The following is a 115,343-nucleotide window of genomic DNA, read 5'->3' on the forward strand; positions in this document are numbered from 1 at the left end:
GTCCGTGAAATGGAAGCCATTGCAGAAGAACTTGGAAAATTACGCAATAAGTAATTCCTGAAATCCTCCCTACCATGTGAGGATTTTTTTGTTTTTTTGCTATACTGTAAAAAAAGAGTACATAGTCATCATTCAGATAGGAGTTGTAGGCATGGTAGAAAGAAGAACACCCATCAAGCTGGGTGAAGCCCTAGAAAAAATAATGAAGCATGCATTGAAGGGACAAATAGAAATGGTCCCTCTTGAGGACTGCCACTATCGCTTTTTAGCGAAAGATATCATCGCAACTAATGATGTTCCACACTTCAATCGCTCACCGTACGATGGTTTTGCGCTCAGAGCCGCGGATACAGCGGAAGGCTCCCTTGATAATCCGCTGGAATTCGAGGTCATTGAAGAACTGGCTGCCGGGATGGTCTCTACCCGTCCGGTAAAGAAAAACCAAGTGGCACGCATCATGACTGGCGCCCAGATGCCAGAAGAATGTGATGCCGTCATCATGCTTGAGCTAACGAAAGAATTCGAAAAGGATGGGAAGAAATATATCTCTTTCAAACGGTCCCTTAAGCAAGGAGAAAATGTATCCTTTAAAGGAGAAGACGCAAAAAAAGGCGACATCCTCGTCAAAAAAGGCACGATGATCAATCCTGGCATCATTGGTTTACTTGCTACATTCGGGTATGCCGAAGTGCCTGTCGCTAAAAAACCCGTCGTTGGTTTGTTTGCAACAGGATCTGAACTTCTTGATGTCAACGAGCCACTGCAACCGGGAAAAATCCGGAATAGCAACTCTCATGCCATCTCCGCTCAAATCCATAGAGCTGGTGGAGACGTTCGTTTTTATGGGAAGCTCATGGATGAGTTTGATGTCAGCTATAATGCCATATCTGCAGCCTTGGAAGAGGTCGATCTCTTAATTACAACGGGCGGTGTGTCTGTCGGTGACTTTGACCTTCTTCCTGACATCTACCAAAAACTCGGTGCTGACGTCCTATTCAATAAAGTGGCCATGCGCCCTGGAAGCGTGACGACAGTCGCCGTTTATCAGAACAAGTTCTTATTCGGCTTATCTGGTAATCCTTCCGCGAGCTATGTTGGTTTTGAATTGTTTGCCCGGCCTATCATCCGTACCATGCTGTTTTCAGAACAGCCTCATTTACGAAAAGAACAAGCGGTCCTTGCTGAAGATTTCTTAAAGCCGAACCCGTTCACCCGACTACTGCGCACACGGTTGTTTTATGAATCCGGACAGCTTCGCGTCGTTCCTAGCGGCGTCGACAAATCCAATATCACCACAAGCTTGGCAGGCGCGAATTCGCTTACAGTACTCCCTGGGGGAACACGTGGATTCAAAACCGGTGATAGCGTGGATGTGTTTCTTCTGGATGATCAAGAAGGATCAATTTGGCCTTGGTGACACCGTTCATATTTCAAATAGTCGGCTACCAAAATAGAGGGAAAACGACTTTCATCACGAAACTCATCCGGAATCTTAAGGAAGAAAAGCTGGAGACCGCCGTCCTGAAACATCATGGGCATGGCGGTAAACCGGACACCGACCTGAAGAAAGACTCTACGAAACATTTCCAAGCGGGAGCGGCTGCTTCACTCGTTGAAGGTGACGGCTCCATCGAATTGCTGGGGAATTTCAAATCCGGTGCCACTCTTCCTGATCTGCTTCGGTTATTGGGGATGTTCCACCCCGACGTAATTCTGATTGAAGGGTATAAACGGGAGAACTTTCCGAAGGTCATCCTCATTAAAGAGAATAGTGATTTTGAATTACTGAAACGGCTTAACAACATTCAAGCAGTGGTGGCGTGGCCCACCTGTCTTGAACAAGCGAGAGAGCACGCTGAAGTTCCCGTGTTCCCACTGGATTCCGATGATTTCATTGAGTGGTTTATCCATAAGTTCAATCAAGATCAACTTTAGAAATAAAAATAAAGAGGCATCCTATAAAATGAGGGATGCCTCTTTTCTTCGATGATTATTATTGTTCCGTCAAAATCAATGGACCATTTTTTGTGATGGCAATCGTATGCTCAAACTGTGCTGAGTATTTCCCATCAGCCGTCGAAGCCGTCCATCCATTAGGATCTCTGGTTGCTTTATATGTACCTACGTTTACCATCGGTTCAATCGTGAATACCATGCCTTCCTTTAGGCGTGGCCCTTTATGTGGCAAGCCATAATGAGGGACTTGAGGCTCTTCATGGATGACACTTCCGATTCCGTGGCCGATGAAATCACGAACCACCGAGAAACCTTCCGCCTCCACATAAGATTGGATGGTATGACCAATATCCCCAATACGATTGCCCACAACACACACTTCAATGGCTTTATATAGCGATTCCTTCGTTACATGAACTAAATGTTCCGTCTCCTTGGATACTTTGCCGACTTTGTACGTCCATGCTGAATCCGATAGGGCACCATTATAATTAACGACCATATCAATCGTGACGATATCACCATTTTTCAATGGCGTCTTACGAGGAAAGCCATGGCAGATTTCTTCGTTAATGCTTGCACATGTTACATATTCATATCCCTTGTAACCCTTTTGTTCGGGCTTAGCGCCATGTTTCTTTAAGAATTCGTCTACAAATTCTTCAATTTCCCATGTTGTCACACCAGGTGCGATCAGTTTGGCAATCTCCCTATGACAAGCGGCTAAAATCTTCCCTGATTCATGCATCGCTTGAATTTCACGTTCAGACTTTATGACTATCAATCGTTACACTTCCTTTTTTCTTTTCTTCTTATATATTACTGCAAAGATAGAAGTATATGAATCCAAAAACCTTATAAATAAAAAAATCCCGGCAGCCGCCGGGATTTTTTTATTATTTCAATAACTTGAGTGATTCTCGATTAAAGGCTGGAAGATCATCAGGAGTTCTGCTTGTCACAAGTTGATCGCCACAAACGACGACTTCTTCGTCCAAGTAAGTTGCCCCTGCATATTCCATATCGACCTTAATCGATGTATATCCTGTTGCATGGCGTCCTTCAAGGGCTTTGGCTGTAATTAACAGCTGTGGTCCATGACAGATGGCAAACACAGGTTTCTTGGCGTCCATGAATGCCTTCGTGAACGTTACGAAGCGTTCGTCCGCCCGTAAGATATCCGGAGAGAATCCACCCGGGATGAGCAAGGCATCGAAATCCTCCGCTTTCACAGAATCGATGCTTTCATCGATTGTAATTTCAACGTCGCCTTGTTTCCCATTGACCGTTTTTCCTTTTTCCATTTCAATCGTCGTAACCGTGTGACCCGCTTCCTTAAAGGCCTTCACCGGTTCACTGTATTCCGAATCTTCAACCATATCTGTTACTACACATGCGATTTTTTTACTCATAAAAATTCATCTCCTCAATTTTGATCGAATGAACTTACTGTACTTTATTTATATTCCCCGGGAGGACAAGCTTGAAACGTTCAATCCGATTCTCCATACATGATTCTTGAAACAGACTTTCTTTAAACGATGAACCTTCCGACTGTACCTGTCATTTTTTCAGATAAGGCACTTAAATGATGTGCCGATGCATTAATTTCTTCCATTGCTGCATTTTGCTCTTCCGCTGAAGCGGCGACGGATTGTGCAGCATCTGAAGTTTCATGGATCATGGATACCGTTGACTGAATTACTTCAGCCATCTCATTTGTTCCACCCTGGACATTTTTTAAGGATGCCGATATTTTTTCGATATCCACGGTAACTTCCTGTATGGACGAACGGATTACCCCAAAAGAATCACCAGCCTGTGAGGAATATTCAATTCCTTGTAGGATGGCTTCGCGACCATTCCCCATAGAGAGAATCGATTCTTCTATGCCCCTCTGAATATCTTCTACCAGTAACTTAATATCATTAGCCGACTTATTGGACTGCTCGGCCAACTTTTTCACCTCATCCGCTACGATTGCAAAACCTTTTCCATGTTCTCCTGCACGCGCGGCCTCTATTGCGGCATTTAACGCGAGGAGATTGGTTTGATCACTAATACCCGTAATGATATTTATGATGTCTCCGATTTTCTTCGATTTCGTTCCAAGGTGGTTAATTGTTTCGGAAGTGGATTGGTTCGTTTGATTGATGACGCCCACCTGCTTCACTGTTTTTTGAATGATTGCTTCTCCATTCAATGCTTCCTCCGCATGTTTTACAGAGGAATTCTTCACGGATTCCGTATAGTGAGTAATGGATGTCACATCCTTAAGGATTCTTTGAATATTCCGTTCCAATACCTGTGAAAAGTCCGACTGGGTATCCGTAGACGCAGCAACCTCCTGCACACAATAGGCAATGCTATCTGCCGCCTTGCCCGTTTCATCGGAACTTGCATGAAGCTGTTGTGACGCAGCCGCCACCTGATCGCTCATATCCCGCACCGAACCAATTAAAGTCGATAAGTTCCCACGCATATCTGCGTAGTTTTTTCCTAGAAAAGAGATTTCATCACCTTTCATGTCGTCAATTGCAAACGTGAAATCCCCCTTGCCAGCCCGATCCATCGCATTTCCCAAGTTTCCGAGCCGTTTTTTGAGCCCCTTTGTAAACACCCAAACTACTCCAATAGAAATCAAAAATATAACGACAAAGGCGATGGTTGAAGCTAACGTGATTTTCCCCAAAGCCGCATACACATTTTTCTGGGAATTCCCTATGTAAAATATACCTATACTCTCTCCTTCCGCATTCTTTATTGGTTCATACATCCCATAAAATTTTTCATTTCCTACTTGGGATTCCCCATGATAGTTTTCCCCTTGACCCAAGACCTTTTTCCTTACTTGCGCTTGGACCTTGGAGCCGACAGCCCGTTTTCCGTCATCATTTACTATCGTTGTCGCAACACGTGTATTTCCCCCAAAAATGGTGATGCTCCCATCTGACAACTCAGCAAGCGAATCCACTAACTCTTCATTGCCACTAATTTTGGCTTCGCCTTTATACAATTCACCATCGACCATCCCCCAGTCTCCTGGATATTTCATGTTCACATATGCATAACCTAGCTTCATATTCGAATCAGCGGCTTTGACTGCTGATGTTTTAAAAGCGCTGGAAACTTCAAACCGGATAATCCCTAAAAAGGCGATTCCCATTAACAATAACAAACCGACCACAAGCAAATTGACCTTTTGAGTAATCTTTAATCTTCCAAAAACCTTCATCCCTTTTCCCCCTTATCACCATTTCCTTTAAAAAAGGGATATCGACAATCCATTCCTCGATTGCTCCTTTTGAGGTATATCGGTAGAGTTTCCCTCCTACTGAAGGCAAAGAACCGGAATCAATCCCACATTCATAAAGTTGTTGATATTACAAGAATTCCCACGATAAAAGTCGGAAAATGTTCTTTTTTTAGACATTGAAATCCGCTTTCTTGACTACAACCGTGACATATATATGAATGACAACAACTTTAATCATGACTATATGCTAACATCTCGGTTTTTTTAAAAAAAATCCCTATATTAACGTTAACGAAAGACAAATAATGTATATTTTTCATATAGACTATTGAAAGGTGTTGAACTAATTTGAAAAAAATATTTTGCATATTATTCTTGATATCAGTATTTTTAATTGCTTGTTCAAAAGATGTAGACGAAAATGATAATTTTGACGAAAATGAAGTAAAGGATGAAGTATATTTAGTATTTGAAGGAGAAAATGAAAATTGGGAGGCAGAAATAACATTTGATCAATCAGTTGAAAATGTAGAAAGTGCATCTCATATTATTAGATATATTGGTAAAGATCCCGTTCCCAAAAAAGTTCATTATCAAATAGGTACCCTTGAAGCAAATGTAGAACTAATAGATGGGATATGGGAAGGTGGAGGCAAAGAATGCGAATGCCATACAAAACCCGATGAAGATATACTGTTTAATGTAGAATGGAATGGGAGGAAAGAAGAATTCAAATTAGAGCATAAACCGAATTAATATATATAAATTAAAATAGATGTCCCGTAGTAAATTGATAACAGTGCATCTATTTTATTATTTTTAAAAGTAAAGACTATGCTTAAAATAAAGTATTTGTAATTATAACCCAACTCGAAGGAACTGTTTCCGTAAACGACGCACCTACAGATTTAGTTCTATTTTGGCCTCTATATTCTCCAAGGGTACAGCCACTATATCTAGTCTCATCGTCCTGACCATAGGTAAGTTTAGTATTTTTAAAAGATAAGTAGGCATCTACACTTGTCCATCCACCTGTTATATTTTATTCAAATCGTAATGTTGTAGTAATGCCCCTAAGAGCATCGTCCTAAAGGTTACTTGGCGGGTCGAAGATGAATGTAATACAAACAGCAACTTGCTATGATAAAAGTTCATCGTGGTCTCAGAAGGCAAAAAAAAATAAGAGTCACTAAACTCTTATCACAGTTTGTCGACAAAAGAGCATCGCCCTTTTTTAAAAAATTCCCTTAGATTAATCATCCAACCTATACTCTTTTGCCCGCGAAACACTTCTAATATATAGATTTTACTTGATGATAATGCAAAGTTGATTGGAACGGAAGGTACGAGACTCCTGCGGGAAATGCGCGTCTAGGGGAGACACTGCAGGCGAAGCCGAGGAGGCTCCCCGACCGCCCGCGGAAAGCGAGTGCCTGAAGTGGAAATCAACGTTCACATTGACAAACACATTTTTCATCGAGTTTGTCTACAGTCTAAGATAAGAGTCACTAAACTCTTATCTTATTTATTGCTTATAGTTCATGCTTCGGGTATTTGCCTACCACATGAATCGCACTGATGATCCTCTTATTGATCCATTTTCTGTTTTCTTCCGTATTTAACTTTCCGAATACGATTTCCCTTCCTTCTTCCGTTGTTACGTAATAAGTAGGAAGGGTATTCAAGGAAAGCGTGATGATGTCATTCTTGCATTTATTACATGGACAAAACGTTTGATAATCCGTTCCGGACATTAAAATCTGCACCCATGTCACTACAATCTCTTCCATGACATTTGTATATTCTCTTTCCATATAAACTCCTTCGGTAACGAAAAACCTGTCCATTCCGACAGATTTTTCACTCATTTATCGGTGTCCGTGGAACGATCAATATTTCAACGCGCCGATTTTTAGCTCGACCTTCTGCTGTTTTATTAGACGCGAGAGGCTTGAATTCCCCAAAGCCTTTGGCGCTGAACATTTCAGGATCCAATTTCGTATTATCCAGAAGAAGCTTCATGAAATTCACTGCACGCATGACACTCAAATCCCAGTTGGAATCATATCGATATGTCTTGATGGGAACGTTGTCCGTGTGGCCGCTTATGACTATGCTACGAGGCAAGTCCATAACCAGAAGACTCGATATCTCCTTGGCTATCCTGCGATCTTCCGTTCTTACTTCCGAGACGCCCGATTCAAACAGGACATTGTCCCTGATGGATATCATTAACCCTTCATCGGTAAGGTTCGTATCCAGTTCGTTCACTAAATCATTTTTCTGGATATATTCATTTACTCGTTCCTGTACCTCTGATAGCTGTTGTTCCTCGCTTTTGCCCTGCCCCTTCGTCCCTTTGATGCCTGTCATCTGTTCTGGGGACGTAGGATTATCACTAGGCGAGTCACTCGGATACTCCATGAATCCCGTTCCGCTCGTAAACACTTGATTAAACACGTTGGACAATTGTTGGAATTTGACGGCATCCACCGAACTGGACGCAAACAGAACGATGAAAAGAGCAAGAAGCAGAGTCAGGATATCCGCATAGGGGACCAACCAAGATTCATCAATATGTTCATCATGCTTTTGTTTCTTTTTCCGCCTAGCCATCTTCTCTCACATCGCCTTCTAACCACTTTTTACGATCTTCAGCAGGCAAATAGGATGTTAATTTTTGTTCAATCGTTCGTGGTGCTTCCCCTTCAATGATCGATAGAATCCCTTCGATCATCATTTCTTTAATGCGGACCTCCTGTTGCGATTTCCGTTTCAGCTTATTCGCAAATGGATGCCATAATACATACCCTGTATAAATCCCCATAAGGGTCGCGACGAAGGCGGCAGATATGGCATGCCCCAACGCCTCGGTGTCAGCCATGTTCCCCAGTGCCGCAATCAGCCCGATAACCGCACCCAATACCCCAAGCGTAGGCGCATAGGTGCCGGCTTGGCTAAAAATGGCGGCTCCACTTTGATGACGTTCTTCCATCGCGTCTATTTCCTCAGCCAAGATATCGCGGATATAATCAGCACTTTGACCCTCCACTGCAAGGTTCAAACCATTTTTTAAGAAAGTGTTGTCCACCTGATCCGAAATGGTTTCCAAGGCCAATAATCCTTCTTTCCTCGCGATGACCGCCCATTCGGAAAATGTTTTAATCAATTCTTCAGGTTTCGCCAACTTTTGTTGAAGAAATAAAATCTTTAATATTTTTGGCAATCTTTTCAATTCAGATAAAGGAAAAGCCGTTACAACAGCAGCCACTGTTCCTACAATGATTATCAGGATGGCTGCCGGGTTGACCAACGCGCTTACACTGACACCTTTCATCACCATTCCCACTAAAATAGCGACAATACCTAAAACTATACCTACAACCGATGTTATATCCATCATACTCACCCATTCATATATAATCTTGTCTGCTCCTTATATCGGATAAATTTCGGAAAAAATGAGGATTATTTTACTATTCCAATAGATTGAATATAAAAAGTCTATCTTTTTTCACAAAGTCTTCCTTTTTTCATCCTTATACAGCAACCATTCTATCGTATATTTCGACAAGATAGGGGAAAATATCACAAAAAGGAAATATGAAACATCCAAGAGGATTTATAATTAGGCATTATTTCGCCAAAATATGTTAGTTCTATATGATTTCTCACACGAGAGACGGGTCCCTGGAAAATCCCAGGGGGGGGTTAACTATAGACTTACATGCAATTTAAGGGGTAAGATACACCATTAATTTCACTAGTTTTTCAAAAACAAAGGTCTTTAAACTTAGCTTATGCATTTTAATAAGTGTGGTCTTAATGTTAGTTAGTTTAATTATTAAGGGTAATTCCGATATTTACGTATCCAAATTCATCTTACAAAAATTCAAAATATGTATGTCAGATAAGGAGTCTTTTTACATATAGATGGACTTATATAGCCTATTTTCACTCTCCTAAGTTCAAAATTGATTGTTTTATCTATAAAGCAGAGTGGCAAAACTTGTCCTTCCTTAATAATATGATAGGGAACCGAAGATAGGAGGGATTGTAGTGGGTCAAAACAAAAAAAACAAAGAGAAAGAGATTATTGTTCTATGTGAAAAATGTTTCTTTAATACGCAGGATAAAGATAAGAAGGATAAGAAGAAGAACAAGAAGTAAAAATACGACAATTTTTTTGACAAGATAAGAGCTAAAAGAGTTTTTATCTTGTCAAATAATGTTTAAAACGCGACATGAAAGAGTCAATTCCCTTATTCTACTAACCTTGCCTTAGTTGAATAAGGGATACATATAAAAAAACAAGGAAATAAGAAGAATTTCTTACGAGGGTTGAATCGGACAAAACATGTAAGTTTTATATTTAACGTTGCTATTTAAGGGGGAAATCACTAGTTTCCAGAAATAAAGACCATTGAAAAAGCTACCAAATGGTAGCTTAATGGTTTTCTACGTTCATTTATTTTTAGCGAACTTAGGTATCCTTTTAATCCCCTCCGATCCAACATAACTCCCTATCATCCCCATTAACACGCTTGTAGAAATCATTTTGACCACATAATATATTCCTGTACCCATTATCATATCAATGATCAAGAAGTTCTTGATCGTTGATCCTTTAACCGTGTAAAACACAATTTGGTTTTTCCTCTTCACATGATCACATACCTTCATCTTTTGTCTAAAGGTATGATAAAAGTAGATTGTCATATTCGTAAGGCAAGTCATTTTTTCACTACAACATAAAAGGATCGCCAATCGGCGTCCTTCCAGTTTGTCGACAAAAGGGCATCGCATGTTTTAAAAGTCCCTTAAATTAATCCACCCCATACTCTTTTGACCGCGAAACATACTCAATCGTTTCTTTACGCTTCGAATATATAGATTTTACTTGATGATCATGCAAAGTGGATTGGAACCAAAAGTACGAGACTCCTGCGGGTAATGCGCGTCTAGGGGAGACACCGCAGGCGAAGCCAAGGAGGCTCCCCGACCGCCCGCGGAAAGCGAGTGCCTGAAGTGGAAATCAACGTTCTAATTGACAAACACATTTTTCATCGAGTTTGTCTACAGTCTAAAAGGACCGCCAATCGGCGTCTTTCTTCTCTATTTCTTCATCCTCTTCTCCCCATGTCCTTTCTGCTATCCAGCACTTTGATGAGGGGCGAGACTAAAAATAAGATGAATAAAATCCTGAATAAATGAAAGCTTGTGACCACGGAAACATCGACAGAAACCGACATGGCCGTGACCGCCATTTCCGCCACTCCGCCGGGTGCCATGCTTAAAAACAATTCGCTTTCCGGAAGGGAAAGGATGGGGGAAAAGTGGATCGCTAAATAATAACAAAAACCAATGAGCAAGACATTACTTACCAATACAACGGCGAACATCTTCCTGAAAAGCCTTGGGTTATCGACCTTTAGTGTGTAGCCTAGATGGGCACCAATCAAAAGCTGTGATAGGTTCAACCAGAAGCCTGGGATTTGTGGTGCCTCAGATCCTGTCAAATTGAACAGGGCCGCAGCGATGAGCGGGCCTAATAGAAAAGGAAGCGGAAAGTGAATCTTTCTGGCAATGAAGATGAATAAGAACAATGCTGCAATCAGAAGAATAGCCAAGGTCCATTCATAATCAAACAAAAAGAAAGTCCCTTTAGTCATGATGTCCGTTGCTTCAGAATCAACGGACATCACATGAGTGACGATCCAGGGAACCATCGATATGACGAGGATGACCCGAAGCGTCTGCATGAAACCCACAACCGTTTCATCACTATCTTTGATTTCCTCACTCAGGATCACCATCTGGGACAAGCCGCCCGGAAAACTACCAAGAAGCGAGGTGCTCATCGTTAGTTTCAATCGCTTACCAATGAACAAACCCGTTAGCACCGTGAACAAGATTAGGACCACCGTTGTAAACAGCATGACGGGTAAATACTCGGTCATCTCATGCAAGGATTGTTTCGTGAAGGAACTTCCAAGCTGCAAACCGAGGATGATCAGGCCGGTACTTCTAAGTGTTTTGGACCACAACATCGAAGGTCCCCATTTGATTTTAGCAATCATCACCACGAATAACGGTCCGAGCATCCATGGTAAATAGATGCCGAGTATCTCGAACAGGTATCCCCCTAGGAAAGCTAATAGGGCGGTAAAACCCATTCTTAAACTCTTATGATCCGATATGAATGTTTTCAAATTAATAACCTTCTTACCTTTAAAATTCCACTTATATCTTACCATAACTAATTCCTGCTAACTTATCCCCGCCTTGTCTTCCCTTCAATCTTTGATTATGATGAGGGAATAACTGAAAGTATGGGAATTTACTATGCGTTTACGAGATTGGGATACTAACTTAAAGATTCGGCTTGCCGGTGAATCTGTCGTCAATATATCATTTTGGATGTTTTTCCCATTCCTTGCGATTTATTTTACCGAATCGTTTGGGAAAACAACCGCTGGATTGCTACTCATTTTCTCGCAATTCTTTGCCGTTGTAGCCAATTTATTCGGGGGATATTGTGCCGATCGATTCGGAAGGAAACGGATGATGGTCCTTTCCACCTTTGGCCAAGGGTTTGCGTACATATTCTTTGCATGGGCCAGCTCTCCTTGGCTTGATTCGCCAATCATCGGATTTATCAGTTTCACTGCAGTGAGTATATTCAGTGCCTTTTATAATCCTGCCAGTCAGGCCATGGTCGCGGATGTGATTCCGGAAAAAGACCGCAGTGGCGTTTTCGCCGTTTTTTATACCTCCATCAACATCGCCGTGGTCATAGGCCCGATCCTTGGGGGGATTTTTTATGCAACCCACCGCTTCGAACTGTTGGCCCTTGCTGCCATCATTAATATCCTGCTAGGGGTCATCCTGCAAGCATGGGTCAGTGAAACCGCTCCTCTAGCTAAAAAGCTAAAGGCAAAAGGAAACAGGATAAGTGGATTCTCTGTTTTGCTGAATCAACTACGAGACTATCAAATCATTTTCCGAGATAAGGTCTTTCTTCTTTTCATCATCGCTGGGGTCCTGGTCTACCAAACGTTCATGCAGCTGGATTTATTGTTTCCCGTCTATATTAATGAGATGGTCGACCCACAGTCCATATTTTCGTTCACCTTACAGGAGGAACAAATTTTCGGATTTTTGCTTGCTGAAAATGGATTGTTCGTGGCCCTTTTAACCATCACCGTTACGAAATGGGCCGCCATGTACAAAGAGAGAAATGTATTCATCCTCTCTTCTCTGATTTACGGTTTTTCGATGATTCTATTTGGTGCGACCCAATGGGTCTGGGGATTATTCATCGCCATTGCCCTATTTTCCATCGCAGAGCTTTTAACGGCCGGCATTCAGCAAGGTTTTGTCTCAAAGCTGGCTCCAGCACATATGCGTGGCCAATATTTTGCGGCTTCAAGCTTGCGTTTCACCATTGGTAGAATGCTGGCGCCCCTCTCCATCCCCATGACCGGTTGGATTGGATATACGGGGACATTCGCGATGATTAGCCTTCTCGCCATCATGAGTGCCATTTTATATTTCGTCATGTTTTCCCTGTATGATAAGGCGAAAGTCGACATTCCATAATTTTACTCGATTTCCTACCCCCATAAACCTACCATAAGAGGTAGAATCATTATATAGGGGTCAAAACTCTTATGGAGGGGTGACTAGATGTTATCAAATACAGAAATAGGTATAGACTTAGGAACGGCAAATACACTAGTGTACAGTAAAAATAAAGGAATCATATTTAATGAGCCATCAGTCGTGGCCATTGATATAGTGACTCATAAAGTATTGGCAGTCGGTCTGGAAGCGAAGAATATGATTGGGAAAACTCCTGGTCATATTGTGGCCACCCGACCATTGAAGGACGGGGTTATTGCTGATTTTGACGTGACTGCACAAATGCTTAAGGAAATCATGAAAAAGGTAAGCAAAGAGATGGGCTTCACGATCCGTAAACCGAACGTGGTCGTATGTACACCATCCGGTTCTACATCCGTTGAAAGAAGGGCCATCCAGGATGCGGTTAGAAGTTGCGGGGCCAAACAAGTCCATCTTATCGAAGAACCTGTAGCCGCAGCCATAGGCGCTGGATTGCCTGTAGAAGAACCCACGGCGAATGTCATCGTGGACATTGGTGGTGGTACCACAGAAGTTGCCATCATATCGTATGGTGGAGTCGTTTCATGTAACTCCATCCGTATTGGCGGCGACCAATTGGATGAAGATATCTGTCAATATGTAAGAAAAAAACATAACGTTTTGATTGGGGAACGGACAGCCGAACTAATAAAAATGGAAATCGGCTACGCACTCATCGACCATTCTCCATTGACCATGGAAGTCAGGGGGCGCGACCTTGTCACCGGCCTTCCGAAGCCGATTACAATTTCATCCACGGATGTTCAAGAAGCCATTCAAGAATCATTGCTACATATTCTTGAAGCCATCCGTTCCACTTTGGAAGACTGCCCGCCTGAATTAAGTGGGGACATTGTCGACCAGGGCGTCGTCCTTTCCGGTGGCGGGGCGCTCCTTAACGGAGTCCAAGATTGGTTGATGAAAGAACTTATCGTACCTGTCGAACTTGCGGATAGCCCACTTGAGTCCGTTGCCATTGGTACAGGCCGTTCACTCGCAATCATAACCAAATTACAAAAAGCCGTTTATTGAAGGTTTGGAAAAAGGGAATCCTTATATGGGTTCCTTTTTTTCATGTCTGAAATGGAATTCAGATTTTCCTCAATCCTTTTTCCCTTGCAAGATATATTTCCATTCTTTTCAGTAAAGAATACATAAAAAGGAGGCTGCATGAATGGATACTTTTCTCTATTTCTTCTATTTAGCCGGGTACGTTGCCCTTTTCATATGGGCCGTTTCCCTCGCTAAAAAGTATGGATGTGTCTCTCCGTCGAACGTTCTCTTACTCGTGATTTTCGGGCTGGTGGTGGATAATGCCCTGCTCGCATTCGGACGGTATATCGGACCACGGCCCTTTCTAGAATCGTTCAGCTATGCTCGGTATTGGGGCCATGCCCTTTTCACACCCACATTGGTTCTCTTTGCTTGGGATTCCCTTAGAAAAGCGGACATAGGTTGGGCCAAGATCTCGCTTGTGAAGTATATGACCTACATCTTATTGATAGCGCTTATAGTCTATGAACTACTCACTGAAACGCTCGGCCTTAGGTTGCATGCAGAATGGAAGTACGGGGTTTTAAGTTATGCCAAAGCAGCAGCATCAAGTGGACCGCCGGTCATGGTGTTGATTGTATCCCTCGTTTTAATCGTTTCCGCGTTCGTAATTTGGCGAAAACAGAAATGGATCTGGTATTTGGTCGGCACCGTCATTATGACCATCGGTAGCGCTATTCCTCTCCCCATCAAAAGCGATGCATACATGAACGGATTCGAACTCATCCTTCTGTTCTCCCTGCTTGCCACGAAACAATTTCAAGACCAGAAAGCGAAACAGCAAGGGACAAGCTTTTAAATATATGCTTGCCTAAGATGGAGAACCTGACCTCTACGTGTGCAATGTAACATAAGTTATGTTATAATGTAATTAAGTTACATTAGCAAGAGGAGAAGAAGAATTATGGAATATGTAGAAGCCTTTAAGGATGTCAATGAAATCAGCAAGATCAAAAGTTACTTGCGATCTCACTCCAGCCGCGATTATTTGTTATTTGTTTTAGGGATCAATACGGGGATGAAAATCAATGAGATGTTGGAAGTGACCGTGGCAAGCGTTCTCGATGAAACGGGTAAAGTTAAAGAGTTTTATGAGCAACGCTTGGAAAATGACGAGGTCATCCAAATCTATTTGAATCAGAAAGTCCGCACAGCTTTACAAGAATACATCAAGGACTCGAAAGTGATGGAAGGCCAATTTTTGTTTTTATCACCTAAGACAAAAAAACCGATCACACGCCAACAGGCACACCGGATCATTCATGATGCCGTGGAAGGTGCCGGATTGATTGGTAAGTATGGGGCCAGCTCAATGCGTAAGACATTTGGATATCACGCCTATAAGCAAGGGGTTTCCCTCGCCTTGATCCAGAAGCATTATCATCATTCAAGTCCATCTGAGACACTGAAATACATTGGCATTTCCAAGGAGAATAAATTCAAGACGATCATCGACGTGAATTTATAGCATATTTCTATATTTTGTAATCTCAAACCACCATTTTAAGGAGGAATTCAAGTGAAAATTAGAGAAAGCGAACTTCCTGGTATAGGCCAGAAATTCGAGATTATCACGAGAAATGATGAAAAATTAGTGATTGTCATTCACGATGATGGCCGTAGGGAGTTATACCACTTCGATACCGATCATGAGGATGTTATTTCAAGCATCACACTCAATGATCAGGAAGCACGTCAAATGGCGTCCATCATAGGCGGTATGATTTATAAACCACAGGCCCTCGAAACAATCGAAATGTCATTAGGGGACTTGGTCATCGAATGGTTCAAAGTGGAACCAGGTTCCAAAGTCGTTAATCAAACAATCGGTGACATTGATATTCGTAACAATTACAATGTGACCGTTATTGCCCATTCTAAAAAAGGGAAAAAACAACTGAATAACCCCGGTCCGGATTCGATCATCGCTGCAGGCGATACGCTTGTCATTTCTGGTGAGAGAAAAGATATCAAAAATCTGATTAGAGAATTACTGACCGACGAAAGGAGTGACTAAGTACAAATGGATCACTTAGTCTTTGAGGTAGGAACCGCCCTGTTATTGGTTGCTGCCGCAGCTCTTATAGCAGGAAAATTTAAAATATCGAATGTACCCATCCTAATTATCGTCGGCATGCTGGTAGGACCTCATGCCCCGCATTTCGGGGTGATTGATCTACGTTTCATCGAAAGTGAAGAAATTATTGCTTTCCTCGGTAGAGTCGGCATCCTATTCCTTCTATTTTATTTAGGACTTGAATTCTCCGTTAAAAAACTAATGAAATCCGGAAAAAACATCGTGACAGGCGGTTCCATTTACATTGTCATCAATGTTGGTTTAGCCTTGGCCTATGGTTTCCTCATGGGACTCCCACTTAAAGAAGTCCTGATTTTGACGGGAATCATCAGTTTCTCCTCAAGTGCCATTGTTGCCAAAGTGCTTGTTGACCTTAGAAGGACAGGTAACAACGAAACAGAGCTTATCCTTGGTATCATCATGTTCGAAGATATTTTCCTGGCAGTATATTTATCAGTCGTATCCGGTTTGGTATTAAGCTCCTCTGGTTCAGTTTGGGGAACACTTCTATCTACGTTTATTGCAATCGGATATATGCTGTTATTTTTCGTTATCGCCCGTAAAGCATCCGGTTTCCTCAATAAATTATTCAATATCACCTCCGATGAGATTTTTATCATCGTTGTGTTCGCCTTACTTTTCTTTATCGCTGGTTTCTCAGAAACGATTCACGTTGCAGAAGCTATCGGTGCATTACTGCTCGGTCTTGTCTTTTCTGAAACGGAACATAGCGACCGTATTGAAAAGCTCGTCATTCCCTTCAGAGACTTCTTTGGAGCCATATTCTTCTTCAGCTTTGGATTAAGTATCGATCCTACAACGCTTGGTGGAGCTGTATGGATGGTTCTTGGAGCAGTCATCATTACAATCATCGGAAACTTCATTGCTGGTATGATTGCAGGACGTAAATCCGGTTTATCCCATAAAGCCTCGGCCAACATCGGCTTAACCATCGTATCACGCGGTGAATTCTCCATCATTCTTGCAAACCTAGGTATTGCCGGAGGTTTAATGCCTATACTCACCCCGTTTGCGGCATTGTACGTGTTGACATTAGCGATTCTTGGTCCAATTCTTACGAAAGAATCCAAACATATCTATACGATCCTCAATAAAATCTTCAAATGGACGCCGCCAAAAGTCCAAAAAGAACACCAAAAAGAAAGTTAAACGAGAAAGGTCCAGACAGCAAGTCTGGACCTTAGTTTGTCGACAAAAGGGCATCGACCTTTTAAAAAAAGTCCCCTTAGATTAATCATCCAACCCATACTCTTTTGCCCGCGAAACATTTCGAATAAATATATTTTACTTGATGATAACGCAAAGTGGATTGGAACGGAAGGTACGAGACTCCTGCGGGAAATGCGTGTCTAGGGAGACAACGCAGGCGAAGCCGAGGAGGCTCACCGACCGCCCGCGGAAAGCGAGTGCCTGAAGTGGAAATCAACATTCACATTGATCAAACACATTTTTCACCCGAGTTTGCTTACTAGTTGATGAAGCGTCACAAAAAATTTCCCACTAGTTATCCTCCTTCAAGGCATATCGGAGGCACCCATTGAATATTCAATTAGAACTGGCAACTTTTCACTATTTCCAGTTATGAGGGTTAAAACATCCAAACTGAGGGAAAAGAAGCAGATAAACTAAGAAACCTTTCAGGAGTGATGCCCGAATGAATAAGTCGATTGATTTTAGTAAGAAACTCATCAAGGAAGTCAAAGAGGATCGTGTCACGGGACTGGCGGCTGAGCAGGCCTACTATTACCTACTCGCACTATTCCCTTTGCTTATTTTATTGCTATCGATCCTGCCTTATATGAACATCGATACGCAAACAGCTATAGATACTCTAAAGACATTCATGCCATCCGAAACGATGGGAGTCATTGAAGAGAATATCATCAAGATTTTGAATGAACGGAATGGCGGCCTACTGACTTTCGGTTTCCTTGGTACCATCTGGTCTGCCTCTAATGGAATGAACGCATTCATTCATTCCATGAACATCGCTTATGATGTAGAAGAAACACGTAATTTCATCAAGGCGCGCCTCATTTCCATCCTGTTAACATTAGGATTGGTCCTCGCTTTTGGCGTGATGCTGGTTCTTCCTATTTTCGGTAAAGTGCTCATTAATTTAATGGAAGAAGTCGTTTCTCTTCCGAAAGAAACACAAACCTTATTCAGCATACTGCGATGGGTTATCGCCATTGCGGTTATCTCTTGCGTGCTTGCCTTTTTATACCGGTTTGCACCGAATAAGACCTTTCCATTCAAACACGTCATTCCGGGCGCAGTGACAGCGACCATCCTATGGTTCGTCATCTCCATCGGGTTTTCATTCTACGTCAGTAATTTCGCTAATTATTCGTCTACTTACGGTAGTTTAGGAGGCGTCATCATCCTTATGTTATGGCTGTACCTGAGCGGACTGAGCTTAGTGATTGGCGGAGAAATCAACGCGATTCTCCACCGTCAAAAATCCATGCCACAAAAAAATTCCCGTACGATCGTCCATCCAGTGCCATTAAAAAGATAGAAAAAAACAGGCTCCGATATCGGAGACCTGTTTTTTTCTAGTGTATGGTCCGAAACATGCTTAAGCAGTTTTTCTTAATAAATATAAGAAGTAAGGTGCCCCGATAATAGCCACGATAATGCCAGCAGGAATCGTTTGTTCACTATAAATGATACGCCCCAAAGTATCAGCGAAAACTAAGATGACCGCACCAATGATTGGCGATAAAAACAAGAAGTTTTGGTGCTTTGAACCAACCAGTTGTTTGGCGATATGAGGGGCAATCAATCCGATGAAACTAATGCTTCCGACAACTGAAACTGCGGACGCAGCTAAGGCTACTGCAATGATGAGCAATAGACCCCGGTCTCGATTAAGGGAAACTCCAAGCCCTTTCGCTATGGTTTCATTAAGTGCCAGTAAATTCATCGCTTTTTGTTTCCATAGCAAGATGGGTATCGCTACTAAAAGCCATGGAAGAAGGGCAAAAATAAAGGGCCAATCCGCTCCCCAAATATTTCCAGCAAGCCATTTGGAAATGAATTGGACATCCTCTTGTTTGGCACTGGAAACCAAGATGATCATCAACCCTGATAAAGCGGAAGCAAATCCAACCCCCATCAACACTAGCTTTATCGGTTGGATGCCGTGTTTCCTATCCAATGTGAACAGAACGATGAGACCTGCTGTAAGCAGTCCTCCCAAGAATCCTACTGCCGGTAGCTGATAGGTAAAGGCTTCCAAGTTGGCGTCGACTAACAAATAAAATAAGGTAATGGAAACGCCAGCCCCAGCATTTATACCGATAATACCTGGGTCAGCTAAATCATTTTTTGTCAAAGTCTGTAAAATAGCACCAGATAAAGCCAGCGACATCCCAGCCAAGGTAAGAACCAGGACACGGGGAAGTCGAATCGAAAACAGAATGAATTCCTCTTTAAAAGTTCCCTCCCCTACTATAGTCGGAATGATTTGAGAGATTCCCACTGAAGAAGGTCCTAAGCTGATTCCTCCTACAATACTTAAAATCAGCAAGAGGATCGTCAGGCTATATATCAAACGTATTTTATTATTTTTACGCAAAGAAAGTACGACCTCCTTTCTTCACTAAAACCAAGAAGAATAGAAAACCAATGACGGAAACCAATGCAACGATCGGTAATTCTAAAGGAGCAATGATGATTCTACTAATGAAGTCTGTGAACACCATAAAGGCCCCCCCGATGATGATGGACATCGGGATAATCGAGCGATAATCGGCACCGACGATCTTCCGGACGATGTGTGGGATAAATAAACCTACAAAGGATAAGTTCCCTATCAGGGCCACTGCCGTCCCTGCTAAAACAATGACCACGAACATGAGAATGACTTTGATTTTCTTCGTTTTTTGACCGAGTCCCTTCGCTACTTCTTCGTTTAAACTCAGGACCGTCAATGGTTTGCTATAGACAATCGCTAACACCAATCCAAAGATGATGAAGGGGACGATGATCAAAGCATCCCATGTCGTGCTGATCAATCCACCAGCCGTCCACGTGCTAACATTTTTCGATACATTAAAAAGAATCGCTACACCACTTGAAATGGCTTGTAAAAACAGAGAAACGGCCGCCCCTGCTAATACAAGCTTCAAGGGAGAAAAACCGTTTCTCGACGTTACACCTATTCCAAATACAAGTAGCATGCCAATCATTGCCCCTATAAAAGAACTGAACATGAGCATTAAGAAGGTGATGCCAGGAATGAAGGCCAAAACAAGTGAAAGAGCCAAATTGGCACCTGAAGTTAAACCTAGTAAACCCGGATCGGCAAGAGGGTTTCTTGTCATCCCTTGCATGATCGCACCGGCAACCGCTAAAGCGGCACCTACAAAGAAGGCTGCGATGACACGTGGGAGGCGTATTTCCCTTAGAACATCATAATAAGGTCCCCCACTTTGTCCGATGACAGCTTCATATAATTCTCGGAAACTCGTATTCGCTGCACCATATCCTAAAGACATGATCATGATCACCAACAATACAATGAACGATATAACCATCTTACTTATAATAGAATAGGAGATCTTCATTAAAATCTCCCCTTATTTACCCAAGAAAGATTTTTCGAAGAAGTCTAGTTGTTTATCGAAAGAATGGGCATCTGCAAAATAGAACGCAGAACCTTCCGCATAAAACACCTTTTTATTTTTAACCGCTGGTATATTGTTGTACCAAGTTGAGTCCATGAATGAAGTATCTTGTCCTTCTTTCACTAGATTAAGGACCAAGTAATCCCCAACATAATCACCTAATACCTCTTCGGAAATCCCAAAGTAACCAGGCTCTAGTGCCACATCTTTAACAGCCTTTGGCATGTTCAATCCCATTTCTTGATATAGGATTTCCGTTCCGCGGCCCCAGTTATCCCCGAATAAATAGATTTGTTTATCAGAGTTACCAGCAACCGTAATCGTAGCATCTTCCCCGATTTCAGCTTTGATCTTGTCTCCCACAACTTTTGAACGTGCTTGGAAATCTTTTACCCACGCATTCATTTCCTTTTCTTTATTGATCACTTTACCGACTTCGATACGTTGATCGATATAATCTAAAGCACCGTATGTGAAGATAACCGTTGGCGCAATTTCTTTTAATTTCTTAACGTCTTCCACATCATTCGATCCGATGATCAAATCTGGATCAAGTTCAATGATTTTCTCATAATCCGTACTTGCGACAACTTCAGCATCTGGATATTTTTTTGCGAAATCCGGATTGTCTTTTGACCAAGAATCCATCCCCACTACATTAACATCCATTTCCATTAAATCGCCCACAAACAATGATAAAACGACAACACGCTTTGGATCAGCAGGAACTTTAACTGTACCATTTTCTGATTTATAACTAATCGTACCCGATTTTTTTGTATCATCCTTACCATCAGATGTTTCTTTAGTCTTTGAATCATCATTTCCACAAGCCGATAAAATAACCATTAAAGCAGCAACTATAAATAAAAGCCATTTTTTCATGTTCATTCTCCTTTTATTAAATCATATGTAATGCATACTGGTTTATTGGTGCGAGGATCCTTACTGATCTCTGCGTCAATCTTGAACACTTTCTTCAAAACCTCTGGTATCATCACTTCTTCTGGTGTGCCGGCCTTTATTAAAGTCCCGCTCTCAAGCGCAATCATAAAATGGGAAAATCTCGCTGCATGGTTTAAATCATGTAAAACCATCACGATGGTTCGATTCTCTTTTTCATTTAAATGTTGCAAAAGTTCTAACACTTCGAGCTGATGTGCCATGTCCAAATAGGTTGTAGGCTCATCCAAGAAAATGATGTCTGTATTTTGTGCAAGCGCCAGAGCAATCCAAACCCGTTGTTTTTGGCCTCCGGAAAGTTCATCTACGGAGTTGTGCCTGAACTCATAGGTATTGGTAGACCTCATGGCCCAGTCGATGATTTCTTTATCTTCTTTCTTTAAGCTTCCAAAGCCTGTTTGGTATGGAAATCGTCCATAAGAAACCAGTTCCTCCACCAACAGCCCAACAGCACTATCCTGCGTTTGAGGTAATATGGCAAGTTCCCTTGCCAACTCTTTTGTATTTTTCTTTTGTATTTCGGCTCCATCAAGAAAAATTTGGCCTTTTTGATAAGGGATAATTCTTGTTAAGGCCTTCAATAATGTGGACTTTCCACATCCATTCGATCCTATAATGGTAGTGATTTGACCATCGGGAATGTCAATTGTCAGGCCGTTTACGATCACTTTTTTATCGTAACCAACTTCAACGTTACTAACGTTCATCCGCATGTATTCGTCATCGCCCCTTTCACGTTGAAATTGATAATCGTTATCATTCACTTAACAATAAGATTATTCTGCATTTAGAAACTTTTGTCAAGTATTTTTAGGTAAAAAGGCCTCTATAAATTAAGTATGAAAAAAGCCGTCCAGCATTTGGACAGCTTCATTTCATTACCCTCTATTAACAAACTCTTCGTACCTTTCATCATTGGCAAGCCATGCTGCGTATTTACGCTTCATGTATTTTTCAGCTTCCTCGAAGGTATCGAACGATTTCTTCACTTCTTTACCGTTCACTTCAATGTTCCACTCTTCTTCTTCATCATTCTCATAAATGAAGATATCCTGCTTATCTCTGGTCGAATACAAGCAACCATCTGGTGAATTCTTAACATTCAACTGGTTTTTATGAGCATCGCGTTTAATTGGTTCAGAGAAGAAGGTCTTTTCGACGAATTGGCTGTATGCTTTTTCGGACATCGTGCAGCCAGCCGCTTTTTGATGGCCTCCCCCGTCATATTTCCCTGCAACTTCCGCAACATCGATATCATCATGGATCGTCCGGAAACTGATTCTTTTACTTCCGACCATAAGGATCGCAATATAATCCAGGTGAGAAAATTCTTTCGATAATTCATTTCCCAATTCCGAATGATAAGACTCGGCATGGACCACCCCAAGCGTATGGGGACCGACCGTAGTCTGATACACTTCTCTTTTTTTTCTATTTATGTACCGATCCACACGACTTTCTTCCACACCCAAAAGAGTCTGTTCGACTTCATCAAACGTGAAGGTGTCAGCAGATGAGAGCTTATGTGCGATTTTCGTTTCAAATTCTTCAATCGGGATCATGAAGAACAGGTCATTTAACCGTTTTGCCGTTAGATTATTATTTGCCTGCCACTCCCAGGTATCATATTGACGGACCAATTCCACGAATTCAGCGAAGATTTGTGATGGTTCCAACCATTTTTGATCCACCGCATATTGATAGAATAAAGACGTCGCTGCCGTTTGTTTCCCATCTTCCTGTTCCACCGTAACCGATGCCCAGTCATGTTCATTCAAATGCAATGCCGATTTATGATGGTCGATTAAAAGCGCATGACCTCCATCTTCAACGAATTGTGTTATCAATTTTTCATTATCTTCATTTACCGAAAGATCGGTAACGATCAATGTATCTTCGATTTTTGCCTGTTCAAGATATGCTTCTACATTCTGATTAAGGCGGCCGATGGAATTGTAACTGACAACCACGTCTTCCCCGAATGCAAGCTTCGCTACGATTCCGCAGCCGACACCGTCTAAATCATTATGTGTAAAAAGATAGTACACATAAACCCCTCCTAAAAACTGATATATTTACTTTTCCCTAAGAAATGATTTTCAATTGCAATCTTTACAATTGTAGCATAATCACATCCGACTATTTTAACATGGTTCCACCCAAAACCGCTGTGAACGCAAAAAAAATCCGCACTTCCTCATTTTTTTCCTTTATTTCTTAATATTTACATCGTAATATAGTTAAGTTACTAAATAGAAATCGAGGTATGACAATGTATCAATTCAGATCAGAAAGTGCATCAAGAAAAATTATTAATAACTCAAGACACTCAGCCATCCTTGTCTTCACATACTTCATGATTGCTGTAGGTCTCATATTTTCATTCACCGTCGGAATTCCACCGCTAAACATCGGAATCCTTGCCCTTATCAGTATTATCCCTACCATTGTGGCAGCCATTTTGATTAAGCAGGATAAATGGACACTCGTGGTTCCCTATATTTTTGGCATTATGATCAGTCTTTTATTTGCGGCGATCGTCATTCAATCAAACAGCCTTTTTTCCCTGAGCCTGTTATTCATAGGACTTCTGTTTACATCCATTTACTATGATTATTATCATGTCATTTTGTACGTGGTCCTGTATTCTTTGTTCCTGACTTATCTGTTATTATGGTCGGAACCCTTTTCCGATAATATATCTGATCAAGGTGGTTCGATACTTGGAATCATACTTTTATTTATTTTAACGGCCGTTCTATCCATCATTTTTAGTTTAATCGGAAGTGTATCCATTAATGCAGCCTTGGCAGCGTTGGCAAAGAGCAGACAGACAGAAGCCGAGACACAAGACATGCTTGATGAAATCACCAAATCGGTACGTGGATTGACTGACTTTTACAATGAGCTTCAAGCAAATGTCCGAGTCACCGGCAATATTTCTAAGGAAATTACGAATGCCTTCATGGAAGTCTCCAAGAATATTGAGTCCCAGGCATTAAGTGTCAACGAGGTGAAAGATTCCATCGATTCATTCGATGGCGAAATCCAGAAAGCCACCCATGCCTCCGATCAAATGAAAAGCCATACGATGGAAAATGAAACAAGTACCAAGGACGGCCGCCAGGCAATGGTTGCCCTTGCCCAAGATATATTATCGGTTGGGGAAAAGGCTAAACAATCAGCCTTCCTCATGGAAGAATTGAATCAGCAAAACAAACAGATTCAAACGATTTTGGCAACAATTGAAGATATTTCCGAACAAACGAATTTAATTTCCCTAAATGCATCCATTGAAGCCGCGAGAGCTGGAGAACATGGAAAGAGCTTCGCCGTGGTTGCAGATGAAATCAGGAAGCTTGCTGTGAACAGCCGACAAGCGACCAATCAAATACAACAAATCTTAAACAATATCTCTATTAAATCGAATGAAGTCACAGACGGAGTCAATCAAAGCTTGGACGTTGCAGGCATGATAAAGAAAAAATCGGTCGATGTCGAACATGTTTTCAAAGAGATGGAAGGAAACACGCTCCAAGTCATGGAACAATCGATCAACCTTCAAACCATGCTTCAGGCTTTGACCCAAAATTCAAGTGCGGCTACAAGTGAAGTCACCACTGTCGCCAGTATCGTAGAAGAAAATGCCGCTTCCCTTGAAGAAGTCGCGGCGAGTGTGGTGGATCAAAATACACTCATTAACCAAATGGAAAACAACTTCACCAGTTTTGAAGAACTATTGAAGAACCTGAAAAAGCTAATAGTCACCGAAAAATAAAAAAAGCCGCAGATAGGATTCCCCTATCCGCGGCTTTTTGGTCTTTTACTGTTCAATCAGTTTTCCTAAGTTGGCCATTTCTATGGCACTAACGGCAGCTTCGTACCCTTTGTTGCCTGATTTAGTACCAGCGCGTTCAATGGCCTGTTCGATGTTTTCGGTCGTCAATAATCCGAAAATGACCGGAACACCTGTATCCAAGGCAACGGAAGCCATGCCTTTCGCCGCTTCATTGCAGACATAATCATAATGCGTAGTGGAACCTCTTATGACCGTCCCTAGCCCGATCACTGCATCGTATTTGCCTGTGTTCACCAGCTTTTTGGCAATGAGCGGCAATTCGAATGCTCCTGGCACCCAAGCGATGTCGATGTCATCTTCGTCCACACCATGACGTTTAAGACCATCCATTGCCCCACCTAATAACTTGCTTGTAATGAACTCATTGAATCTTCCGACCACGATTCCCACTTTCAGTCCTGATCCGATTAATTGTGCTTCGATAATTTTCCCCATGTCTAATTCCTCCTCAGTTTATAAACGGACGTTACGCGTTTTGAATGTATATGTGTTCTTGCAATGATTCCTTTTGTTTACGGTACTTTACCAAGTCCGCGATCGTAATGAATGTAAGGCCAAATTTTTCAGCGATTATTTCCAGGTCGGATACGCGTGCCATACTTCCATCTTCATTCATGATTTCACAAATGACACCTGCAGGAGCAGCCCCACATAATTTGGCCAAGTCCACTGATGCTTCCGTATGTCCGGTCCGGCTCAGCACACCCCCGGCTTTCGCTATTAGCGGGAACGTATGGCCAGGGCGTTGAAAGTCCTCGGCCACCGAATCTTCCTTCAAAAGCTCCAGGATGGTCAACGAACGTTCGAACGCACTGATTCCTGTAGACGTACTTTTGTGATCCACACTGACGGTGAATGCCGTCCCATGATGGTCGGTGTTATCACTGACCATGGGGTGCAAATCCAATTTTTCCGCCAATTGTTCGGTAATGGTCGTACAAATCAGACCACGGCCATGTGTTGCCATAAAATTGATTGCTTCTGGTGTCGCTTTTTCTGCCAGCACCACGAAATCACCTTCATTTTCGCGGTCTTCATCATCGGAAATAATGACTACTTTTCCAGCCTTCAAATCTTCAATCGCTTCTTCAATTGTATGGAACATCCTTTACACCGCCTTTTATTAAAATCCATGTTCAGATAAAAATGCTAAGTCCAGACCTGGTTTTGATTCGCTTTTTTTCATTTGATGTATAATATATTTTCCTAACATGTCGTTTTCAATGTTCACGATATCGCCTGACGCCTTTCTGCCCAATATGGTGTCCTGATGGGTCAAGGGTATGAGTGATACAGTCAATAGATTTCCCTCAATGCCGAATATCGTCAAGCTTGTCCCGTCAATGGCGACAGATCCCTTTGGAATGCAGTATGTACTGAGACCTTCTTCCAATTGAATCACGTAATACACCGCATTTTCTTTTCGTTCCTTTTTCAGAATCGTGCCCGTTCCATCGATATGACCTGAAACGAAATGGCCCCCGAAACGTCCCTGAGCACTCATCGCCCGTTCAAGATTCACCTCTGAACCAGGCTTTACTGTCCGAATCGATGACGCTTTTACCGTTTCCGGCATCACATCGACCGTAAACAAACTTTTCGTGAAAGAAGTCACCGTCAAACAAACTCCATTAACGGATATGCTGTCTCCAATGTGGACATCTTCAAGGACTTTCTCAGATTGAACGGACAATTGCATACTGCTTATTCCTTTTTTTATGGAATGAACAGTACCGATTTCCTCGATGATTCCAGTAAACATAGTTTTCCCCCTTTTATAAACATATAAAAAACCCCTTAGGATGACCTAAGGAGTTAGCAGGAGAAATGAGTGAAAAAATTGTATAGCTAATAAACCCATCATTTCAACATTTGAAAAAATAGGCATACGTATAGCATACACTTGGGTTTCACACGTCCTTCTCCCATCCAGACTGTACTGTCGGCTTTGGAATCTCACCAAATCCTGCCTTTATCAGGCTCGCGGGCTTAGAATTGCTTCATCACCGCCGGTTGGGATTTTCACCCGACCCCGAAGGACTAACTAATATTATGAATCTTCATTTAGTTTAACATCCTAAAGCAACGATGTAAAACTTCCATCCTAAAATGAACCTATAGTTGCAAGCACATAGTACAGGAAAGAGGTTGATCACTATACAAAATTACTATTACCTTTTTTGTTAGGGAAATCCTACTTCAAAAATCGTCAAGGGTTATTGAAATCTGTACAAATTAGTTCTTTTGTCTTTCCTTCCCTACATCAAAAGCAATGGGGTCCTAGGCAAAGATGTTTTATGTTATAGTAATTGGAAAATTTAGAATAAAAGAGGGGTTTTCATGGCAAACACAAACCTTTTAATGGTTCAGCACAGTCATATGGAAAGTGAACGCATCATATTACGTCCTGTTTCGCTAGATGACGCAGAAGATATGTATGAATATACATCTGATGAAGAGACGACACGTTTCCTTTATGACCAACATAAAGATTTGAACCAAACCAGGAACTTCATAGCAAATTATTTCTTGGAAGAGCCTATCGGCAAATACGCAATCGTGTTAAAAGAAAACAACAAAATGATTGGGGCTATCGAATTCAGAGTGCATGAATCGAGCAAATGTGGAGAACTGGGTTATACTTTAAACCGAAATTTCTGGGGAAAAGGTTATATGACTGAAGCGGGAAAATCAATAATGGAATTAGCCTTCCATGTACTGGATTTGGAGCGAGTATTTGCTGAATGTGATGTGATAAATGGTGCCTCCGGGAAAGTATTGGATCGCTTAGGCATGAAGTGTGAAGGGATTCACCGTAAAAGCCACATGACGAAGGGTACATTACTAGACAGCGCCTATTATTCCATATTAAAAGAAGAATATGGAACCCCCGAAAAAAAGGATGAAGCGGTTGTTAACGCTAAATCCTAATTCCACTAATTAATTTAATACCTTTAAAGGACATTGCTGCAATAAAAGTAGCAGGGTCCTTATTTTTTAGACGTGTGTACCTTTATCCCTTTACAGATCCTGTACCATCTTTTCTCCACTAATAAGATTCCTTCCTTCCGATGTGCTAAAAAAGGTTATCTCTGCAATTTATGAGGAATAAGATAATATGTCCCAATTACTATCAAAGGAGGAAGACAGATGCTTATTGTACTTATCAATCTTGTTGCCTATCTGTTCGTCATCACGATGAATTTCCTGGCTAATTACCTTCCCTTCAACGGCCAAACCTCAGGGGAAGTTTCTGGGAAACTGGACGTTCTTTTTACCCCAGCCGGCTATGTATTTTCGATATGGGGATTGATTTATTTTCTTCTTGCCATCTGGGTAGCCAGACAGTTTATGGGCAAACACAAAAAAAGTCCCGCATATATGGTCTCTTTCCCTTGGTTCGCCTTAAGCTGTGTATTAAATGGAGCCTGGCTTTTGGCTTGGCATTACGAATACTTCCTGTTATCCGTTATCATCATCATTACACTTTTACTGACCTTGATTGTCATTTACACAAACATTATAAAAGTGAGGCATGCCTTTCTCGACTTGATGCCCTTTTCCTTCTATCTAGGATGGGTAAGCGTTGCAACCATCGCGAACATCTCCTACTACCTGACCTATATTGGCTGGGATGGATTCGGGATTTCCGACGTGACATGGACGATTATTCTGTTACTGGTAGCCACAGCCCTGGCATTTCTTTTTGCAGTCAAAAATAAGGACTGGTGCTACCCGCTTGTCTTCGTCTGGGCCATCATCGGAATCGGCGTAAGGAACAGCACGCCCCATCCGACAATCACCACCACATCCTATATCCTGGCAGGCATCATCCTGATCCTATCCGTGACTGTCCTCATCAGGAACCGCGGGAAATAATCCCGGAAATAAAAGGGGTCAGACCCCTAAAATGCCTGTTCAAGGTCAGACCAGATGTCATGCCAGGATTCTAGGCCGACGGAGAGTCTTATGAGCTGGTCGTTGATGCCCATTTGCTCTCTGGATTCTTTTGGGATGGCCGAGTGTGTCATCGTGGCGGGATGCTGGATCAAGGTTTCGGCATCTCCTAGGCTGACGGCGATCTTGATCAGTTTCAAGTTATTCAGGAATTTTTGGGCATCCTGTTTTGTCCCATCCATTTCAAAGGAAATCATGCCCCCACCGGATTTCATCTGTTTTTCCGTAATCCGATAATCTTGTGATTCTATGTCACCTGGGTAATAGACGGCTTTAACCTTCGGGTGTTCTTTCAGCTTGCGAAAGATTTCCGTTGCATTGGCTGTGTGGCGATCCATCCTGACTGGCAATGTTTTTAAGCCGCGCAGCAACAGCCATGCATCAAATGGCGAAATAACCCCTCCGATATCCTTCTGCGTCGTCATAGCTACTTGATTAATAAATTCCCTTTTCCCGACAATAAGGCCCGCCACGACATCGCCATGCCCACAGAGGTACTTCGTCGCGCTATGAAGGACGATATCACAGCCAAATTCCAGCGGTCGCTGTAAGTATGGAGTGGAGAACGTATTATCGACCACGACAGGCACACCATTCTCCTTCGCAACTTTCATGACCATTGCCAAATCTATCATCTTCATCGTGGGATTTATCGGCGTCTCCACGTAAATGCAAGTCGTATTCGGACGAATCATGCTCCTTACCTGTTCCTCTGTCTCCATCTCACAAAAATCATGGGTGATCCGGTATTTTTCTTCCATCAGCTGAAGGAGGCCGAAGGTGCAACCATATAACCCTTTCGAACACAAAATATGGTCATCCGCTTTGGTCAAAGCAAAAAGAACCGCCGAAACGGCAGCCATCCCTGAACTAAAGGCAAGACCCGCTTCCCCGCCTTCCAAGGCCGCAATCTTCTCTTCAAGTACCCGGACCGTAGGATTTCCAAGCCGCGAGTAAATATATCCATCTTCTAACCCAGCAAACCTATTTTCCCCTTGTTCGGCCGTATCGAAGGTAAACGTTGAAGTTTGAAACAAAGGTGTGGTCAAGCTTCCCAAATGCTCTTTTGAATCATATCCTTCATGAATCACTGCGGTTTCAATATGCTTATATTTCTCTCCCATACTAACTCCCCCTATCTCCTGACTATATCTATCATATGTTAAAAAAACTAATTTTGGAAGCGTTTTCAATATAAGCGACAATCCATCTGAAATACTAGTTTATTAGTTCACTAATTCTAATTCAAACGATTAAATCTTAAAAAAAAGAGACAGCCTTTATGGCCATCTCTATTCTTCCTGCCTATTCTTCTACTACGATGTTTCCACCATAGAAATCGACCTTCGTTAAGGGGATTTCAAGTTCGCGAGCCATTTTTTTCAACTCCCGCTCTTCCCGTTCCGTCACGATCGAGATGACCGTACCATCCGCACCCGCACGTCCCGTTCTGCCAGACCGATGAACATATTGATCAATACTTTCCGCCATATCAATATGAACGACAGCCGTTAGTCCCTTGATATCGAGTCCGCGTGCCGCCACATCCGTTGCGATCAACATCGGTGATTTTCCCGAACGAAGCTTACGCAACGCTTTTTCACGATCGACTTTATTCGATTCACCGTGAAGGACTCCCATTTCAATGCCTTTATAACTTAGCTTTTCATGTAACACGCTAAGCTCGGCAATATCGTTTAGAAAGGCCAAAGCCTTCACATCTTTCAGTCTTGTGATTTTCTCCAGGATCTTGGACTTTTCACGTCTTTCGACTACAAAATAAAGATGATCGACTTTTGACTCCATTTTCTCACTTTTGTCGACCTTGATCAATTCAGGTTCATTCATGAAACCTCGGGCCACTTTTTCCGTTTCTTCAGGAAGAGTTGCCGAGAATACCATGATTTGGCGATCCTTAAGCGTTGTTTTGATAATATTGTTAATCGTTTGCATATGCTCGGGAATGATCAATTGATCGCCTTCGTCGAGTACGATCGTTTTCACTTCATGCATCTTCAATTTCTTTTGGGCAATCAGTTCATAGACACGGCCCGGTGTTCCCGCAATGACCTGTGGATGCTTCTTCAGTTTATCCAACTGACGTTTCACATTGGCACCACCGATGAATGCTGCTCCAGAAATACCGCTTCCTTCTGACCAAATCCGGACTTCTTCATTGATTTGCATCACCAATTCACGTGATGACGCCAAGATCAAGGCTTGGGGGGATTTTTTGTCAGGATCTATTTTTTCAAGCAATGGCAGTAAATACGCAAGTGTCTTTCCCGTCCCCGTTGGAGATTCGGCCATGATGTCTTTTCCCTGTGCAATGACAGGAATCGTTTTCGCTTGAACTGGGGTAAGTTGTGCAAAGCCTGACTTTTTCCAGACCTCCTGGATAAATGGCTTTCTATCGTTCACTAATACTGGTAATTCGCTCATATCGTTCTCCTTTAATAAAAAAACTTTTCCTATTCTTTATAGTACCATTTGTTATAGGGTAGTAGCCAATGGAATCCTAATTGTCACGGTCGTCCCTTTATGTTTTTCACTTTCAAACCGCATCTCACCTTTTAGCCGGTGAATGATCTTCTGACAGATGGTAAGCCCGATTCCCGTTCCCTTTTCTTTTAACGAATAAAAAGGTTCACCGATATGCTCCAAGCGCTCTGGCTCCATCCCGATTCCATTATCTCTCACAATGACCAAAGCATGCTCATCCATGATTTGCAGGGATATATCAATTTTACCATTCTCACTAACAGCCTCAATGCTATTCTTGATAATATTGATGAATAGCTGTTTCAGCTCCATCGAATCGGCCATGACTGATACCGGGCAGGTCTCTTTCACTTCTATATTCATTTCAATACTGTTGAAATTCGTTTCAGCTTTCATGAACGTATATACTTCCATCAGACATTCCTCAAGATCAAGCAGATGGAAGATGACATCCTGTTTCTTCCCTAGGACAAGCAACTCGCTCGAAATAATATGGATTCGGTCAATTTCCTTCAACATGATATCAGTGTGCAATGGATTCACTTCTTTAGTCATGTCCATTAATTGCACAAACCCTTTTAAGGATGTTAGTGGATTTCTTATTTCATGGGCAACGGCTGCCGAGAGATGCCCAATGACGGACAACTTTTCAGACATGAGCATCAATTCCTCCTCACGTCGTAAATCGGTGATGTCCCGAAAGATGGCATAAATTCCAAGCAGCTCTTTATGTACAATGATCGGTAAAAAGGTCACACGCATGATTCTTTCTTCTTCCATCACATTCTGAAGGTTCATCTCAAACTTGACCGCTTCCCCTTCAAGTGACCTTGCGAAATATCTTCTTTCACTTTCACTCACATGTATGAGATGCTCCACATGCTTTCCTTTTAGTGTCTCACTTTGAGCACCTAGTAATGTTTCAGCTTTCGGATTAATCGACACGATTCGTCCTTCCAGATCCAATTCGAGAACACTATCAGGGTTATGCTTGAACAAGGATTGATATTGCTCATCCTTCAAATTGAATTCCCTTTGTGAGTCCAGCATTTTCCCTGTCCAATACCGGGTGATGAGATATAGAATAACCCCGGTTATCAAGATGTACACCCACCCTTTTGAATGCTGGAACATCGCATATGTCTGAACATTCTCTTTCGCTTGGCTCATTGATATATAATCCGTAACAAAAATCCATATTGCCCCTGTAATCATATAAATAATAGCTATCTTACCTGCAACTTTATGTGAATGGTTCATTGTTTATCCTTTGTAGTAGATTTTTGAGTTAGTATTACCAACTTACTCAAAAAAAGTCCTTATGTTCTACACATAAGGACTTTACAGCTAGTATAGCATGTTTCTCTTATTGCCTAAAACGCCATTCAGCCATCTCTTTCAACAGGGGAACGTTTATGATAGGTTTTTTACAGCCTGATTGAAATCTTCCTCTATTTCTTTAGAAGGCTTCGTCGATAACAAACTGAAAATCACGACGGCAAGCGTACCTGCGATAAAGCCAGGAATAATTTCGTAGACTTCCGCTAACTTGTCGATGGATTCCCATACGATTACCGTTACCGTACCGACGATCATGCCTGCCAGCGCTCCCCACTTTGTCATTCTTCTCCAGAATAAGCTTAGTAAAATGACAGGTCCGAATGCCGAGCCGAAACCTGCCCAGGCATACCCAACCAGCTTTAGAATAGTACCGCTCGGATTGAACGCCAAAGCAAGGGCTATCACAGATATCAATAATACTCCCAACCGACCGACCAAGACTAGTTCCTTATCGGATGCATTCGGACGAATAAACTGTTTATAGAAATCATCCGTCAACGCACTCGCCGAAACCAACAGTTGAGAAGCGATCGTGCTCATAACTGCGGACAGAATCGCTGCCAGTAAGAACCCCGTAATTAAAGACGGGAAAAGCTCTTTCGAAAGGATGATGAACACAGACTCTGCATTCGCTTCTCCTAAAGGCGCATTTGTTTTGTTGAAATAGGAAATGCCAACCAATCCCGTGAACATGGCACCTACAATGGCAAAAACCATCCAACCCATGCCAATTCGGCGGGCACTCTTCAATTCTTTCACGGATGAAATCGCCATGAAGCGAACGATGATATGCGGCTGACCAAAATAACCTAGCCCCCAAGCCAGTAAAGAAATGATTCCAATTGTCGACATTCCTTCAAACGCATGCAAAAGGGTCGGGTCAATCGACTTTATTTCAGTAAAGGTAGGCGTCCATCCACCTATATTTACAATTGTGACGACAGGAACTAAAATTAAGGCAATGAACATGATTGTTCCTTGAACAAAATCCGTCCAACTTACTGCAAGGAAACCACCGAATAACGTATAAAGAATGACGACACTCGCCGTCAGCCAAATCCCATATCGGTAATCCAGGTTAAACGCCGTCCGGAAAAGCTCCCCGCCAGCTACCATACCGGAAGATGTGTAAAAGGTAAAAAAGATTAAAATGACTAAAGCTGAAACCACTTTTAAAATTCGGGAATGATCTTTAAAACGATTCCCCAAATAATCTGGTATAGTTATAGAATTATTTGCTATTTCCGTATATGTACGAAGTCTTGGAGCAACAAATAACCAGTTTAGATATGCGCCGACTGACAATCCGATGACAATCCACCCTGCACTTAAGCCATTCAAGTACATGGCACCAGGAAGGCCCATCAGTAACCAGCCACTCATGTCGGAAGCACCAGCGCTTAAGGCGGTCACAGCGGGACCCAAGTTTCTTCCTCCAAGCATGTAATCCGTTAAGTTAGCGGTCCTGCGGTATGCCAGATAACCGATTAACAGCATGCCTGCCATATAAATGACAATTGATACTATTGCTCCATATTCCAAAGATTCATCCCCCATTACTTAAGGCTCTTCCTTAAAGAAGGCCCATTTTATTAAAGTAAGCTTATCAGAAAAAAAAACATAAGTGTAGTTCTTTCTAATTGCCAAAACTATTAAAATCTTGAATTAATAGACTATTGAGATAAAAATATAATTTCAGATTAAAAGGAGACGATATCATGCAACCTTATACCAAACAACTGGACGGGATCTTCCCATCCGTTTGCTCCCTTGATTGCCCCGACCAATGCGGCTTACTCCTTCACAAAAAAGACGGAAAAATCATAAAAGTCCAGGGTGACCCCAATCATCCGGCAACTAAAGGTAACATTTGCAATAAGGTCCGGAACATGACAGCCCGCCTATATGACCCGAAACGACTTCAGCAGCCATTAAAGCGAATCGGCCCTAAAGGGAGTGGCCAGTTCGCCCCAATCAGCTGGGATGAAGCGATTGATATGATCACTTCAAAGTGGAAGAACTTGATTGATCAGCATGGCCCCGAATGCATCCTTCCCTACAGTTTTTATGGAAACATGGGGAACCTAAGTGCAGAAGGCATGGATCGACGTTTCTTCCATAGACTAGGCGCAAGCAGGCTGGAGCGTTCCATTTGTAACGCAGCCGGCTCTGTCGGCTACCAATATACGATGGGCGGTTCGTTCGGAATCGATCCGGAAGAAACAATTGATACAAAACTTTTCATCATGTGGGGCATTAACGCCGTGAGCACAAATATGCACCAGGTGACAATTGCCCAGCAGGCCCGGAAAAACGGCGCCAAGGTGGTGGTCATCGATGTCCATAAAAACCAGACCGGAAAGTGGGCTGACTGGTTCATCCCCATCCTGCCCGGTACAGATGGTGCACTGGCCCTTGGCATCATGCATATCTTATATGCCGAAAATCTGGTCGACCAGCTCTTCCTGGACACCTATACCGTGGGCTCTGACGAATTACGTGAGCATGTCCGCCAATATGACCCGGCAACCGTATCAACGATCACCGGCATTCCCCTTGAAGACCTTTATACATTAGCCCGGATGTATGGCCAGACGAAACCATCGTTCGTTCGAATCGGCAACGGCCTGCAACATCACGATAACGGCGGCATGGCTGTTAGGACCATCGCCTGCCTTCCCGCTCTTACCGGTCAATGGACTATTAAAGGTGGTGGTGCCATGAAAGGAAACTCTGGTTATTTGGCCTTTAACACCCATGCCCTGCAGCGTCCGGATCTTTTGCGAAACAAAGCCACTCGCACCATTAACATGAATCAAATCGGTCAAGTCCTTTTAGCAAAGGAAAATCCTGTTCGCTCCTTATTTGTATACAGCTCCAATCCGGCCCTTGTCGCTCCCAATGCCAACAAGGTTAAAGAGGGCCTGATGCAAGAAGACCTATTCACGGTCGTGCATGATTTATTCTTAACAGAAACGGCACAGTTTGCCGATTTGGTCCTCCCTGCCACTTCCTCCTATGAAACGGAGGACTTTTATACTTCCTACTGGCATAATTACGTACAAATTCAAAAGCCAGTCATCGAGAAGTATGGGGAATCGAAGTCTAATGTCGAATTATTCAAACTGTTAGCCACCAAAATGGGCTTCGAGGAACAAGCTTTTCAAGATTCAGAGGAAGACATGATTCGACAAGCACTTGATTTTCCCGAGAATCCGTATTTAAAAACCATCACCTACGAAACTCTATCCGAACATCAATTTGTGAAAGCCGATATGCGACCGATCTTCCCAGGAAAGTTGCCGACACCGAGCGGCAAAATCGAACTCTATTCCGAACGGATGATCCAGCATGGATATGAACCGTTGCCAACCTATAAGCCCATCACGAAAGACAGCGACCTTCCATTCTTATTCATACCGGCACCGAACCATAATTTCCTGAACTCTACTTTTTCGAATAACGAGAAACATATTTCGATGGAGAAAGAACCGAAACTGCATATGAATACGGAAGATTCGTTAAAATTAGGCATAACAGACGGTGATATGGTCCGTATATGGAACGAACGCGGTGAATGTGTATTAAAAGCCGTGCCTGGTGATAATGTCCTCGAAGGCGTCCTGGTTAGCCAAGGGCTTTGGCAGAGCACCCCTGGGAAAAAGCAGCACATCAATTCCCTCACGCCAGACCGGCTCTCCGATATGGGCAATGGCGCCGTCTTCTTTTCCGGCCGTGTCGATGTAGAAAAAGTACGGTAAATGACGATTGTTGTTCTCCTTAAATTTTTAATTTTCACGTTTCCCGGGAAATATGCTCGATATTTGTTATATTCACTCGACCTTTACACAGAAAAACAGAGTACCCCATAACGGTACTCTATTTTTCTTATTTTAGTAGATAACATAGATAACAGCAAAAGCCTATTCGAATTCATTCAAGACATAGGCCAAGTTTTCACTCACATCACTTGCAAGCAGACTAGCTTTCGCTCTTGTTTCGTTCCAGTGCTCCGCGCTCATCCCGTGACAGTATACAGCATTGGCCACTGCCGCTTTCTTATCTTCATAATACGAGGTGAACGCCAGGAGCATCCCTGTTAATGTATCACCTGTCCCGCCTTTGGCAAGGCCATCATTGCCAGTCACATTCACCAATACATCCCCATCTGGAAATGCAATCACCGTATTTCTTCCTTTTAGTACAACAGTGACGTTATTGGAGGTGGCGTATTCTACAGCGAGGCGCAGGCGGTCTTTCTGTATATCCTTCGTCGGAATCCCCGTCATTCTACTGAACTCACCAGGATGTGGTGTCAAAATTGTCATCGCTTTCCGATTAGGATAACTGCGTTTTTTAAGAGCCCCTGCGTCGATGATGATCGGCAGGTCACTTTTCAATAATTCGTTTAACGCCCGGTCAATCATTCCCTCATCATCCAATCCCGGTCCGATTGACACGCTCTTCATCCCTTTAGGCATTTCTCCATCTGCTATTTTTTCCAGTCCACCATGTAAAAAAGTACATTCCGGCACCCGTCCCGCTATGATTCCTGAAGCGAATCTTGTCGTCGCCACCGTCAGTTTTCCTATTCCGCTACGCATAGCTGCCAGGCTAGCAAGCATGGCACTTCCCGGCATTTCGTCCGTTCCCGCTATCAACAGTCCCGTCCCGAAGGTGCCCTTATGTGAGGCGGCGTTCCGTTTCGGGAAACTTTCAGCCACATCCTCCTTGGACCACACCCGCCAATTGGAGGTCTGCGGTAAACCGATATCAAGCACTTCCGTCTGACCATAATATTCAGCACTTCCATCCAAAAATGACGATGGTTTATACCCATGAAGGATATATGTTTGGTCAGCTCTTATTGCCTTTTCCACCTCACCAACATCCGCCAAAATGCCTGTCGGGATATCGACGGCAATCCGGAAAGCCGGCTGTTCATTCATCCAGTCAATCAAACGTACGATACTGTCCCGCATTGGCAATCTCGCTCCGGCGCCAAGCAATGCATCTATCAACACATCATATGTCCCACCTATTTCCGCTACCTCGAATCCGCACTCGAGGTAATAGTGATAATGCCGCTCTGCCGTCTCGGAAGCAGGTTTCCCTAATGGGATGGCAAGTTCACACGTGTATCCATGTTGCTTTAAATAGCGGGCGAGAACCACTCCGTCCCCGCCATTGTTGCCTTTCCCCGCCAAGATCAGAACCCGTTGCTTTTTGCTGACTTTTTTCACGACGCTCCCGAATAAAGCCCGTCCCGCATTTTCCATCAACGTAAACGTATCAAGACCCTTTTCCGCTGCCATTCGGTCGGTTGTTTTTATTTCCTCTCCTCGGTAGATAAACAAAACATACACCAGCTTTCTATAAAGTGAACCCTACTAATTCTAGTATCTCCCCCATTTATCCAGAAAAATCAAATCATCCATCGAACGGCGCTTTTCCCAATTGGCCGTTTCAAGAATCGGTTTATCGGGATATTGATCAGTGTAGCCGATCGACATCAGCGCAACAGGCTCGACGTGTGGCGGAATTTCCAAGATATCGCGGATGTCATTTTTCTTATAAAAGCTGACCCACCCCATCGCCAACCCTTCCGCACAGGCGGCTAACCACATATTCTGAATGGCACAGGCTGTTGATAGAATATCCGTTTCAGGGATGGAGTTTCGCCCCAACACATGTGACCCTCCCCGCGTCGGATCACATGTCACACAGATCGTATAAGGTGCTTCCTTCAACCCTTCTACTTTCAAACTAAGAAACTTGTTTTCTTTTTCGCCCTCATAATGAACGGCAAGCGCTCTTCTCTCTTTATCTGCGGCCCAGGCCAAACGCTCTTTAATTTCTGGATTCGAAACGACGATGAAACTCCAAGGCTGCATGAACCCAACTGACGGGGCATGATGTCCCGCTTCCAAAATCTTATGCAAGGTTTCCTTTGATATCGGGTCGGGTAAAAAACTCCTGATATCCCTCCGGTTGAAAATCGCTTTATATACACCAGCTTGTTCTTCGTTAGTAAACATATGTCTCCTCCAATATCTCTGTCTCTTAGAGAAATCCTTCTAAATATCCAATATGAATTTTACAGGTAAACCCTTATAATGAAAAGCAACCTCATCCTCATATTCTATGACCAAAGACCAGAATCGATGATGGATAGCAAGGGGAAATGGACGTGGGGTACAAGACCATCATCCGCGAGAAATGAAAAGAATGAGACCCTATTCATCTCGTTCCGTCCACAACAAGATTCACCCTATCGCGTGGACCATGTGCATCAACATAGAGATCTTCATAGACCATCCAGTTATCTTCCCACATTGGACGCATCTCTTCTCCATCCCTCTCAATCCCCCGGGCTAATCGCTTATCTCGGGGGCACTCCACCCAAATGGTAAAATCATAGAATGGAGCTAATTCAAGACGAGTGGAGTAGGTACCTTCAATAATGACGGTTCCACCCGATGGGACGGAATGCCATTCAGCCAGTTCATCAGTTTCCCAATCGTAACGTTGGTACACCGCTTCCACTCCAGAAGTAAGCGGTTGCAAAACCTGGCCACAAACGCGAGGCCAATCGTAATCCGCACCAATTAAATTCTTGTCTGGAGGAATTTGGGTTCTTCTTGTAGAAGGTAAATAGAAATCATCCATATGAACAATCGTGACATCTTGAGATTGGGCTTGAATATAGGCAGCAAGTGTACTTTTTCCAGAACCACCCCGACCATCTATGGCAATTAAATAGGGCGTTTGTTCAGTAGGCAATTTCTTTATATCAGCAATAAGCTTGGAAATCGTGTGCTGTCCACGAATTGTTGGGAAATTCATCGAACCCCTCCTTCTACTATGTATTTCTATATCCCCTCCCTTGGAATCCTCCTTCGGGAGCAAAAAAATAAAGAGGTGCAAATCATGACTACTATTCCGTTTGCCGTCATCTTTGATATGGACGGCACCCTGTTTCAAACAAACAAGATTTTAGGTTCTTCACTTGAAAGAACGTTCGAAGTCCTACGTTCAGAGGGACATTGGCAAGGAGAAGCCCCTCTTGCTATCTACCAAAAAATCATGGGCGTTCCATTAAAGGTCGTATGGGAAACTCTATTGCCAAATCACGCCGAATCGATCAGGAATCAAGCAGACAAACTTTTTCTTGAGTGTTTGAATCAAGAGATCAAAGAAGGAAAAGGTCAGCTCTTTCCAAACGTCATCGAGACCTTTTCACTCTTCAAACAACAAGGCATTCCTATATTCGTAGCCAGTAACGGACTTGAAAAGTATTTGGAGGAAATCTGTGCATATTTTCACCTTCATGAATATTTTGCGGACATTTATAGTGTCGAGAGGTCTCTGATAGGCTCGAAAACGGATTTAGTCCACATGTTGTTGAAAGACCATAACATTGAAGAAGCCGTCCTGGTTGGCGACCGGAAATCCGATATCGAAGCGGCAAAGGAAAATGGATTAGTCACTGTCGGTTGTCAATTTGGTTTTGCCGCTGCGAATGAATTGGCTGACGCCGATTTTCTCATCACCGACTTTTTGGAATTACAGGCGTTTGTCTCTAAAAGACGATCAACGCTCACTTTCTAACAGATTTTCCTGTTCCGCTAGCCACACGGCTATCTTATCTTGGATGTCCCTGATTCCCTTATCCTCCACAAAATTGTTCAAGAGGATTGAAAAGATGATGCCTTCCCCGCTTTTGGTTGTCACATATCCGGACAACGTGCTTGTAGCGGAAATCGTCCCTGTTTTTGCGCGGACATTTCCCGCTGCCGCCGTCTGTTCCATCCGGTTTCCCAATGTACCACCAATCATCTTTTCTTTAACACCAGCAACCGGTAATGCATTTACATAGGAAGGCAACCATGTTTTATCCTGAGCTATATAGAGCAAGTGTGTCAGTTCGTTTGCTGATATCAGATTAACTTGGGAAATGCCCGAACCATCCCGCATCATGACTGACTCCATATCCATCCCCATCAGTTCGAGCTTACTTTCGGCTATTTCCAATCCATCCTCCCAACTGCCCTTCCCGTTCGCAACCTTGCCCATTTCTTTCACCAGAACTTCGGCATGGCTATTATTGCTCAACTTCATGAAGGGGACGAGCAGTTGTGGAAGTGTCATCGATTCATGGGTGGCAATCCTTTTCGCCTGTTCCGACGTTTTCCCCTGTTTTCGTTCACCTGATACCTTGATGCCCTGTTTCTTCATGGACTGTTCAAATAATCTTAAAGCATAACCGGTGGGATCAACCACCGCCATATATTCCTTCACCGCCACACTATGTTCAGGGATTGTCCCCGTGATTGTCATCACATTCTGGTCATGATCGCGCTCAACCTTGATTTTCTTTTTTCCTTCCACTGGTACGGTTATAGTTCTATTTATGACCTTGACATAATCCGTCTGTGGTTGCATCGTCACGATTGCCTTTTTTCCCGTCCTTTTCCCTGGTGATATTTCTAAAAGAACCGTTCCGGTATCGTACTCTTCATCAGGGGCAGCGTTTAAGGCTGAAACGGCAGCACCGTAGTACTCTTGCTCATCACTACGAACGATATCAGGAGAGTAACGCTCATCATCATACCAAGCATCATCCCCGATAAGGTCTCCATGGACATAGGAGATATGATGTCGCTTCAACGCCTTCGCCAACGCATCAAAGTCCTTTTCCAGCAACGTCGGATCTCCCTTTCCCTTCAAATACACATCACCCTGAAGAACATTTGCGACCTGTACTCCTTTTATGTATAGTTCCGTTTGAAAAACATGATCCTCCCCTAACACTTCGAGTGCCGCTGCCGCCGTCAGTAGCTTCATGTTCGAAGCGGGTCTCATCCTGATCTCCGCATCATGCTCATACACCAATTCCCCTGTACGTGCTGATCGAATCGAAATTCCGGCCAAGGCACCGGTTAAAGCAGGCGACCCATCTACGATACGCTGCATTTCCCTTGCCATCGATTGCTCTTCATAAGCCGCCTGCATCGTTTCCCCGTTAAAAAAGCACATCAAAAATAGAAAGAAAATAACAGATAATTTTCTTTTGAAAGACAAATTCAATTCACCTACTTTCTTTTTCCACACGAGACATACTTCTTATGCATTCACAAAATACCGTTTCAATATTCAAGAATAGTGTACATTTATAGAAAATCACCCAAAGTTTTATTACTAAATCACTAATAACCGGAGCCATATAAGTAATTTGCTGGATTTACTTATATTACATATGAAGATATATTTTTACGGTTAGTAATAGGGGGATATTCTTGATAAAAAATTCATTTTTAAAAAAAGTTTCCATTCTAACTGTTTTAACATTATTATGTAGTTCTTTTGGTTCTTTAAGTAGTTTTGCAAGTGAAAGTGAAATTCCAGGTCAACACTTGAAGATGTGTTAGCTTCTGAAACAGTAGAAGGTATTTCAACTGAAGTTGAATTGGATGCAAAGGTTCTATCTGAAGACTTTGATCTTGATGAAGAAGTGAAAACATGCCATCAGTAGATGAAATGAATAAAGAAGAGAAAGAATTATTCAATTCAATAGTACAAGAACAAGTTGCTATAGCTGGATTGGAAAGTGAAGAAGAAAAAATGTTTTTCACTAAAGCTATGGTTGATTTTTTTGATGAACGTTCAGAGACCTATAATGATTTAAATTTGGCGCAAACTGAGTTGGAAGAACAAGTTAAGAATAGTAACACTTCAACTGACAATAGTGATGATGTCGTACAAGTTTCTATAGACCTTTTAAACAAAACATTTGGAGTTGAAACTGCACATGCTGTTCAGGTAAAAGTCGGTGTGAAGTTTGCTGGAGCTGTATTTAATGGAGCTATTGGTTTTGCCGTAGGCGGTGGAGTTGGTGCTATTCAATCATTCATTCTAAAAAAAGGGAAAAAACAGGCAGAAAAATTATTCACAAAAACTGTTGTTAGTCGTTTGAAGGCATGGGGAGCACCAAAATTAGCTTTAGCAGTAGGCGCTTGCGTCACTGTTGCTTTGAATTATTTAGATGTTGGAACTCAAATTGCTAAACAACTTGATAAAAGAGATAAGAGATCTAATAACGGTTGGATAGATCTTTATTAAATTAAAAGGGTGATAGATTAATAATGAAAAAATTAAATAAATATGTTGTCCTATTTCTTTGGGTTGTAATATTTTTATATTTTTATGATATGTTCATGCCCAAAGGTATTCTTTATTTTATTATAGGGATACCAGGTGTTTTCTTTAGTGGGCTCTTTATTTTAAAAATTTTTAGTAACTCAAAAGATGCAAAAAATTAACGCTATAAACATCTATGCCGATGATTTTTACATATGGTATACCCACCGAATAACCAATCGAAAAAAAGAGTTGACTGCATCCGGTCAACTCCTTTTTTGTAAGTCCAGTTGATTAACAATGGAAGTCACTACTGTTTTAATGGATTCATAATTTCAATAGATGTCTGATACTTAAATTCCTTAGCCCTTTTTAACTTTAAATAATGACTTCTTCCACCTGGATCCTAGTTTTCTCCAACCCCTTTCACGAATTAATTTCGTGAATTATCTAACAAAATACTTAATAATCATGAATTTATGCCGAAATATCTATAGAACTCAAATGAAGTAGATAAAAAGGAGCATAACCATGAAAAGTCTAAAAGATTGGTATTTCAATTCCCTCAAAAAACAAATACTGATTCCCTTTTTAACTTTAATTATGATTAGTGGAATGACCATATCTTACTTTGCCTATAATCAAACCATCAAACTAACGACAAATGAACTGAAAAATACGACGGAAGGGCAAGTAAAGTCCATTAATGATTCATTCGAGAGTTTTTTTCAAAATACAGAAGACCATCTTAATAGAATGAGTAAGTATGGGACCATGGCCGCCCCTAATAAAGATATCAATACAATCATGACTGAGTTTGCCAATACCCAATCAACCAATGAGGAAATCAATGGTTTGTACATGGGAACCGAAAAGGATGGTAACACCATCATTTTCCCCAAAGCAAGTTTACCTGCTGACTTTGATCCAAGGGAACGGGATTGGTACCAGGCTGCCTTGAAGGAAGAAAATGAAATCGTGTGGACGGATCCTTATACGGATACTGCGACCAATACCCTTGTCATCACCGCAGCCAAGACGATTTTTAATGGGGATAAATTGGTCGGTGTTCTGGGCATCGACATATCAATCGATACGTTAATCGCGAAAATCAATCAAATGAAATTCGGAAAAGACGGGTATGCTGTTTTACTCGATGAGAAAGGGTCTTTCATTACCCACCCTGACAAATCGAAAATCATGCAGGATATTTCCAAAGAACCATTTTTCCAACGAATGAAGGATGAATCCGGATCCATGATGGAGGAGTATGAGGATAAAAGCCAAATCATCGGGTACTCATCCAATCCTACTACAGGCTGGAAAATAGCCGGTATCGTGGATAAAGATGAAGTTTTGGACCGGGCAAGCTCCATGGTCAATCGTAATCTCATGGCCATACTCATTACCTTTGCTCTGGCTACCCTTTTTGCCATTTTCGTCACTCGTTCTTTAACGAGACCCATTAAACGCCTTCAAGATTCCATCCGGAAAATGGCTGGCGGTGATTTCGCTACTACGATTTCCATTACGAGAAATGATGAACTTGGCAAGCTATCTGAAGACACCAACACATTGTCACAAAATATGAGTGCTATGTTAAAAAACGTTGATACCCTTTCGAGTAAAGTTTCCGATTCCTCCATGCTGCTCGTTGCCAGTGCAGAAGAAAACTCAGCTGCCGCAAATGAGGTGGCCATGACGATGGAACAAATCGCTTCAGGTGCCATAGACCAAATCGAAGTCGGTCAAAATAACGAAACAGCTGTAAATCTCATGGCTGATAAAATTAACACTCTGAAAAACCAGACGGAATTAATGGCCGAGGCATCCGATAGCATGTTCAATGCTTCGGAAAATGGGATGGTTACCGTCCAGGACCTAAAACAGCAATTCAATGAAACAGCCCTGATCTCCCATAAGATGAGCACAGCCGTGAAGTCACTCGACGTACGCTCCCATACTGTAAATGATATCGTGAAAACGATAACGGGAATTGCCAGACAAACCAATTTACTCGCCTTGAATGCAGCCATCGAAGCCGCCAGAGCAGGCGAGCATGGAAAAGGGTTTGCCGTCGTTGCCGATGAAGTGAAAAAGTTGGCCGAGCAAACGGAACACTCATTAAAGGAAATATCGGAAATCATCTATGCCATGCAAAGTGATACGACGAATACGGTTAACCTGATTGAACAAGTCAACCAAAAAATTGATCATCAGAGTACATCCGTCACCGACACCGAAGTCGCCTTTGGTGACATTGCATCGATTATTTCGACCACATTCAGTAACTTTGATGAAATGAAAAGTATGATGCTAGAAATGGTTTCCCAAGTACACGTAATGTCAGGCAATGCCGGACACTTAAATTCCGTGAGTCAGGAAGCTGCAGCCGGAACAGAAGAGGTATCTGCTTCCATTGAAGAAACCAATGCCTCGATGGAACAATTAAATGTCCTTGCTGGCGAATTAGACGCCCTCTCGCAGGAAATGCATAAGGAAATCCAGAAATTCACCTTTTAGTCAAAAAAACTGCACCTCCAATTGTTAGATGTTGTCTAACAATTGGGGTGCAGTTCAGATTAAACACTCTTTTTCAAGTGTCCGATCTTTAGGTACCAGTTTAAAAGGCTCCACTCTTTTTTTCTAAATTAAAGGGGTCTTCTTGGATTAGTTAGCGTTTCATCCGTTTCCGTAATGCCTGTGTAAGAGGAATTGCCTCTTTTCGCATCCGCATCCACTAATACAAGTAACTTACCGTTCTTAACATCCGTTTCATATCGAGTCGCTTCTTTTTCAGGTATACCAAGGCCGATCAATGTTCCAGCCAAACCTCCTGTACCTGCTCCTACCGCTGCACCAGCTAAGGTAGCAGCGATTGGTCCAGCTGCAAGCACTGGTCCGATACCAGGAATGGCCAATGCACCAATTCCTGCTAAGAATCCTGCTGTTCCGCCTAGTACTCCACCGGTTGCAGCACCGGTAGCAAGCCCTTCCTCGACTTTCGTACCTGTTTCTTTATTTACCGTTCTTAATTCTTCTTTATCTTTAGCGACCACAGAAATATCATCTTGAGTATATCCTTCAGCTTGTAATGCCTCAACTGCCTTAATGGCCTCTGCTCCAGTATCATATACACCAATTATACGTTTATCCATTTCTATCATCCTCCTTAAAGAATGTGTTTCTCGCTCCCTCTTTACTTACCCCCGGTATTCAACTTGCTAAACACATTTCCACTGAAAGAGATTAATGGTTCAAGCCCATTTTAACGGGTATATAAGAAAGTAGTTTGCATATTTATAGGAGGTTTTTTTTTCATGCTTATCGATTTACTTAAAGATTTAGTTTCCATTGAAAGTTCCTCTAAGGAAGGGGCCAACAAAGCAGTTGATTTTTGCGCCGATTGGCTTACCCAACAGGGATTGGGCGTGGATGTAATAGAAAATAACGGATACAAAATGCTCGTTAGCGAGATTGGTGGCGGAGATAAAACGGTGATTTGGAATGGCCATGTCGATGTGGTCAGCGGAACGCCTGATCAATTCTTCCCTGAGATACATGAAGGAAAATTATATGGTCGCGGGACAGCGGACATGAAGGCTGGGGTTGCAGCCATGATGTGTGCTTTCTCCGAATTAAAAGATAAAGACTTAGGGTTGAAAATACAGCTACAAATCGTTTCTGATGAAGAAATCGGAGGCCTGAACTGCTCTGGATATTTGGCGAAGCACGGATATCGGGGCGATTTCGTCATCTGTGCCGAACCAACACAGTTAGGCATCGGCCTTCAGGCAAAGGGCGCCCTTCGTCTGGATATCGAAGTTTCCGGTAAATCCGCACATGGAAGCCGTCCATGGGAGGGCGTCAATGCCATTGAAAAGGCCTATGATATCTACAAAAAGATTCAGGAACTTCCTTTCACCCAGGATCATACCCCCCTTTACGCTTCCCCTTCACTCAATCTGGCAAAAATAAAGGGTGGAGATGTATACAATAAAGTACCCGATGCTTGTTTACTCAGCCTCGATATCCGTTATCTACCTACCCAAACAATGGAGGAAATCGTTGAGCAGATTGAAAGTGTGGCAGGCAAGAATGTGCATGTGAACATGTATAGCAAGCCTGTTAATACCGAGGAAAAAGATCCTTTCATTACCTTGCTCCGACCAATCATCGAAAAGAATACCAAACAGGAAGCAGTCATTTTCGGTCAACACGGTTCCGCTGACACCATCTTCTTTGCCGCTTATGGCATCCCAGCCATCGAATTCGGTCCAAAAGGAGAGAATTGGCATGGCGACCGGGAATACGTCAATCTCGAATCAGTCGAAGTCTATCAAAAAATGCTCGTTGATTTCGCATCTGAATTCGCACTACAAAAATAAGAAATGTCTCGAAGCCGATAGTTCGAAGCTATCGGCTTCTTTTATATGGATGAATAGAAAATCATTCGACTATCATTAGAACGCTAAATTCTCCTCCTCTTCATATAATAGACAACCCCCTCAATGAAAAGTAATCATCGAGATACTCTTAGCCTATCAAACAAAAAGGATAGGTATTTCGCCTCACACATCACTACCCTTTTTATACAAAATATAGTATTTTATTGAAATTTCAAGCAAAAAAACTGAATATATTGTCAAATACGTTCTATAAAACCAAGAAAATTTTACTTCTTTTGACCTAGTTTATTTTCATTTGAAATGTTTTTGTAACACAATTACTATATCACCGAAACATCCTTGTCATATAGACCTGTTATTCTAAGTCTACGCTTTAAAACAAAGGAGAATATATATTTTGAAAAAAATACTACTTCCAATTATCACTGCTTTCTTCCTGGTATTTAGTTTTTCCGGAGTTTCATCAGCTGCTACTACTACATATAAAGTTAAAAGTGGTGACACACTATGGGGCATCGCGAGTAAACATAACATAACGGTCAAACAACTAAAGAGTTGGAATAACCTTAAAAACGATCACATCAAAGTAAAACAAACATTAAAACTTAAGAAGTCCACAACTAAAGCAACGCCTAAAGCAAAAAAAGCTTCTAAAAAATATAAAACGTTAACGGTAAACGCTTCGGCCTACACAGCAAACTGCAAAGGATGCAGTGGGATTACAGCAATAGGTCTTAATTTAAAGAAAAACCCGAAGGTTAAAGCCATCTCCGTCGATCCTAAAGTCATTCCACTAGGAACAAAAGTTCATGTAGAAGGATACGGCGAAGCAATCGCAGCCGATACAGGTGGTGCGATTAAAGGGAAAAAAATTGACGTCTTCTATTCTTCCAAAACGAAAGCTCTTAATTGGGGCAGAAAAACAGTAAAAGTTAAAGTCTATCAATAACGTTGTAAACAGCTTGTAACATTGTGGCTGTTTTTTTTTGCCTTTTTTTCCTTCTCTAGTTCATACCTCACAATCCATATTTACCGAAAATTCCGTTAATGGTATGATTGGTTCATCTAATCAGAAGTGAGGTGCGCAAATTGAATATAGTCATTATCGGGGCCGGTGCACTAGGCTCCTATTATGGAGGTAGATTGCAGCAAGCCGGACAGCCTGTTAAATTCCTTGTTCGTAAAAACCGGGCCCAACAAATGAGGGATCAAGGGTTGCGCATAACAAGTCCACATGGAAACTATGATTTTAACGATCTTCATTTCACGGAGGACGTAAATGACATACAACAGGTCGACCTAGTCCTTCTGACAGTAAAAGGCTTCCACCTTCAAGGGACGATACCAGATTTGAAGAATCTAGTCGATAAAGGAGCCAAAGTCCTTCCACTTTTGAATGGTTTAGAGCATATCTCCATTCTTCAAAAGGAACTGGGAGAAGAGAACGTCATCGGGGGAAGTGCCTTCATTATCGCTACATTAGACAAAAAGGGTCATGTCATCCATTCCAATCGGAACCATGACTTGGTGTATGGCCCGCTTCATCCCTCTCAACAAGAAATCTGTGATGAATTTGAACAGGCAGTCAGTTCAGCCATCATGGGAGCAAGCAGAACGGAACATATATTAATTCGGCTATGGATTAAATATATGTTCATTACGGCTTTCTCCGGTGTAACAACAGCATCCGACCTTCCGATAGGGACCATCCGAAAATATCCAGAAACCCATGGGTTACTGGAAAAGGCACTCGTTGAAATGCAGATGCTCGCTAACGCTAACGGCATTGGATTGACAGAAAAGAACATCGCCAAATCATTGGAAGACATAGCGGCTTTACCTGATGAAGCTACCTCCTCCATGCATCAAGACCGCCGTAAAAACCATTCGCTCGAAGTGGAGCATTTACAGGGGGGCGCCCTAAGGCTCGCCAAAAAAGCCAATATCCAACTTCCTGTCATTGAAACCCTATACGGCCTTATCAAGCCTTTTGAACATTGAATTCCTAAAGCACCGGTTTCGACTGGTGCTTTTTTTTGTCGTTCTGCGAGCTACTCTTCGTCATCCTCCCTCTCACTCGACCAAGACCAAAAAGACCAAAAAGAACAATATCACCAAAAGAATTTTCTGACTCTTCCATCTGTTACACTATAGTTAATTAAAGAAAGCGCTATCATATAACAAAGGAGAATATAGCATGAAACTATTAAAGAATTTAACTGTCCAAGTCATCATAGGTATCATCCTAGGTATCACAGTCGGTTTCTTATTCCCTGCTTTCGGTGAACAGCTGAAGATCTTAGCTGATTTATTCATTAAAATGATAAAAATGGTCATCGCTCCGATCATATTCTTAACGGTCGTTATCGGAATCGGTGGTATGGGTGACATGAAAAAGGTTGGCCGGATCGGTGGAAAGGCCCTTCTTTACTTCGAAATCGTTTCCACCGTGGCCCTCGCAATCGGTCTTATCGTGGTCAACCTGTTAGGGCCCGGAAAAGGCTTTAACATTGAATCGGTTGAAGGCGGAGATGTATCGCAATATACAACCGCTGCCGAGGAAACAGAACACGGCGCTATTGCCTTTATCTCCAACATCATTCCGGACAATGCCGTTGCTGCAATGGCTGGCGGAGAGTTGCTTCCTATCCTGTTCTTTGCCGTTTTATTCGGTATATCAATGGCCATGATTGGACCAAAAGTCCAACCTGTCGTCTCCTTCCTCCAACATATTGCTGATATTTTCTTCGGCATCGTTGGTATCATCATGAAATTTTCACCACTTGCCGCGTTTGGGGCAATGGCCTATACCATCGGGAAGTTCGGTCTGGGTTCTCTAAGTTCTTTAGGGCAATTAATGGCTAGCGTATATATCACTATGGCGCTATTCATCATCATCGTCCTTGGCGGCATAGCAAAATTCTACGGCTTCAACATTTTCAAATTCATTGCGTATTTGAAAGAAGAACTTCTATTAGTATTAGGTACATCTTCTTCCGAATCCGCTTTGCCAAGTGTGATGAAGAAACTTGAGAATTACGGATGTTCAAAGCCCGTCGTCGGATTGGTTGTCCCAACCGGTTATTCCTTTAACCTGGATGGCACATCGATTTACCTGTCGATGGCTGCCATTTTCATCGCCCAAGCCTATGGCGTGGACTTAAGCATCTGGCAGGAAATAACCCTTCTAGGGATCTTGATGTTAACATCTAAAGGGGCTGCGGGCGTAACAGGATCCGGTTTCATCACCCTTGCCGCAACTTTAGCTGCTTTCCCGATGATTCCCGTTGAAGGTATGGCGCTTCTATTAGGGGTTGACCGATTCATGTCGGAAGCTCGTGCCATCACGAACCTTATCGGAAACAGTGTTGCTACTGTTGTCATTTCTAAAACGGAAGGTGAATTTGATCCAAATCACCAAAATTACAACAATGTGGGTGAAGTAGCCGCCTCCAGAGATCAATAAAACTAAACATTCCAAAGAGGATAGAGGCAAGCAGAGAACTCTGCACACTCTATCCTCTTTTTATATGGATTCCCCCTCCACTCTTACACATGGACCCACCTTTCCATTAACCTATTAAAAATTCCCTCAACATGTTTTGTTTCCCTTTTTAACGGGACTTATGAGCGCTTTTTAAAAACTGACCAATCAAATTCATTTAAGATTCCCCGAAAAGTGTTTATACTTTTATATAGCAGATGATATTAGCTTATAGACATTCACTCTAAATAAAGAACAAGTTTTTACAAAACGGGAGGTTTTATCATGAAAGAGTACGGATTATACATTAACGGGGAATGGTCCGATCACGGACTTGAAAAGATCGAAGTGAGAAACCCGGCAACGGATGAAATTGTAGCCACTGTTCCAAAAGGAGGAGCCACGGAAGCAGCCAAAGCTGCTGATGCTGCTTATGCGGCCTTTACAGGTTGGTCTGCCCTCTCTGTTTACGAACGTGCGGATTTGATCTGGAAATGGCATAAATTGATCGACGACAATAAAGAAGAACTAGCTAAAATCATGACACAGGAACAAGGGAAACCCTTGAAAGAAGCCCTTGGGGAAATGAACTATGCGAATGGATTTTTATCCTGGTTTGCCGAAGAAGGAAAACGGGTGTATGGGGAAACGATTCCTGCCTCCACTACGAATAAGCGACTTTTTGTAACCAAACAACCAGTCGGTGTCGTAGCCGTCATTACCCCATGGAATTTCCCGGCAGCGATGATTACGCGAAAAGTGGCACCCGCACTTGCCGTCGGTTGCACCGTTGTCATTAAACCGGCGAACCTGACGCCGATTACAGCTTTGAAAATGGCCGAATTGGCTGAACAAGCAGGCATTCCAAAAGGTGTCATTAATGTCGTGACAGGTAAATCATCGGAAATCGGCGAAACTTGGCTTCAAGATACCCGGATTCGCAAATTGACCTTCACCGGTTCAACGGAAGTCGGTAAAACCTTAATGAAGGGATCGGCCGATACCGTGAAGAAGGTATCGCTTGAACTTGGCGGACACGCACCAGCCATCGTTCTAGAGGATGCCAACCTCGATAAAGCCGTTGAAGGCATCATCAGTTCCAAGTTCCGGAATGCCGGACAAACATGCGTGTGTTCGAACCGCATTTATGTTCATGAATCCATCCAAGACGCCTTCATCGAAAAGCTTGTTGCCAAGGTGAAAGAACTGAAAGTAGGCAACGGCCTAGAAGAAGGCGTTGATATCGGACCGCTTATTGACCAGAATGCAGTCGAGAAAGTGCAAAAACAAATTGACGAAGCTATCAGCAGCGGAGCCAAACTAGAAACTGGCGGAAAATCAATCGGTGGGCTGTTCCTTGAACCGACCATCCTTTCCAACATTGACGATAGCATGCTTTGTATGAATGAAGAAACATTCGGGCCATTAGCTCCCATCGCCTCGTTCAAGACAGATGAAGAAGCGGTTCAACGGGCGAACGACTCCATTTTCGGTCTGGCAGCATATGTCTTCACCGAGAACATCTCAAGGGGCATCAAAGTTACCGAAGCCTTGGAATTCGGCATCGTCGGACTGAATGACGGCCTTCCTTCCGTTCCACAAGCACCGTTTGGCGGCTTCAAGCAAAGCGGGCTTGGCCGCGAAGGTGGACATCATGGTATCGAAGAATTCTTAGAGGTTAAATATATTTCATTAGGTTTATAATCCCTTTGAACGAAAAATGGGACCGACTCTTTGAGAGTGGGTCCCATTTTTTCATTCGATTAAATCTTCTTCCAACTTTTCCTCTTTCCTGATCCTGATGAACTTCACGATATTCAAGACTATCGTTTTAATGACCGAATAAGTCGGCACAGCAAGGATCATCCCAATGATTCCCGCAATATTTCCCGCGACCAGCAAAAGGATGATGATCGTTAGCGGATGGGTATTCAACTTCTTCCCTATGACCAAAGGCGAAATGACATTCCCATCCAGCTGCTGAACGATCGTGATGACCAGAATGACCAAGAGCGCCTGTGTCGGCGAATGGACCAAGGCCACAATCACCGCAGGGGCGGCCCCGATAAAGGGCCCTACATATGGAATGATATTGGTGACTGCACCAATTAATGCAAATAGGAAGGCATAAGGCAAATCAATGATTAAATACCCAATGAAGGTTCCAATTCCAACAAACAAGCAGACAAGCATTTGCCCCTGGATGTATGTAGTAAGGGTCTCTCCTGTTTCTTGAAGAACCGATAATGCCGGTCTGTGGTAACGAGCCGGTACAAATTTCATGATGGCGCTTGGTAGCTTGTCACCATCCTTCAACATGTAAAACAGGATGAATGGGACCGTCACGACGACCAAGGTGATATTCGTGACGACACTGAATACGGAAGACAGACTTTTGGTAATATTGCCTGGTAGGTCCGTCAAATATCTTTGAAGGGAATCTCCCACTTTATTCAGGGACACATAATCCTGTTCCATTGTCCACATGAACCATCTTGATTTCGATAAATCTTCAATGAAAACTCTTGATTGATTAAAATAATCCGGTAGATTACTGATTAAATCCGTAACCTGTCGAGAAAGGGATGGACCGACAAGGCCGACCAATAAACTTACTAAACCAAGGAATACCACGTAAATCAGTAAAATCGCCAATCCTCTTGGAACTCTTCTTTTAACGAGCAAATCGACAGTCGGATTGAACAAGAAATAAAGAAAACCAGAAATAAGTATGGGGAAGAACAACGTTGAAGTAAAAATCACGATGGGTTCAAAAAGAAACGAAATCTTCGTACCCACATAAAATAATACGGACAATAGCAATAGCTCTAATGTCCAAAAATGCAGTTTAGCCTTGAACAAGGTATCTCCTCCTATATTTTCTAAAGAAAAAAATGATCAATAATGTATGTAAATTTTTATAATGCAACTCATCATTGTAAGAAGTTTATCATACTTCTTTAACCCGAACGTAGCATTCTATACAATTTTATTGGAATTTCACAACAATGATTTTTAAAAAAGTTCAACATGTATATGAATCCTGCATTGTAATAAACCAAACCTATTTTCCAGTCAGATGTTACATCCACTTTATCGGTCCGTTTCACCTGTATATCGGTCAGTATGAGCCTTTTATCGGTCCAATCAGGCAGGATATCGGTCAATCCGGATCCTTTATCGGTCAAGCCCCAATAAGCAGGCACACTAAAAAACCCCGCTGCGATAGCGGGGGTCATAATCTTATTTTTGATCTTGAAGTGTAGCGTCAAGCATTGTACCGTTCTTGGCAAGGTTTGTATACCAAGAGAATGCTTTTTCAAGAATATGTGGTGTTTGATGTCCACCCGTTTGCGCAACCGCTTCATTGAAGTAATCACGAAGTTGTTGACGGTAATCCGGATGTGCACAGTTCTCAATGATTGCATGTACACGTTCTTTCGGTGCCAGACCACGTAAATCAGCATAACCTTGCTCTGTAACGATGACATCCACATCATGCTCCGTGTGATCCACGTGAGAAACGAAAGGAACGATACTAGAGATTTTGCCGCCTTTTGCATAGGATTTCGTTACGAAAATGCCTAAGCGTGCGTTACGAGCATAGTCTCCAGAACCACCGATACCATTCATCATTCTAGTACCTGAAACATGTGTAGAATTTACGTTACCGTAAATGTCACATTCTAACGCAGTATTGATTGAAATCAGGCCAAGACGGCGGATGATTTCCGGATGGTTAGAAATCTCTTGTGGACGAAGAACAAGTTTATCACGGTATTTATCAAGCTCACCGTAAACTTGCTTGCCTTTTTCTTCAGCTAAAGTAATCGAACAACCTGAAGCAAATTTAACTTTTCCAGCATCGATAAGATCGAACACGGCATCTTGTAACACTTCAGAGTATACTTCTAAATCCTTGAATTCAGAATCCACGAAGCCATTCAACACGGCGTTTGCAACCGAACCTACACCTGATTGAAGTGGAGCAAGCGATTCAGTTAAACGACCCGCTTTGATTTCTTCACGAAGGAAGTTAGTAAGGTGAGTGGCCATGATGGCAGTCTCTTCATCAGGAGGCACGATTGTTGAAGGGGCATCCGTTTCCGTTGCCACAACAATCCCCATAACTTTATCAAGGTCCACAGGAATACCGATTGATCCGATACGATCACTCGCACTCGTCAATGGGATCGGTTGGCGCTCACCTTGTTGAGCTGGTAAATAAATATCATGCATGCCTTCTAATCCTTCTGGATGAGACACATTCAATTCAATGATGACATTTTTTGCTTCCTGTACGAAGATGGCTGAGTTACCCACAGAAGTAGTCGGGATGATCATTCCGTCTTCTGTAATGGCCACTGCTTCGATGATAGCAAAATCGATTGGTCCGACAATCCCTTGACGAACTAATTCCGCTGTATGAGATAAATGCTGATCAACATACGTGATTTCATCAGCATTGATTTTATTACGAATCCCTTTATCCGCTTGGAATGGTAAACGTTTATTTATGATTCCGGCTTCCGCCATATGTTGATCGACTTCAGGTCCTAATGAAGCACCTGTATATACGTCAACTTTGAATTTTTCAGTTTTCGCTCTTTCAACTAGAGCCATTGGAATAACTTTCGCATCACCAGCACGAGTAAATCCACTCATGCCTAGTTTCATACCATCCTTAATCCATGAAGCCGCTTCTTCCGCAGTGACAACTTTCCCCTTAAGTTGTTCATTGCGAATTTTTTTGAAAACGCTTTCGTTCATACAAAAGACCCCCATTTTCGCTTTTCTTACACCTAATTTTAACAAGTACGTGTAATTGTAACATTCTTTTATGAATGAAAAGCCTTAAATGGAGCGTGAAACAGAATTTATATTACACGAAGCAGAAAGGCTAGAAACCTAAGGCTCTTCTGAACTGACTCGCATACGTTTGACTGACTTGTATTTTTGACTGATCCTTCATGACAAGTAAGAATGTAGAGTGAAAATCAGGCAAGATTTCCTCAATGAAATGGATATTGACGATATAGGAACGGTGCACCCGAATGAACGTGTCACTTGGCAAGACAAATTCCAATTCGCTTAAGTTTAATTTATGGAACCCGCTCACCCGTTGGGACTGGATCTTCGTCTTCCTATTTTGCGCCTCCAAAAACATGATTTCCTCATAAGGCAGAGGAATCCATCGGTCATCCGTCTTGACGGTTAAAAATGAAGTCGGCAATACGAAAGGCTTAGAAGGAAGGATAGCTGTTACGGCCCCTAATGGGTTCCCGCCTTCCAAGATTGGCACGCTCAAACCATAATACGGGACGCCAAATACGTCACTATCCACTTGAACACCAATTTTCTTCCGACTCTGTAACGCCTTGAATGCGGCCGTACCTTCACTGATCAAATCCCCAGGTTTTATCCCTACATCAATTTGTTTGCTTGGTTGATAATAAATGAACTGCTCCGAATCTGCCACCGCTATTGAAGCGTTTTGTGGAACGAATTCACTAATAATATTTAAAACGGATTTAACCGTAAATTTATCCATTTCCCTTCACCCCATAAAGAACATATTGATTATTTTTTCATGTAAAGAAAGGGACTTTCCATCGTATTTTTCCTAAAAAAAGAAAAAACTGAATTAACTAAGCGAAAATCGTCGAAAAACCCAGAAAACTGGATCTAAACTTTGTCCCCTTTTCATTATAGTAGGTCCACTCACCGATTTCTATGGCGAAACCAAGAAAAAGTCATTCCTATATTATAAAATTCACTTCCTGGTTATAAACTATTCAAATACGCTACCGAAAAGGTTTTTCAATCCCCTGTAGAAGCATAAGAAAAACCGTTCTCCTTTATATAGAAGAAACGGTTTTCAAATTTATAAATCCGCTTTCTGAGATGGGGATGTTCGAAGTAGCAGAATTGATTCTAAATTCTTTAGCGGCAATTCCAACAAATAGGACCTGTCAGTGGCTTGATAAATGTTCTTGGATATAAGTTCAGCCACTATCTTTTGCTTTTTCCTGGCAACAATCTGAATCAGCTTGCCCATCTTCCTCCTCCTTTTTCTAATCTGCAGAATCTATTCGTTCTTTAATGCATCATGGCCTTCTTTACCTGTCCTGATATTGACCACATTGGCTAATTCATAAATGAATATCTTTCCGTCTCCCGGTTTTCCGGTGCTTAAGAATTTCCTTGCGACATCCACGACCTCTTGAACAGGAACTTCACACACCACGATTTCTATCTTCATCCGTTCATGTAAAGATATTTCCCGATTCCGGCCCCGATATGTTTCGACGTAACTTTTCTGGAGCCCCGTCCCTTTCGCTTCTGAAACAGTGATTCCACTGACTCCAATCTTCGCTAACTCTTCTTTAAACTGCTCAAACTTGATTGGCCGTGTAATGATTTCTATTTTCGTCAATACCTGAGACATATAGAACCCCCTCCTTTAAATTGATTCGTGATAGGCCTTCTCACCGTGAAGCGTTAAATCCAGCCCAGTAGATTCATCTTCTTCGCTTACACGCAATGGAACGAACACGTTGATCACTTTTGCAATGACATAGGTGACCACTGCGACGAATATATAGGTGGCAATGATCGCTACGATTTGTTTCCACAGCAAGTCGAAATTTCCGTAGAATAAGCCATTGGCTCCCCCTTCATTCACCGAAGTAGTAGCAAATAGTCCAGTCGCGATTCCACCCCATGTACCTCCAATGCCATGTAAGCCGAAAGCATCAAGTGCGTCATCGTATCCCAATTTATTTTTAAGGAAGAATACACCCCAGTAACAAACTGCTCCACCAACGACTCCGATAAGAATGGAAGAAGATGTGGTCACGAACCCACATGCTGGTGTAATCGCCACTAATCCGGAAATGGCCCCTGATACCGCACCAAGCAATGTTGCCTTTTTATTTGTCATATACTCAACGATTAACCAGCCGATGATACCGGCCGCGGCTGCAACTGCCGTATTCACGAAAACATTCATCGCCACTGCATTAATTGTCAGCGCACTGCCGACATTAAACCCGTACCAGCCAAACCAGATCAATGAACCGCCAAGGAACGTTAAAGGAAGATTATGCGGTGCACTGTCTCCCGATTCCTTTCTTTTGCCTAACATGATGGCCAATACTAGACCAGCAACACCTGAAGAGATATGAACGACATTCCCCCCAGCGAAATCGAGAGTACCAAGTTTGGCTAACCAGCCGCCTCCCCATACCCAGTGTGCAACGGGTGCGTATACGAATAAAGACCACAGGATCGTAAAAATCAGGAATGCGGAGAATTTCATCCGTTCAGCAATCCCACCTGCAATGATGGATACGGTCAAGACCGCGAAAGTCATTTGGAATAACATGAATAAACTATGAGGAATTGTGTCGCTGTAAGGGCCGGGCGCGAAGCCAACGTCTTTTAAACCAACCCAATCCAGACCGCCAAGGAGAGTGTTTCCTGGTGAAAATGATATGGAGTACCCGATCAGGACCCAAAGAATAGAAATGACAGCTAGTGGCATATAACTATGCATTGCCGTATTGAGGACATTCTTGCTCTTTACCATCCCTCCATAAAATAGGGCAATTCCCGGAGTCATAAGCCAAACCATCATCGTCGCTAAAAACATGAATACCGCATCTGCCATCTGCATTGTGTTTTCCCCCTTAAATTTTTAATATGTTATGTTATATAACATTGTTATGTGATGTAATTTATCATATACTTAATTTTCTAATAATTCAACCACTTTCTCAACATTTTTTAAAGTTTCTCTATGTAATAAGGACCGGAAATGGATGTGACGGGTGATTTTTTTAGTTCTTTCCTCACATAATCCTTTAAAAATCCGCACAAAAAAGGCCCCAATCGTTAAGGGCCTCTTTTGCTTAAATAGGTCTAACAACAGCGTGATACCTTTCCATCCTTAGCATTATATCTATCGTCCTGAGCCTCGCAGAAAAATTCTTTCCTTGTCTTTACCGTTTCTTCAGGATGCTGGAGCTTCATATGAGCTACATACGTTTCATAACTAGGAACGCCAACAAGCAAACTGACAAATTGCTTTCGGTAGCTGAGAATCTCGGCTATTTTTTTTATCATGGTTTCCCTCCCTTTATGACCTACCTTGATACATAAGGAGATTCATGCAGGTCAATTTTATGGTTTTTCAGGACCTTAATCCATAGACGAATGGCTGAAATCAAGACAGTGATGACGACGATCATAAAGAAGGCACAAAGGGCGGCATCCAGATAATCGTTAAAAATGATCCGTTTCATTTCAGATAAGTTAGCTGCGGGGGCAAGGACTTCGCCGGCATCGTAGGCAGCCTTGAATTTATCCTTATGGGCCAAAAATCCAATGGCCGGATTTTCATGAAAGAGCTTTTGCCAACCTGCCGTCATCGTCGCGATTAAAATGAAAGTCGTCGGTACAAGCGTGACCCATGTGTAAGCTTTCTTTCCCATTTTGAAAAGGACGGTCGTACCAAGCAGTAACGCAATAGCGGAAAGCATTTGATTCGCAATCCCAAACAATGGCCAAAGCGTATTGATTCCTCCAAGCGGGTCAATGACCCCTTGATAGAGGAAGTATCCCCAACCTAGAACACAGATTGCTGTCGCAATGATGTTCGGCACCCATTTATTCGTTTGCGCAAATGGTTTATAAAATGTACCGATTATATCTTGAATCATGAAACGGCCCACCCGGGTTCCGGCATCAATGGTCGTCAGGATGAACAAGGCCTCGAACAGGATAGCGAAATGGTACCAAAACGCCATAAGGGAGGCTCCCCCTACTACTTGTGAGAAAATATGAGCCATACCAATTGCAAATGTGGGAGCCCCTCCAGTACGGGATAATATCGATTCCTCCCCTACATCTTCGGCAAGTCCCGTAATCATATCAGGTGTCAAGACGAATCCCCAATCGGATATCGTTGTCGCGACCTGAGCCGGCTCCGTTCCAATGACAGCACCTGGACTATTAATGGCAAAGTAAATGCCTGGCGTTATTACACAGGCCGCAACCATCGCCATGATGGCCACAAAAGACTCAGTCAGCATGGCACCATAGCCAATTGGACGAGCGTGTGATTCCCGTTCAATCATCTTAGGCGTTGTACCCGATGATACGAGTGCGTGGAATCCAGATACTGCACCACAAGCGATTGTGATAAATAAGAATGGGAAGAGGTTACCCGAGAAAACCGGACCCGTTCCATCGATGAACTGCGTGACTGCAGGCATTTCAAGGTTCGGCATGACGATGAAGATACCGAGCGCAAGAGCGATGATCGTACCGATTTTCAAGAAGGTACTTAAATAATCACGCGGTGCTAAAAGCATCCAAACTGGTAGGACAGAAGCGACAAAGCCATACACAATCAGCATGATGGCAATCGTTTCGCCTGAAAATGTAAACATTGGAGCAAGCGTTGCACTTTCGGATACAAATCTTCCGAAATACAAAGCAAGCATCAATAGGACAATCCCGATGATGGAACCTTCACCAACTCGTCCAGGCCGGATGTACCTCATGTAAACACCCATAAGGACCGCAATCGGTATCGTCGAAGCAATCGTGAACATTCCCCAAGGGCTTCCAACCAAAGCCTTCACGACCACTAGGGCAAGTACAGCTAATAAAATAACCATGATGCCAAAAATCCCTAGCATGGCAATGAAGCCTGTGACTGGTCCGATTTCCTCTTTTATCATCTCACCAAGTGATTTACCGTTCCTGCGCATCGACCCGAAAAGAATGACGAAATCCTGCACCGCCCCGGCCAAAACTACACCAACCACTAACCAAAGCGTCCCAGGTAAATATCCCATCTGAGCAGCGAGGATCGGACCTACAAGTGGTCCCGCCCCAGCAATTGCAGCGAAATGATGACCAAACAGTACCCATTTATTCGTAGGCACATAATCTTTTCCATCATTATTCAATTCAGCAGGAGTCTTACGTTTGTCATCAAGCTCGAATACCTTCTGTGCGATAAATTTACTATAAAAGCGATAAGCAATTGAATAGACACAGAGAGCAGCCGTGACAACCCACATCGCATTAATGCTTTCCCCACGGTTTAAGGCAACAATACCGAAGCTTACCGCCCCTAACGCAGAGATGATCCCCCATAAAATCACTGATTTAAGCGCTTTCATCATTTCATCTCCTACCTAATTTATCTTAATATAATTGCCATTTCACATCGTTCTATTTTTCTATCCCCCTTTTCCGACCAATTATCTTAATTTTATATATATTCTGAATTATATGTCATATAATGGTTACATAGCAATAGGTTTTCTTAACTAGCCGAAATTAGTGGTCTAGCATTCAAACACTACGGGAGAAGACTTATAACCTTTCGATAACGATGGACATTAGCATATCTCCCAATGATCATCCAGCTATAATATAAGTGAAGACGAAGCCCTAACAAATGCCACAAGAACTTATTTGGAGGTATGACAATGGAATTTCTGACCGTAGGACAATTGTCCAAGCGAGCGAATATAACGATAAGATCCATCCGTTACTATGATCAAATCCAGTTATTGACACCCGAATACAGACACGCGAATGGACGAAGATATTACACGGAAAATGACTTGAAGAGACTCGAAAAAATTTGCCTGCTTAAATCCCTTTCTTTTTCATTGGATGATATAAAAACCGTATTGAATAAAGAAACCTTCAAAGAATTGCTTCTCCAGCACCAAAGACAGATACAGTCCGATATAAAAGAAGAGGAAAACACGTTAAAGAACATCCAGACTTTATTAAACAGCATCGAGGTTGAAGGAGAGTTCAATTGGGAGCTCCTGCTTCCGCTATTCAAAAAGAAAGAGCATAATCGGGGGTTACACTTCAACGAGGAAGAACAGAAAACCATAAATAAGCTCCCTAAAATGGAGCAGAATGATATCAGCATGAAGCAATGGATCAATCTTATGAAGAGAATTGAAAGGTGCACCAAGAACGGCATCTCCCCTCTATCGGAAGAAGGCCGGCTCATTGCGGAAGATTCTTTGCTGCTATCCGAACTTGTTTTCCAAGGTAACAAAGAGCTTGAGGAGAAGTTTTGGGAAATCCGAAAATCCAAGGAAGAATCCGCTTCCGCTGGCTTGTATCCGGTACAAGAAGACGTCCTTGCATTCTTGGATGAAGCCATTGCTTCGATTACGGAATATACCCGCTAGGTTCTTCCATTTTATAAATCCACTAAAAAATGTGCGCCAAGAGGCACACATTTTTTTTCATCCTGTATGGTTTTCCTTCAGGGAACTGCGATGTAGCTCGGCATAGGAACCATTCCGCTTCAATAATTCTGAATGGGAACCTGTTTCTATGATCCTTCCTTCATCCAACACCAGGATCTGATCACTTTGCTGTATCGTATTCAGCCGATGGGCGATGACGAAGCTCGTCCGCCCCTTCATCAAGCGATGTAAAGCCTCCTGTATCTTGATTTCGGTGATTGTATCAATGCTGCTTGTCGCTTCATCTAAAATCAGAAGAATTGGGTCGGCTAATATCGCCCTCGCAATCGACAGGAGCTGCCGTTGCCCCTGACTGATCCCGCTGCCATCTTGAGTCAGGACTGTATCATATTGTTTGGGCAGTTTCATGATGAAGGAATGGGCATTGGCAAGTTTGGCCGCTTCCACTACCTCATCATCCTTAGCTTCCAAGCGGCCATAACGGATGTTTTCGCGGATCGTTCCTTGAAATAAAAAGGAATCTTGTAAAACGAACCCCATATGCTTACGAAGACTCGCCCTCGTCATCCTCTGGATATCCTGACCGTCGATCAAGATTCTTCCACCGTTCGGTTCATAAAACCGGGCAAGCAGATTGATGATTGTCGTTTTACCCGCCCCAGTGGGACCGACCAATGCCACCGTCTCTCCTTTATTTACATGGAAACTTATGTCACGAATCGTTTGGTCCTCTTCACCATAGGAAAAGGATACTCCTTCGAAATCCACTTCCCCGCAGACATCCCGCAATTCACCAACGTCTTTCTCATCGACATCCTCTTCTTCTTCATCCAGAATCGAAAATACCCGATCCGCACCAGCGACAGCTGATAGCAGGGTATTGAACTGATTGGCCAAATCATTGAGTGGACGTGTGAATTGCCTGGAGTACTCAGTGAAAATGACGATCACACCAATCGTAACCCCTCCTAAACCCTCCAAGGCTAAATAGCCCCCGACCGCAGCAATCACGATAAAACTTAAGTTATTCAGTAAGTTCATCAGCTTCGGAATCAACCCGGAATAGGATTGCGACAAATAACCAGCTTTCTTCAAGTTTTCACTGCGGGTTATAAAATCACGAGTGACTTTATCTTCCTGTGAAAAGGCCTTTACGATACGCTGACCTGAAATCGTTTCTTCGATAAATCCATTCAGTTCGCCAAGATTTTTCTGCTGTTCTTTGAAAAGCCTGCCCGTCCGGTTCGTGATCCATTTCAAACCAAAGAACATGAGCGGCACAATGAAAAGGGTAAGAACCGTTAGTAAGGGACTCAAATACAGCATGACGGCCAGTGTTCCGACAAGAGTCAGGACACTTGAAAAAATTTGGATGACCGAGCTGTTCAATGTGGAGCTGACATTTTCAATATCATTCGTGACCCGGCTCATCAGCTCTCCATGTTGGCGACGATCAAAGAAAGGAATCGGAAGCTGATGAAGCTTTTTGAACAGTTGATTCCGCATCAGGTAAACCGTATCTTGGGCAATGCCGATCATCCAATAGTTTTGCAGCCACATGGATAGCGAATAAAATACATAAACCGCGAGTAACCCATAAAGCAGATGGACCAGACCATCGCTATCCTCCGTGACAATATAATCATCGATGGCCATTCCAACTAGAAACGGTCCAAGCAGCCCTAAAACTGAACTGATGAGAACCATGAGAAGGACCACGATGAGCAAACTTCTATTTGTCGTTAAATAGGGGAGAATCCGTTTGACCGTACCCGCTGAATTAGACGGCTTTTTAGCGGGAGAAATTTTTTGTTTCATAGGAAATCTCCTCCTCCCCGTATTGTGATGAAACGATTTTTTGGTAAAGCGCGTTCGTCTTACTCAACTCTTCATGTTTTCCTTCCGCAAGGACTTCACCATCTTCAAGCAGTAAAATTTTATCCGCTTTCCTAGCCGTGCTTATTTTTTGTGTAATGATGAGTGTCGTGCACGTATAGGATTCCAACGCAGCAAGCAATCTACTTTCCGTTTTTAGATCCAACGCACTTGTACTATCATCCAGAAGGAGGATCTTCGGCCTGCGCACCAATGCTCTCGCCACCGACAGCCGTTGCTTTTGCCCGCCCGAGAGATTTACGCCTTTTTGCCCTAACCTCGTTTCATATTGCTTTGGCAATTTCATCACCGTTTCATGAATCTGTGCATGCTGAGCCGCTGTCTTGATTTCCTCAAACGTTGCATCATCTTTCCCCCAGGCAATATTGCTCTGGATGGATCCGGAGAAAAGCATTGCTTCCTGCGGCACATACCCAATCCTTTTCCGAAGTGAATCCAAAGGAATGTCCTTCACATCCTGCCCATCTATCCTAATCGTTCCACTTTCACTTTCGAATAAACGTGGGATGAGCTGAAATAATGACGTTTTCCCCGATCCTGTCGCACCGATGATCGCGAGGGTTTGTCCTGCTTTCACCGTGAAATTCAAATGTTTCAGTACCGGTTCCTCACTACCCGGATACCGAAATGAGACGTCCTGGAACTCGATTTGTCCCTCTTTGACGTGCTTCCCTGCGCTTTCCAACTTGCCGTCATCAAGATCTATCGGGGTCTCAAATATTTCTGTCACACGATCCGCTGAAGCTTTTGCCCGTGACAGAACCATGATCAACCAGGAAAAGACCGAAAGAGAGCCCGCGATTCTTGTGGCATAGTTGACTATGGCCACGACTTCCCCTACCTGTATGTCTCCCGTAGAGATATATCCGCTCCCGAACCAAAGGATAACGAGGATCGCCACGTTCATGACCAGCATCAGCACAGGCATCGTCGTTTCAATTAAGCGAAGGGAGTTCACCGTCTTCCTTTTCAACTCATCATTCGCCCCATCAAAACGGTCGATTTCATGATCCTTGCGAAGGAACGCTTTGATTAATCTCATCCCAATCAGATTTTCCCGCATGACGCTATTGACGTTATCCAGCCGTTTCTGGACGAGCCGAAACAGCTTTGCCGCACGTTTCATGACCCAACCCAGGAAAAACACAAGAATCGGAACCGAAATGACCAATACAAGGGACAACTTCAGGTTGACCGTAATGGCCATGATCGTCCCTCCTAGGACAATCAATGGTGCCCTTGCCATGATACGAAGGCCCATGAACACCGTATTCTGAAGCTGTGTCACATCATTCGTCATCCTAGTGATCAAAGATGATGTCGGGATGCTGTTTAAATTGACAAATGAGAAAGCCTGGATCTTCCCGAAGAGGCTATTCCTTATATCGTGACCAAAACTTTGGCTAACATGAGAAGCGGTAAACGAATTGACAATTCCTCCAAGAAACGAAAAAATGGAGAGTCCGACCATAATGGCGCCCCACATAATCACAACGGAGAGGTCTTTTTGTAAAATGCCTTCATCAATGATTCTCGCAATGAATAGCGGCTGTAACAGTTCGACACCAAGCTCGACTAACATTAAAAATAAAGCAAGAGCGATGAAGAGACGATATGGTTTAAGGAACGAAAATAGTTTTTTCATCTATGACACCCTTCAATCTGCATATGTAAGTAAGTAGCCTCTTCATTATACAATTTTATACAGATTTTATAAAAGAATTAGCAAGATTCGTAAGCCATGGAAAAAATTTTGATTTTTTTCATAGATTCGCTTGACAAAAAACAGGAAATAAGAGAAAATTCTAATTGATAATGATTTTCAATTTCATTATCGATCTCTGAAATTTGTTAAGTAACTACGATAATTTCATATCGTACCCTTTTGATATTGTACAAAGATACAATGTCGCCCCGGTCTCTCTGTGCCTAGTAAAATACATATGCTTAGTTGGAATGCAAAGTCACTAGAATATTGCCCCCTCTTTATTCAAGTCAATCTATTCAATTTAAAGCATATTAGGCAACCGGGGTCTTTTTTTTTCAAAAAATATCATTCATATACATAGATAGATGAAAACTAAGGAGAAAAATGAACATGAAACTAGAACAAATCATAAAAGAACGGCGGAGCATTAAACGATTCAAGGACACGCCCATTCCCCTCGAAACCATTCAATCACTTTTAGAAACCTCCACATGGGCACCCAATCATAAAATGACCCAACCTTGGCGATTCGTCATCGTACATGGAGACAGCCGCTTAAAACTGGCTGAAGCTACACGAGATTTCATGGCGGGTAAAGAAAAGGATCCATCAAAGAAAAAAGAAGCCGGCAAGCGTGGCTTCAATAAATTAAACGGCGTTCCGATGTTCGTTGCGGTCATCATGGAGGAAAATCCGAATCTCATGACCCGTGAAGAAGATTACGGAGCCACAAGTGCCTTGATCCAGAATTTCAGCTTACTTGCCTGGGAACAGGGAATCGGCATGATTTGGGAAACCTATGGCATGATTCATAGCCCAGAATTCCGTGAAGCCCTAGGCGTCAAACCCGGAGAAAAAATCGTCGGCAGCCTGCATGTTGGATACCCGGACATGATTCCCACACCGCGCCCACGTAAACCTATTGAGCAACTGCTAACCGTAATGGATTGAATAGAAAGAAAAGGAGTCTCCAATCAATTGGAGACTCCTTTCCGTATCCGTGATTTATCGGTCAGTTTAAACCTTTATCGGTCAACTTGAGCTATTTATCAGTCAGTTTGGTCTATATATCGGTCAAGTCCTCCCATGGTAACCTTTTAATGATCTTAGTAGATAGCTGCACGCACATACAGGAAGGGCTTCGCATATATTTAGTGGCATACTCTGCTAAGGAACTTAAAAGAGCTTTAATTGGTAAACAAGGAGGAATATAGATTGAGTGACCATTCAAGTTATGAAGACTATGCATCTAAAAATGTGACGTATTATCAGGGAATAAATAATACATTATTAAGAATGATACCAACGAATGTGAAGCAGGTTCTCGATATAGGTTGTGCCGAAGGAAACCTAGGCGCAGCGGTTAAAGCTGAAACCGGCGCTTACGTTGCGGGTATTGAGCTTTTTTCCAGTGCCGGAGAAATCGCTTTGACTAAACTAGATGAAGTGGTTATAGAAAATATAGAAACGGTGAATCTTGCAGATTTAGCGTTAAGCAGGAAATCATTCGATTCCATCATCTTTGGAGATGTGTTGGAACATTTAATTAACCCTTCTCAAGTGTTAACGAAGGTTAAGCCACTGCTGTCTAACACCGGTTGTGTATTAGCGAGCATTCCTAATATCGGGCATATTTCTATTATCGAGAGTTTATTATCCGGTGCATGGACCTATACAGATGCTGGGCTATTAGATAAAACGCATTATCGCTTTTTTACACGGAATGAGATTGTGAAGCTTTTTGAATCTAGTGGCTATATTATAGAGAGCCTCATGATCATTCCATTTTCCAATCCCCGTTACGACTTGATGATTGAAGCACTTGAAGCAGTTAATCGAAATTTCCAAATCAGCACCGAGCATTTCAAAACAGAGGCTACCGCTTATCAATATGTCATTAGGGCAAAGCCGGTTTAATTTAGGAGGGATTTTTATCAACGAGAAAGTATGTTTTATTTCTTGTGTGAATGATGAAGCGAAATACAAGGAATGCGTCCAACATATTCAAGATTTAATTGTACCGTCTCACTTGGAGATTGAATTACTACCTTTACGTGGATCAGTTAGTATGGCTGCTGGTTACAATGAAGCGATGAATCAAACTGATGCCAAGTATAAAGTCTATTTGCATCAAGATACGCTGATCATGAACAAACGCTTTTTATTAGATTTACTTTTTTTGTTCGAAAATCATCCTAGTCTAGGAATGTTTGGGGTTATTGGTGCCAAGTCCATCCCGGACAATGGAATCTGGTGGGAAAGCCCTAAAAAAGCAGGAAAAATCATTGAGCACCGATCAACATACCGATACCTTTTATTTGAAGAGGCGGACTACGCTTATCAGAAGGTCCAGGCTTTGGATGGTGTGTTAATAGCCACTCAATATGACCTTCCTTGGAATGAAAACCTTTTTGATGGATGGCATTTATACGATACGTCGCAATGCCTCCAATTTATAAATGAAGGATATGATGTCGGCATTCCCTACCAGCCACAGCCCTGGGTGTTACATGAATGCGGAGAAATTACGGATACAAAGAACTATATTCATTATTTAAACATTTTCAAAGAATGGAGAAACACTCTGAAAGAACGTTAAATTTAAGATTCTTCTATATCAGGATATGAGCTAGTCCATTAAAAAAACCTCATATGGGGCTTTTCCTGTTTATAATATTCCAGTCTTTCCTGTAGGGTGCCCGTATGGAATTCGAACTTATGCCCATCTAAGTCTGTAAAATAAATCGATTTTTCATCACGCACATTTCTCTCTCTTCCACTAAGAATATTCACATGCAACCGCTCAAGCCGATCATGAATGGCTTCAAAATCCTCTTTTGCAATGGAAAATGCAACATGGGTATACGATTCGTTTATTTCATTTCTCGGAATATCCTTTTCCTGATTAAGAGCTAGCCACACCCCGTTCAAATCGAAATAAGCCGTGCTGTTCCCGCAAACCAGCAATTTTGCCCCGAAAACGTCCTGATAGAATTGAATGGATTTCTCTAAATCCGAAACCGAAAATAATAGGTGATTCAATCCCTGTATATCGATGATTTCCCTCCTCCTTTGCATAATATCTATCTCCTTACAATCGCGGGAATCTTGATTTTCAGCACAAACTCCTCATTCTTATAGTTGAAATCCAAATGGCCATGATGACGCTTCACGATATCGGCGATGATTTTCGTTCCCATCCCCTCATGTTCTCCCCGCTTCGTCGTTTGACCATATCTCTCATACATCGTATCCAAGATCGAGTTAGGAATCGGCTGGCAATGGTTGCTGCAAGTCAAAATATACAACCCGCTCCGTTTGTAAAACTGAACCGTAACTTGAGCAGCTCCCCGTTTTTCTTCCTGATATGCTTCTGCCGCTTCCACCGCATTGGCAAGTACATTCCCAATCAAGGCGACAAGGTCCTGGTCATTAAATGGTAAGGACGAGAGCGGGACATCGAGATGATACGTCGTTTGGATTTTTTTTTGCTTGCCCTTGCGGAACATTTGGTGCAGAATCCCGGCGACGACCCCTTTTTCTCCTTTAATCGATAGATTCGTTTCTTCAAAGCCATCCACCAACTCATTCATATATTCTTTCGCCGCGGCCATTTGATCCTGCTCGATCATAAATTGCAGCGCTGATACATGTTTCAGGAAATCATGGCGCTGACTGCGGACTACGCGGAACGTTTCATTGACCTGCAGTCGCTCCTCATCCATTCCTTTTTGCTGTCTTTCTAGGAGTATCCCCAATTCCCCGATATGGATGCGTACCATTTCCACCCCTATGAATAACGCGAATAAACCTAAGTAGGCAAATGAAGGTTGAATGGGAAAGTAGAGTAGAGCCACTACAAGCTGCATGCCTAATAGAGTTCCCTCCATAAAGGTTCCTAGAGAAATTCGGTTATATATGGGGCGACATTTGAGGTACATTGCCATGATGATAAGAATACAAAAGATGACCAATATCGAGGGCGACATTTGCCAAGGTAAAAGCTTCGTTAATTGGTAGAGATGCCATATTCCCAGTATAGCGACAATGAATGCATTCATAGTTTTCACACCTTAAAAGTATTGAGCTTGCAGGAAGTCCACCCTTTCCTTCGTGATCATCGCTTGCTCCTCGATTCCGTCAAAGCTGACGACATATGAGTTTTTGGCGTATAGCGAAAAGTTTTTCACAAAATGGATGTTTATGATGAACGAACGGTGTGAACGGATGAAGTCCCTTTCTCGCAGTTCCCCTTCCAGTTCATTCAAGGTTTGATAGGTTTTGATTGGACCATTTTTCGTATGTATGGTCGTTGATCGACCCGAACGCTCTATGAAAATAATATCCCTCTTTTGTAAAATATGAATATCGTTTTTCTGTTTTAAAAACAGCCTTCCCGCCACTTCAGCGGTTTTCGTCTTTTCTAGGAAACGTTCAATGGATTTGACGAGCCTATCTCTCGAATAGGGCTTCATGATATAGTCATGCACATTGAGTTCAAAGGCATGTACGGCATACCCGCTCGTACCTGTCACAAAAATGACCGCGATGTTCAATGCATGTGAATGGATGATGTCAGCCATTTCATATCCGGACAAGTTAGGCATTTCGATATCCGCGATGAGTAAATCAATCGATTCCAGTTTGATCTGCTCATATGCGTATTCCGCGGAATCCGTGGAAAAAACCAATTCGATGCCTGGTATTTGGGTCACGATCCCATTCAGCTTATCCAAATCAATTCTCCGATCATCCACAAGACCAACCTTCATGTTCAACTCCCCTTACCTGAAATTACCTTTATTTTACCATCAAAATATGGAAAAATGACACTTTAACGACACTAAATGGCATTTTCGCGACATAACTACAGATTCCCACTCTCTTTATTTGTATGATGGAGTTAATCAAAAGAGATGTAGGAGGATCAAAAATGATTGAAATCCATGAAGTCACAAAAACATTTCAAGATAAAAAAACATTCATCACCGCACTCAAACATGTCTCCCTTTCCATTAGAAAAGGTCAGATTGTCGGATTGCTTGGGGAGAACGGTGCCGGGAAGACCACCTTACTTCGTTCCATTGCCACCCTTCTGACCCCGACGGAAGGATATATCAAAGTGGACGGATTCGATACGATCGATCATCCCAACGAAATCAAGAAAAAGATTGGTGTCCTGTTCGGTGGGGAAACCGGCTTGTACGACCGGTTGACCACCCGTGAAAATCTAGCTTATTTCGCCACTCTTTACGGATTGAGCAAGCACGAAACAAAGGTTCGGATTGAAGAACTGGCCGTCAAGTTCGGCATGAAGGATTATCTTGATCGTAAAGTCGGCGGGTTCTCGAAAGGTATGCGTCAAAAAGTCGCCATATCTCGGACCCTCATTCATGACCCAGATATCATCCTGTTCGACGAACCGACAACGGGACTTGACATCACTTCATCGAATGTTTTCCGCCAGCTTGTTCTTCAATTGAAAAGCCAGGGAAAGACCATCATCTTCTCTAGCCATATCATGGAGGAAGTCACATTGCTCTGCGACTCTGTGGCGATGATGCATAAAGGAGAAATGGTCTATAAAGGGCAGCTTGAGACTCTTTATAAAGAAGAAAACAGTCGTGACCTGAATTACATATTCATGTCCAAACTTGTAAGGGGGAATCAGTCGCATGTTTCTTAATATGTATATCAAAGAAATGAAGGAAGCTTTGAGGGATCGCCGGACGCTATTATTAAGTGTTTTTCTTCCCATCCTTTTGTTAACGGGATTGACGATATTTTATGAAAGCATGATGTCCATGGATGAAGACGAAACCTATACATTAGCTGTAAAATCTTCCTTCAGTGAAGACGGAAAGCTCCTATTGAAGGAATTTCCTCAAATCGAAGTCCAATCATTCGAGAACCCGACAGATGCCGTCAAAGATGGAAAAGCCGCTGCAGCACTGCTAGTTAGTGATGGCTTCATGGAACAAATCAAAAAGGGAGAACAGGTCACTTTCAGTCTTTCCGGTGACTCCTATAGTCAAGATAGCTCCTTCGTCCTTTCACAAGTCGAGTCCGCTTTAACTCTCTTTGAAAAACAAATCATCCAGGAGCGCCTGCAAACAATTGATGTCGATACGAGCGTAATCAGTCCACTGCAAGTCAACTTCAAAGAGGTTGGGCTAGAAAGCGATAACGAGGTCGGACCAGAAAGCGATAACGGAGCCTCTTTGAGCATTCTGTCACTCTTTCTGCCCTTAATCATCACATCGGCAATCAGCACGGGCGCTTATCCGCTAGCGTCCGACTTATTTGCAGGGGAAAAAGACCGCAAAACAATGGAAGCGTTGCTTATGACCCCAGTTAGCCGTGGAAAAATCCTGCTAGCCAAATGGCTGACGATTTCTTCCGTCGGTGCACTGGCTGGAATCGTCTCGATCCTTGTCGTCACCTTGGAACTCATTTTTTTAACCGAAGAATTGAAAAAAGGCTTTGATTTTGGCAGCGACCTATGGCTGATCCTTCCGACTGCCTTATTGATCACCATTTTATTTTCTCTATTCATCGGTGCCTTGCAAATGTCAGCTAGCATCATTTCCAAGACCGTTAAAGAGTCCCAGAACTACCTATCGCCCATTTCCATGCTCGTTATCCTGCCTACGCTTTTCTTGGGAGGTACCGGCTTGCACGAATTGACAACCCAGCATTTCCTGATTCCATTCTTCAATATATTCGCCCTTTTCAAGGAATTGCTTTACGGTGTCATCGACTATCAGAATATCTTGCTTACAGCCGGCAGTCTTGTAATCTCGATCGCCATTTTCTTCGCTGTATCAAGGCTCTTATTCCTGAAAGACAAATGGGTACTGAATTAAGCAGAAAGACACGCTGGACTTTCAGCGTGTCTTTCTTATTCAAACCGTATCCTCCCCATGCCAACCAATAAAAAGAGGAGCGCAAATACCAGTAAGATAGCAATCGATTCAAAAGGGAAGGTACCGCTGCCAGCAATTTCCGTCAACCCTTTCATCGCCCACCTCTGTGGCAGGAACTCTGCCATCTTCTGCATAAAGACAGGCTCAACTTCAATCGGCCAGTAAACGCCGGCAATCATACAGCTGGAGATGACAATGAGGTTGCCGATTGCCGACTGCTGCTCGACCGTTTTTACCAGGCCGGCAATCATCAACCCAAGGCCCACAATTGCCAACAGCATTGAGGAAACGAGTATCACCAAATAGATCGGTTTCCCCCAGCTCACATCGAAAAAGAAAGTGGTAGCCAACATCAGTACACCAAATTGAATCCAACCTATCACGAAAAAAGAAAGCAGGTAACCAGAGGCAATTTCAAAACGGGAGGCCGGAGTCGACAGTAACCGATACCATACCCCATTACTTCTCGCCTCTAAAATCGTGCCCGTCACGCTCATCATCGTAATCATCAAAAACATGATGGAAAATCCGGCGGCACTGCTAGATAAACCGCCCTGCTCAGTAACCTTGCCTCCATCGGTGATGATCTTTTTCAGACCTGTTCCTTCGGTGCTTGACTCCGTTTTCAGTTTTCCATACAGATCTTGCCACTGTTCGCCACTCTGTTCACTCCAAACGAGGGCGGCGGCCGTTTCGATATTCAGTTTCGAAAGCTTATTGGAAAGGTATCCACTAATCGTTTGATGGGTGGTGAACTCGGGAATATGCTCAAACTCAACATCCGGTATGTCACTTGCCAACATTTTGGCTTCGAACCCCTTTTGAACACGGATGACTCCGACGACGCTTTTATCTTCAACTTCCATGAGCGCTTCCTGATTGTTCCCCTCCTTTATGCTGAACAGTGAGTTCTTTTCATGCAGTTGCTCAAATAACGACTCGGATAGTAACGAACCATCTTCATCCACAAATATAACAGAAGGCTTATCTTTTTCTTCCGTCCCGAATAATGTACCAAACAAGAGTGTGAAGATAAGCGGCATCGCGAACATGATGAGATAGCTCTGCGTTTCCTTAAAGACCCGCTGGATTTCAAAGCGGCAGATGTTCCAGATTTTCCTCATACATATCTCCCCCTTAATCGCCAAGCTCCAATCAACATGGACACAAGTCCGATGGCCCCTAACACCGAAAATTGTAACAAAAGCTCACTCCATCCAACGCCGGACATGATGTCCAAGAAAACGGTCAATGCCCAATTATTCGGAGTCAGCGCGGAGATCGCTTTAAAACTTTCAGGAAACACGTAAATCGGCACCATCGAACCCCCAACAATCGCAAACAGTTGGATACCGATCCCGCTGATCAAATCAGCTGTCTTCTCCTTCCTGATAAAGGCGGCCAAGAGCATGGATAGACCCGATACTGCGACGGAATACACAAAACCGGTCGCCACCACCTGACCAATATTATCTCCCCACTTCACGTTGAAGAAGAAAGACGTCGCAGCGTAAAAGAGCAAAAATTGAAGGAAGGCGAAATAAAGGGTGCCCAAGAACTTTCCAATCAGGATTCCGTATTTACTTACCGGGGTACTATTCAATCTGGCAAGCGTGTCTGTATGACGTTCCTGAATCATCGACTTAGCTCCAAGCGTCACATTAAAAAGCAAAAACATGACAAGCATCGCGGCGGCGTAATACTGCATGGAGGATATAGACGCTTCACCGACCGATTGATTGGCGACCGTCATTTCTACTTTTCCTCTCTCTGTCAACACTGTGGATACACGCTCCCCTGTTCCACTTAAATCCCCAGCTCCCGTAGAGGCTGCTGTTACTTCCACCATATTTTCCATGACAGTCTCGGAAGCCAGCGAAACTGTCTGCACCCGCTCAGTAAAAGAAGTGATGACCGATTCGACGACCGTTGCTTTTAATTGTGTATCATGATTCGAGTAAAGGACGGCTCCGGCAAGGTTGCCACTCCATTTTGCCGGGATATAAACCCCTACTTCGATCTCCCCTTTTTTCACCATCTTTTCAAGCTTCTTTTCACTGTCTACGGTTTTAACCGTAAGGAAGTCCGCCTTCGCTAACACATCATCCTTCAATGTATCCGCCAGGGAATCTTTTTTCTCTACATACAACCCGACTGACGTTTCCTGAAACCCCTCATCGCTTCCAACGATATTCTTCAAGGCCGCTCCCAAAATCAGCGTCAAGATAAGTGGCATGATCAGCATCATCATGAAGCCCCGCCGGTCCATGGCCCGTATCTTAAAATCCTTCCATGCAATCAGAAAGCTCTTCATTTTCCACACCTCCTCCTAATCTCGCAGTGACCGCCCCGTCAATTGCAAGAAAAGACTTTCTAAATTTGGTTCTTTCCTTTCAAAGGACAGCACCTTAACATTGGACTTCACAGCGGAAGCTATAATGTCCGAGACGATATTCGGGTGATTGGTCACAACGATTTCGAGCGTGTTTTTTTCCGTATCGGCTACTACCTTATCAACATTCACCGCATGTTCCAGTTCATTAAGCCAATTTTCATTGAGTGAATCAACCTGTAGGTGTATGACAGCTCCCTCGGCCAACGATTCACATAATTCCTCTTTCTTACCGAGGGCAATGATTTTCCCTTCATCGACAATGCCGATCCTGTCGCATAGATTCTCTACTTCCTCCATGTAGTGGCTCGTATAAATCACCGTCATTCCTTCCCCATTCAACCTCTTCACCGTTTCCAATATATGATTGCGCGATTGCGGATCGATTCCGACCGTCGGCTCATCCATGATTAAGAGTTCAGGCTCATGCATCAGGGCGGCACCGATATTCAGTCTCCTTTTCATCCCACCAGAAAAGGTCTCGACTTTATGCTTCGCCCTATCCTGTAACCCGACGATATCAAGGACAACCTTCGCCCTTTTCTTCCCCTTTGCCCTAGACAGTCCATACATCCTTCCCCAGAACAGTAAGTTATCTTGCGCGGTCATCGTCGGGTACAAAGCGATCTCCTGTGGTACAATTCCGATTTTCTTTTTAACGTTCCTTGGTTCCTTTTTCACCGAAAGACCATCAATAAGGATATCTCCCGACTCGTAAGGCAGCAATCCGCAAATCATGGCAATCGTCGTCGATTTGCCGGCTCCATTTGGCCCCAGTAGACCGAATGATTCCCCCTTATCCACCGAAAAAGAAATGTCCTTTACAGCCACATTCTTCCCGTATGATTTCCTGACCTCGTTCACCTTTAGCACCGATTCATTCCTCCTCGTATAACGCTTCTTCCTCATTCTAAGACCAAAGTAAAAATAAACCATCTACCTCAAGGAAGATATCCATAAAAAAAATGACCTTCCGCTATGCTGAAAGTCATCTATCTATTAACTATTCATTCTGTAAACGTAGTCACCCCATACCGTACGGCAAAAACGGCTGCCTGGGTGCGGTCACGCAGTTCAAGTTTTGAAATGATACTCGACACGTGGTTTTTCACGGTTCCCTCTGTAATGAACAAATCAGCTGCAATTTCCTTATTGTTTTTTCCAAAACCAAGGTCCCTTAGTACATCGCGTTCCCTGTTGGTCAGATCAGTGAGGACAGCAGGAAAAGTGCTCACCTTCCTTTCTTTTTCCCCCTTTAACTCTTGCAGCATTTGGGCAGTGATCTCTGGAGGAAGCACCATCCCCCCTGATTGAACGGTCTTGATTGCATTGGTAATCATGTCAGCTGACATGTCTTTCAGTAAATACCCACTCGCTCCTTCCTCCAACGCCGAGAAAATGAGTTCACTATCCTGAAATGTCGTTAGCATCAGCACTTTCGTATTCGGAAGTTGCGACGTAATCATCTTTGTCCCGACAACACCATTCGTTCGTGGCATCCGGATATCCATCAAGACAATATCGGTTTCCATTTCCACCGACCGTTCATAAGCCTCCATGCCATTACTCGCCACGCCAACTACTTCAAGCTCAGGCCTCAAATTCAGCAATGCCGCCAACCCATCACGGATGAGCGGTTGATCATCCACAATGATTACCTTTATCATGACGCTCCTCCAATCACCCATTTTTTTCGTTTAACGGAAACTCCGCAGTAATATGGAACCCTTGAGATTGTTTGCTTCCATATGATAAGACCCCGCCCATTTCGTTAATCCGGTCTTGCATCGTTTTCAACCCGAATCCTGGAATGATCAAGCTCGCCCCCATGCCATTGTCCTGCACTTCTATCCTCACCTTTTCCGGAATACACACTAGCTTGATTGAACTGACCGTCGCATTTCCATGGCGTTTTGCATTCGTTACGCTCTCCTGAATCATTCGAATGAGTGTAGGCTGAAGTGTGCTTGGTATATGACTTGGGTCTCCTTGAATCTCAACATTCGACTTCAAGCCTGTCGATTGATGGAATTCATTCAACAGCTTATTCACACTGGATAGAAAGGTCGTTTCTTCTTCTTTTAATGCCTGGACGGAAAAACGAACCTCCTCCAAGGCTTCCTGCGCCAAATCCTTACAGACATTCATCGTATCCCTCGCTTTATCCAAGTCATGATTAATCAGCTCGTAAGCAAGCTCCATCTGTACAAATAAGGCCGTCATTTTATGCCCCACCGTATCATGAATCTCCCGTGCAATCCTGTTTCGCTCCCTGATTTTTGCCGATTCCTCTGCCTGAGCCGAATACTCCTGCAACTGCTGGTGGGCTGTTGATAGCTCCTCATGCGCCTCGTTCAACTGTAAGAATTGCTCACTCATCACTTCACTTGCTTCTATAAGTTTTCGAATCAAATTGCCAACCACAGCCGTAAAGGCGACAAACGAGATACTCACGAGGTTATCAATGATATCGAGAGTTCCCGTTCGCAAATAGGTATAGACCATGACCGAGACCCATAAGAATACAAAAAACAGCCCATATATTCGATGTTTCTTAGACTCCGAGACCAGGATAAACAAGGTAACCGTGACGACGCCGACCAGAATCAAATAAAGGGTGGAGTGCGGGAACAAATAGCCGTACCCAAAACTGAGCACGCCATCTAAATAGATGACGCGTAACTCATGCTGAAATGCGTCCTTATAGAAAATCAAATAATGATTCAGCATAAAAGCTACCACGATTAGGACGAGTAGCCCTTTTAAAAATAGATCAGAATCCGGGATCCGCAAGTAATACATATAGCTGATCAACAAGAACATGACAATCCGGAGATTAATCAACCATCCCATATCTTCCGCCTTCTTTCATTTTTCCCTTTCTCTATCATGACTAAATTATGGTAAAAGATAAAGAGTTTTTTCACATAAAAAAAACCTCCCGAATCCAGGAGGTTCCAAAACACTTATTCTTAAAAAAATTCATGATATAAAGCCTGGATGGCCGTTTCTTCACTATGCCCTTTCACGCCGAACATCATGCTCACCTCGGAAGATCCTTGGTTGATCATTTCTATATTAACCTTGGCATCGGCCAATGCTTTCGAGGCCCTTGCCGTCGTTCCGACATTATGGCGCATGCCTTCACCAACGACCATGATCAATGCAAGGTTATGTTCAACAATTACTTGATCGGCATGAAGCTCTTGCTTAATACGCGAAACAATTTTTGCCTCGACTTCTTCGCCCATTTGATCTTGACGCAGGATGATGGTCACATCATCAATGCCAGATGGGGCATGCTCATAGGAAACACCGTAATCTTCAAGAATATGAAGCAATTTGCGCCCGAAACCAACTTCACGGTTCATCAAGTATTTGTTAATGTAAATACTGCAAAACCCTTTGTCACTCGCAATTCCGATCACAGGGCCATTCGTGTTATCTCGCGTATTCACAATCCTTGTCCCCTGTGCTGTTGGATTGTTCGTGTTCTGGATATGTACCGGAATGCCAGCCCGGAATGCAGGAATTAGCGCTTCGTCATGAAAAACCGAAAATCCTGCATAAGAGAGTTCCCGCATTTCCCGATACGTCAATTCACGGATTCCCTTCGGATTGGGAACCACATTGGGATTGACTGCGTATACGGCATCCACATCCGTGAAATTCTCATACAGGTCTGCCCTCACGCCATTTGCAAGAATCGAGCCCGTAATATCCGAGCCACTTCTTGAAAACGTTAAAACATCCCCGTCCAGTGTATAGCCGAAGAATCCTGGGAATATCACGATACCCGGCTCATCACGAAGTGCATATAGACGCTCGTACGATTCAGGAAGCACCTGTGTATATCCATCGACATCCGTCACAATCAATCCGGCCTTCCTGGGATTTATATATTGCGCCTCCACACCTTGACTCTGAAAATAAGCGGAAACAAGCTTCGCATTATTATCTTCCCCGCTCGCCTTCAATGCATCCACATAACGCTTCGGTTTACTCTGGTCCGCATGCAGCAAAGTGTGTAAGTCTTCACGTATCTCCGCAATGACCGTTCCTGAAATGTCCACTTCCTCAGCAATGCTCGCATAACGAGAGACAACATCTTCTATTAAAAGCCCGCCATCATCCCCACGTAATTGCTGTTCCGCAGCTTCAATCAATAAATCAGTTACCTTTATATCATCGGAATTGCGTTTCCCTGGAGCTGAAACGACGACGACCTTTCTCTCTGGATCTGAAACCACGATTTCGAATACCTTCTTCAACTGTTCCCCCGACGCGAGCGAGCTCCCGCCAAACTTTGCTACTTTCATCCCGACAACCCCTATTTTATAAATATTCTGTCAAAATCAACTCACCCTATTATTACGCGTTTTCGTGAAACAATCAAGAGTTAATTCCATTATATGAGGACATATGTATTTTTGATAAAGACAATATAATTATAATCCAATAATGGTCATTTGCATGGTAAGATATTGACCCAGTATTTTCATACAAACAAAAAAACTTCCCGAAAATCGAGAAGCTAAAAATACTATTCTTTATACGAGCTATTAGTCCTGTTGATTCAGAATTTACCGATTATCCACGGTTTCTGGATATAGGTCATGATTCATCAAACGGTAATTCGCCATTTCTTCAAACTTCGTCCCAGGTTTTCCATAGTTCGTGTATGGATCAATGGAAATGCCCCCACGTGGAGTGAATTTGCCCCAGACCTCGATAAACTTCGGATCCATCAATTCGATTAAATCGTTCATGATGATGTTCATGCAATCTTCGTGGAAATCCCCATGATTGCGAAAAGAGAAAAGATACAGTTTCAATGACTTGCTTTCAACCATTTTCACACTTGGAATGTAGCTGATATATATGGTCGCAAAATCCGGCTGGCCCGTGATGGGACACAAACTGGTAAACTCCGGACAATTGAATTTTACGAAATAATCCCGGTTCGGGTGTTTATTATCGAATGACTCTAAAATCTCAGGGGCATAATCAAACGTATATTGGGTACCCTGATTTCCTAGCAATGTTATATCATTCAGTTCTTCTTCTTTTCTTCCAGACATATAGACGTCCTCCTCTTCCACGTAACCAGGGAGGTTCATAAAAGGCCTCTATACAATAAAAAACCATATCTCCTCAAAGATATGGTTGATTCGCAAAAAATATCAAAGCCATAGTTTTTTTAAGAGGGTAGTGCTATGAACCTCTCCCGTTCATCGGGAAATATTATAAAATTACCTTTTGTAAATATAGTAAAAAAACGCACTTCTGTCAATATCGAGATTTGCGAAAAAATAGACCGGGAAATGGGGTCTGACCCTAAAACATCTTGACAATTTCTTTGTTTTATCAGATAATTGTGAAAATTATATATTTTAATTGTTTTGCTAGGCAATATGTTTGATTGTTCGATAGTAACGGGTATATAGTATGTGTGTAGAATAAAGAAAGGATGAGGTAAAATGATGAAAGTTACTGTGAAGGTTGATTACAAAGGAAAATCTTATCAGACTAATGTTCTAGCAAAACCGGGTGCTAATGAGGAAGAAATCTTCCAAACCGCCCTTCACCAAGTAGAGAAACAATGGAAAGAATAAAAAAGCAGGCGTCGCTTTAAATACCTGCTTTTTTTTATTGCCTTTTTTATTAAGACTCTCCTCGAAATATTCACGCCTCCCCCTTAAGCTACCTTGTGAAAATTCCTGAACAAATCAAAAGAGGGCGCCTAAAAGGCGCCCTCTTTTGATAGATTCTCTTACACGTCCCAAATCATAGCTAGTAATGTACCAAAAACCGTGAATAATGCAATGAACATACCATAATAAACATTTACGTAAATTGCTTTTCCATCTTTCGTTTCACCAGCATGCATGAATACGACAAGCTGAAGACCTGCTTGTATAAATGCAGTGACTAGTAGTACTGTCATACCAGCTGCGAATGACATATCAAGGAAGTAAACGGCAATAGCCGCTGCAGTAAGAATCATTGAAAATATAAAACCCATTACTTGTTTACGCGGGAATAATTCAGACATTATGAGATCATTCCTTTCAGATAAATGAAGCTAAAGATAAAGATCCAAACCACATCCAAGAAATGCCAGTAAAGTGAGAAGATAAACGACTTATTAGCTGTGGCCGGAGTCAAGCCGCGCTTTTTAACCTGTAGGATAATGAATGTTCCCCAGAATAATCCAGCAGTTACGTGAGCTCCGTGTGTTCCCAATGTTGTCATCAGCATGGCTGTGAATGCACTAGTTTGTATTCCTGCCCCAATATGAACATAGTGTTTAAACTCGTAAATTTCAACGCATAAGAATCCTAGGCCTAGCAGAAGCGTAATAGCAAAGAATGTCATCATCGCTTTCTGTCTACCAAGACGCATAGCGTGGATACCAAGACCGATAACAAAACTACTTGTTAAAAGTAAAATGGTTTCTGCTAGAACTGGAGTGATTTCGAAAATCTCTACTCCAGGACCGCCATCAGTACGGCCCTGTAATACGAAATATCCAGCAAATAGTGTAGCGAACAGCATAATTTCAGCACCAAGGAAAATCCAGAAGCCAAATATCTTCAGACTATTCTCTTCAGTACTATATTCAAGTGGCAGCGAGTTATCAATTTTCATTATTTAGCACCTCGCAATTTTGATTCTGTCTCTTCAATTTCTTCAACTGAAATGTAGTGACCATGATCTTCCTCGAATGACCGAAGCGCCATACATACAAAGATCGCGATTGTAGCAATGATACCAGGAATCCAAAGTCCAAATACGAATGAGAATCCCCAAACAAAGAAGATCGCACTCATGATAATCGGCATTCCACTATTATTTGGCATATGAATTTTTTCATACTTGCCTGGGAATAGATCGTGACCCTTTTTCTTAGCATCCCATACAGGTTCAATTGAATTAACCTGTGGCAATACCGCAAAATTATATTCTGGTGCAGGGTTATAAGTAGACCATTCAAGCGAACGGGCATCCCATGGATCTTTACCGATATTTCTTGGAGAGTAACGAATACTGTAGTACACGTTGTAGACGATTACCGCAAAACCTACAGCAAGTCCAGCTGCTCCAATGAATGAAATCATATTCATCAAACCGAATCCAGTTGATTCAGAATATGTGTACATACGACGTGCTTGACCATCTAAACCACTGAAGAACATCGGCATAAATGCAACTAACGTACTCATTGTGATAATCCAAGCTGAGATCTTACCGATTTTTTCATTCAAAATGAAACCGAACATTTTTGGCCAGTAGAAATGAAGACCAGCTAACATCGCAAATACAACACCAGGAATAATAACCATGTGGAAATGGGCTACTAAGAACATTGTATTATGGTACTGGTAATCAGCTGCTGACATTCCAAGCATTACTCCAGTCACACCACCGATTGTAAAAATCGGCAAGAATAGTACTGAGTAAAGCATTGGCGTGCTAAAAGTGATCTTACCTTTATAAAGCGTGAACAACCAGTTGAATATCTTGACTCCGGTTGGAACAGCAATCGCCATTGTTGTAATAGAGAAGATACTGTTTGTAAGTGCTCCTTGACCCATAGTAAAGAAATGATGCACCCATACTAGGAATGATAGAAGCGAGATGATAACCATTGAAGCTACCATTGATTTATAACCATATAGATTACGTTTTGCAAATGTTGAAATAACCTCACTATAAATACCGAATGCCGGCAAGATTAAGATGTAAACCTCAGGATGACCCCATACCCAGAAGAAGTTAGCCCAAAGCATATCCATACCGCCACCAGTTGTTGTAAAGAAGTGGGTTCCGAATAATCGATCCATTGTTCCCATGATAAGTAACACTGTTAATACAGGGAAAGCGAAAACAATGATCAAGTTTGTGATTAATGCAGACCAAGTAAACATTGGCATTTTCATTAATGTAATACCAGGTGCTCTCATTTTCAGAATCGTCGTGATGAAGTTAATACCCGTCATCAATGTACCAAGACCTGCAATTTGAAGAGAGAACATGTAATAGTTCGAGCCTACCGACTCACTAAAGTCATTACCTGCAAGTGGGAAATAAGAAGTCCAACCTGCGTCAGGAGAACCACCAACTACGAATGAAATGTTTAATAACATTGCACCCATAAAGAATAACCAGAAGCTTAATGCATTTAGACGTGGGAATGCTACGTCACGTGCACCAATTTGTAATGGAACTACGATGTTCATGAAGGCCATGATAAATGGCATAGCCATGAATATGATCATTACGACACCATGTGTCGTGAAAATTTCATTATAATGCTGTGCATCTAAAAGTTTGTTATCTGGCACGGCAAGTTGTGCACGCATCATGATAGCATCTGCGCCACCGCGGAAAAGCATGGCTAAAGCTGCGATTATATACATGATACCGATACGTTTATGGTCAACTGTAGTTAACCATTCACGCCAAAGATAACCCCATTTTTTGAAATATGTCAAACCAGCAATTATGGCAAGAGTAGTAAGACCAATGGCAACCATCGATGCGTAAATCGCAAGACTTGGATGAGGTACGGCAAATCGATCAAAGAATTCCATACTATCGTGACTCCTTTTGGAAATTTATTGTTTACTCTGTAAGGTTAGTAATATAACCAACCCTACATCTTAATGATTGCTATGTTCTTCGTGTTCTTCATGTGAATCATGTTCTTCGTGTGATGAACCATGATCATGTCCCCCATTTTCACCCTCAGGTGCAGGACTGAATTCTAGATGAGTTCCAGTGTAAGTAGAAGTACCAAGATGACCTGGTTCTAATAACTCATCGAATTTTTCTCCAGTAAGAGGTTTAGCAGTTTGTTTCACTTCATCTACCCATTCATCAAACTCAGCTTGAGGCATTGCTGTTACGTTGAACGTATTTTCAGCAAATCCTTTACCACTGAAGTTTGCGTTTCTACCCATATATTCACCTGGCTCGTCCGCTGCTAAGTGCAACGTAGTAACCATGTCGCTCATTGCGTATTTTTGACCACCAAGTTGTGGAATCCAGAAACTTGTGATCGGTCCATAAGAATAAAGCTTGAATTCAAGTGGACGGTCTGTCGGAATGTATAAATAGTTAACCGTTTCAATATTTTCTTCTGGATAACTAAAATGCCATTTCCAGTTAGAAGTTGATGCGTAAACAACCAAAGGTTCTTTATCTTCATATCCTTCAGGAGTTGCTTCTACCTTATAGTTACTCTGTGTTGAAATGACTGAAAGGAAACCTACGATTATAATAGGAACGATCAAACAAATCGCTTCTACAAGTTTACTTCCTTCTATATGAGGAGGCTCGTAACCCTCACTTTGTTTGGAAGCTCTGAACTTGACTAGCATATAGATAAGAATTCCAAAAACGACCAAAACGATAATCGACATTAATCCAATCGATAACATAATGTCCTTAGCTTGCGTTTCAGCTTGCGGCCCTTTAGGATCTAAGACCATTAATGGTTCACAACCTGTTAACACTGTGGCAACAGTAAAAAGGATGGTTAAAAAAGCCCACTTTATTTTCATCGTGCTACCCCTCTCTTAGTATAATATATTTGACATTGGTAATTATTCGGGAAAAACATTTACCAAGCTTTAAAACTCGTATTCTCATATCTTAGTTCCAAGTAGAAAAAAAGACAACATGAATTGAAGAATGTCATAAAAAGTTCATTTAAAATACGTAAATATGTGGAAAATGAGTAGTTATATTGTATTATTTTAAATTTAGTCCTATAATAAATCCTTATAAACAAAAATAAGCTGGAATGACCGAACGTAAATTCATCCCTACTTATGCCTACTTTATTTTATATTAATATAACGAAATAAACAATTGTAACATTATACATTATGGGAAACACTACCTGACAATCACTTTGAATGTTAAACACTTCACATACTAGGATAGGATATTTTATCTATTTTTTCATAAAGATCCTTCTTTCTTATTTTTTATGGTTCATGGGGATAATATTATCTCCATGAAGGTTTTTCACTCTCATGGTGTAAACAACGATATCAATTCTAATCTAAATGAAGGATATCCTCAAGACTTTCATCTTATTAAATACATATGAAGTAAAGCCAAAAAGAAGAAAGGTGTCAAATTGACACCTTTCTTCTTTTTGATTTGGCTTTAAATTTAATTAGCTTCGATGAGTCCGGTATAATTCTTTGGCCTTTTTTTGTATTCTTCGTCATTTCTTCTGTCAGAACAAATAATATACCAACAAGGAAAATACTAGCTGCACTTAACGCAATGGTTATCCCTATGGTGGTTAGTACATATCTTTCGTTGTAACCGCTTACAAATAAGCTGAATAAAACTAATAAAATTCCAATTGTACACCCTGTGCCCGATACCCATTTCAGCGCATCCAATACCTTCTGATTAGCTTCCATCCTGACAACCCCTTTTCTTTTCATTTTAATATTTTTCACAATTTTGTCAATATTACAACTATTTTACAATGTATGCATGGTGTTATCCTTGACAAAATCCTCTTACATAGTAAAAAGATGCACGTTTCATTCTATTTATAGTATGGGCGTCTTTTACTAAAACTACTCGGAAACTGGAAAGATACAAAAGGCTTCAGATCATTAATCCGAAGCCTTCCAGTTAAGCACTTTTCAAAGTTACCGTCAACGTTTTTTCTTTTGTTCCGCGATATACTTTGAATACCACTTTATCTCCTTTTTTCTTATCTTTGTATAGTTGTTTTCTCATTTCAGCGGCTGTACTGACCTTGGTTCCATCAATGGCCACGATGATATCCTGTTCCAGTATTCCTCCTTCCGAAGCAGCCGATCCCTGTTCCACACTTGTAACCATTACTCCTGATTTTGCAGCTTCAGGCATATCCTTTAGGTAATATTGAGGAAGTTCTTCTGTATTGGTAAGACTCACCCCTAAATACGGCCTAGTGACTTTCCCCTTTTCAATCAGTTCCTTTACAATCGGAATGACCTCATTACTTGGTATTGCAAAGCCTAAACCTTCCACCCCACTTTCCGATATCTTCAAGCTGTTGATACCGATGACTTCACCTGCCGTATTGATTAAGGCCCCACCGCTGTTTCCGGGATTGATGGCCGCGTCCGTTTGAAGGACATCCAACTCCCATTCGCCATCCGAGGTGTCAACCGAAATTGCCCTTCCAGTCGCACTGACGATCCCTTGCGTTACTGACCGTGAAAAATCAAGTCCGAGCGGATTACCGATTGCCAGTACCTCTTCACCTGGCCGTATGCTATCAGAATCTCCAAAATCGACAGCCCCCGGAGCCATGGAACCCTCAATCGTCAAAACGGCTAAGTCTGTTAAGGCATCGGAACCGACAACCTCTGCTGTCGCTTTTTGTCCATCATATAATGAAATTTCCACTTGCTTAGCTCCTTCAATGACGTGATTATTCGTGATGATGTATGCTTTACCGTTAGCTTTTTTATAAATGACCCCTGATCCCGTGCCACTCTCCACTGTTTCACTCTCTGTACTTTGTTGCTGGAAAGGATAACGACTATTGGATTCTTGAAAATTGACTACGCCTACAATCGATTTTGAAGCTGTTTCAACCATATCTGCCCTCTGATTAGAATCTGTGCTCGTCGACAATTTTTGTGGAGAGACCGTTTGCTCTACAGCAGCCGTTTGAAGGGTATCATCAATATCCTCTTTTTCCTTAAACTCTCCCCCAAATACAAAAACAGAAGAAGTTACTAAAGAAGCCACCACGCCAGAAACGAGACCCGTAAATACATGCGACTTTCCTTTTTTAGGTTTATCCTTCACCCTGACTTGTTCTTCACCATTATAGTTCTCCATCTTTGTCCCTCCCATTTATGACTTTTACTTGGCTCCATCATAAACAGGAATTATTAAAAATTTCTTAAGAAACCTTGCAGATGATAAACTTTTTTCTTTGACCGATATTTTTGCGAAATTGACCGATAAATCATTTGATTTGACCGATAAGATTGGGATTTTGACCGATATATCGCCCATATTGACCGATAAATGGCCGAGACCCATTTTTGCAAACAAAAAAGACGCCCCTTTAAAGGCGTCATCCACTTACATGAGTTCATACACTTCTTTCGTTTTCTTATTCACGCCATACCAGCCCCAAGTGGCAGTATGCCCACCTTCGTTACTATCATTGACCACTTCAAAGACTTGGAAAATATAATCTTCCTTTTCGTCATCATGGTCATAGTGGATTTGTAGCTGCGGATTTTCGTCAAACTTGACGAAATCTTTCACCAGTTGCTCGGCTGTAGCTTTCGAAATGGATTCATCCGACTCTTTCTCCTCAACGACGGTTTCTTTTTCAACTGGTTCCTCCTGGACGGCTTTTTCCTCTTCTTGCGCTTCTTTCGGTGTTTCTGTTTCCACTGCCGGATTATCTTCAGCTTCTGACTCTGGTACACCCTCTACTTCTTCACCTTTATCTTCATCCATTGTTTCACCAGGTGCCGTATCCTCTTCAACCGGTTCTATGCTGGCACTTTCCGTTTCTTTCAACATCTCGTTAGCCTTTTTTACCATCGACTTGCCTTCTTCGAATTTTGCCTTATAGGCAGCAGCCTCTTGGAACAATGCTTGTGCCCCATCAAAATCTTGCTCCTCATATTTCTTCATCCCTTTAGAGAGCAATTCCGATAGCTCCATCAGCTCTTTCGCTTCTGTCGTTTGGTCATCTTCATAGGCCAATTCAAACGCTTCATAAGCTTCTAAGTAGTTCTCTTCTTTTAATTGGCTTTTTCCTAATTCCATGTTAGAGTCATACACCCTCGTCGTACAACCTGTAACGATGAATACCATCATTAAAATAAATACGGATAATTTCTTCATACTTAGCACTCCCATCCTGGTTCAATATCATAAGTTGTCCTATCATTCTATAAATCTATCTTACCCTATTTCATAAGAAATATCTGACATCTATGTATGAAAGCGACTTTTTTCTAGGATATCCAATATGAGGGTTATTTTTTTACAAATAGTGGTACATCATAATTAAACACTTAAAGGGGTGAATACGAATGGAACAGGAAAAGCAAACATATTATGTGGATCTAGTGAGTGGTGACATTCTGGCGCAAAAATTAGATGAAAACCCAAGCTTCACCATACAAGCGAACGATGATGATATGGCCGAATTGAAGCAATGTTTAGAGGATCACCATAAAGATGACCTTGAAGCATATGCCCGTTCGCATGTACCCTATCTCCTCTATCATCATGACCGGGCTAATGATAAGTACGATGCAGCCATGAAAAAACTATACCGCATCATCTATCGATTAGGGGACGAGGCAGCGAGGAATCACATTGATGATATTGGGATATTGGAAGATAACAAATTCGAAGGTGACAGTGAAATTCAGAAGTTTAAATAAGCAGCATGTTAGAACAGAATCTTGTTTATGAAGGTTCTGTTCTTTTTTATAAAAAATCTAAGGAGTCATGTATGAAAAAAGCGATTTACTTCGGCCTAATGGCTGGCACCCTATGTATTTTGTTTGGCTGCGCGCAAGATTCATCCAGTGAAACGGTAAAGGATAGCGAAAAGCAACCTGTAACGGACGAATCGACAGAAGAAAGCGGACTAGAACAAGGCGTTAGCCAGTTGGCGGAAGGATATGCACCTGTACCTGAAGAAGGCGATACAATCAGCGCGGAAAAAGAAAAAGAAATTTATCTATACATGAAATCATATACCACCGGCAAGTCTGAAGGTCAAAACACACAAGATGCCATCACACAAAAAGCGAGTAAGAAATTCGGGATTACCCAAGAACAGGCCGATACGCTTTATAGGCAATTTGAAATGGAATTATACAAACCGAAATGAAATGACCGTCAAATTTAACAAAGACCAGCACCCATATGAGCTGCTGGTCTTTGTGTTTCAGTGTTTTTGTTTATAATAAGTAACCGCCAACGCAAGGGCAAGCACTGCACCTTTCACGATATCCATCGCATAATACGGGACCGACATCATGATCAGTCCGTTTTGAAGGATCCCGATCAAGACGGCCCCGATGAACGTTCCAAAAGCATTCGGCTTACCTGCGCCCAGCACCGAAGAACCGATGAAGGCGGCTGCCACCGCATCCATCAAATAGGGAGAACCTGAATTGATTTCCGATGTCATGACGCGGGAAGCAAGGACGATCCCACCGATAGCAGCGAACAGCGCCGATAACATATAAGCAACTACTTTATATTTATTGACCGAGATTCCCGAGAGCCTAGCCGCCTCCTTATTTCCGCCAATGATGTACATATAGCGGCCATGCTTCGTATAGGTCAAGAAGATGTGAGTCGCAATCACGATGACTCCCATGATCAGGATAATCCAAGGCACCTGTCCGATTTTGCTGAAAAAAGGGCTGATTAGACCTGTAGCGAATGTTCCGTCAGGCATCACCATGTTTTGTGAAACCGTCGCTCCTTTTGTATACGTAAGAGCGAGCCCTTGAATGATGAACATGGTCGCCAATGTCATCAGCATGTCAGGAATCCTTAACTTTACAATCATGAATGAATTCAATGCGCCCACCACTAGCGAAGCACCGATGGCCGCTATTATCGCAATCAACGTATCCTGGGAAAACCAGACAAACATCGAGATGACAATGGCATTGGCTAATGAGGCAACGGAACCAACCGACAAATCGAAGCCATCCACAGTCAAGGATATCGTGATCCCGATGGCAATGATCGTCACGATAGAGATGGAACGTAAAATGTTAATAAGATTATTCGTTTGAATGAACGATGGATTCGCAATCGCAAAAACGGCAATCAAGATGATGATTGTCAGGATCGTTCCATATTTATAAAAAAATTCGAACAGATCGAGTTTTTTCTTGGCTGGAGTTGTTGGTTTCTCTGTAAGAACCGGAATCGGTGTACTCATCCTATTTGCCCCCTGTTGAGTAGAATAGTAGTTCTTCTTCATTTGTCTTATTTGTCTCTAGCTCCTTGACCATCCTTCCATCATATAAAACATAGGTTCTGTTCGTGATTCCCATGATTTCGGACAATTCGGAGGAGGCATATATAATCGCTTTTCCATTCTCGGCTAATTTGGCGATTAGTTCAAAAATATCCTTCTTGGCCCCGACGTCGACTCCTTTTGTCGGCTCATCGAATATGTAAACATTCGCATCAGCCATCAGCCACTTTCCAATGGCCACCTTTTGCTGATTACCTCCTGAAAGGTTTTCAACCTTCGCTTCCTCTGTGGGCGTTTTTATCCCGAGAGTCACAATCAGTTCCTTCGCCTTTTTCTTTTCTGCCTGGCGATTGACGATGCTGAATGCCTTGGTGAATTTCCCGACACTTGCTGCGGTCAGGTTTGTTGTAACCGACTCCTGTACGAGAACTCCTTCTTTCCTCCGTTCTTCGGGGACTAATGCCAAACCACATTTCACAGCATGATGGGGCGTTTTTAGACTAAGCTTCCTTCCATTCAACACGACTTCCCCTGTTGTAATGGACGTGTGACCGAAAAGCGCTTTACAAAGCTCTGTTTTACCTGCTCCGACAAGTCCCGCTAAACCGACGATTTCTCCTGATTTTACCTGGAGGTTAACGTTTTTAACTTTATCACCATCGGACAGTCCATTCACTTCAAAAATCACGTTCCCAACCTCCGCATTGACGGTGGGGAACTGTTCCTCCATGGATTTTCCAAGCATCTGCTCAATCACTTCGTTTTGGGTGATATTCGGGATTTTCCGGCTCGTCACACTCTCCCCGTTTCTCATGATCGTAATATCCTCGCAAATGCCGAATATCTCGGGAAGACGATGCGAAATGAAAATAATGCCAACACCCCGTTGCTTCAATCCATTCACTATGCGAAACAGCTCCGTCGTCTCCGTATGGCTTAACGGCGCAGTCGGCTCATCAAGGATCAGGAATTGACATTCCGTTGAAACGGCCCTTGCTATCAAGACCATTTGTTTTTCAGCCAAGGTCAAGTCTCTTACCAGTTTCTTTGAAGATACACGGATATTCATATCATCCAAGATTGCAGTCGCTTTCCTATGTAATTCGTGCCAGTTGATGATTTGTTTTTTTCCCATGTTTTGTACAGTCTCATTTAGCATCACGTTCTCCGCGACCGTTAAATAAGGAATGAGGGCCGTGTCCACTTCCTGGTATACAATTTGAATGCCAGCTTCCTGTGCAGACTTTGGGGAACGGATATCCTGTACCTTGCCATTCAGAAAAATGTCGCCGGAATAATGGACATGAGCTCCTGAAAGGACTTTCATTAATGTCGATTTCCCTGCTCCATTTGCGCCGACCAATGCATGTGCTGTCCCCGACCGTACTGAAAAATCCACTTCACTCAGCGCTTTTACACCCGGAAATTCGATTGATATCTGTTTCATGTCTAATTGAATGCTCATGTCCAATCCTCCCCATTAAACAGACACTCTCCTTCACTTGAAGAGAGTGTCCACTGATTATGTTCGTCACTTCTTATAATGTTCTTTCAATACCTTCATCCATTCTTCCTCAAATTCCGTCGAGACTCCCCAGCCTTGGACAATGCCGGATAGATTGGTCATGTTGACTGATTCCTTGGATGATTGTAACTGTTTTTGTGAAATCAACGAGGCTTCTAAATCATAGCTTTGTGGCGTTTCCTCTCCCGCTAATTTTTTTGCCAATAGCCTCAAATTCACAGCACCTATCAATTTCGGGTCAACCGCTGCCGTATACGACCATGAACTTCCTTTTGTTTGAATCTCCTGAAGATCGGCATTGGAAACATCAATTCCATAGATTTTCACTTCATCGCGCCCAGCTTCTTTAATTGCACGAGCCGCACCGATGGCAAAGGCATCCCAAGTTGCGAATATTGCGTCAATTTTACCTTTGGGATATTTGTTCAACATCGCTGCAACTGCATTTTGAGTCTGGACCGAAGTATCTGCCGATGCCACCCCGAATCTTTCAATTTCCTTAATGCCAGGATTTTCTTTCAGCTTATCTTGATACACGGCGTTTCTTCTCACCATTGGTGGGAAACCGTCCACCCAAAGGTATGCAATATTCGCTTCGCCTTTTTTATCTTCAATCAATTTGTCAAATGCAAGGGTTGCCAAAGCTTCATCATCTTGTGAAGTTACGGTTACACCATCAATCTTCGTTAGATCGCTGATGGAATCAAACGTGACTACACTTTTTCCTGCATCCACCAACTTTTGTACATCATTCACTGTCGCTGCATCATCACCATGGGAAATGATATAGCCATCATAATCTTCTTCGAGAGCCTGGGCAATCGCATCATGGAATTTAGCCGTATCGCCATTCGCCGTATATGTATCCACTTGAAAGCCGAGTGCTTCGCCTTCCTCTTTCGCCCCTGCTAAGTATTGGGCCGTGTGATCATCGCCGCCAATTTTACGAATGACTTTAATTTTAGCTCCCTCGCCTTTCGCAAATCGTTCTGGAACATTTTCAAAAGATACCTTTTCCTCTTTTTTCGCTTCCCCCGTACTTTGTCCTGAAGAACAGCCCGTCAAAAGCAAAGCCGAAGCGATGACTGAAACGAAAGCCCCTTTAAAAATTGATTTCCTCATTTAAACTCCCCCTGTTTTTTTATTATTCTTATCTGTTTTGTTGGTATAACCCTAAAATAAAAACCTCTCTAAAATTAGAGAGGTTTAATCAGCTGATTTGCGGACTTATCCCTCTCTTATCTGTCAAAACATTTCTGTTTTGCAGGATTTAGCACCAATTCCTAAATGGAACGGTTGCTGGGCATCGTAGGGCCAGTCCCTCCGCCACTCTTGATAAGAGAATATAATGTGTTACGTTTCGGTAAGTATCACTTTATAGAGATATAGTCGTTAAGTCAATAGTTTTAAGAATATTTTAAATGTTTTTATTTTCCTTGTAATTTCGCCAGGCGTCTTTTCTCAATTTTTTCAAGACGTTCATACTGACGCAGTTTCACTTCGAAAAGAGTGATTGGATCACGGTAAACTTCTGGATTTTCTCTCATATGTTCCAGAGCGGCCTGCTGTTCCTTGATTTCGGTTTGCGTTTGTTCGATGTTCTTTTCAAGAATGGCAAATGGATTGCGGTAGAACAAGGATATGTCCCTCTCCAAGGATTTTTCGAACAATCCGAACTGAGTGAGGAAACGTTCACTGATCATATCAGCAACATCCTGGAAGTCTTCATTTTCCAAGAACTTCTTATATCGATTGTACATATTCGCTTTGTTTTGCGGAATGGCTCCAAATAGCTTCCCAGCTCCCTTAAGAATCAATTGAGATGGGGTCCTTCTCAGTAAAATATTCACATTGTCAATCCGGATACTGCTTGTCATCCGGTCCGCATCACGGCGCCAGTCATCCAGGACCCTGAAGTCCCCGGCAAGTACAATCCGTTCTTCTTTATACAACTCATTGAATCCGGCGCTCATTTCGTCCATGAACTGTTGGCTTTGCATAAATTCCAACTGCGAAGTAGCAATCCAGTCTTGAAGGGAACGGTAATATTGCGGCATAATTTTGTCTGATATAAAGGCCTGTATCCGATCGTTCATTTCCTGATTCAGCTGTATATGGACTTGGCTAAAATCACTATCCTCAGATAATGTTTTAGAACAATCACGCAGCAATTCAGGAATTCTTGTAGAAAGCTGCTTCTTCACTTCTTCTTTAAGTAACCGATAAGATCTGGTTATATTTTCGCTTTTTTCTGTTTCCAAATCAGTCAGCTGATTTGTAGCGGCCTTCAGCTTCACTTCCATCTGTTCATTCCATGAAATAGAGTGCTCGCATTTCCGTTCGTTCGCTGCCCGTTTTTCTAACAGATAAGATAATGTTTTACGGGTGAAAGCAAGTAGCTTCTCTGCTCTCATGTCCTTCCAATTGCTATCTTGATAGTTTGCATGAAGGAAGACTCCCAAATCCTGTAGCTGTTGTTTGCTGTCATATAGCTTTGAGAAAGCAAATACTTTCGCATTTGGGAAATAGGCATTCACTTTATCCCATGTCTCATCTTCCATCCTGACTGCCACTTGGTCACTGTAGATTGTATCCATTTTATTGAGCAAGAAATGAATGGGAAGCTTTGGAGCCAATTGCTGTATTTCCAATAACAAGTCACGTTCACTACCAGTGAAAGGTGCCCGTGCATCTAAAACGAACATCACTCCGTCGCTCTCCAGTAAATAATTATGGAAATCAGGGTCAACACTTTTCTCTCCATTGAAACCTGGTGTATCTAATAACCGCAGGCGATTATTTCTTAAGTAGTCACTGATGAGCGTCACATCGACAATCGTACCGCGCTGACGACGTATTTCATCCAATTCCGTTAACTCTTCGACCGATTTGCGATCTGTATCGGTAATTTCATAGATTTCTAGGTCATCGCCATCTTTCACGCTAATCAGAGATGAATGGTCTTCCGCCGCAATACTTTCTCCTGCAATCGACTGAATGAAGGATGTCTTGCCGTTCCCTGCACTTCCAACAAGAAGCAGGTTGAAATTGCTTGTATCCTTGATTCCTTCTACCATCCATTTCAACTTATTGCCGACTGATAGATCATTGCTCTCTGCCCATTGTATGATGGAGTTGATCAGTTTTTCTCCTGATTCTAGTCCGCCTCCCAATCTAGGGGATTTCGCTAGCAAACTTTCCGCATCTTGAACAACAAGTGCGCTCACTGTATCCGGGAAAATTTCATTCCATGAAAGGACTGAAGCCGCAGCAAACAAGGAAAGCTCCCCATCAGCAATCTTCAACCAATTTTCAAGCAACCTTGGTACGACAGGGCTTAATTCTTTGACTAAATGCGTACCTTCAAGCAATCCTGCATAAGCATCACGGTAATAGACGGAAAGCTCATCCCAAACATCCCCGTTGTTTAATTCAATTTCGTCAATCAGTTTATTGATGACCTTAAGCCATTCAAAGTAAGAGTCGGTATATTTGTAGTTTTTCCAAAGTGCAACTGTCATTTTCTCAAAACGGTCTTGGTCCAGGTTGTATAAGGATCTAAGTACTTTTGAGAAGTAATCCGGAGCCGTCGATTGTGCAACCCCTTGCTGGATATACGTTTTCAGGACATCAAACCACATCATGGACTGCGTACGGATACTTTCATTCGCCGCTAAAACAATCGCACTATTCCAATCCTTTTGCGCCTCAAAGAAGGAGCGTGCTATTTCTGTGACATTTGGGTAATCCGGTTGGAAATCGACCGCTTCCTTCACCACTTTAGAAGCCAAATCATTTCTTGTTTCTACTATGTACAGTGAAAACAATTGCAGAAGCACTTCCGTCTTCAACACAGGTTCGCTCGTATTTACACCTTTGTAAATATCTTCAGCGGTCGAATACATCTCTAGTTCAAAGTAGGCATCAGCAATATTCTTCTTTGCCCACGCAGCTAGATCGCCCTCTATGTTTTCCCATTTAAATATGGCCGCCTCATAATCATGGTGCAGGAAGTACACTTCACCCTGAGCAAACCGAATCGCCGTTAAATCCGCTCTTTCCTTTTTTTGTTCCACGAGGAACATTTCTCCCAAGGCTTGAATCGGATGCTTATTTATGTCATCTATCATCGTTTCATAGAACTTTTTGCCAATCAGCTGTTCTTCCATCGTAATTCCCCCGATATATTTCATATTTTCAAGTAAAGGATCAAATCAATAGGTTCCTTTAGATAAGAAAATGATCTGTCAAAGCTCCAAATTATTATTTTAACAAAACAATATGGTAACAACATGTCATAACTCTTACAAGTTTAAAACAGAAACCGTCGGGCTTGTAATGTTTTTAACAAATCCACCCTAATTTTTTACTCTCTTCTTTAAAATATGCTTGTATGGATTTCACCAGGATATGAAGCAATGCGAGGGATTTTTCCTATACCACTAAATTACCAGAATCCCCGCTCACACACTACCTTAAAATGGTAAAAATAAAATTATACAAAAAAAGCAGCACCTTTGATCATGAAGGATACTGCTCTCTGATAAGCATTGAACAGTAATTGTCCTATGACAAATTGGGATTATACCCCTGTACGCTTACGTTGATTATTGGGCTTTTTAGTTAACTGGCTTTTAAGCGGTTTCGTTTTCTTGACAACACCGGTTTCAAGTTTATCTTTACTTGTTTCCGCTTGCTTTTGCGCCAATTTCTGCTTGATTGCATCCGCCAGGCTTAACTTTTTGTTTTCAGACATCATATTGTCTCCTTTAGTGTTCTACTTCTATTATAATATAGATGAAGGTAGAAAGATAATAGGGAGTATTTACGATTCTTTTGACGGATTGTAAACCCATATAAATCATCCCACAATCTCTAGGCCTAATCTCCTGTCCTTGAAAAGACTTCATCCTATTGACTTAGTATACTGAATTTGCTAAATTATTTTTAGATTATAATATTTTACTGCTAGGATTTAAAGATCGAGTTCGACCCTTCATTAAAAATTTCAAAGAGCAAATCTTAATAATATAGTCAACGTATGATACCGTACGTTGACTGAATGCCGTAGCTCCATAAGAAGCGCGGATATGGGTGGTAAAGCGAGCACACAACTCGTCCCTCTAAGTAGGGGCGTTTTTTTTATTTTCTTAGTAAGTCTTTCACATGATCTCGTTAGTCCATTCGGCGAGTTTTTCACTAGAACGCAAAAAGGAGACATCATCATGAAAAAAACAGACATATTATTTATTGGGCTTATGCTTTTCTCAATGTTCTTCGGAGCGGGTAACCTGATTTTCCCTCCATTTTTGGGAGCCTCATCAGGGACTTCCTTCTGGCCTGCCATTGCTGGATTCATCCTTACCGGTGTCGGCCTCCCGATTCTAGTCCTGCTGGCCATTTCTCTAGTAAAAGGTGGAGCAGAAACAATTGGATCCCGTGTACATCCTACTTTCAGTAAGATTTTCATGATTGTCATATACTTAAGTATCGGGCCATTTCTTGCCATACCCAGGAATGCGAATGTTGCCTATGAAATGGGATTCAAACCCTACCTTGGAGACACGATCAGCCAATCACTCTTTTTGTTCCTATTCACGATTCTATTCTTTTTGATCGTTTATGCCATTTCGATGAATCCTGAAAAAATGGAAACCATCATGAGCCGCTGGAGCACACCCACTCTATTAGTGTCTATAGTCATCCTTTGCATCGTTGGATTCGTGAAACTTGACGCACCCTTCCAATCACCTACAGAAGCCTACGCAACAGGAGCCTTCTCGAAGGGGTTCATTGAAGGTTATAACACGATGGATGCTCTAGCAGCCCTAGCCTTTGGGATTGTTATTCTGACTTCCATTCAAAAAAGAGGGGTATCGGACCGCAAGCAACTGACCAAGTACACGATAAAGGCAGGAATGGTCACAGCACTATTTCTCTCTATAGTGTATACATCTCTAGGCTTCATGGGAGCACGTATGGCTGCGAACGGTACATTTGAAAATGGAACCGATATCCTGACCGCCGCTTCTACCCTATTACTCGGACCAGCTGGAAAAACCCTCTTGGGACTCATTTTCCTCTTGGCCTGTATCGCATCCGTCGTTGGATTGACAACCGCATGCGGACATTATTTTTCCAATCTCATTCCAAAAGCCAGCTACAAAATGATCGTGCTACTTATCACGCTTATCGGCTTCACCCTATCCAATCTAGGACTGAATCAAATTCTAAAAGTATCGGTGCCGTTCCTCGTGATGGCCTATCCGTTGACCATCGTCTTAGTTGCTTTGACGTTCTTTTCCCGTCATTTCAAGGCTCCCAAAAAGGTATACAGAAGCGCCATGCTATTCACCGGCATCTTTGCCCTGATCGATGGGCTAAGCGCTTTTAAAGTCCCACTCGGACCGGTGCAAACATTCACGGACGCCCTTCCGCTTTCTGCACATGGCATGGAATGGATCTTACCAGCCTTAGTCGGTACGGCCATTGGCATTATCCTGAGTCAAACAGGAAAACCGGCTCCCGCGGAGGACATGGATATCGAAACCATATAATTACAGAAACAGATGAATCGGTTGATTCATCTGTTTTTTTATGGATATTAAGCATCCAATGGTATTTAACCACTACTATTTTACTAGAAAAATAACGATTTAACGGTTAATCATAGTAAAATTAAACTAAAAAAGAGAGTGTTTCATGCGCTTTATAGTTCGTTTAGTTCTTCTTATCACTATTTTTATTCTTTCTTTTTCTTCGTTGTCTTCTGCTAAAGAATCGACCAAGAACACAATCGAAGCGACTGCAACCTATAATAAAAACGATACGATCACGGTGTCTGGTAAAGTGAACGATTTAGAGGGACTGGAAAATGTATCTATAAATTATGATGATACAACAATAAACCTATCAAAAGAAAAATGGAAGTCATCAAAATTCACCTATGATTTCAAGGTGAAAAACCCAGCAAAATTCAGAAAACATACTATCATATTCGATGGCAACTTTTTAGTTTCAGATGATTGGGGGACCACGGAATGGACATCATCTCTTTACGATATGACAGTGGTAAACCCTGCATTCATTTTTGATACGGAAAGTGCAACTAAGAAAAAAACAAAAACAGCAATACGAAAAAAAGCCAAGACATACAAATCTACTTATAGCGCAAAAAGCCCTTATAAAACGAAGCCCAGTGACAAGGTTCCACTGAAGGCCGGAAGCTTAAAACAGGGATTCTTAAACGATGGTGTGAACACCGCGAATTTTTACCGATACCTTGCAGATCTACCCGATGACCTGGTCTTAAACAAAGGGTTAAATGCAAATGCCCAGTACGGCGCAGTTTTGTTATCTCATATTGGATTTCTAACACATACACCTGTAAAGCCAAAAAAAGTGGCCAGTAATTTTTATGAAAAAGGATATGAAGCCACATCTTCATCGAATCTAGCATATGGAACCAGTTCATTAAACGAAGCAGTAGATTTATATATGGATGATACGGATTCCAGTAATATTGATAGAGTCGGCCATCGCCGCTGGATTCTGAATCCAATGTTAAAAGAAGTGGGATTTGGATATATGGATGGTTTCTCCAGTATGAAAGTATTTGACGAAAGCAGAGATGACATTCAAGAAATAAAGTGGGATTACATTTCATGGCCCGGAAAAGGGTATATGCCCATTGAATATTTTTCATCGAAAACGGCTTGGTCTGTTTCTCTAAATCCAGAAGTCTTCCGAACGCCTAAGTCGTCTAACGTTTTCGTTCAGGTGAAAAACAAGCGTACAGAGCATACCTGGAAACTCAATCGTAAAATGAATAAATACACAGTTAGTGGAAATTATTTGAATGTCGAAAATAGTGGATACGGTTCTGGCCCTGCAATCATTTTCCGACCCGATTTATCCAAAGGACTGAGGGCTGGGGATACCTATGAAATCATGATTTCTGGAATAACTAAATTGGACGGATCGAGTGCTCCTATTACTTATAGTGTGACTTTCTTTGAATTATAATTATAAATATTCGCAGGAAGCATTGCATAACCTTGGAATGATCTACCCTGTTTTTGGTATGATTAGGAAAGAGGAGATGATGAATACATGTCAAAGCAAACGCGTATTGGTAAAACGGATTTGTATGTGAATCGGATCGGTCTTGGCACGAATGCAATCGGTGGACATAACCTATTTACTAACCTGAATGAAGATACGGGGAGAGAGGTCCTGCGAACGGCTCTCACTGAAGGCATCAACTTTTGGGATACAGCTTACATTTACGGTCCGGAGCGCTCGGAAGAAATAATCGGGGAAGTGCTGAAGGATGCCGGCAAACGTAAGGATGTGTTACTTGCTACAAAAGCTGCCCATAAATTCGTGGACGGTAATGTCGTATTTGATAACTCTCCCACTTTTCTTAGAGAATCTGTAGAGTCCAGTTTAAAGCGGCTCCAAACCGATTATATTGATTTATTTTACATCCATTTCCCTGACGAGGCTACACCCAAGGATGAGGCAGTCGGGGCTTTAAAGGAATTGAAGGATGCCGGAAAAATCAAGGCCATCGGCGTCTCGAATTTTTCGTTCGAACAATTGAAAGAAGCCAACAAAGACGGCTACGTCGATGTCTTGCAATCTGAATATAACCTCTTCAAACGGGAGGCCGAACATGACTTACTTCCGTATACGGCTGAAAATCAAATATCGTTTATCCCTTATTTCCCGCTAGCATCCGGCCTGCTAGGCGGCAAATATAATGAAGATTCGAAGTTTGACGACATACGAGCAAATGATCCCCTTTTCCAAGGGCAAGCCTATTCTACAAACTTGCAAAAAGTCGAAGAACTCCGTGTAATTGCCAACCGAAAACATGCAGAGGTCGCGGATATCGCCCTTGCCTGGTATTTAACACGCCATTCCATCGATGTTTTGATACCCGGTGCGAAAAAACCGGAACAAGTATCACGTAACCTAAAAGCATTGGATGTTGACTTAACCATGGATGACATTGCCGAAATCAGTGCCATTTTCGCTTAATTAGATAAGAAGAAGGGGCTGTCCCAAAAAGGGTAGTTAAGCCTAAATTGAATAAATAGAGAGAGACAGAAATGTTGATTTAACAACATTTCTGTCTCTTCAATTTTGCGTTATTTTACTTGAAAAAGAATGAGACAGCCCCTTTTTTCTTAATTTCATACTCATAGTTTCCCGCAATGAATAGTATCTCTTCCTCCACGTAAACTTTGCTTTACTATATTGCTTCCCTCTTTCTGCCCTGGTATATTTATTGAATATTCAAACACTAAAGAAAGAGGCTACCCAATGAAAAAATCCTATATTCTTTTATTTCTTATCTTGGCTAATTTGTTCTGGGCCGGTAATTATATTTTCGGCAAATTTGTAGTTGCTGAACTTTCGCCGATTCAACTCACGTTTACACGCTGGCTAATTGCTGCTATCTTTTTATTTCCTCTTGCTCATTGGATTGAAAAACCCGATTGGAAAAGTGTATGGAAAGAGTGGAAAGTACTATCCCTGATGGGCATGCTCGGCATCATCGGCTATAATTTTTTTCTGTATTGGGCTTTGACCTATACGACTTCCATGAATGCCGCTCTCGTTAATTCGATCACCCCTGCGGTCATCGTCCTTTTTTCCTTCTTATTTTTAAAAGAGCATATTTCATTCCTCCATGTGATTGGCCTTATTCTATCCTTATTTGGGGTACTTTTGGTCTTAACGAATGGACATCTTCAGACCATTTTCCATCTTACCTTCAATAGTGGAGATTTGTTGATGATTCTGGCGATACTTGTCTGGACCTTCTATTCACTCATTGCCAAAAAGATTAAAAATGTTCCGGCCATATCAGCCACCGCTGTTTCTGTTTTAATCGGAGTGGTTCTGGCCGCACCGTTCGCCATTGGGTCCGGTCTGAACCTTGATTTAAGTAATCAAGCGATGGTAGGCATTTTATATATTGGAATCTTTCCATCCGTTTGTTCCTTCATATTCTGGAACATTTCTCTGCGTCATATTGATGCAAGCCAAGCTGGTGTTTACCTTAATCTCATTGTCGTCTTCACTGCGATGCTAAGCTTGATCTTGGGTCAAAAAATCACAGTAGTCCAATCTCTTGGCGGCCTTCTTGTCTTCTCCGGTGTCTACTTAACCACTAAAAAGAAGAAGGATAGTAAAGCTATGGCTTCTCCTTAAGTATACATTTTTGCTTTCCCCTTGTTTATCTAGCATGATTTACGTTATCTTTATAGAAGAAAATCTGAATGTAAAGGTGTGCTTTAGTTGAGAATCAATAAATTTATTAGTGAATCAGGAATTACTTCGAGACGAGGCGCAGATAAATGGATTGCCGAAGGTAGAGTGACCATTAACGGCGCTGTCGCCGAACTAGGGAGTCAGGCTGAACCCGGCGATGATGTACGTGTCGATGGCAAACCGATAAAAGTGGAACAGCAGAATGTATACATTGCTCTGAATAAGCCAACAGGCATCACAAGCACGACGGAAAAACATATCAAAGGGAATATCGTTGATTTTGTGAATCATCCATTACGCATTTTCCATGTCGGTCGTCTTGATAAAGACTCAAGCGGTCTGATTCTCCTTACAAATGACGGGGATATCGTGAATGAAATCCTCCGGGCGGAGAACAAACATGAGAAAGAATATATCGTAACTGTCGATAAGCCACTTACGGATTCCTTCCTTGAAGAAATGGCATCAGGCGTAGAGATTTTGGATACGAAGACACTTCCCTGCAAGGTCAAGCCACTTTCAAGACATACCTTCAACATTACCTTAATGCAAGGGTTGAACCGGCAAATCCGCCGCATGTGTACGGCACTCGGCTATGAAGTCCGTGAACTGCAACGTGTTCGCATCATGAACATCCATTTGGACAGGTTACCCCTTGGACAATGGCGCGACCTGACAAAAGATGAATTGAAGGAACTATTTGCAGAATTGAATTACACACCAAGAAAGAGATAAACGAAGAGGATGCTCCTGGGTACGGGAGCATCTTTTTTATTTTAACTTGATTTTTACAGGTGGTAACTCTACTGGACTATTAGAACTCATCGAATTTAAATTAACTCGGATGATATAGTCCTTCTTATTAAAATCTTTTATCTCGCTAAGGTCGAAGGTTTTTCTGAATCGTAATTGATCTTTCAGTAACGTTTTAAAAGTATGCTTGGTTTCTTCTTGATAGATGTCTCTTTCCGAATCTTTAACCAGTCTAACGTCATATTTTGCGGCCTCCTCATAAAAAGCAAAATTCTGTTTAGCTTTTTTTCCATTGTTCATTTGGAAATCAACAATCAATTTTTCGTCTTTTACCGTCATCTCCTCTATTTTGACCGACAATTCCTGACGTTCCGACTGAATATCTATTGGTGTTTGTTCATTTAAGGTAAGATAATGATCTGGCTCATACATGACTAACATCGGACGAATTTCCAAGTAACTTGATTTTTCAGCGAGTGCCATTGGGATGATTGCCCTTCCTTTTTCGGTTACCTTATCTCGGTCCTTTATGGTTTCTTTAGGGATAAAGCCGTGTGATGAGACATGCAACGGTTTACCTTGATCATCATATACTTCATCCATCCGAATTTGATCATTTTCCGCACCTTTCAAGAAAGTCACTGTATAATTAATTGCCGTTGAAGATTGACCTCTGATAATAGAATCAAACTTCATAGAAATGCTAGCATCTTTATTTTCGCTCATTTTATCCGTTTTAACCGTTTCATAGGCGAGCTGCTTTATTGGAATATTGAACGTCCAATTCCCTTTCTGACCAGAAATCTCCTTGAAAGTTACCGGAATGGTGGTATCTGCTGGCAATACAGCCTCAGGATAATTAAGAGCAATCAGGCCTGTGAATCCTGTATCGCTTTCAGCCGTCTTAGCAAATTCCTTACTGTCATCGATATTTTCATCACCATCGTATATCTCATAAAATGCATTAAAATATCCGTACTCATCCTTTTTGACATCGCCTTGTACATCAAAAGTAATCCCTATCCTAGCACCATCAAAGTAAGCGCTAGTTATCGTGACATCGATTCCATGGTTTGTCGCCGTTTGATTCAGCTCAGTAATCATTTCCTGAGAAGCAAGCTTCCTACCAATCGAATCATTGAAATTCACATATAGTTTTCCAAGCAAAGGGATGTCGGCCATAACATGTGACATCGTAGGAGAAGCAAAACCAACCGAAAAGAAAGCAACCGCTGCGACCACCGTTGAAATTGCAGTGACTTTACCCCGGTTCCGCTTCGGTTTCCCTCGCTTTATTCCCAGTTTAATTGCTTTTAAGACATCTTCTTTCGGAACTTCTATTTTTTCATATTCTTCACGAAAGATTTTCTTGTCCAAGGTACCCCGCCCCTTCCAAACTTTTTCTTAAATTCCTTTTTGCCCGATGCAGATACGTTTTTACTGTGTTTTCCGGAATACTCATAATTTCTGCGATATCATGGATAGACAGATCACGATAATAAAAAAGTAAGATGACCGTTCGATACTGCTCATTTAATAGATTGATAGCCGCACCTAAATCCAAAGACTCCTCTTGATGAAAAAACTCTTCCGCCTTCTCCTTCATTCGATTCATCGGTATTTCCCTGTTCTTCTTTCTTAATAAATCATACGAACAATGTATGAGGATTCTTGTAACCCACGTTAAAAAATATTCAGTGTTCTTCAGCTGTCCAACAGCCTGAAAAGATTTGTATGCCGTTTCCTGAACAACATCCAACGCATCATCCCGATTGCCTACATATAAAAAAGCCGTCCGGTAAAGTTGGTCACTATGTAATTCAAGCAGCTTCTCAAAAGCCTTTCCATCGCCCTTGATTGCCTTCTTCACCAACTTGTTTTCATTCATCAACTAACCTCCTTTTGCTCATTAGAGGGAAATGGTACGGGAAAAGTTTCAACTATTTTTATTTTTTAGAAGTTTTATATTCATTTATCTGTCTAGTTGGATTTTTTTCGGTCTAATCAAGCTTTTTATAAATCTAGTTCATTTTCTTTTGCAAACTAGCTCATTTTCCACCAATTTATAGGTTTCCGACTAATAATTAAAGAGATGATTACGCTTTTTCATAAAACCACTCTCTACTTTGACCCTATATCGGTCTGTTCTAGCCTTTTATCGGTCATTTCCACTACTTTATCGGTCTATTTGAATATATATCGGTCAAACCAACAACTTTATCAGTCTAATCGTTCACGAAAAAATCCCAAAATAAAAAGCAACCCGTTTAGGCTGCTCGTTATCGGTTATACCCACCATAAATCGGTCGGACTTTCGTTGATCAGGACGGTTTTTAAGTTCGTGACGGCTCGTTGGAATCCTTCTTCAATGGACATAAGCGGATCTTCGTGTTCAATGCTTACGACGTAGTCATACCCGTATGTGCGAAGGGCGCTCATAATATCGGACCATTCTTGTAGGCTGTGGCCGCAACCGACTGAGCGAAAGTTCCATGCCCGTTCTTGAATGTTCCCGTATGGCTGCATGTCGGTAAGTCCATACATGTTGATGTTGTCTTGGTCCAGGTAGGTGTCCTTAGCGTGGAAGTGATAGATGGCTCCTGCTTTCCCAAGAATCTTGATGGCGCCGACTGGCTCAATTCCCTGCCACCAGAGATGGCTTGGGTCGAGGTTGGCACCAATTGCGTCCGATGTGGCTTCCCGTAGCTTCAGCAGAGTATATGGTGTGTGGACAAGAAACCCTCCATGCAGTTCCAGGCCGATTTTAACATGATGTACATCCGCAAGAGCAGCGATTTTTTTCCAATATGGAATCAGCTTTTCTTCCCATTGCCATTTTAGGACATCCGTATATTCATTCGGCCATGGGGCAACCGGCCAGTTCGGATATTTGGCACCTTCGTGATCACCTGCGGTACCGGAAAATGTATTCACCACCGGTACATTCATGAGTGCAGCTAACTTAATTGACTTTACGAGATTTTCATCACTTTCTCTTGCCAATTTTTCGTCTGGAGAGATAGGATTGCCGTGACAGCTGAACGCACTGATGGTTAGGCCTCTTGATTGGATGGCTTCCATGTAGTGCTGCCTTTTTTCTTCACTCTCCAACAGTTCATTCAGGGGGCAATGGGCATTGCCTGGGTACCCGCCTGTACCGATTTCCACTGTTTTTAATCCAGAGGCTGCCACGTAATCGAGCATTTCCTCAAATGTTTTTTGTCCGAATAGTACTGTAAAAACTCCTAGTTTCACTCGCCTCACCTCACCTTTGCATTAATTGATGCTCATGACCTTACCGCTTGCAGAACTATGGTAAATAGCTTCAATGATTTTCGATACTTTCATGGCTTCAGACGGTTTTACCAATGGTTCAGCAAATCCAAGACAACTATCGATAAAGTTCTCTGCCTGTTGGAGATCCGGTGTATCCTTGCCCGGCATCCAAACGGCTTCGCTATTCAAAAGCATACCGTGTTTCGCCTGATTCAATATGAGCGGAAACACATCAAGACCACCCTGTGTTCCGGATAAACTCAAAACCGTCGCCTCTTCACGGATATTGGCCGCCCATGACGTCTCAAATAGTAAAGAAGCTCCATTCGCAAATTTAATATAGGCCGTTGCATGATCATCCACTTCAAAAACCGAAGCATCAAAATTACCCCATAGATTGACTTGGTCCACACCCTTACTGACATAATTATATGTCGAACCTACGATTTCGATTGGTTCCGGGTCATCCATCAGCCATAAGGCCAAGTCAAGCAAATGACAGCCGTAATCGATCACACTTCCTCCGCCTTGCAGTTCCTTGCTTGTAAATACGCCCCAACCTGGCACTTTCCGACGTCGAATCGCCTGGACTCGCGCCACATAAGGCTCTCCTATTTCACCTGCCTGGATCATTTTTTTTGCAGCTTGAGCTTCCTTCATGAAACGGTAATGATACGCAATCGAAAGCACTTTTCCGGATAATTCTGCAGCGTCGGTTATTGCCTTGCACTCCTCAGTGGTGATGGCCATTGGCTTTTCGCATAAAACATGTACACCTGCCTGCAATGCCGCGATGGATATCTCTGCATGAAACTTATTTGGTGTGGCTATCGTGACTGCATCCACTTCGGCAAACATATCTTCATAATTTGTAAAAACCTTTTCAATATGATGCTGCCTGGCGACATCTCTCGCCTTCATCTCGTCAATATCTTGGATTGCATATAAAACTACCTTATCCTGTAATGTTTGGAAAGCTGGGATATGCCTTTTTTGGGCAATACCCCCTGCACCGATAATACCCATTTTCAATTTATACATGATGACTATTAAACCCCTTTATAAGCGGACGATTTGTCTGGATGCACTTGACTCCATTGCGCCGAGAATGACTTTTAATGAGTGTAATCCTTCGATTCCTGTGATAAGAGGCTCTTCATTGTTTACCACACAATTTATAAAGTGACTGATTACTCCAGAATCATGCTGTCCACCAGAGTCATTTGTCTGGATGCCCCCTAATTCGAAGGTTTCCGTCTTCCCATCCAAGTGATGGATGATCAATGAATAGTTCGGGTCGTCCTCAAGACGCAGCACGCCTTTTTCCGCATATATGACCGTGGCGTTGTCTTCTTTTGCATACGACCAGCTTGCCGTCAGGGTACCAATAATACCGCTTCCCGTTCGCAGGATACAAGCGGCACTGTCATCGACATCTGCCTGTTCTTTTGCGCTCGTTTCCACAAATGCCCCGACTTCCACAAATTCCTCACCTAACACATATCGCAGTAAATCCGCTTTATGAACACCTAAGTCTCCCATTGCTCCGATTACCGCTTGATCTTTTTTAAAAAACCAACTGTTCCGTCCATCGACACTCCACGTTTCCGGGCCCGAATGTCCAAAAGCAGTCCTGAAGCTATAAACCTTTCCAACTTCACCACTTTCAATAAGCTTTTTTGCTTTTTGATGCGAAGGAACAAAACGTTGATTATGGCCAATCATTAATATCTTGCCGCTTTTAGCAGCTGCTTCATTCATTTTTTCAGCATCTTCCAAAGAAGTCGCCATTGGCTTTTCGCAAAGAACATGTTTCCCGGCTTCTAAGGCAGCAATTGTGATGGGCGCATGCAGGTAATTCGGTGTACATACACTAACTACGTCAATATCCTTATTCTTTAAGAGTTCTATATAATCAGTATATGCTTGTGCGTCATACCTTTGTGCCGCTGCTTTCGCCCTGTCTTGCGCAATATCACAAACGGCAATAATGTTAGTTTCCTGATGGGCTTGATATTCCGGGAAGTGCCTATTCTGCGCGATACTACCGCAACCAATGACTCCCACATTCACTTTGACCATTTTTTGCTCTCTCCTTTTATTTCATCTCTTAGATGGGATGTTTTCCAATGGTTCCGCTTTTCCGTAAACGGCATTGGTGTGAGGTCTTGGCTTGACCCACTTCACAGCATTCTTTATCACCTGCTGTATGTCCGGATTATAGTAAGTCGGGTAGGTTTCATGACCTGGCCGGAAATAAAATATCCTCCCTTTACCGCGTTGATACGTACAGCCACTTCTGAATACTTCGCCACCTTTAAACCAGCTGATGAATAACAATTGATCCGGTGTAGGAATATCAAAGTGTTCCCCATACATTTCTTCCTTCTCAAGCTCGATATATTCACCAATTCCCTCAACGATTGGGTGAGCGGGATCCACGACCCATAGCCGTTCCTTTTCATCTGCAACACGCCATTTGAGATCACAGGTCGTTCCCATCAGTTGTTTGAAAATTTTCGAGAAATGGCCTGAATGGAGGACGATAAGTCCCATACCTTCGAGCACTCGCTTATGAACGCGTTTGACAATTTCATCCTGCACTTCTTCATGGGCGATATGCCCCCACCAGAGAAGCACATCCGTTTCCTTTAAAACCTCTTCCGTCAATCCATGCTCTTCTTCGTCGAGAGTAGCTGTGCTAACCTCGACCTGTTCATCTTGTAAAAAGTCAGCAATGGCACCATGGATTCCATTTGGATAAATTTCAGCCACTTCTGGTTTCGTTTTTTCATGACGATACTCATTCCATACCAAAACCTTCATCAGCATCTCCTCCATATATTTTGTCGGCGACTTCCTCCGCATGTTTAATTAATCCCTCATAAAATTTATTTATCACGCAAACGTTTGCGTCAGAAGAGGAAAAACAATTTAGAATAATAAGGCTTTTTATAGTAGTACCCTTTATTGTAAATTTATGTTATAAAAAATCAAGCTTTAATTGCTAAAAGAATTCTACATTTTCTTCTTTGATAGCGAAATGTGACTCTCGCTTCACGATTTTGGTAGGGATTCGGACACTCTTTTCCATCATATTCGGAGATGCAATCAAATCGAAGACACATTTTGCTGCTTCATAACCTAACTGATACGTATGAATATCAACTGTGGTTAGCGGTGTACTTAAGAATTCGATGAACTCCGAGTGATTAAAGCAAACGACAGTGACTTGTTCAGGGACTTTCAAGTTCTTTTCCGCTAACACGCCAAGTAACAACACACCCAATAAGAGGTCCATAACGATGAATGCCGTGGGTGCCGGAGACAGATTCAAAAGCTCCTCGATGGCTTTTACCCCCTCGGACCGACTCACTGGAATCAACTTGATATTCTCCTCTGGAATTTTCAGCTTTGCTTGTTCCATCGCCAATCGGAATCCGCTTAGTCGGGACTGGATCACTTCAAACTCAGGGTTGCCTCCTAAAAAGGCGATTCGTTTGTGACCCAGATTGATGACAAACTCTGATAATTCCTTGGCGGCTTGAACATTATCATTATCAATGAATGTGATGCCAGTCATGTCAGTCCTCGGTTTACCGATCAACACAAATGGGAAGCTTTGTTCAATTAAATAAGGTACCACTTTGTCATCTTGTTTCGAATACAAAACAATCATGCCGTCAACGCGTCTTCCTTGGACCATTTTTACGACATCCTCGAAGATGGCTTCTTCTGATTCACCAGTCGTCAAGGATAGGCTGTACCCCTCTTTATTACAAAAGTCACCGATGCCTCGTATCACTTCAGGAAAAAATGGATTGTACAGCGATTCCCTAGCAGAATTTTTCATGACGATCCCAATGGTCTTTGTCGATTTCGTTACTAGGTTCCGGGCATTTTCGTTCATATGATAGCCCATTTCCTTCAATATCCTACGTACCTTACGCTTTGTCTTTTCACTAATGGCCGGACTGTTATGAATAACACGAGATACCGTTGATGGAGCGACATTCGCTTTCTTGGCAACGTCTTTTATCGTTACAGACATTTTCATCTACTCCCGTTCATTGCACGAGGATTATTATTCCCTATATCAATATAGTTATTTAACTGCACCGTCTGCGATTCCTTTAATAATTTGCCTTTGAGCAAAAAAGTACGCAATGATGACCGGAATAATAGACAAGGTAAGTCCTGCCAAGGCTAGGTGCCATTGTTTCGTATATTGTCCAAAAAAGAAGAATAATTTCAGTGGGATCGTCTCAGAACCCGCGCCTCCGATAACAAGCGATGGCAATAGATAGTCATTCCAAATCCAGATGACGTTCAAGATCCCGACTGTAATCGACATTGGTTTTAACAACGGGAAAATGATATACCAGAACACTTGAAAACGGTTGGCTCCATCGATTTTCGCCGCTTCATCGAGAGTGATCGGTATCCCTTTTAACGTACCGTGATATAGGAATATCGAGAGGCTACACCCAAAACCTAAGTACATGATGATCAATCCTGTCCGGTTCAACATGCCCATCTGGCCGAATTGGGCAACTAGCGGAATCATCACTGATTGAAATGGGATAAGCATGGCTGCCACGAACACGAAGAACAGCAAGGAACTGAATTTGCTCTTATTTCGCGAAAGCGCATAAGCCGCCATCGCTGAAAAGATAATAATAATAACGACACTGACGACCGATATGAAGATAGAATTAAATAAAGTCCGGAGAAAATCCAATTGTTCGAAAGCTTGCGTGAAATTTTCGAATGTCCAGGCATCAGGCAATCCCAATGTGTCAGAGAAAATCTCACGTTTCATTTTAAAGGCATTAACAATCATCAAATAAAAGGGAGTGAGCCATAATAGAGCCAATATGAACCCGATTAAGCCGACCAGCCAAAGTTTCCAGTTCTTTCTCATCACAGTTCAACCTCCCTTTTCTTATTGATATAAACCTGAGTCAAAGAAACGGCTGCCACAATCACGAAGAAAATCACGGCTTTTGCCTGCGCATAGGCCATATCATTTTCCGTAAAAGCGGATTTAACAATGTTCATCGCGACCATTTCCGTTGAATTGTACGGAGCGCCATTGGTCAAGGAAAGGTTTTGATCATATATTTTGAAAGAGTGCGAAAGCGTCAGAAACAAACTGACCGTGAAGGCTGGTGCCACAAGCGGAAAAGTTATATGGCGAAAACGTTGGAAGCTATTAGCCCCGTCGATTTTGGCCGCTTCAATCAGGTCTTCAGGGACTGCCTGTAAATAAGCGATATAAATGATCATGATATACCCTGCCATCTGCCAGGATGTTAGAATGATCAATCCCCAAAATCCGGTCTCCGTGGTGGATAACCAGCCATTGAAAGCCTCTATGCCTGTAATATCCCCAATAGCACCAAAGACTTTGATAAAAATGAACTGCCAAATAAATCCGAGGATCAGGCCGCCAATCAAATTCGGCATAAAGAAGATGGTCCGAAGAAGGTTGCTCGACTTCAGTTTTGATGTCACGATAAGAGCTAGGCTCAAGCCTAGAACATTAATGACCACAATCGCCGTTACCGAAAACTTGATGGTGAACCAAAATGTATCTAGGAATCCTTGATCAGAAAATAAATTTATATAATTTTTCAAACCCGTGAAATCCGGGGTCCCTAGACCATTCCAATTCGTAAATGAATAATAAAATCCGTAAATGAGTGGCACAATCACAACCAAAATGAGTGCAGCCAGAACAGGTGTCAAGAACAGCCAATATGCAGCATCTCGATTTCGCATCGAAATCGACCTCCTTATATAGAGTGTAAAAAGCAGGTAGTTATTTAGAGAACAAACAACCAATCGACACAAATTAGGCTCGATTGGTTGCTTTCCTATTTAAAAATATGCCTATTTACTGTGGATTTTCTCCCAGTTTTCAATGTTTTGTTTCACGAGTTCATCCCATGTCAGTTTACCGGTGACATATTTTTGGACACTCGCGCCAAGATCGTCATTCCATCCGACCGGATATCCATTGAATACCCAACCAATCGTGTTGCCATCCTGAGAATATTTATAGATTTCCTTCGAAAGCGGATCGGCAATCTTTTCTACGTCATACCCTTCATAGGCTGGAATGAATTTAAAGTCCTCTAACACCGCTTTTTTGCCTGTATCGGAAGTATACATCCAGTCCAGGAATTTCTTCGCTTCTTCTTGGACTTTCTCATCAGATTTTTTATTCACTGCCCAATAGTTCGGTACCCCGACAGGCATGGCCGCCGTATCCCCATTCGGAATCGGGATAATGCCAATTCCGTTTTCCGCTAGTTCAGGATCCATGTCATACACTGTGTTATACACCCAGTTTCCTTGTTGGATGATGGCCACTTTTTCTAGGGAAAACAGCTCTTCTACTTGTTGAGAGTAATCAAGACTTGCTGTCGGCTGAACCGAATACTTGTTTTGAATATCCACTAGTTGTTTGAACTTTTCCCCATCCGTGAATTTGATTGTTTCTGATTTACTAGCCGTTAATACATTCCCGTCAAATTCCGGTGCTAAAAAGACATTGGATAAGTGATTCCCTGTCACCCATTTCTCTTTAACCGGATAAGCAAAAACTGCGTCGATTTTCAATTTTCCTTTTTGTGAATCCAGTTTCTTCACGGCTGCCTCCAGAGCTGTATAACTTGTTAGTTCCTCCGGATTGATCCCCGCTTCTTTAAATATACGTTTGTTATAAATCAGGCCGTACCCTTCCTGATTGAATGGGAGCCCCAGAATCTGCCCGTCCTCTTCTACACCATCCAACGTCCCCTCAAGTGCAGCCTCTGCAGCTTTTGTATCCTTCAAATCTGATAATCTATCTTTATATTGTTCCACATCTATCGGTCCGCCAATATTAAATACGGCTGGTTCCTCACCTGAAGCAAACTTTGCGGTAATGGCAGATTTATAATCATTTCCGCCGCCCACTGTCGATACCTTGATCTTTACATTTGGATTCTCTTTTTCATATTGTTTTGCCAGAGTCTCAAATTGCGGCTTAAACTCTACTTTGAATTGGAAAATATCCAAAGTCACTTTATCCTTATCTTTTGAATCACTGTCTCCCCCTGTAGAAGAAGAGCACCCAGCCAAGACCACGCTAAATATCAATAAAATAGAAAAGATTCCCCCGTACCATTTTTTACGCTTCATGCCTATCAACTCTCCCTTTTCCGTAAATTCCTATACAATTTAAGAAAACGTTTGCATAAAGTAATAAAGTTAGACAACTTGCAATCTGCCATTTCACTATTCTACTAAATGATTCATCACCACCTTACAAAGAAAATTGTAATCGGTTACATTTATATTTCTTATGTTACCACTTAATGCCATTACTTACAATTAAATGTATAACTTTACAGTTACTTAATCTTCCTTCCTCTAATATATATGACTCAATACCCAATGATTATTCCTTCCCATGTTTTATATAAATTGAAAAGGATATCGGTCCTAGGTATTTCATTCAATATTTTCGACAACCCATGAAATGATGGTTTAAATCGTAGTCCTCAAGGGATATTTCGAGATCATTCGATATGATTCCCATGTCTAATCTGAAAACTTCAATCAAATTGAGTGAAAATGGGAAACCAAAATGGCCTCCCCCTTTCTCTTATTTCAACACCATTTTCACATTGGAAGATCCATACTCATCCTTCAATTCATAGTATTTATCGCTTGCTTGTCCAAATTCCTCGAACACACCACTATTAATCAATTCATCCGTTTCCTTATCCACTATGCTGTACTTGATATTGCTCTTCCCAAATTTTCTGTCATCCACTTTTAAAAGGATCATGCCGGACACCTCCATATTTAATGGGTGCATTCCTCATGATGGCTGGATTCTTACTTACATAATATAACAATTTTATCGTAACTTACAGATTTTTGTCAATTAAAGGAAAATAAAAAAGCCTGGTTAGGCTTTTTTTATTTTCCATTCATATAGTGAAACAAAAATGATCCTTAAAATGAAGTTATGACTTCGAAATATCCACGAACCCTTCTCCAAATACATCCCGAACATCATGTATCGCGATAAAGGCAGAGCTATCCGTAGACTCAACAATTCTCTTTAACCTAACTACCTCTTGTTTACTAATAACGATATAGAGGATCTCTTTAGCATCTTTCGTATAGTAACCATGTCCACTAAAAACGGTAACCCCTCTATCCATTTTTATAGTGACTTGTTTGGCGATAAGGTCTGCCTCTTTCGAAATGATGGTGATCGCCTTTTTCGGATTAACTCCCTCAATGATGAATTCCATTACTTTCGTTCCGATATAAAGCATGAGGATGGTAAGCATGAGACCTTCTGCGCCAATGATGAAATATGACGAAACCGCCACGATCACATCGAAAAACAATAACCCGTAACTTAAGCTCCAACCTAAATATTTATTTGTCATTCGCGCAAGAATCGTAGAACCTGCCGTCGTCCCTCCCACTCGGATGATTAAACCAATTCCTACACCTGCAAACACACCGCCAAATATGGCATTGATTATGATTTCGTCCGAGGATATGTTCCAATTCTCCGTTAAATGAAGGAAAAGAGAATGGAATGTAACGGCAATAATCGTATAAATCGTTGTAATTCTCGATAAAAATTTATACCCGACAATCAGAAGAAAAGCATTCATAATGAAACTTACAAGGCCCGGCGACCATTCGAATAAATAGAATAAAATGATGGTTATTCCCGTTACTCCACCTTCACCGAGGTCATTAGGAATCACGAAAAGATTAATCGATAACGCAAAAATGAACGCACCTATTATGATAATGAGAACATCTAAAGAAGTCTTTTTCATATGCAACTAGCCCGCCTTTATCTAAACAATTTCCTTGCTATATAGTAACACGTAAAACCAAGATTCCTTCATTGATTTTCTTATTCTAGTAAAATAATTTCTCTATTTAATTTAGAATGATAAAAGGC

General features: G+C 42.2%; 107 protein-coding genes, 1 pseudogene and 3 riboswitches (1 of these 111 only partly in view). Of the genes and pseudogenes, 37 read left to right on the forward strand and 71 right to left on the reverse strand.

The window, feature by feature from the left end; all coding sequences use genetic code 11:
* The 3 genes from ACIQXN_RS11585 to mobB form a co-directional block, all read left to right on the forward strand.
* Window positions 1–54, forward strand: partial view of a DUF1128 domain-containing protein gene (locus tag ACIQXN_RS11585; protein WP_402966437.1) — the end only. It extends 171 nt beyond the left edge of the window; the window shows 54 of its 225 coding nt (coding positions 172–225); its start codon lies beyond the left edge, outside the window; its stop codon occupies window positions 52–54.
* Between the two features lie 97 nt (window positions 55–151).
* Window positions 152–1,417 (forward strand): molybdopterin molybdotransferase MoeA, encoded by a 1,266-nt coding sequence (locus ACIQXN_RS11590; protein WP_402966439.1) that lies wholly within the window; start codon window positions 152–154, stop codon window positions 1,415–1,417.
* Window positions 1,414–1,935 (forward strand): molybdopterin-guanine dinucleotide biosynthesis protein B, encoded by a 522-nt coding sequence (gene mobB / locus ACIQXN_RS11595; RefSeq protein ID WP_402966664.1) that lies wholly within the window; start codon window positions 1,414–1,416, stop codon window positions 1,933–1,935. Before ACIQXN_RS11590 ends, mobB begins: the two co-directional genes overlap by 4 nt.
* A gap of 58 nt (window positions 1,936–1,993) precedes the next feature.
* On the opposite strand, the gene map is transcribed toward mobB, so the two are convergent.
* From map to ACIQXN_RS11610, 3 genes are all read right to left on the reverse strand, one after another.
* On the reverse strand, window positions 1,994–2,740 hold the full coding sequence (map, locus tag ACIQXN_RS11600) for a type I methionyl aminopeptidase (RefSeq protein ID WP_402966441.1): 747 nt from the start codon (window positions 2,738–2,740) through the stop codon (window positions 1,994–1,996).
* A gap of 112 nt (window positions 2,741–2,852) precedes the next feature.
* Window positions 2,853–3,368: a type 1 glutamine amidotransferase domain-containing protein gene (locus ACIQXN_RS11605; protein ID WP_402966443.1), complete on the reverse strand. Its 516-nt coding sequence runs from the start codon at window positions 3,366–3,368 to the stop codon at window positions 2,853–2,855.
* A gap of 122 nt (window positions 3,369–3,490) precedes the next feature.
* Window positions 3,491–5,191 carry a methyl-accepting chemotaxis protein gene (locus ACIQXN_RS11610; RefSeq protein ID WP_402966446.1) on the reverse strand — a complete coding sequence of 567 codons (1,701 nt, stop codon included), beginning with the start codon at window positions 5,189–5,191 and terminating at the stop codon, window positions 3,491–3,493.
* 369 nt (window positions 5,192–5,560) lie between these two features.
* Between ACIQXN_RS11610 and ACIQXN_RS11615 the strand changes: the two genes are divergently transcribed.
* Window positions 5,561–5,968: a hypothetical protein gene (locus ACIQXN_RS11615; RefSeq protein ID WP_402966448.1), complete on the forward strand. Its 408-nt coding sequence runs from the start codon at window positions 5,561–5,563 to the stop codon at window positions 5,966–5,968.
* A gap of 776 nt (window positions 5,969–6,744) precedes the next feature.
* Here the strand turns inward: ACIQXN_RS11615 and ACIQXN_RS11620 are convergent.
* The 5 genes from ACIQXN_RS11620 to ACIQXN_RS11640 all read right to left on the reverse strand — a co-directional run bounded on the left by ACIQXN_RS11620 (window position 6,745) and on the right by ACIQXN_RS11640 (window position 11,424).
* Window positions 6,745–7,026, reverse strand: coding sequence for a late competence development ComFB family protein (locus ACIQXN_RS11620; protein ID WP_402966450.1), 282 nt, complete (start codon window positions 7,024–7,026; stop codon window positions 6,745–6,747).
* Between the two features lie 46 nt (window positions 7,027–7,072).
* Window positions 7,073–7,828 carry a flagellar motor protein MotB gene (gene motB, locus ACIQXN_RS11625; RefSeq protein ID WP_402966452.1) on the reverse strand — a complete coding sequence of 252 codons (756 nt, stop codon included), beginning with the start codon at window positions 7,826–7,828 and terminating at the stop codon, window positions 7,073–7,075.
* Window positions 7,821–8,612, reverse strand: coding sequence for a flagellar motor stator protein MotA (gene motA, locus ACIQXN_RS11630; RefSeq protein WP_402966454.1), 792 nt, complete (start codon window positions 8,610–8,612; stop codon window positions 7,821–7,823). The genes motB and motA overlap by 8 nt, the downstream gene beginning before the upstream one ends.
* Window positions 8,613–9,676: 1,064 nt before the next feature.
* Window positions 9,677–10,018: a hypothetical protein gene (locus ACIQXN_RS11635; protein WP_402966456.1), complete on the reverse strand. Its 342-nt coding sequence runs from the start codon at window positions 10,016–10,018 to the stop codon at window positions 9,677–9,679.
* Between the two features lie 317 nt (window positions 10,019–10,335).
* Complete coding sequence (locus tag ACIQXN_RS11640; protein WP_402966458.1) at window positions 10,336–11,424, reverse strand: AbrB family transcriptional regulator; 1,089 nt, start codon at window positions 11,422–11,424, stop codon at window positions 10,336–10,338.
* A gap of 133 nt (window positions 11,425–11,557) precedes the next feature.
* On the opposite strand from ACIQXN_RS11640, the gene ACIQXN_RS11645 reads away from it, so the two are divergent.
* The 7 genes from ACIQXN_RS11645 (at window position 11,558) to ACIQXN_RS11675 (ending at window position 18,549) form a co-directional block, all read left to right on the forward strand.
* Complete coding sequence (locus tag ACIQXN_RS11645) at window positions 11,558–12,814, forward strand: MDR family MFS transporter (RefSeq protein WP_402966460.1); 1,257 nt, start codon at window positions 11,558–11,560, stop codon at window positions 12,812–12,814.
* A gap of 87 nt (window positions 12,815–12,901) precedes the next feature.
* Complete coding sequence (gene mreBH, locus ACIQXN_RS11650) at window positions 12,902–13,909, forward strand: rod-share determining protein MreBH (RefSeq protein WP_402966462.1); 1,008 nt, start codon at window positions 12,902–12,904, stop codon at window positions 13,907–13,909.
* Between the two features lie 142 nt (window positions 13,910–14,051).
* A complete protein-coding gene (locus ACIQXN_RS11655; protein WP_402966464.1) occupies window positions 14,052–14,729 on the forward strand; it encodes a hypothetical protein in 678 nt (225 codons plus the stop codon).
* Window positions 14,730–14,834: 105 nt separating this feature from the next.
* Window positions 14,835–15,398, forward strand: coding sequence for a tyrosine-type recombinase/integrase (locus tag ACIQXN_RS11660; RefSeq protein ID WP_402966466.1), 564 nt, complete (start codon window positions 14,835–14,837; stop codon window positions 15,396–15,398).
* A gap of 51 nt (window positions 15,399–15,449) precedes the next feature.
* Window positions 15,450–15,947: a cation:proton antiporter regulatory subunit gene (locus ACIQXN_RS11665; protein WP_402966468.1), complete on the forward strand. Its 498-nt coding sequence runs from the start codon at window positions 15,450–15,452 to the stop codon at window positions 15,945–15,947.
* Window positions 15,948–15,953: 6 nt separating this feature from the next.
* Entirely contained in the window at window positions 15,954–17,177 is a 1,224-nt protein-coding gene (locus tag ACIQXN_RS11670) for a cation:proton antiporter (protein ID WP_402966470.1), read from the forward strand.
* A gap of 505 nt (window positions 17,178–17,682) precedes the next feature.
* Window positions 17,683–18,549 carry a YihY/virulence factor BrkB family protein gene (locus ACIQXN_RS11675; RefSeq protein ID WP_402966472.1) on the forward strand — a complete coding sequence of 289 codons (867 nt, stop codon included), beginning with the start codon at window positions 17,683–17,685 and terminating at the stop codon, window positions 18,547–18,549.
* Between the two features lie 60 nt (window positions 18,550–18,609).
* Here the strand turns inward: ACIQXN_RS11675 and ACIQXN_RS11680 are convergent, their stop codons facing one another.
* The 5 genes from ACIQXN_RS11680 to ACIQXN_RS11700 all read right to left on the reverse strand — a co-directional run bounded on the left by ACIQXN_RS11680 (window position 18,610) and on the right by ACIQXN_RS11700 (window position 23,673).
* The gene (locus tag ACIQXN_RS11680; RefSeq protein WP_402966474.1) at window positions 18,610–19,611 is read right to left on the reverse strand and encodes a FecCD family ABC transporter permease; all 1,002 of its coding nucleotides are present in this window, start codon (window positions 19,609–19,611) and stop codon (window positions 18,610–18,612) included.
* Window positions 19,604–20,602 carry a FecCD family ABC transporter permease gene (locus tag ACIQXN_RS11685; RefSeq protein WP_402966476.1) on the reverse strand — a complete coding sequence of 333 codons (999 nt, stop codon included), beginning with the start codon at window positions 20,600–20,602 and terminating at the stop codon, window positions 19,604–19,606. The genes ACIQXN_RS11680 and ACIQXN_RS11685 overlap by 8 nt, the downstream gene beginning before the upstream one ends.
* A gap of 12 nt (window positions 20,603–20,614) precedes the next feature.
* Window positions 20,615–21,547 (reverse strand): ABC transporter substrate-binding protein, encoded by a 933-nt coding sequence (locus ACIQXN_RS11690; RefSeq protein WP_402966477.1) that lies wholly within the window; start codon window positions 21,545–21,547, stop codon window positions 20,615–20,617.
* A 2-nt stretch (window positions 21,548–21,549) separates the two neighbouring features.
* Complete coding sequence (locus tag ACIQXN_RS11695; RefSeq protein WP_402966478.1) at window positions 21,550–22,338, reverse strand: ABC transporter ATP-binding protein; 789 nt, start codon at window positions 22,336–22,338, stop codon at window positions 21,550–21,552.
* Between the two features lie 165 nt (window positions 22,339–22,503).
* Entirely contained in the window at window positions 22,504–23,673 is a 1,170-nt protein-coding gene (locus ACIQXN_RS11700; RefSeq protein ID WP_402966480.1) for a DHH family phosphoesterase, read from the reverse strand.
* Window positions 23,674–23,897: 224 nt separating this feature from the next.
* Here ACIQXN_RS11700 and ACIQXN_RS11705 point away from each other — a divergent pair, with 224 nt between their 5' ends.
* Window positions 23,898–25,403: a methyl-accepting chemotaxis protein gene (locus ACIQXN_RS11705; RefSeq protein WP_402966482.1), complete on the forward strand. Its 1,506-nt coding sequence runs from the start codon at window positions 23,898–23,900 to the stop codon at window positions 25,401–25,403.
* Between the two features lie 45 nt (window positions 25,404–25,448).
* Here the strand turns inward: ACIQXN_RS11705 and ribH are convergent, their stop codons facing one another.
* The 3 genes and pseudogenes from ribH to ribE all read right to left on the reverse strand — a co-directional run bounded on the left by ribH (window position 25,449) and on the right by ribE (window position 27,246).
* The gene (gene ribH, locus ACIQXN_RS11710; protein WP_402966484.1) at window positions 25,449–25,919 is read right to left on the reverse strand and encodes a 6,7-dimethyl-8-ribityllumazine synthase; all 471 of its coding nucleotides are present in this window, start codon (window positions 25,917–25,919) and stop codon (window positions 25,449–25,451) included.
* Between the two features lie 61 nt (window positions 25,920–25,980).
* Window positions 25,981–26,589: pseudogene (gene ribB, locus ACIQXN_RS11715) on the reverse strand (3,4-dihydroxy-2-butanone-4-phosphate synthase); the annotation flags it as partial.
* Between the two features lie 18 nt (window positions 26,590–26,607).
* Window positions 26,608–27,246, reverse strand: a complete 639-nt coding sequence (gene ribE / locus ACIQXN_RS11720) for a riboflavin synthase (RefSeq protein ID WP_402966486.1) — start codon at window positions 27,244–27,246, stop codon at window positions 26,608–26,610.
* A 151-nt stretch (window positions 27,247–27,397) separates the two neighbouring features.
* Window positions 27,398–27,528, reverse strand: a riboswitch (FMN riboswitch).
* Between the two features lie 296 nt (window positions 27,529–27,824).
* Between ribE and ACIQXN_RS11725 the strand changes: the two genes are divergently transcribed.
* Entirely contained in the window at window positions 27,825–28,415 is a 591-nt protein-coding gene (locus ACIQXN_RS11725; RefSeq protein WP_402966488.1) for a GNAT family N-acetyltransferase, read from the forward strand.
* Between the two features lie 219 nt (window positions 28,416–28,634).
* Complete coding sequence (locus ACIQXN_RS11730; RefSeq protein WP_402966490.1) at window positions 28,635–29,363, forward strand: tryptophan-rich sensory protein; 729 nt, start codon at window positions 28,635–28,637, stop codon at window positions 29,361–29,363.
* A gap of 26 nt (window positions 29,364–29,389) precedes the next feature.
* Here ACIQXN_RS11730 and megL read toward each other — a convergent pair whose 3' ends face one another.
* From megL to putP, 4 genes are all read right to left on the reverse strand, one after another.
* A complete protein-coding gene (megL, locus tag ACIQXN_RS11735; RefSeq protein ID WP_402966492.1) occupies window positions 29,390–30,565 on the reverse strand; it encodes a methionine gamma-lyase in 1,176 nt (391 codons plus the stop codon).
* 181 nt (window positions 30,566–30,746) lie between these two features.
* Window positions 30,747–31,883 (reverse strand): DEAD/DEAH box helicase, encoded by a 1,137-nt coding sequence (locus ACIQXN_RS11740; protein ID WP_402966494.1) that lies wholly within the window; start codon window positions 31,881–31,883, stop codon window positions 30,747–30,749.
* 51 nt (window positions 31,884–31,934) lie between these two features.
* Window positions 31,935–33,203 (reverse strand): ATP-binding protein, encoded by a 1,269-nt coding sequence (locus ACIQXN_RS11745; protein WP_402966496.1) that lies wholly within the window; start codon window positions 33,201–33,203, stop codon window positions 31,935–31,937.
* A gap of 153 nt (window positions 33,204–33,356) precedes the next feature.
* Complete coding sequence (putP, locus tag ACIQXN_RS11750) at window positions 33,357–34,841, reverse strand: sodium/proline symporter PutP (protein WP_402966498.1); 1,485 nt, start codon at window positions 34,839–34,841, stop codon at window positions 33,357–33,359.
* A gap of 161 nt (window positions 34,842–35,002) precedes the next feature.
* On the opposite strand from putP, the gene ACIQXN_RS11755 reads away from it, so the two are divergent.
* Window positions 35,003–37,045 (forward strand): molybdopterin oxidoreductase family protein, encoded by a 2,043-nt coding sequence (locus ACIQXN_RS11755; protein WP_402966500.1) that lies wholly within the window; start codon window positions 35,003–35,005, stop codon window positions 37,043–37,045.
* 162 nt (window positions 37,046–37,207) lie between these two features.
* Here ACIQXN_RS11755 and ACIQXN_RS11760 read toward each other — a convergent pair whose 3' ends face one another.
* The 3 genes from ACIQXN_RS11760 to ACIQXN_RS11770 form a co-directional block, all read right to left on the reverse strand.
* Entirely contained in the window at window positions 37,208–38,650 is a 1,443-nt protein-coding gene (locus ACIQXN_RS11760) for an NAD(P)H-hydrate dehydratase (protein ID WP_402966502.1), read from the reverse strand.
* A gap of 30 nt (window positions 38,651–38,680) precedes the next feature.
* Window positions 38,681–39,322, reverse strand: coding sequence for a 5,6-dimethylbenzimidazole synthase (gene bluB, locus ACIQXN_RS11765; protein WP_402966504.1), 642 nt, complete (start codon window positions 39,320–39,322; stop codon window positions 38,681–38,683).
* A 202-nt stretch (window positions 39,323–39,524) separates the two neighbouring features.
* Window positions 39,525–40,130 (reverse strand): uridine kinase family protein, encoded by a 606-nt coding sequence (locus ACIQXN_RS11770; RefSeq protein WP_402966506.1) that lies wholly within the window; start codon window positions 40,128–40,130, stop codon window positions 39,525–39,527.
* Between the two features lie 84 nt (window positions 40,131–40,214).
* On the opposite strand from ACIQXN_RS11770, the gene ACIQXN_RS11775 reads away from it, so the two are divergent.
* Window positions 40,215–40,895 (forward strand): HAD hydrolase-like protein, encoded by a 681-nt coding sequence (locus ACIQXN_RS11775; RefSeq protein ID WP_402966508.1) that lies wholly within the window; start codon window positions 40,215–40,217, stop codon window positions 40,893–40,895.
* On the opposite strand, the gene dacB is transcribed toward ACIQXN_RS11775, so the two are convergent.
* Window positions 40,878–42,398, reverse strand: coding sequence for a D-alanyl-D-alanine carboxypeptidase/D-alanyl-D-alanine endopeptidase (gene dacB / locus ACIQXN_RS11780; RefSeq protein WP_402966510.1), 1,521 nt, complete (start codon window positions 42,396–42,398; stop codon window positions 40,878–40,880). The two genes, ACIQXN_RS11775 and dacB, sit on opposite strands and share 18 nt — an antisense overlap.
* A 408-nt stretch (window positions 42,399–42,806) precedes the next feature.
* On the opposite strand from dacB, the gene ACIQXN_RS11785 reads away from it, so the two are divergent.
* The gene (locus ACIQXN_RS11785) at window positions 42,807–43,406 is read left to right on the forward strand and encodes a hypothetical protein (RefSeq protein ID WP_402966512.1); all 600 of its coding nucleotides are present in this window, start codon (window positions 42,807–42,809) and stop codon (window positions 43,404–43,406) included.
* Between the two features lie 549 nt (window positions 43,407–43,955).
* Entirely contained in the window at window positions 43,956–45,947 is a 1,992-nt protein-coding gene (locus ACIQXN_RS11790) for a methyl-accepting chemotaxis protein (protein ID WP_402966514.1), read from the forward strand.
* A gap of 128 nt (window positions 45,948–46,075) precedes the next feature.
* Here ACIQXN_RS11790 and ACIQXN_RS11795 read toward each other — a convergent pair whose 3' ends face one another.
* The gene (locus tag ACIQXN_RS11795) at window positions 46,076–46,582 is read right to left on the reverse strand and encodes a YflT domain-containing protein (RefSeq protein ID WP_402966516.1); all 507 of its coding nucleotides are present in this window, start codon (window positions 46,580–46,582) and stop codon (window positions 46,076–46,078) included.
* A gap of 162 nt (window positions 46,583–46,744) precedes the next feature.
* Between ACIQXN_RS11795 and ACIQXN_RS11800 the strand changes: the two genes are divergently transcribed.
* The 5 genes from ACIQXN_RS11800 (at window position 46,745) to ACIQXN_RS11820 (ending at window position 53,021) form a co-directional block, all read left to right on the forward strand.
* Window positions 46,745–47,812 (forward strand): M20 family metallopeptidase, encoded by a 1,068-nt coding sequence (locus ACIQXN_RS11800; RefSeq protein ID WP_402966518.1) that lies wholly within the window; start codon window positions 46,745–46,747, stop codon window positions 47,810–47,812.
* A 418-nt stretch (window positions 47,813–48,230) separates the two neighbouring features.
* Window positions 48,231–48,782, forward strand: a complete 552-nt coding sequence (locus tag ACIQXN_RS11805) for a 3D domain-containing protein (RefSeq protein ID WP_402966520.1) — start codon at window positions 48,231–48,233, stop codon at window positions 48,780–48,782.
* Between the two features lie 140 nt (window positions 48,783–48,922).
* Window positions 48,923–49,834, forward strand: coding sequence for a ketopantoate reductase family protein (locus ACIQXN_RS11810; protein WP_402966522.1), 912 nt, complete (start codon window positions 48,923–48,925; stop codon window positions 49,832–49,834).
* A gap of 196 nt (window positions 49,835–50,030) precedes the next feature.
* Entirely contained in the window at window positions 50,031–51,299 is a 1,269-nt protein-coding gene (locus ACIQXN_RS11815; protein WP_402966524.1) for a dicarboxylate/amino acid:cation symporter, read from the forward strand.
* Between the two features lie 303 nt (window positions 51,300–51,602).
* The gene (locus ACIQXN_RS11820; RefSeq protein WP_402966526.1) at window positions 51,603–53,021 is read left to right on the forward strand and encodes an NAD-dependent succinate-semialdehyde dehydrogenase; all 1,419 of its coding nucleotides are present in this window, start codon (window positions 51,603–51,605) and stop codon (window positions 53,019–53,021) included.
* Between the two features lie 51 nt (window positions 53,022–53,072).
* On the opposite strand, the gene ACIQXN_RS11825 is transcribed toward ACIQXN_RS11820, so the two are convergent.
* The 9 genes from ACIQXN_RS11825 to ACIQXN_RS11865 form a co-directional block, all read right to left on the reverse strand.
* Complete coding sequence (locus ACIQXN_RS11825) at window positions 53,073–54,179, reverse strand: AI-2E family transporter (RefSeq protein ID WP_402966528.1); 1,107 nt, start codon at window positions 54,177–54,179, stop codon at window positions 53,073–53,075.
* A gap of 98 nt (window positions 54,180–54,277) precedes the next feature.
* Complete coding sequence (locus ACIQXN_RS11830; protein ID WP_402966530.1) at window positions 54,278–54,523, reverse strand: hypothetical protein; 246 nt, start codon at window positions 54,521–54,523, stop codon at window positions 54,278–54,280.
* A 37-nt stretch (window positions 54,524–54,560) separates the two neighbouring features.
* Window positions 54,561–56,087, reverse strand: a complete 1,527-nt coding sequence (gene scpC, locus ACIQXN_RS11835; protein WP_402966532.1) for a succinyl-CoA:acetate CoA-transferase ScpC — start codon at window positions 56,085–56,087, stop codon at window positions 54,561–54,563.
* A gap of 130 nt (window positions 56,088–56,217) precedes the next feature.
* Window positions 56,218–56,868, reverse strand: a complete 651-nt coding sequence (locus ACIQXN_RS11840) for a LytTR family DNA-binding domain-containing protein (protein ID WP_402966534.1) — start codon at window positions 56,866–56,868, stop codon at window positions 56,218–56,220.
* Window positions 56,869–57,201: 333 nt separating this feature from the next.
* The gene (locus tag ACIQXN_RS11845; protein ID WP_402966536.1) at window positions 57,202–57,375 is read right to left on the reverse strand and encodes a hypothetical protein; all 174 of its coding nucleotides are present in this window, start codon (window positions 57,373–57,375) and stop codon (window positions 57,202–57,204) included.
* Between the two features lie 30 nt (window positions 57,376–57,405).
* Window positions 57,406–57,765 carry a P-II family nitrogen regulator gene (locus ACIQXN_RS11850; protein WP_402966538.1) on the reverse strand — a complete coding sequence of 120 codons (360 nt, stop codon included), beginning with the start codon at window positions 57,763–57,765 and terminating at the stop codon, window positions 57,406–57,408.
* Window positions 57,766–57,780: 15 nt separating this feature from the next.
* Window positions 57,781–58,995 (reverse strand): ammonium transporter, encoded by a 1,215-nt coding sequence (locus ACIQXN_RS11855; protein ID WP_402966540.1) that lies wholly within the window; start codon window positions 58,993–58,995, stop codon window positions 57,781–57,783.
* A 245-nt stretch (window positions 58,996–59,240) separates the two neighbouring features.
* On the reverse strand, window positions 59,241–59,444 hold the full coding sequence (locus tag ACIQXN_RS11860) for a YbdD/YjiX family protein (protein ID WP_402966542.1): 204 nt from the start codon (window positions 59,442–59,444) through the stop codon (window positions 59,241–59,243).
* Between the two features lie 20 nt (window positions 59,445–59,464).
* Window positions 59,465–61,513 (reverse strand): carbon starvation CstA family protein, encoded by a 2,049-nt coding sequence (locus tag ACIQXN_RS11865; RefSeq protein ID WP_402966544.1) that lies wholly within the window; start codon window positions 61,511–61,513, stop codon window positions 59,465–59,467.
* A gap of 312 nt (window positions 61,514–61,825) precedes the next feature.
* Between ACIQXN_RS11865 and ACIQXN_RS11870 the strand changes: the two genes are divergently transcribed.
* Entirely contained in the window at window positions 61,826–62,554 is a 729-nt protein-coding gene (locus tag ACIQXN_RS11870) for a MerR family transcriptional regulator (RefSeq protein ID WP_402966546.1), read from the forward strand.
* Between the two features lie 57 nt (window positions 62,555–62,611).
* On the opposite strand, the gene ACIQXN_RS11875 is transcribed toward ACIQXN_RS11870, so the two are convergent.
* Together ACIQXN_RS11875 and ACIQXN_RS11880 are read right to left on the reverse strand one after the other, a co-directional pair.
* A complete protein-coding gene (locus ACIQXN_RS11875; protein WP_402966548.1) occupies window positions 62,612–64,393 on the reverse strand; it encodes an ABC transporter ATP-binding protein in 1,782 nt (593 codons plus the stop codon).
* Window positions 64,368–66,116: an ABC transporter ATP-binding protein gene (locus ACIQXN_RS11880; RefSeq protein ID WP_402966550.1), complete on the reverse strand. Its 1,749-nt coding sequence runs from the start codon at window positions 66,114–66,116 to the stop codon at window positions 64,368–64,370. The genes ACIQXN_RS11875 and ACIQXN_RS11880 overlap by 26 nt, the downstream gene beginning before the upstream one ends.
* 453 nt (window positions 66,117–66,569) lie before the next feature.
* Between ACIQXN_RS11880 and ACIQXN_RS11885 the strand changes: the two genes are divergently transcribed.
* The 3 genes from ACIQXN_RS11885 (at window position 66,570) to ACIQXN_RS11895 (ending at window position 68,778) form a co-directional block, all read left to right on the forward strand.
* A complete protein-coding gene (locus ACIQXN_RS11885) occupies window positions 66,570–67,130 on the forward strand; it encodes a nitroreductase family protein (RefSeq protein ID WP_402966552.1) in 561 nt (186 codons plus the stop codon).
* Window positions 67,131–67,394: 264 nt separating this feature from the next.
* Window positions 67,395–68,096 (forward strand): class I SAM-dependent methyltransferase, encoded by a 702-nt coding sequence (locus ACIQXN_RS11890; RefSeq protein ID WP_402966554.1) that lies wholly within the window; start codon window positions 67,395–67,397, stop codon window positions 68,094–68,096.
* Window positions 68,002–68,778 carry a glycosyltransferase family protein gene (locus ACIQXN_RS11895; RefSeq protein ID WP_402966556.1) on the forward strand — a complete coding sequence of 259 codons (777 nt, stop codon included), beginning with the start codon at window positions 68,002–68,004 and terminating at the stop codon, window positions 68,776–68,778. The genes ACIQXN_RS11890 and ACIQXN_RS11895 overlap by 95 nt, the downstream gene beginning before the upstream one ends.
* A 38-nt stretch (window positions 68,779–68,816) precedes the next feature.
* Here ACIQXN_RS11895 and fosB read toward each other — a convergent pair whose 3' ends face one another.
* The 3 genes from fosB to ACIQXN_RS11910 are packed head-to-tail and all read right to left on the reverse strand — an operon-like array spanning window position 68,817 to window position 70,951.
* Entirely contained in the window at window positions 68,817–69,257 is a 441-nt protein-coding gene (gene fosB, locus ACIQXN_RS11900) for a metallothiol transferase FosB (protein WP_402966558.1), read from the reverse strand.
* Window positions 69,258–69,262: 5 nt separating this feature from the next.
* Window positions 69,263–70,240, reverse strand: a complete 978-nt coding sequence (locus ACIQXN_RS11905; RefSeq protein WP_402966560.1) for a sensor histidine kinase — start codon at window positions 70,238–70,240, stop codon at window positions 69,263–69,265.
* A gap of 12 nt (window positions 70,241–70,252) precedes the next feature.
* Complete coding sequence (locus tag ACIQXN_RS11910; protein ID WP_402966562.1) at window positions 70,253–70,951, reverse strand: LytR/AlgR family response regulator transcription factor; 699 nt, start codon at window positions 70,949–70,951, stop codon at window positions 70,253–70,255.
* Window positions 70,952–71,112: 161 nt separating this feature from the next.
* Here ACIQXN_RS11910 and ACIQXN_RS11915 point away from each other — a divergent pair, with 161 nt between their 5' ends.
* Together ACIQXN_RS11915 and ACIQXN_RS11920 are read left to right on the forward strand one after the other, a co-directional pair.
* Window positions 71,113–71,865 (forward strand): ATP-binding cassette domain-containing protein, encoded by a 753-nt coding sequence (locus tag ACIQXN_RS11915; RefSeq protein WP_402966564.1) that lies wholly within the window; start codon window positions 71,113–71,115, stop codon window positions 71,863–71,865.
* Window positions 71,855–73,045: an ABC transporter permease gene (locus tag ACIQXN_RS11920; RefSeq protein WP_402966566.1), complete on the forward strand. Its 1,191-nt coding sequence runs from the start codon at window positions 71,855–71,857 to the stop codon at window positions 73,043–73,045. The genes ACIQXN_RS11915 and ACIQXN_RS11920 overlap by 11 nt, the downstream gene beginning before the upstream one ends.
* A gap of 35 nt (window positions 73,046–73,080) precedes the next feature.
* Here the strand turns inward: ACIQXN_RS11920 and ACIQXN_RS11925 are convergent, their stop codons facing one another.
* The 7 genes from ACIQXN_RS11925 to queF all read right to left on the reverse strand — a co-directional run bounded on the left by ACIQXN_RS11925 (window position 73,081) and on the right by queF (window position 80,578).
* A complete protein-coding gene (locus ACIQXN_RS11925) occupies window positions 73,081–74,229 on the reverse strand; it encodes an ABC transporter permease (RefSeq protein WP_402966568.1) in 1,149 nt (382 codons plus the stop codon).
* Window positions 74,226–75,419: an ABC transporter permease gene (locus ACIQXN_RS11930; protein ID WP_402966570.1), complete on the reverse strand. Its 1,194-nt coding sequence runs from the start codon at window positions 75,417–75,419 to the stop codon at window positions 74,226–74,228. Before ACIQXN_RS11930 ends, ACIQXN_RS11925 begins: the two co-directional genes overlap by 4 nt.
* Window positions 75,420–75,434: 15 nt before the next feature.
* Complete coding sequence (locus ACIQXN_RS11935) at window positions 75,435–76,406, reverse strand: ABC transporter ATP-binding protein (RefSeq protein ID WP_402966572.1); 972 nt, start codon at window positions 76,404–76,406, stop codon at window positions 75,435–75,437.
* Window positions 76,407–76,504: 98 nt separating this feature from the next.
* The gene (locus ACIQXN_RS11940; protein WP_402966574.1) at window positions 76,505–77,164 is read right to left on the reverse strand and encodes a response regulator; all 660 of its coding nucleotides are present in this window, start codon (window positions 77,162–77,164) and stop codon (window positions 76,505–76,507) included.
* Window positions 77,165–77,177: 13 nt separating this feature from the next.
* Window positions 77,178–78,350 carry a sensor histidine kinase gene (locus ACIQXN_RS11945; protein WP_402966576.1) on the reverse strand — a complete coding sequence of 391 codons (1,173 nt, stop codon included), beginning with the start codon at window positions 78,348–78,350 and terminating at the stop codon, window positions 77,178–77,180.
* Window positions 78,351–78,469: 119 nt separating this feature from the next.
* Window positions 78,470–79,816, reverse strand: a complete 1,347-nt coding sequence (locus ACIQXN_RS11950; RefSeq protein ID WP_402966578.1) for an aspartate kinase — start codon at window positions 79,814–79,816, stop codon at window positions 78,470–78,472.
* 264 nt (window positions 79,817–80,080) lie between these two features.
* On the reverse strand, window positions 80,081–80,578 hold the full coding sequence (gene queF / locus ACIQXN_RS11955; protein WP_402966580.1) for a preQ(1) synthase: 498 nt from the start codon (window positions 80,576–80,578) through the stop codon (window positions 80,081–80,083).
* Window positions 80,579–80,682: 104 nt separating this feature from the next.
* A riboswitch (PreQ1 riboswitch) is annotated at window positions 80,683–80,728 on the reverse strand.
* 249 nt (window positions 80,729–80,977) lie between these two features.
* Here queF and ACIQXN_RS11960 point away from each other — a divergent pair.
* Window positions 80,978–81,112: a BA3454 family stress response protein gene (locus ACIQXN_RS11960; RefSeq protein ID WP_402966582.1), complete on the forward strand. Its 135-nt coding sequence runs from the start codon at window positions 80,978–80,980 to the stop codon at window positions 81,110–81,112.
* A 158-nt stretch (window positions 81,113–81,270) separates the two neighbouring features.
* Here ACIQXN_RS11960 and qoxD read toward each other — a convergent pair whose 3' ends face one another.
* From qoxD to ACIQXN_RS12000, 8 genes are all read right to left on the reverse strand, one after another.
* Window positions 81,271–81,552, reverse strand: coding sequence for a cytochrome aa3 quinol oxidase subunit IV (qoxD, locus tag ACIQXN_RS11965; protein ID WP_402966584.1), 282 nt, complete (start codon window positions 81,550–81,552; stop codon window positions 81,271–81,273).
* Window positions 81,552–82,148, reverse strand: a complete 597-nt coding sequence (qoxC, locus tag ACIQXN_RS11970; RefSeq protein WP_402966586.1) for a cytochrome aa3 quinol oxidase subunit III — start codon at window positions 82,146–82,148, stop codon at window positions 81,552–81,554. Before qoxC ends, qoxD begins: the two co-directional genes overlap by 1 nt.
* Window positions 82,148–84,094, reverse strand: a complete 1,947-nt coding sequence (gene qoxB, locus ACIQXN_RS11975; RefSeq protein WP_402966588.1) for a cytochrome aa3 quinol oxidase subunit I — start codon at window positions 84,092–84,094, stop codon at window positions 82,148–82,150. The genes qoxC and qoxB overlap by 1 nt, the downstream gene beginning before the upstream one ends.
* 69 nt (window positions 84,095–84,163) lie before the next feature.
* The gene (gene qoxA, locus ACIQXN_RS11980) at window positions 84,164–85,066 is read right to left on the reverse strand and encodes a cytochrome aa3 quinol oxidase subunit II (protein ID WP_402966590.1); all 903 of its coding nucleotides are present in this window, start codon (window positions 85,064–85,066) and stop codon (window positions 84,164–84,166) included.
* A 579-nt stretch (window positions 85,067–85,645) separates the two neighbouring features.
* Entirely contained in the window at window positions 85,646–85,945 is a 300-nt protein-coding gene (locus ACIQXN_RS11985; RefSeq protein WP_402966592.1) for a hypothetical protein, read from the reverse strand.
* 220 nt (window positions 85,946–86,165) lie between these two features.
* A complete protein-coding gene (locus tag ACIQXN_RS11990) occupies window positions 86,166–87,371 on the reverse strand; it encodes a S1C family serine protease (RefSeq protein WP_402966594.1) in 1,206 nt (401 codons plus the stop codon).
* Between the two features lie 24 nt (window positions 87,372–87,395).
* Entirely contained in the window at window positions 87,396–87,590 is a 195-nt protein-coding gene (locus ACIQXN_RS11995) for a hypothetical protein (protein ID WP_402966596.1), read from the reverse strand.
* A 30-nt stretch (window positions 87,591–87,620) separates the two neighbouring features.
* Complete coding sequence (locus tag ACIQXN_RS12000) at window positions 87,621–88,400, reverse strand: COG3014 family protein (RefSeq protein ID WP_402966598.1); 780 nt, start codon at window positions 88,398–88,400, stop codon at window positions 87,621–87,623.
* A gap of 191 nt (window positions 88,401–88,591) precedes the next feature.
* Here ACIQXN_RS12000 and ACIQXN_RS12005 point away from each other — a divergent pair, with 191 nt between their 5' ends.
* Entirely contained in the window at window positions 88,592–88,948 is a 357-nt protein-coding gene (locus ACIQXN_RS12005; RefSeq protein WP_402966600.1) for a hydrolase, read from the forward strand.
* Window positions 88,949–89,019: 71 nt separating this feature from the next.
* Complete coding sequence (locus ACIQXN_RS12010) at window positions 89,020–89,403, forward strand: hypothetical protein (protein WP_402966602.1); 384 nt, start codon at window positions 89,020–89,022, stop codon at window positions 89,401–89,403.
* A gap of 57 nt (window positions 89,404–89,460) precedes the next feature.
* On the opposite strand, the gene ACIQXN_RS12015 is transcribed toward ACIQXN_RS12010, so the two are convergent.
* The 5 genes from ACIQXN_RS12015 to ACIQXN_RS12035 all read right to left on the reverse strand — a co-directional run bounded on the left by ACIQXN_RS12015 (window position 89,461) and on the right by ACIQXN_RS12035 (window position 96,794).
* Window positions 89,461–90,474 carry an ABC transporter permease gene (locus ACIQXN_RS12015; protein ID WP_402966604.1) on the reverse strand — a complete coding sequence of 338 codons (1,014 nt, stop codon included), beginning with the start codon at window positions 90,472–90,474 and terminating at the stop codon, window positions 89,461–89,463.
* A 1-nt stretch (window position 90,475) separates the two neighbouring features.
* Window positions 90,476–91,978 carry a sugar ABC transporter ATP-binding protein gene (locus tag ACIQXN_RS12020; protein WP_402966606.1) on the reverse strand — a complete coding sequence of 501 codons (1,503 nt, stop codon included), beginning with the start codon at window positions 91,976–91,978 and terminating at the stop codon, window positions 90,476–90,478.
* Between the two features lie 66 nt (window positions 91,979–92,044).
* Entirely contained in the window at window positions 92,045–93,160 is a 1,116-nt protein-coding gene (locus ACIQXN_RS12025) for a sugar ABC transporter substrate-binding protein (protein WP_402966608.1), read from the reverse strand.
* Between the two features lie 113 nt (window positions 93,161–93,273).
* A riboswitch (SAM riboswitch) is annotated at window positions 93,274–93,380 on the reverse strand.
* Window positions 93,381–93,465: 85 nt separating this feature from the next.
* Window positions 93,466–96,207, reverse strand: a complete 2,742-nt coding sequence (locus ACIQXN_RS12030; RefSeq protein WP_402966610.1) for a GTP-binding protein — start codon at window positions 96,205–96,207, stop codon at window positions 93,466–93,468.
* 413 nt (window positions 96,208–96,620) lie between these two features.
* Window positions 96,621–96,794 (reverse strand): hypothetical protein, encoded by a 174-nt coding sequence (locus ACIQXN_RS12035; RefSeq protein WP_402966612.1) that lies wholly within the window; start codon window positions 96,792–96,794, stop codon window positions 96,621–96,623.
* A 469-nt stretch (window positions 96,795–97,263) separates the two neighbouring features.
* Between ACIQXN_RS12035 and brnQ the strand changes: the two genes are divergently transcribed.
* From brnQ to rluF, 5 genes are all read left to right on the forward strand, one after another.
* Window positions 97,264–98,595 (forward strand): branched-chain amino acid transport system II carrier protein, encoded by a 1,332-nt coding sequence (brnQ, locus tag ACIQXN_RS12040; protein ID WP_402966614.1) that lies wholly within the window; start codon window positions 97,264–97,266, stop codon window positions 98,593–98,595.
* Between the two features lie 145 nt (window positions 98,596–98,740).
* Window positions 98,741–100,063, forward strand: a complete 1,323-nt coding sequence (locus ACIQXN_RS12045; RefSeq protein WP_402966616.1) for a CAP domain-containing protein — start codon at window positions 98,741–98,743, stop codon at window positions 100,061–100,063.
* 87 nt (window positions 100,064–100,150) lie between these two features.
* Window positions 100,151–101,083, forward strand: a complete 933-nt coding sequence (locus ACIQXN_RS12050; protein ID WP_402966618.1) for an aldo/keto reductase — start codon at window positions 100,151–100,153, stop codon at window positions 101,081–101,083.
* Between the two features lie 285 nt (window positions 101,084–101,368).
* Window positions 101,369–102,262 carry a DMT family transporter gene (locus tag ACIQXN_RS12055; RefSeq protein WP_402966622.1) on the forward strand — a complete coding sequence of 298 codons (894 nt, stop codon included), beginning with the start codon at window positions 101,369–101,371 and terminating at the stop codon, window positions 102,260–102,262.
* Between the two features lie 87 nt (window positions 102,263–102,349).
* Complete coding sequence (gene rluF / locus ACIQXN_RS12060; RefSeq protein ID WP_402966624.1) at window positions 102,350–103,057, forward strand: 23S rRNA pseudouridine(2604) synthase RluF; 708 nt, start codon at window positions 102,350–102,352, stop codon at window positions 103,055–103,057.
* A 36-nt stretch (window positions 103,058–103,093) separates the two neighbouring features.
* Here the strand turns inward: rluF and ACIQXN_RS12065 are convergent, their stop codons facing one another.
* The 12 genes from ACIQXN_RS12065 to ACIQXN_RS12120 all read right to left on the reverse strand — a co-directional run bounded on the left by ACIQXN_RS12065 (window position 103,094) and on the right by ACIQXN_RS12120 (window position 115,215).
* Window positions 103,094–104,452 (reverse strand): DUF4179 domain-containing protein, encoded by a 1,359-nt coding sequence (locus ACIQXN_RS12065; RefSeq protein ID WP_402966626.1) that lies wholly within the window; start codon window positions 104,450–104,452, stop codon window positions 103,094–103,096.
* A complete protein-coding gene (locus ACIQXN_RS12070; protein WP_402966628.1) occupies window positions 104,430–104,963 on the reverse strand; it encodes a sigma-70 family RNA polymerase sigma factor in 534 nt (177 codons plus the stop codon). Before ACIQXN_RS12070 ends, ACIQXN_RS12065 begins: the two co-directional genes overlap by 23 nt.
* Before the next feature lie 398 nt (window positions 104,964–105,361).
* On the reverse strand, window positions 105,362–106,330 hold the full coding sequence (locus ACIQXN_RS12075) for a sugar phosphate isomerase/epimerase family protein (protein ID WP_402966630.1): 969 nt from the start codon (window positions 106,328–106,330) through the stop codon (window positions 105,362–105,364).
* A 21-nt stretch (window positions 106,331–106,351) separates the two neighbouring features.
* Window positions 106,352–107,392 carry a Gfo/Idh/MocA family protein gene (locus ACIQXN_RS12080; RefSeq protein ID WP_402966632.1) on the reverse strand — a complete coding sequence of 347 codons (1,041 nt, stop codon included), beginning with the start codon at window positions 107,390–107,392 and terminating at the stop codon, window positions 106,352–106,354.
* Between the two features lie 18 nt (window positions 107,393–107,410).
* Window positions 107,411–108,433, reverse strand: a complete 1,023-nt coding sequence (locus tag ACIQXN_RS12085; RefSeq protein WP_402966634.1) for a Gfo/Idh/MocA family protein — start codon at window positions 108,431–108,433, stop codon at window positions 107,411–107,413.
* Between the two features lie 21 nt (window positions 108,434–108,454).
* The gene (locus ACIQXN_RS12090) at window positions 108,455–109,180 is read right to left on the reverse strand and encodes a ThuA domain-containing protein (RefSeq protein WP_402966666.1); all 726 of its coding nucleotides are present in this window, start codon (window positions 109,178–109,180) and stop codon (window positions 108,455–108,457) included.
* A gap of 178 nt (window positions 109,181–109,358) precedes the next feature.
* Window positions 109,359–110,402 (reverse strand): LacI family DNA-binding transcriptional regulator, encoded by a 1,044-nt coding sequence (locus tag ACIQXN_RS12095; protein WP_402966636.1) that lies wholly within the window; start codon window positions 110,400–110,402, stop codon window positions 109,359–109,361.
* Window positions 110,403–110,456: 54 nt separating this feature from the next.
* Window positions 110,457–111,275 carry a carbohydrate ABC transporter permease gene (locus ACIQXN_RS12100; protein ID WP_402966638.1) on the reverse strand — a complete coding sequence of 273 codons (819 nt, stop codon included), beginning with the start codon at window positions 111,273–111,275 and terminating at the stop codon, window positions 110,457–110,459.
* Window positions 111,275–112,135: a carbohydrate ABC transporter permease gene (locus ACIQXN_RS12105; protein ID WP_402966640.1), complete on the reverse strand. Its 861-nt coding sequence runs from the start codon at window positions 112,133–112,135 to the stop codon at window positions 111,275–111,277. The genes ACIQXN_RS12100 and ACIQXN_RS12105 overlap by 1 nt, the downstream gene beginning before the upstream one ends.
* A 111-nt stretch (window positions 112,136–112,246) precedes the next feature.
* The gene (locus ACIQXN_RS12110) at window positions 112,247–113,542 is read right to left on the reverse strand and encodes an ABC transporter substrate-binding protein (RefSeq protein WP_402966642.1); all 1,296 of its coding nucleotides are present in this window, start codon (window positions 113,540–113,542) and stop codon (window positions 112,247–112,249) included.
* A gap of 466 nt (window positions 113,543–114,008) precedes the next feature.
* Window positions 114,009–114,194, reverse strand: a complete 186-nt coding sequence (locus ACIQXN_RS12115; protein ID WP_402966644.1) for a hypothetical protein — start codon at window positions 114,192–114,194, stop codon at window positions 114,009–114,011.
* Between the two features lie 181 nt (window positions 114,195–114,375).
* Window positions 114,376–115,215 carry a YitT family protein gene (locus tag ACIQXN_RS12120; RefSeq protein ID WP_402966646.1) on the reverse strand — a complete coding sequence of 280 codons (840 nt, stop codon included), beginning with the start codon at window positions 115,213–115,215 and terminating at the stop codon, window positions 114,376–114,378.
* Window positions 115,216–115,343 lie beyond the last annotated feature (128 nt).

Origin of the sequence: Peribacillus sp. NPDC097295, from assembly GCF_044761665.1 — a bacterium.
Classification (GTDB): Bacteria; Bacillota; Bacilli; order Bacillales; family DSM-1321; genus Peribacillus.

What these genes read in the sequence shown, in the direction of transcription:
- ACIQXN_RS11590 (WP_402966439.1), top strand. Translation starts at nt 152, where the DNA reads ATGGTAGAAAGAAGAACACCCATCAAGCTGGGTGAAGCCCTAGAAAAA.
- ACIQXN_RS11605 (WP_402966443.1), bottom strand. Translation starts at nt 3,368, where the DNA reads ATGAGTAAAAAAATCGCATGTGTAGTAACAGATATGGTTGAAGATTCG.
- ACIQXN_RS11610 (WP_402966446.1), bottom strand. Translation starts at nt 5,191, where the DNA reads ATGAAGGTTTTTGGAAGATTAAAGATTACTCAAAAGGTCAATTTGCTT.
- ACIQXN_RS11620 (WP_402966450.1), bottom strand. Translation starts at nt 7,026, where the DNA reads ATGGAAAGAGAATATACAAATGTCATGGAAGAGATTGTAGTGACATGG.
- motB (WP_402966452.1), bottom strand. Translation starts at nt 7,828, where the DNA reads ATGGCTAGGCGGAAAAAGAAACAAAAGCATGATGAACATATTGATGAA.
- motA (WP_402966454.1), bottom strand. Translation starts at nt 8,612, where the DNA reads ATGGATATAACATCGGTTGTAGGTATAGTTTTAGGTATTGTCGCTATT.
- ACIQXN_RS11635 (WP_402966456.1), bottom strand. Translation starts at nt 10,018, where the DNA reads ATGCGATGCCCTTTTGTCGACAAACTGGAAGGACGCCGATTGGCGATC.
- ACIQXN_RS11645 (WP_402966460.1), top strand. Translation starts at nt 11,558, where the DNA reads ATGCGTTTACGAGATTGGGATACTAACTTAAAGATTCGGCTTGCCGGT.
- mreBH (WP_402966462.1), top strand. Translation starts at nt 12,902, where the DNA reads ATGTTATCAAATACAGAAATAGGTATAGACTTAGGAACGGCAAATACA.
- ACIQXN_RS11655 (WP_402966464.1), top strand. Translation starts at nt 14,052, where the DNA reads ATGGATACTTTTCTCTATTTCTTCTATTTAGCCGGGTACGTTGCCCTT.
- ACIQXN_RS11660 (WP_402966466.1), top strand. Translation starts at nt 14,835, where the DNA reads ATGGAATATGTAGAAGCCTTTAAGGATGTCAATGAAATCAGCAAGATC.
- ACIQXN_RS11670 (WP_402966470.1), top strand. Translation starts at nt 15,954, where the DNA reads ATGGATCACTTAGTCTTTGAGGTAGGAACCGCCCTGTTATTGGTTGCT.
- ACIQXN_RS11675 (WP_402966472.1), top strand. Translation starts at nt 17,683, where the DNA reads ATGAATAAGTCGATTGATTTTAGTAAGAAACTCATCAAGGAAGTCAAA.
- ACIQXN_RS11685 (WP_402966476.1), bottom strand. Translation starts at nt 20,602, where the DNA reads ATGAAGATCTCCTATTCTATTATAAGTAAGATGGTTATATCGTTCATT.
- ACIQXN_RS11690 (WP_402966477.1), bottom strand. Translation starts at nt 21,547, where the DNA reads ATGAAAAAATGGCTTTTATTTATAGTTGCTGCTTTAATGGTTATTTTA.
- ACIQXN_RS11695 (WP_402966478.1), bottom strand. Translation starts at nt 22,338, where the DNA reads ATGCGGATGAACGTTAGTAACGTTGAAGTTGGTTACGATAAAAAAGTG.
- ACIQXN_RS11705 (WP_402966482.1), top strand. Translation starts at nt 23,898, where the DNA reads ATGTATCAATTCAGATCAGAAAGTGCATCAAGAAAAATTATTAATAAC.
- ribH (WP_402966484.1), bottom strand. Translation starts at nt 25,919, where the DNA reads ATGGGGAAAATTATCGAAGCACAATTAATCGGATCAGGACTGAAAGTG.
- ribE (WP_402966486.1), bottom strand. Translation starts at nt 27,246, where the DNA reads ATGTTTACTGGAATCATCGAGGAAATCGGTACTGTTCATTCCATAAAA.
- ACIQXN_RS11725 (WP_402966488.1), top strand. Translation starts at nt 27,825, where the DNA reads ATGGCAAACACAAACCTTTTAATGGTTCAGCACAGTCATATGGAAAGT.
- ACIQXN_RS11730 (WP_402966490.1), top strand. Translation starts at nt 28,635, where the DNA reads ATGCTTATTGTACTTATCAATCTTGTTGCCTATCTGTTCGTCATCACG.
- megL (WP_402966492.1), bottom strand. Translation starts at nt 30,565, where the DNA reads ATGGGAGAGAAATATAAGCATATTGAAACCGCAGTGATTCATGAAGGA.
- ACIQXN_RS11740 (WP_402966494.1), bottom strand. Translation starts at nt 31,883, where the DNA reads ATGAGCGAATTACCAGTATTAGTGAACGATAGAAAGCCATTTATCCAG.
- ACIQXN_RS11745 (WP_402966496.1), bottom strand. Translation starts at nt 33,203, where the DNA reads ATGAACCATTCACATAAAGTTGCAGGTAAGATAGCTATTATTTATATG.
- putP (WP_402966498.1), bottom strand. Translation starts at nt 34,841, where the DNA reads ATGGGGGATGAATCTTTGGAATATGGAGCAATAGTATCAATTGTCATT.
- ACIQXN_RS11755 (WP_402966500.1), top strand. Translation starts at nt 35,003, where the DNA reads ATGCAACCTTATACCAAACAACTGGACGGGATCTTCCCATCCGTTTGC.
- bluB (WP_402966504.1), bottom strand. Translation starts at nt 39,322, where the DNA reads ATGTTTACTAACGAAGAACAAGCTGGTGTATATAAAGCGATTTTCAAC.
- ACIQXN_RS11770 (WP_402966506.1), bottom strand. Translation starts at nt 40,130, where the DNA reads ATGAATTTCCCAACAATTCGTGGACAGCACACGATTTCCAAGCTTATT.
- ACIQXN_RS11775 (WP_402966508.1), top strand. Translation starts at nt 40,215, where the DNA reads ATGACTACTATTCCGTTTGCCGTCATCTTTGATATGGACGGCACCCTG.
- ACIQXN_RS11785 (WP_402966512.1), top strand. Translation starts at nt 42,807, where the DNA reads ATGCCATCAGTAGATGAAATGAATAAAGAAGAGAAAGAATTATTCAAT.
- ACIQXN_RS11790 (WP_402966514.1), top strand. Translation starts at nt 43,956, where the DNA reads ATGAAAAGTCTAAAAGATTGGTATTTCAATTCCCTCAAAAAACAAATA.
- ACIQXN_RS11795 (WP_402966516.1), bottom strand. Translation starts at nt 46,582, where the DNA reads ATGGATAAACGTATAATTGGTGTATATGATACTGGAGCAGAGGCCATT.
- ACIQXN_RS11800 (WP_402966518.1), top strand. Translation starts at nt 46,745, where the DNA reads ATGCTTATCGATTTACTTAAAGATTTAGTTTCCATTGAAAGTTCCTCT.
- ACIQXN_RS11815 (WP_402966524.1), top strand. Translation starts at nt 50,031, where the DNA reads ATGAAACTATTAAAGAATTTAACTGTCCAAGTCATCATAGGTATCATC.
- ACIQXN_RS11820 (WP_402966526.1), top strand. Translation starts at nt 51,603, where the DNA reads ATGAAAGAGTACGGATTATACATTAACGGGGAATGGTCCGATCACGGA.
- scpC (WP_402966532.1), bottom strand. Translation starts at nt 56,087, where the DNA reads ATGAACGAAAGCGTTTTCAAAAAAATTCGCAATGAACAACTTAAGGGG.
- ACIQXN_RS11840 (WP_402966534.1), bottom strand. Translation starts at nt 56,868, where the DNA reads ATGGATAAATTTACGGTTAAATCCGTTTTAAATATTATTAGTGAATTC.
- ACIQXN_RS11845 (WP_402966536.1), bottom strand. Translation starts at nt 57,375, where the DNA reads ATGGGCAAGCTGATTCAGATTGTTGCCAGGAAAAAGCAAAAGATAGTG.
- ACIQXN_RS11850 (WP_402966538.1), bottom strand. Translation starts at nt 57,765, where the DNA reads ATGTCTCAGGTATTGACGAAAATAGAAATCATTACACGGCCAATCAAG.
- ACIQXN_RS11855 (WP_402966540.1), bottom strand. Translation starts at nt 58,995, where the DNA reads ATGCAGATGGCAGATGCGGTATTCATGTTTTTAGCGACGATGATGGTT.
- ACIQXN_RS11860 (WP_402966542.1), bottom strand. Translation starts at nt 59,444, where the DNA reads ATGATAAAAAAAATAGCCGAGATTCTCAGCTACCGAAAGCAATTTGTC.
- ACIQXN_RS11865 (WP_402966544.1), bottom strand. Translation starts at nt 61,513, where the DNA reads ATGAAAGCGCTTAAATCAGTGATTTTATGGGGGATCATCTCTGCGTTA.
- ACIQXN_RS11870 (WP_402966546.1), top strand. Translation starts at nt 61,826, where the DNA reads ATGGAATTTCTGACCGTAGGACAATTGTCCAAGCGAGCGAATATAACG.
- ACIQXN_RS11875 (WP_402966548.1), bottom strand. Translation starts at nt 64,393, where the DNA reads ATGAAACAAAAAATTTCTCCCGCTAAAAAGCCGTCTAATTCAGCGGGT.
- ACIQXN_RS11880 (WP_402966550.1), bottom strand. Translation starts at nt 66,116, where the DNA reads ATGAAAAAACTATTTTCGTTCCTTAAACCATATCGTCTCTTCATCGCT.
- ACIQXN_RS11885 (WP_402966552.1), top strand. Translation starts at nt 66,570, where the DNA reads ATGAAACTAGAACAAATCATAAAAGAACGGCGGAGCATTAAACGATTC.
- fosB (WP_402966558.1), bottom strand. Translation starts at nt 69,257, where the DNA reads ATGCAAAGGAGGAGGGAAATCATCGATATACAGGGATTGAATCACCTA.
- ACIQXN_RS11905 (WP_402966560.1), bottom strand. Translation starts at nt 70,240, where the DNA reads ATGAATGCATTCATTGTCGCTATACTGGGAATATGGCATCTCTACCAA.
- ACIQXN_RS11910 (WP_402966562.1), bottom strand. Translation starts at nt 70,951, where the DNA reads ATGAAGGTTGGTCTTGTGGATGATCGGAGAATTGATTTGGATAAGCTG.
- ACIQXN_RS11915 (WP_402966564.1), top strand. Translation starts at nt 71,113, where the DNA reads ATGATTGAAATCCATGAAGTCACAAAAACATTTCAAGATAAAAAAACA.
- ACIQXN_RS11920 (WP_402966566.1), top strand. Translation starts at nt 71,855, where the DNA reads ATGTTTCTTAATATGTATATCAAAGAAATGAAGGAAGCTTTGAGGGAT.
- ACIQXN_RS11925 (WP_402966568.1), bottom strand. Translation starts at nt 74,229, where the DNA reads ATGAGGAAAATCTGGAACATCTGCCGCTTTGAAATCCAGCGGGTCTTT.
- ACIQXN_RS11930 (WP_402966570.1), bottom strand. Translation starts at nt 75,419, where the DNA reads ATGAAGAGCTTTCTGATTGCATGGAAGGATTTTAAGATACGGGCCATG.
- ACIQXN_RS11935 (WP_402966572.1), bottom strand. Translation starts at nt 76,406, where the DNA reads ATGAGGAAGAAGCGTTATACGAGGAGGAATGAATCGGTGCTAAAGGTG.
- ACIQXN_RS11940 (WP_402966574.1), bottom strand. Translation starts at nt 77,164, where the DNA reads ATGATAAAGGTAATCATTGTGGATGATCAACCGCTCATCCGTGATGGG.
- ACIQXN_RS11945 (WP_402966576.1), bottom strand. Translation starts at nt 78,350, where the DNA reads ATGGGATGGTTGATTAATCTCCGGATTGTCATGTTCTTGTTGATCAGC.
- ACIQXN_RS11950 (WP_402966578.1), bottom strand. Translation starts at nt 79,816, where the DNA reads ATGAAAGTAGCAAAGTTTGGCGGGAGCTCGCTCGCGTCGGGGGAACAG.
- queF (WP_402966580.1), bottom strand. Translation starts at nt 80,578, where the DNA reads ATGTCTGGAAGAAAAGAAGAAGAACTGAATGATATAACATTGCTAGGA.
- ACIQXN_RS11960 (WP_402966582.1), top strand. Translation starts at nt 80,978, where the DNA reads ATGATGAAAGTTACTGTGAAGGTTGATTACAAAGGAAAATCTTATCAG.
- qoxD (WP_402966584.1), bottom strand. Translation starts at nt 81,552, where the DNA reads ATGTCTGAATTATTCCCGCGTAAACAAGTAATGGGTTTTATATTTTCA.
- qoxC (WP_402966586.1), bottom strand. Translation starts at nt 82,148, where the DNA reads ATGAAAATTGATAACTCGCTGCCACTTGAATATAGTACTGAAGAGAAT.
- qoxB (WP_402966588.1), bottom strand. Translation starts at nt 84,094, where the DNA reads ATGGAATTCTTTGATCGATTTGCCGTACCTCATCCAAGTCTTGCGATT.
- qoxA (WP_402966590.1), bottom strand. Translation starts at nt 85,066, where the DNA reads ATGAAAATAAAGTGGGCTTTTTTAACCATCCTTTTTACTGTTGCCACA.
- ACIQXN_RS11985 (WP_402966592.1), bottom strand. Translation starts at nt 85,945, where the DNA reads ATGGAAGCTAATCAGAAGGTATTGGATGCGCTGAAATGGGTATCGGGC.
- ACIQXN_RS11990 (WP_402966594.1), bottom strand. Translation starts at nt 87,371, where the DNA reads ATGGAGAACTATAATGGTGAAGAACAAGTCAGGGTGAAGGATAAACCT.
- ACIQXN_RS12000 (WP_402966598.1), bottom strand. Translation starts at nt 88,400, where the DNA reads ATGAAGAAATTATCCGTATTTATTTTAATGATGGTATTCATCGTTACA.
- ACIQXN_RS12005 (WP_402966600.1), top strand. Translation starts at nt 88,592, where the DNA reads ATGGAACAGGAAAAGCAAACATATTATGTGGATCTAGTGAGTGGTGAC.
- ACIQXN_RS12010 (WP_402966602.1), top strand. Translation starts at nt 89,020, where the DNA reads ATGAAAAAAGCGATTTACTTCGGCCTAATGGCTGGCACCCTATGTATT.
- ACIQXN_RS12015 (WP_402966604.1), bottom strand. Translation starts at nt 90,474, where the DNA reads ATGAGTACACCGATTCCGGTTCTTACAGAGAAACCAACAACTCCAGCC.
- ACIQXN_RS12020 (WP_402966606.1), bottom strand. Translation starts at nt 91,978, where the DNA reads ATGAGCATTCAATTAGACATGAAACAGATATCAATCGAATTTCCGGGT.
- ACIQXN_RS12025 (WP_402966608.1), bottom strand. Translation starts at nt 93,160, where the DNA reads ATGAGGAAATCAATTTTTAAAGGGGCTTTCGTTTCAGTCATCGCTTCG.
- ACIQXN_RS12030 (WP_402966610.1), bottom strand. Translation starts at nt 96,207, where the DNA reads ATGGAAGAACAGCTGATTGGCAAAAAGTTCTATGAAACGATGATAGAT.
- ACIQXN_RS12035 (WP_402966612.1), bottom strand. Translation starts at nt 96,794, where the DNA reads ATGTCTGAAAACAAAAAGTTAAGCCTGGCGGATGCAATCAAGCAGAAA.
- brnQ (WP_402966614.1), top strand. Translation starts at nt 97,264, where the DNA reads ATGAAAAAAACAGACATATTATTTATTGGGCTTATGCTTTTCTCAATG.
- ACIQXN_RS12045 (WP_402966616.1), top strand. Translation starts at nt 98,741, where the DNA reads ATGCGCTTTATAGTTCGTTTAGTTCTTCTTATCACTATTTTTATTCTT.
- ACIQXN_RS12050 (WP_402966618.1), top strand. Translation starts at nt 100,151, where the DNA reads ATGTCAAAGCAAACGCGTATTGGTAAAACGGATTTGTATGTGAATCGG.
- ACIQXN_RS12055 (WP_402966622.1), top strand. Translation starts at nt 101,369, where the DNA reads ATGAAAAAATCCTATATTCTTTTATTTCTTATCTTGGCTAATTTGTTC.
- ACIQXN_RS12070 (WP_402966628.1), bottom strand. Translation starts at nt 104,963, where the DNA reads ATGAATGAAAACAAGTTGGTGAAGAAGGCAATCAAGGGCGATGGAAAG.
- ACIQXN_RS12080 (WP_402966632.1), bottom strand. Translation starts at nt 107,392, where the DNA reads ATGTATAAATTGAAAATGGGTATTATCGGTGCAGGGGGTATTGCCCAA.
- ACIQXN_RS12085 (WP_402966634.1), bottom strand. Translation starts at nt 108,433, where the DNA reads ATGGTCAAAGTGAATGTGGGAGTCATTGGTTGCGGTAGTATCGCGCAG.
- ACIQXN_RS12095 (WP_402966636.1), bottom strand. Translation starts at nt 110,402, where the DNA reads ATGTCTGTAACGATAAAAGACGTTGCCAAGAAAGCGAATGTCGCTCCA.
- ACIQXN_RS12100 (WP_402966638.1), bottom strand. Translation starts at nt 111,275, where the DNA reads ATGAGAAAGAACTGGAAACTTTGGCTGGTCGGCTTAATCGGGTTCATA.
- ACIQXN_RS12105 (WP_402966640.1), bottom strand. Translation starts at nt 112,135, where the DNA reads ATGCGAAATCGAGATGCTGCATATTGGCTGTTCTTGACACCTGTTCTG.
- ACIQXN_RS12110 (WP_402966642.1), bottom strand. Translation starts at nt 113,542, where the DNA reads ATGAAGCGTAAAAAATGGTACGGGGGAATCTTTTCTATTTTATTGATA.
- ACIQXN_RS12115 (WP_402966644.1), bottom strand. Translation starts at nt 114,194, where the DNA reads ATGATCCTTTTAAAAGTGGATGACAGAAAATTTGGGAAGAGCAATATC.
- ACIQXN_RS12120 (WP_402966646.1), bottom strand. Translation starts at nt 115,215, where the DNA reads ATGAAAAAGACTTCTTTAGATGTTCTCATTATCATAATAGGTGCGTTC.